Origin of the sequence: Lentzea cavernae (genome assembly GCF_014653695.1) — a bacterium.
Taxonomy (GTDB): Bacteria; Actinomycetota; Actinomycetes; order Mycobacteriales; family Pseudonocardiaceae; genus Lentzea; species Lentzea cavernae.
The window spans coordinates 112122-225491 of record NZ_BNAR01000011.1 but is presented as its reverse complement, the minus strand read 5'-3'; the positions used below and the strand labels follow the sequence as shown (position 1 = coordinate 225491).

At 69.9% G+C, this 113370-nt stretch carries 116 protein-coding genes, 2 tRNA genes and 1 riboswitch (2 of these 119 running past the window's edge); of the genes, 80 read left to right on the top strand and 38 right to left on the bottom strand.

Features of this window, described 5'->3' with window-relative positions:
• Together IE307_RS31545 and IE307_RS31540 are read left to right on the top strand one after the other, a co-directional pair.
• A protein-coding gene (locus tag IE307_RS31545) for a sensor histidine kinase (protein ID WP_191303022.1) crosses the window boundary here: on the top strand, positions 1–252 show its end. Its footprint begins 1353 nt before the window's first position; the window shows 252 of its 1605 coding nt (coding positions 1354–1605); its start codon lies beyond the left edge, outside the window; its stop codon occupies positions 250–252.
• On the top strand, positions 249–899 hold the full coding sequence (locus IE307_RS31540; RefSeq protein ID WP_191303021.1) for a response regulator: 651 nt from the start codon (positions 249–251) through the stop codon (positions 897–899). Before IE307_RS31545 ends, IE307_RS31540 begins: the two co-directional genes overlap by 4 nt.
• 58 nt (positions 900–957) lie before the next feature.
• On the opposite strand, the gene IE307_RS31535 is transcribed toward IE307_RS31540, so the two are convergent.
• Complete coding sequence (locus tag IE307_RS31535; protein ID WP_191303020.1) at positions 958–1224, bottom strand: GlsB/YeaQ/YmgE family stress response membrane protein; 267 nt, start codon at positions 1222–1224, stop codon at positions 958–960.
• Between the two features lie 136 nt (positions 1225–1360).
• Here IE307_RS31535 and dxr point away from each other — a divergent pair, with 136 nt between their 5' ends.
• The 7 genes from dxr to map all read left to right on the top strand — a co-directional run bounded on the left by dxr (position 1361) and on the right by map (position 9137).
• Positions 1361–2491 carry a 1-deoxy-D-xylulose-5-phosphate reductoisomerase gene (dxr, locus tag IE307_RS31530; RefSeq protein ID WP_191303019.1) on the top strand — a complete coding sequence of 377 codons (1131 nt, stop codon included), beginning with the start codon at positions 1361–1363 and terminating at the stop codon, positions 2489–2491.
• A 7-nt stretch (positions 2492–2498) separates the two neighbouring features.
• Positions 2499–3710 carry a M50 family metallopeptidase gene (locus IE307_RS31525; RefSeq protein WP_229905249.1) on the top strand — a complete coding sequence of 404 codons (1212 nt, stop codon included), beginning with the start codon at positions 2499–2501 and terminating at the stop codon, positions 3708–3710.
• A 50-nt stretch (positions 3711–3760) separates the two neighbouring features.
• Entirely contained in the window at positions 3761–4891 is a 1131-nt protein-coding gene (ispG, locus tag IE307_RS31520; RefSeq protein ID WP_191303111.1) for a flavodoxin-dependent (E)-4-hydroxy-3-methylbut-2-enyl-diphosphate synthase, read from the top strand.
• A gap of 121 nt (positions 4892–5012) precedes the next feature.
• Entirely contained in the window at positions 5013–5864 is an 852-nt protein-coding gene (locus IE307_RS31515; RefSeq protein WP_191303018.1) for a GNAT family N-acetyltransferase, read from the top strand.
• Between the two features lie 18 nt (positions 5865–5882).
• Positions 5883–7673: a penicillin-binding transpeptidase domain-containing protein gene (locus tag IE307_RS31510; RefSeq protein WP_191303017.1), complete on the top strand. Its 1791-nt coding sequence runs from the start codon at positions 5883–5885 to the stop codon at positions 7671–7673.
• A complete protein-coding gene (locus IE307_RS47345; protein WP_268250431.1) occupies positions 7673–7804 on the top strand; it encodes a hypothetical protein in 132 nt (43 codons plus the stop codon). Before IE307_RS31510 ends, IE307_RS47345 begins: the two co-directional genes overlap by 1 nt.
• A gap of 475 nt (positions 7805–8279) precedes the next feature.
• The gene (gene map / locus IE307_RS31505) at positions 8280–9137 is read left to right on the top strand and encodes a type I methionyl aminopeptidase (RefSeq protein ID WP_191303016.1); all 858 of its coding nucleotides are present in this window, start codon (positions 8280–8282) and stop codon (positions 9135–9137) included.
• A 2-nt stretch (positions 9138–9139) separates the two neighbouring features.
• On the opposite strand, the gene IE307_RS31500 is transcribed toward map, so the two are convergent.
• Positions 9140–9622 (bottom strand): MarR family winged helix-turn-helix transcriptional regulator, encoded by a 483-nt coding sequence (locus IE307_RS31500; RefSeq protein ID WP_191303015.1) that lies wholly within the window; start codon positions 9620–9622, stop codon positions 9140–9142.
• 106 nt (positions 9623–9728) lie between these two features.
• Here IE307_RS31500 and IE307_RS31495 point away from each other — a divergent pair, with 106 nt between their 5' ends.
• The gene (locus IE307_RS31495; RefSeq protein ID WP_191303014.1) at positions 9729–10730 is read left to right on the top strand and encodes a putative quinol monooxygenase; all 1002 of its coding nucleotides are present in this window, start codon (positions 9729–9731) and stop codon (positions 10728–10730) included.
• 3 nt (positions 10731–10733) lie between these two features.
• Here IE307_RS31495 and IE307_RS31490 read toward each other — a convergent pair whose 3' ends face one another.
• On the bottom strand, positions 10734–11414 hold the full coding sequence (locus IE307_RS31490) for an alpha/beta fold hydrolase (protein ID WP_191303013.1): 681 nt from the start codon (positions 11412–11414) through the stop codon (positions 10734–10736).
• A gap of 28 nt (positions 11415–11442) precedes the next feature.
• Between IE307_RS31490 and IE307_RS31485 the strand changes: the two genes are divergently transcribed.
• Positions 11443–12942, top strand: a complete 1500-nt coding sequence (locus IE307_RS31485; RefSeq protein ID WP_191303110.1) for a cobyric acid synthase — start codon at positions 11443–11445, stop codon at positions 12940–12942.
• Here the strand turns inward: IE307_RS31485 and IE307_RS31480 are convergent.
• Complete coding sequence (locus IE307_RS31480; RefSeq protein WP_191303012.1) at positions 12866–13759, bottom strand: EamA family transporter; 894 nt, start codon at positions 13757–13759, stop codon at positions 12866–12868. The genes IE307_RS31485 and IE307_RS31480 overlap by 77 nt on opposite strands.
• Positions 13760–13832: 73 nt before the next feature.
• Here IE307_RS31480 and IE307_RS31475 point away from each other — a divergent pair, with 73 nt between their 5' ends.
• On the top strand, positions 13833–14726 hold the full coding sequence (locus IE307_RS31475) for a LysR family transcriptional regulator (protein WP_191303011.1): 894 nt from the start codon (positions 13833–13835) through the stop codon (positions 14724–14726).
• Here the strand turns inward: IE307_RS31475 and IE307_RS31470 are convergent.
• From IE307_RS31470 to IE307_RS31460, 3 genes are read right to left on the bottom strand one after another with little or no spacing between them, the layout of a single operon-like run.
• Positions 14707–15804 (bottom strand): winged helix DNA-binding domain-containing protein, encoded by a 1098-nt coding sequence (locus IE307_RS31470; RefSeq protein WP_191303010.1) that lies wholly within the window; start codon positions 15802–15804, stop codon positions 14707–14709. The genes IE307_RS31475 and IE307_RS31470 overlap by 20 nt on opposite strands.
• On the bottom strand, positions 15801–16904 hold the full coding sequence (locus IE307_RS31465) for an epoxide hydrolase family protein (RefSeq protein ID WP_191303009.1): 1104 nt from the start codon (positions 16902–16904) through the stop codon (positions 15801–15803). The genes IE307_RS31470 and IE307_RS31465 overlap by 4 nt, the downstream gene beginning before the upstream one ends.
• A gap of 55 nt (positions 16905–16959) precedes the next feature.
• Positions 16960–17631, bottom strand: coding sequence for a FadR/GntR family transcriptional regulator (locus IE307_RS31460; protein ID WP_191303008.1), 672 nt, complete (start codon positions 17629–17631; stop codon positions 16960–16962).
• A 105-nt stretch (positions 17632–17736) separates the two neighbouring features.
• Here IE307_RS31460 and IE307_RS31455 point away from each other — a divergent pair, with 105 nt between their 5' ends.
• Positions 17737–18924 (top strand): MFS transporter, encoded by a 1188-nt coding sequence (locus IE307_RS31455; RefSeq protein ID WP_229905248.1) that lies wholly within the window; start codon positions 17737–17739, stop codon positions 18922–18924.
• Between the two features lie 93 nt (positions 18925–19017).
• Positions 19018–19428, top strand: coding sequence for a VOC family protein (locus tag IE307_RS31450; protein ID WP_191303007.1), 411 nt, complete (start codon positions 19018–19020; stop codon positions 19426–19428).
• Here the strand turns inward: IE307_RS31450 and IE307_RS31445 are convergent.
• The 3 genes from IE307_RS31445 to IE307_RS31435 all read right to left on the bottom strand — a co-directional run bounded on the left by IE307_RS31445 (position 19425) and on the right by IE307_RS31435 (position 22286).
• Positions 19425–19838 (bottom strand): NADPH-dependent FMN reductase family protein, encoded by a 414-nt coding sequence (locus IE307_RS31445; protein ID WP_191303006.1) that lies wholly within the window; start codon positions 19836–19838, stop codon positions 19425–19427. The genes IE307_RS31450 and IE307_RS31445 overlap by 4 nt on opposite strands.
• Positions 19839–19902: 64 nt before the next feature.
• The gene (locus IE307_RS31440) at positions 19903–21276 is read right to left on the bottom strand and encodes a mycothione reductase (protein WP_191303005.1); all 1374 of its coding nucleotides are present in this window, start codon (positions 21274–21276) and stop codon (positions 19903–19905) included.
• Positions 21277–21758: 482 nt separating this feature from the next.
• The gene (locus IE307_RS31435; protein ID WP_191303004.1) at positions 21759–22286 is read right to left on the bottom strand and encodes a YbhB/YbcL family Raf kinase inhibitor-like protein; all 528 of its coding nucleotides are present in this window, start codon (positions 22284–22286) and stop codon (positions 21759–21761) included.
• Between the two features lie 178 nt (positions 22287–22464).
• On the opposite strand from IE307_RS31435, the gene IE307_RS31430 reads away from it, so the two are divergent.
• The 3 genes from IE307_RS31430 (at position 22465) to IE307_RS31420 (ending at position 24057) form a co-directional block, all read left to right on the top strand.
• A complete protein-coding gene (locus IE307_RS31430; RefSeq protein WP_308436415.1) occupies positions 22465–23148 on the top strand; it encodes a polysaccharide deacetylase family protein in 684 nt (227 codons plus the stop codon).
• Positions 23149–23215: 67 nt separating this feature from the next.
• Complete coding sequence (locus IE307_RS31425; RefSeq protein WP_191303002.1) at positions 23216–23578, top strand: AMIN-like domain-containing (lipo)protein; 363 nt, start codon at positions 23216–23218, stop codon at positions 23576–23578.
• A gap of 11 nt (positions 23579–23589) precedes the next feature.
• Positions 23590–24057, top strand: a complete 468-nt coding sequence (locus tag IE307_RS31420) for an AMIN-like domain-containing (lipo)protein (RefSeq protein WP_191303001.1) — start codon at positions 23590–23592, stop codon at positions 24055–24057.
• 63 nt (positions 24058–24120) lie between these two features.
• Here the strand turns inward: IE307_RS31420 and lon are convergent, their stop codons facing one another.
• Both lon and IE307_RS31410 read right to left on the bottom strand, forming a co-directional pair.
• A complete protein-coding gene (gene lon, locus IE307_RS31415) occupies positions 24121–26469 on the bottom strand; it encodes an endopeptidase La (RefSeq protein ID WP_191303000.1) in 2349 nt (782 codons plus the stop codon).
• A 73-nt stretch (positions 26470–26542) separates the two neighbouring features.
• Positions 26543–27193, bottom strand: a complete 651-nt coding sequence (locus tag IE307_RS31410; RefSeq protein ID WP_191302999.1) for a cytochrome P450 family protein — start codon at positions 27191–27193, stop codon at positions 26543–26545.
• Positions 27194–27251: 58 nt separating this feature from the next.
• On the opposite strand from IE307_RS31410, the gene IE307_RS31405 reads away from it, so the two are divergent.
• A complete protein-coding gene (locus IE307_RS31405) occupies positions 27252–28136 on the top strand; it encodes an SAM-dependent methyltransferase (protein WP_229905247.1) in 885 nt (294 codons plus the stop codon).
• On the opposite strand, the gene srmL is transcribed toward IE307_RS31405, so the two are convergent.
• The 5 genes from srmL to IE307_RS31380 all read right to left on the bottom strand — a co-directional run bounded on the left by srmL (position 28109) and on the right by IE307_RS31380 (position 34659).
• Entirely contained in the window at positions 28109–29137 is a 1029-nt protein-coding gene (gene srmL / locus IE307_RS31400; RefSeq protein WP_191302998.1) for a PheS-related mystery ligase SrmL, read from the bottom strand. The two genes, IE307_RS31405 and srmL, sit on opposite strands and share 28 nt — an antisense overlap.
• Positions 29138–29261: 124 nt before the next feature.
• Positions 29262–31142: a patatin-like phospholipase domain-containing protein gene (locus IE307_RS31395; protein WP_191302997.1), complete on the bottom strand. Its 1881-nt coding sequence runs from the start codon at positions 31140–31142 to the stop codon at positions 29262–29264.
• Positions 31143–31221: 79 nt separating this feature from the next.
• Positions 31222–31857 (bottom strand): CatB-related O-acetyltransferase, encoded by a 636-nt coding sequence (locus IE307_RS31390; RefSeq protein WP_191302996.1) that lies wholly within the window; start codon positions 31855–31857, stop codon positions 31222–31224.
• A complete protein-coding gene (locus tag IE307_RS31385; RefSeq protein ID WP_191302995.1) occupies positions 31854–33728 on the bottom strand; it encodes an ABC transporter ATP-binding protein in 1875 nt (624 codons plus the stop codon). The genes IE307_RS31390 and IE307_RS31385 overlap by 4 nt, the downstream gene beginning before the upstream one ends.
• Before the next feature lie 34 nt (positions 33729–33762).
• Positions 33763–34659: an alpha/beta hydrolase gene (locus IE307_RS31380; RefSeq protein WP_229905246.1), complete on the bottom strand. Its 897-nt coding sequence runs from the start codon at positions 34657–34659 to the stop codon at positions 33763–33765.
• Positions 34660–34729: 70 nt separating this feature from the next.
• On the opposite strand from IE307_RS31380, the gene IE307_RS31375 reads away from it, so the two are divergent.
• Genes IE307_RS31375 through IE307_RS31365 form a run of 3 tightly spaced genes read left to right on the top strand, consistent with a single transcriptional unit; the run spans position 34730 to position 37285 of the window.
• Complete coding sequence (locus IE307_RS31375) at positions 34730–35752, top strand: M48 family metallopeptidase (RefSeq protein WP_191302993.1); 1023 nt, start codon at positions 34730–34732, stop codon at positions 35750–35752.
• A 15-nt stretch (positions 35753–35767) separates the two neighbouring features.
• Complete coding sequence (locus IE307_RS31370) at positions 35768–36544, top strand: S1 family peptidase (RefSeq protein ID WP_191302992.1); 777 nt, start codon at positions 35768–35770, stop codon at positions 36542–36544.
• A gap of 21 nt (positions 36545–36565) precedes the next feature.
• Positions 36566–37285: a S1 family peptidase gene (locus IE307_RS31365; protein WP_229905245.1), complete on the top strand. Its 720-nt coding sequence runs from the start codon at positions 36566–36568 to the stop codon at positions 37283–37285.
• On the opposite strand, the gene IE307_RS31360 is transcribed toward IE307_RS31365, so the two are convergent.
• Positions 37282–37890 carry a LysE family translocator gene (locus IE307_RS31360; protein ID WP_191302991.1) on the bottom strand — a complete coding sequence of 203 codons (609 nt, stop codon included), beginning with the start codon at positions 37888–37890 and terminating at the stop codon, positions 37282–37284. The genes IE307_RS31365 and IE307_RS31360 overlap by 4 nt on opposite strands.
• Positions 37891–38038: 148 nt before the next feature.
• On the opposite strand from IE307_RS31360, the gene IE307_RS31355 reads away from it, so the two are divergent.
• Complete coding sequence (locus tag IE307_RS31355) at positions 38039–38773, top strand: serine protease (protein ID WP_191302990.1); 735 nt, start codon at positions 38039–38041, stop codon at positions 38771–38773.
• A 13-nt stretch (positions 38774–38786) separates the two neighbouring features.
• Positions 38787–39245, top strand: coding sequence for a GNAT family N-acetyltransferase (locus IE307_RS31350; protein ID WP_191302989.1), 459 nt, complete (start codon positions 38787–38789; stop codon positions 39243–39245).
• On the opposite strand, the gene IE307_RS31345 is transcribed toward IE307_RS31350, so the two are convergent.
• Positions 39199–40392: an 8-amino-7-oxononanoate synthase gene (locus IE307_RS31345; RefSeq protein WP_229905244.1), complete on the bottom strand. Its 1194-nt coding sequence runs from the start codon at positions 40390–40392 to the stop codon at positions 39199–39201. The two genes, IE307_RS31350 and IE307_RS31345, sit on opposite strands and share 47 nt — an antisense overlap.
• 43 nt (positions 40393–40435) lie before the next feature.
• Here IE307_RS31345 and IE307_RS31340 point away from each other — a divergent pair, with 43 nt between their 5' ends.
• The 13 genes from IE307_RS31340 to IE307_RS31275 all read left to right on the top strand — a co-directional run bounded on the left by IE307_RS31340 (position 40436) and on the right by IE307_RS31275 (position 55160).
• Positions 40436–41497, top strand: coding sequence for a cytochrome P450 family protein (locus IE307_RS31340; RefSeq protein ID WP_229905243.1), 1062 nt, complete (start codon positions 40436–40438; stop codon positions 41495–41497).
• Between the two features lie 22 nt (positions 41498–41519).
• Positions 41520–42479, top strand: a complete 960-nt coding sequence (locus IE307_RS31335) for a threonine aldolase family protein (RefSeq protein WP_229905242.1) — start codon at positions 41520–41522, stop codon at positions 42477–42479.
• A gap of 38 nt (positions 42480–42517) precedes the next feature.
• Positions 42518–42645: riboswitch (cobalamin riboswitch) on the top strand.
• A gap of 38 nt (positions 42646–42683) precedes the next feature.
• Complete coding sequence (locus tag IE307_RS31330) at positions 42684–44594, top strand: putative cobaltochelatase (RefSeq protein ID WP_191302988.1); 1911 nt, start codon at positions 42684–42686, stop codon at positions 44592–44594.
• A gap of 10 nt (positions 44595–44604) precedes the next feature.
• Positions 44605–45219 (top strand): cob(I)yrinic acid a,c-diamide adenosyltransferase, encoded by a 615-nt coding sequence (cobO, locus tag IE307_RS31325; protein ID WP_191302987.1) that lies wholly within the window; start codon positions 44605–44607, stop codon positions 45217–45219.
• Entirely contained in the window at positions 45213–46592 is a 1380-nt protein-coding gene (locus IE307_RS31320) for a cobyrinic acid a,c-diamide synthase CobB (RefSeq protein WP_268250430.1), read from the top strand. The genes cobO and IE307_RS31320 overlap by 7 nt, the downstream gene beginning before the upstream one ends.
• A 34-nt stretch (positions 46593–46626) precedes the next feature.
• Positions 46627–47709, top strand: coding sequence for a cobalt-precorrin-4/precorrin-4 C(11)-methyltransferase (locus IE307_RS31315; RefSeq protein ID WP_229905241.1), 1083 nt, complete (start codon positions 46627–46629; stop codon positions 47707–47709).
• A complete protein-coding gene (locus IE307_RS31305; RefSeq protein ID WP_191302984.1) occupies positions 47709–48530 on the top strand; it encodes a hypothetical protein in 822 nt (273 codons plus the stop codon). Before IE307_RS31315 ends, IE307_RS31305 begins: the two co-directional genes overlap by 1 nt.
• Positions 48512–49783, top strand: coding sequence for a cobalamin biosynthesis protein (locus IE307_RS31300; protein ID WP_229905240.1), 1272 nt, complete (start codon positions 48512–48514; stop codon positions 49781–49783). The genes IE307_RS31305 and IE307_RS31300 overlap by 19 nt, the downstream gene beginning before the upstream one ends.
• Before the next feature lie 103 nt (positions 49784–49886).
• Positions 49887–51257: a M36 family metallopeptidase gene (locus IE307_RS31295; protein ID WP_191302983.1), complete on the top strand. Its 1371-nt coding sequence runs from the start codon at positions 49887–49889 to the stop codon at positions 51255–51257.
• 123 nt (positions 51258–51380) lie between these two features.
• Positions 51381–52157 (top strand): S1 family peptidase, encoded by a 777-nt coding sequence (locus tag IE307_RS31290; protein ID WP_191302982.1) that lies wholly within the window; start codon positions 51381–51383, stop codon positions 52155–52157.
• Positions 52158–52201: 44 nt separating this feature from the next.
• The gene (locus tag IE307_RS31285; protein WP_191302981.1) at positions 52202–52915 is read left to right on the top strand and encodes a PIG-L deacetylase family protein; all 714 of its coding nucleotides are present in this window, start codon (positions 52202–52204) and stop codon (positions 52913–52915) included.
• Between the two features lie 51 nt (positions 52916–52966).
• Positions 52967–54175, top strand: coding sequence for a uroporphyrinogen-III C-methyltransferase (cobA, locus tag IE307_RS31280; RefSeq protein ID WP_191302980.1), 1209 nt, complete (start codon positions 52967–52969; stop codon positions 54173–54175).
• A gap of 121 nt (positions 54176–54296) precedes the next feature.
• Complete coding sequence (locus tag IE307_RS31275) at positions 54297–55160, top strand: ricin-type beta-trefoil lectin domain protein (protein ID WP_191302979.1); 864 nt, start codon at positions 54297–54299, stop codon at positions 55158–55160.
• Here the strand turns inward: IE307_RS31275 and IE307_RS31270 are convergent.
• From IE307_RS31270 to yaaA, 4 genes are all read right to left on the bottom strand, one after another.
• Positions 55073–56299 carry an MFS transporter gene (locus tag IE307_RS31270; RefSeq protein WP_191302978.1) on the bottom strand — a complete coding sequence of 409 codons (1227 nt, stop codon included), beginning with the start codon at positions 56297–56299 and terminating at the stop codon, positions 55073–55075. The genes IE307_RS31275 and IE307_RS31270 overlap by 88 nt on opposite strands.
• A gap of 73 nt (positions 56300–56372) precedes the next feature.
• Positions 56373–57917: a DEAD/DEAH box helicase gene (locus tag IE307_RS31265; RefSeq protein ID WP_191302977.1), complete on the bottom strand. Its 1545-nt coding sequence runs from the start codon at positions 57915–57917 to the stop codon at positions 56373–56375.
• A 234-nt stretch (positions 57918–58151) separates the two neighbouring features.
• Entirely contained in the window at positions 58152–59120 is a 969-nt protein-coding gene (locus IE307_RS31260; RefSeq protein WP_373306057.1) for a serine protein kinase RIO, read from the bottom strand.
• A 207-nt stretch (positions 59121–59327) separates the two neighbouring features.
• Entirely contained in the window at positions 59328–60056 is a 729-nt protein-coding gene (gene yaaA / locus IE307_RS31255; protein WP_191302976.1) for a peroxide stress protein YaaA, read from the bottom strand.
• A gap of 61 nt (positions 60057–60117) precedes the next feature.
• Here yaaA and IE307_RS31250 point away from each other — a divergent pair, with 61 nt between their 5' ends.
• The 3 genes from IE307_RS31250 (at position 60118) to IE307_RS31240 (ending at position 61623) form a co-directional block, all read left to right on the top strand.
• The gene (locus tag IE307_RS31250) at positions 60118–61455 is read left to right on the top strand and encodes a YheU family protein (protein ID WP_191302975.1); all 1338 of its coding nucleotides are present in this window, start codon (positions 60118–60120) and stop codon (positions 61453–61455) included.
• Positions 61456–61471: 16 nt separating this feature from the next.
• A tRNA-Gln gene (locus tag IE307_RS31245) sits at positions 61472–61544 on the top strand.
• Between the two features lie 6 nt (positions 61545–61550).
• A tRNA-Gln gene (locus IE307_RS31240) sits at positions 61551–61623 on the top strand.
• Between the two features lie 1030 nt (positions 61624–62653).
• On the opposite strand, the gene IE307_RS31235 is transcribed toward IE307_RS31240, so the two are convergent.
• Positions 62654–63409 carry an SAM-dependent methyltransferase gene (locus IE307_RS31235; RefSeq protein WP_191302974.1) on the bottom strand — a complete coding sequence of 252 codons (756 nt, stop codon included), beginning with the start codon at positions 63407–63409 and terminating at the stop codon, positions 62654–62656.
• Between the two features lie 86 nt (positions 63410–63495).
• On the opposite strand from IE307_RS31235, the gene IE307_RS31230 reads away from it, so the two are divergent.
• The gene (locus tag IE307_RS31230; RefSeq protein ID WP_191302973.1) at positions 63496–64452 is read left to right on the top strand and encodes a GNAT family N-acetyltransferase; all 957 of its coding nucleotides are present in this window, start codon (positions 63496–63498) and stop codon (positions 64450–64452) included.
• Here IE307_RS31230 and IE307_RS31225 read toward each other — a convergent pair.
• Positions 64449–64808 (bottom strand): VOC family protein, encoded by a 360-nt coding sequence (locus IE307_RS31225; protein ID WP_191302972.1) that lies wholly within the window; start codon positions 64806–64808, stop codon positions 64449–64451. The two genes, IE307_RS31230 and IE307_RS31225, sit on opposite strands and share 4 nt — an antisense overlap.
• A 135-nt stretch (positions 64809–64943) precedes the next feature.
• On the opposite strand from IE307_RS31225, the gene IE307_RS31220 reads away from it, so the two are divergent.
• On the top strand, positions 64944–66686 hold the full coding sequence (locus IE307_RS31220; protein ID WP_191302971.1) for a proline--tRNA ligase: 1743 nt from the start codon (positions 64944–64946) through the stop codon (positions 66684–66686).
• Positions 66687–66851: 165 nt separating this feature from the next.
• On the opposite strand, the gene IE307_RS31215 is transcribed toward IE307_RS31220, so the two are convergent.
• Positions 66852–67853 (bottom strand): DUF8017 domain-containing protein, encoded by a 1002-nt coding sequence (locus IE307_RS31215; protein WP_191302970.1) that lies wholly within the window; start codon positions 67851–67853, stop codon positions 66852–66854.
• 120 nt (positions 67854–67973) lie between these two features.
• Between IE307_RS31215 and IE307_RS31210 the strand changes: the two genes are divergently transcribed.
• Positions 67974–68951, top strand: coding sequence for a YhgE/Pip domain-containing protein (locus tag IE307_RS31210; RefSeq protein WP_229905239.1), 978 nt, complete (start codon positions 67974–67976; stop codon positions 68949–68951).
• Here the strand turns inward: IE307_RS31210 and IE307_RS31205 are convergent.
• Together IE307_RS31205 and IE307_RS31200 are read right to left on the bottom strand one after the other, a co-directional pair.
• The gene (locus tag IE307_RS31205) at positions 68847–69254 is read right to left on the bottom strand and encodes a YjbQ family protein (RefSeq protein WP_191302968.1); all 408 of its coding nucleotides are present in this window, start codon (positions 69252–69254) and stop codon (positions 68847–68849) included. The two genes, IE307_RS31210 and IE307_RS31205, sit on opposite strands and share 105 nt — an antisense overlap.
• Positions 69255–69258: 4 nt before the next feature.
• The gene (locus IE307_RS31200) at positions 69259–69816 is read right to left on the bottom strand and encodes a sugar O-acetyltransferase (RefSeq protein ID WP_191302967.1); all 558 of its coding nucleotides are present in this window, start codon (positions 69814–69816) and stop codon (positions 69259–69261) included.
• Between the two features lie 23 nt (positions 69817–69839).
• On the opposite strand from IE307_RS31200, the gene IE307_RS31195 reads away from it, so the two are divergent.
• Genes IE307_RS31195 through IE307_RS31180 form a run of 4 tightly spaced genes read left to right on the top strand, consistent with a single transcriptional unit; the run spans position 69840 to position 73002 of the window.
• Entirely contained in the window at positions 69840–70793 is a 954-nt protein-coding gene (locus tag IE307_RS31195) for a glycosyltransferase (RefSeq protein WP_191302966.1), read from the top strand.
• 11 nt (positions 70794–70804) lie between these two features.
• Positions 70805–71269, top strand: coding sequence for a DUF4442 domain-containing protein (locus IE307_RS31190; protein WP_191302965.1), 465 nt, complete (start codon positions 70805–70807; stop codon positions 71267–71269).
• Complete coding sequence (locus tag IE307_RS31185) at positions 71262–72215, top strand: aminotransferase class V-fold PLP-dependent enzyme (RefSeq protein WP_191302964.1); 954 nt, start codon at positions 71262–71264, stop codon at positions 72213–72215. Before IE307_RS31190 ends, IE307_RS31185 begins: the two co-directional genes overlap by 8 nt.
• A 55-nt stretch (positions 72216–72270) precedes the next feature.
• A complete protein-coding gene (locus tag IE307_RS31180; protein ID WP_191302963.1) occupies positions 72271–73002 on the top strand; it encodes a hypothetical protein in 732 nt (243 codons plus the stop codon).
• On the opposite strand, the gene IE307_RS31175 is transcribed toward IE307_RS31180, so the two are convergent.
• Both IE307_RS31175 and IE307_RS31170 read right to left on the bottom strand, forming a co-directional pair.
• Complete coding sequence (locus IE307_RS31175) at positions 72999–73430, bottom strand: ferritin-like domain-containing protein (protein WP_229905238.1); 432 nt, start codon at positions 73428–73430, stop codon at positions 72999–73001. The genes IE307_RS31180 and IE307_RS31175 overlap by 4 nt on opposite strands.
• The gene (locus tag IE307_RS31170; protein WP_229905237.1) at positions 73427–73939 is read right to left on the bottom strand and encodes a hypothetical protein; all 513 of its coding nucleotides are present in this window, start codon (positions 73937–73939) and stop codon (positions 73427–73429) included. Before IE307_RS31170 ends, IE307_RS31175 begins: the two co-directional genes overlap by 4 nt.
• A 59-nt stretch (positions 73940–73998) precedes the next feature.
• Between IE307_RS31170 and rimP the strand changes: the two genes are divergently transcribed.
• The 19 genes from rimP (at position 73999) to IE307_RS31075 (ending at position 93438) form a co-directional block, all read left to right on the top strand.
• The gene (gene rimP / locus IE307_RS31165; RefSeq protein WP_191302962.1) at positions 73999–74523 is read left to right on the top strand and encodes a ribosome maturation factor RimP; all 525 of its coding nucleotides are present in this window, start codon (positions 73999–74001) and stop codon (positions 74521–74523) included.
• Positions 74520–75533 carry a transcription termination factor NusA gene (nusA, locus tag IE307_RS31160; protein WP_191302961.1) on the top strand — a complete coding sequence of 338 codons (1014 nt, stop codon included), beginning with the start codon at positions 74520–74522 and terminating at the stop codon, positions 75531–75533. The genes rimP and nusA overlap by 4 nt, the downstream gene beginning before the upstream one ends.
• 117 nt (positions 75534–75650) lie before the next feature.
• Entirely contained in the window at positions 75651–75902 is a 252-nt protein-coding gene (locus tag IE307_RS31155; protein WP_373306056.1) for a YlxR family protein, read from the top strand.
• A gap of 87 nt (positions 75903–75989) precedes the next feature.
• Positions 75990–79196, top strand: coding sequence for a translation initiation factor IF-2 (gene infB, locus IE307_RS31150; protein ID WP_191302960.1), 3207 nt, complete (start codon positions 75990–75992; stop codon positions 79194–79196).
• Between the two features lie 70 nt (positions 79197–79266).
• Positions 79267–79563 (top strand): DUF503 domain-containing protein, encoded by a 297-nt coding sequence (locus IE307_RS31145; protein WP_191302959.1) that lies wholly within the window; start codon positions 79267–79269, stop codon positions 79561–79563.
• 13 nt (positions 79564–79576) lie between these two features.
• Positions 79577–80026: a 30S ribosome-binding factor RbfA gene (gene rbfA, locus IE307_RS31140; protein ID WP_191302958.1), complete on the top strand. Its 450-nt coding sequence runs from the start codon at positions 79577–79579 to the stop codon at positions 80024–80026.
• A 159-nt stretch (positions 80027–80185) separates the two neighbouring features.
• Positions 80186–81172 carry a DHH family phosphoesterase gene (locus IE307_RS31135; protein WP_191302957.1) on the top strand — a complete coding sequence of 329 codons (987 nt, stop codon included), beginning with the start codon at positions 80186–80188 and terminating at the stop codon, positions 81170–81172.
• Positions 81169–82302 carry an ROK family transcriptional regulator gene (locus tag IE307_RS31130; protein ID WP_191302956.1) on the top strand — a complete coding sequence of 378 codons (1134 nt, stop codon included), beginning with the start codon at positions 81169–81171 and terminating at the stop codon, positions 82300–82302. The genes IE307_RS31135 and IE307_RS31130 overlap by 4 nt, the downstream gene beginning before the upstream one ends.
• A gap of 50 nt (positions 82303–82352) precedes the next feature.
• Positions 82353–83654, top strand: a complete 1302-nt coding sequence (locus IE307_RS31125; RefSeq protein WP_191302955.1) for an MATE family efflux transporter — start codon at positions 82353–82355, stop codon at positions 83652–83654.
• A 95-nt stretch (positions 83655–83749) separates the two neighbouring features.
• Positions 83750–85075, top strand: coding sequence for an MFS transporter (locus IE307_RS31120; protein WP_191302954.1), 1326 nt, complete (start codon positions 83750–83752; stop codon positions 85073–85075).
• An 11-nt stretch (positions 85076–85086) separates the two neighbouring features.
• A complete protein-coding gene (truB, locus tag IE307_RS31115; protein ID WP_268250429.1) occupies positions 85087–85974 on the top strand; it encodes a tRNA pseudouridine(55) synthase TruB in 888 nt (295 codons plus the stop codon).
• A gap of 73 nt (positions 85975–86047) precedes the next feature.
• Positions 86048–86980: a bifunctional riboflavin kinase/FAD synthetase gene (locus IE307_RS31110; protein WP_191302953.1), complete on the top strand. Its 933-nt coding sequence runs from the start codon at positions 86048–86050 to the stop codon at positions 86978–86980.
• 84 nt (positions 86981–87064) lie between these two features.
• Complete coding sequence (locus tag IE307_RS31105; RefSeq protein WP_191303097.1) at positions 87065–87550, top strand: helix-turn-helix domain-containing protein; 486 nt, start codon at positions 87065–87067, stop codon at positions 87548–87550.
• Positions 87547–87993, top strand: coding sequence for a 2'-5' RNA ligase family protein (locus IE307_RS31100; RefSeq protein WP_191302952.1), 447 nt, complete (start codon positions 87547–87549; stop codon positions 87991–87993). Before IE307_RS31105 ends, IE307_RS31100 begins: the two co-directional genes overlap by 4 nt.
• Positions 87994–88121: 128 nt before the next feature.
• Positions 88122–88391, top strand: coding sequence for a 30S ribosomal protein S15 (gene rpsO / locus IE307_RS31095; RefSeq protein ID WP_045318466.1), 270 nt, complete (start codon positions 88122–88124; stop codon positions 88389–88391).
• Between the two features lie 232 nt (positions 88392–88623).
• Positions 88624–90870 carry a polyribonucleotide nucleotidyltransferase gene (locus IE307_RS31090; RefSeq protein WP_191302951.1) on the top strand — a complete coding sequence of 749 codons (2247 nt, stop codon included), beginning with the start codon at positions 88624–88626 and terminating at the stop codon, positions 90868–90870.
• Positions 90871–90977: 107 nt separating this feature from the next.
• Positions 90978–92270: a M16 family metallopeptidase gene (locus tag IE307_RS31085; RefSeq protein WP_191303096.1), complete on the top strand. Its 1293-nt coding sequence runs from the start codon at positions 90978–90980 to the stop codon at positions 92268–92270.
• Positions 92267–93004 (top strand): 4-hydroxy-tetrahydrodipicolinate reductase, encoded by a 738-nt coding sequence (gene dapB, locus IE307_RS31080; RefSeq protein WP_191302950.1) that lies wholly within the window; start codon positions 92267–92269, stop codon positions 93002–93004. The genes IE307_RS31085 and dapB overlap by 4 nt, the downstream gene beginning before the upstream one ends.
• Positions 93001–93438 carry a tetratricopeptide repeat protein gene (locus tag IE307_RS31075; RefSeq protein WP_191302949.1) on the top strand — a complete coding sequence of 146 codons (438 nt, stop codon included), beginning with the start codon at positions 93001–93003 and terminating at the stop codon, positions 93436–93438. The genes dapB and IE307_RS31075 overlap by 4 nt, the downstream gene beginning before the upstream one ends.
• Before the next feature lie 62 nt (positions 93439–93500).
• On the opposite strand, the gene IE307_RS31070 is transcribed toward IE307_RS31075, so the two are convergent.
• Both IE307_RS31070 and IE307_RS31065 read right to left on the bottom strand, forming a co-directional pair.
• Positions 93501–94154, bottom strand: coding sequence for a hypothetical protein (locus tag IE307_RS31070; protein ID WP_191302948.1), 654 nt, complete (start codon positions 94152–94154; stop codon positions 93501–93503).
• A gap of 54 nt (positions 94155–94208) precedes the next feature.
• Positions 94209–95414, bottom strand: a complete 1206-nt coding sequence (locus tag IE307_RS31065) for a winged helix-turn-helix domain-containing protein (protein WP_191303095.1) — start codon at positions 95412–95414, stop codon at positions 94209–94211.
• A gap of 62 nt (positions 95415–95476) precedes the next feature.
• On the opposite strand from IE307_RS31065, the gene IE307_RS31060 reads away from it, so the two are divergent.
• Positions 95477–96019: a GNAT family N-acetyltransferase gene (locus tag IE307_RS31060; RefSeq protein WP_191302947.1), complete on the top strand. Its 543-nt coding sequence runs from the start codon at positions 95477–95479 to the stop codon at positions 96017–96019.
• Positions 96020–96040: 21 nt separating this feature from the next.
• Positions 96041–96547 carry a YqaA family protein gene (locus tag IE307_RS31055; protein WP_191302946.1) on the top strand — a complete coding sequence of 169 codons (507 nt, stop codon included), beginning with the start codon at positions 96041–96043 and terminating at the stop codon, positions 96545–96547.
• 171 nt (positions 96548–96718) lie between these two features.
• On the opposite strand, the gene IE307_RS31050 is transcribed toward IE307_RS31055, so the two are convergent.
• Positions 96719–97594, bottom strand: coding sequence for an SRPBCC family protein (locus tag IE307_RS31050; RefSeq protein ID WP_191302945.1), 876 nt, complete (start codon positions 97592–97594; stop codon positions 96719–96721).
• Positions 97591–98133 carry a winged helix-turn-helix domain-containing protein gene (locus tag IE307_RS31045; protein WP_191302944.1) on the bottom strand — a complete coding sequence of 181 codons (543 nt, stop codon included), beginning with the start codon at positions 98131–98133 and terminating at the stop codon, positions 97591–97593. The genes IE307_RS31050 and IE307_RS31045 overlap by 4 nt, the downstream gene beginning before the upstream one ends.
• A gap of 128 nt (positions 98134–98261) precedes the next feature.
• Between IE307_RS31045 and IE307_RS31040 the strand changes: the two genes are divergently transcribed.
• Genes IE307_RS31040 through IE307_RS31030 form a run of 3 tightly spaced genes read left to right on the top strand, consistent with a single transcriptional unit; the run spans position 98262 to position 100373 of the window.
• Positions 98262–99245 carry an aldo/keto reductase gene (locus IE307_RS31040; RefSeq protein ID WP_191302943.1) on the top strand — a complete coding sequence of 328 codons (984 nt, stop codon included), beginning with the start codon at positions 98262–98264 and terminating at the stop codon, positions 99243–99245.
• Positions 99246–99251: 6 nt separating this feature from the next.
• Positions 99252–99860, top strand: a complete 609-nt coding sequence (locus IE307_RS31035; RefSeq protein WP_191302942.1) for a TetR/AcrR family transcriptional regulator — start codon at positions 99252–99254, stop codon at positions 99858–99860.
• Between the two features lie 18 nt (positions 99861–99878).
• Entirely contained in the window at positions 99879–100373 is a 495-nt protein-coding gene (locus IE307_RS31030) for a hypothetical protein (protein WP_191302941.1), read from the top strand.
• A 27-nt stretch (positions 100374–100400) separates the two neighbouring features.
• Here IE307_RS31030 and IE307_RS31025 read toward each other — a convergent pair whose 3' ends face one another.
• Positions 100401–101351, bottom strand: a complete 951-nt coding sequence (locus IE307_RS31025) for a DUF4097 family beta strand repeat-containing protein (protein WP_191302940.1) — start codon at positions 101349–101351, stop codon at positions 100401–100403.
• Between the two features lie 5 nt (positions 101352–101356).
• Complete coding sequence (locus IE307_RS31020) at positions 101357–101869, bottom strand: toxin-antitoxin system HicB family antitoxin (RefSeq protein ID WP_191302939.1); 513 nt, start codon at positions 101867–101869, stop codon at positions 101357–101359.
• 67 nt (positions 101870–101936) lie between these two features.
• Here IE307_RS31020 and thyX point away from each other — a divergent pair, with 67 nt between their 5' ends.
• The 8 genes from thyX to atpB all read left to right on the top strand — a co-directional run bounded on the left by thyX (position 101937) and on the right by atpB (position 109094).
• Positions 101937–102641: an FAD-dependent thymidylate synthase gene (thyX, locus tag IE307_RS31015; RefSeq protein ID WP_191302938.1), complete on the top strand. Its 705-nt coding sequence runs from the start codon at positions 101937–101939 to the stop codon at positions 102639–102641.
• Positions 102642–102646: 5 nt separating this feature from the next.
• The gene (locus IE307_RS31010; protein ID WP_191302937.1) at positions 102647–103048 is read left to right on the top strand and encodes an ACT domain-containing protein; all 402 of its coding nucleotides are present in this window, start codon (positions 102647–102649) and stop codon (positions 103046–103048) included.
• A gap of 70 nt (positions 103049–103118) precedes the next feature.
• Positions 103119–104561 (top strand): serine/threonine-protein kinase, encoded by a 1443-nt coding sequence (locus tag IE307_RS31005; protein ID WP_229905236.1) that lies wholly within the window; start codon positions 103119–103121, stop codon positions 104559–104561.
• 2 nt (positions 104562–104563) lie between these two features.
• Entirely contained in the window at positions 104564–104977 is a 414-nt protein-coding gene (locus IE307_RS31000; protein ID WP_191302936.1) for a hypothetical protein, read from the top strand.
• A gap of 23 nt (positions 104978–105000) precedes the next feature.
• On the top strand, positions 105001–105612 hold the full coding sequence (locus IE307_RS30995; RefSeq protein WP_191302935.1) for a TIGR03085 family metal-binding protein: 612 nt from the start codon (positions 105001–105003) through the stop codon (positions 105610–105612).
• Between the two features lie 19 nt (positions 105613–105631).
• Complete coding sequence (gene dapA, locus IE307_RS30990) at positions 105632–106528, top strand: 4-hydroxy-tetrahydrodipicolinate synthase (RefSeq protein WP_191302934.1); 897 nt, start codon at positions 105632–105634, stop codon at positions 106526–106528.
• Positions 106525–108204: a ribonuclease J gene (locus IE307_RS30985; protein ID WP_191302933.1), complete on the top strand. Its 1680-nt coding sequence runs from the start codon at positions 106525–106527 to the stop codon at positions 108202–108204. The genes dapA and IE307_RS30985 overlap by 4 nt, the downstream gene beginning before the upstream one ends.
• Positions 108205–108347: 143 nt before the next feature.
• Entirely contained in the window at positions 108348–109094 is a 747-nt protein-coding gene (gene atpB / locus IE307_RS30980) for a F0F1 ATP synthase subunit A (protein ID WP_229905235.1), read from the top strand.
• Here the strand turns inward: atpB and IE307_RS30975 are convergent, their stop codons facing one another.
• Positions 109095–109709 (bottom strand): class I SAM-dependent DNA methyltransferase, encoded by a 615-nt coding sequence (locus IE307_RS30975; RefSeq protein ID WP_191302931.1) that lies wholly within the window; start codon positions 109707–109709, stop codon positions 109095–109097.
• A gap of 103 nt (positions 109710–109812) precedes the next feature.
• On the opposite strand from IE307_RS30975, the gene IE307_RS30970 reads away from it, so the two are divergent.
• Positions 109813–112617, top strand: a complete 2805-nt coding sequence (locus tag IE307_RS30970) for an AfsR/SARP family transcriptional regulator (protein WP_191302930.1) — start codon at positions 109813–109815, stop codon at positions 112615–112617.
• Positions 112618–112665: 48 nt separating this feature from the next.
• The gene (locus IE307_RS30965; RefSeq protein WP_191302929.1) at positions 112666–113346 is read left to right on the top strand and encodes a hypothetical protein; all 681 of its coding nucleotides are present in this window, start codon (positions 112666–112668) and stop codon (positions 113344–113346) included.
• Here IE307_RS30965 and IE307_RS30960 read toward each other — a convergent pair.
• On the bottom strand, positions 113243–113370 hold the 3' portion of the coding sequence (locus tag IE307_RS30960) for a lysophospholipid acyltransferase family protein (RefSeq protein ID WP_229905264.1). 616 nt of this gene lie beyond the right edge of the window; 128 of the gene's 744 nt are visible here — the last part of the coding sequence; the start codon falls outside the window, past its right edge; the stop codon is at positions 113243–113245. The two genes, IE307_RS30965 and IE307_RS30960, sit on opposite strands and share 104 nt — an antisense overlap.

The following is a 113370-nucleotide window of genomic DNA, read 5'->3' as shown; positions in this document are numbered from 1 at the left end:
AACCTCGACCGCATCCAGGAGGGCCAGTCCGAGGCCGACGTGCTCGGGCTGCTCCCGGCGGGCGACGAACCCCTGGTCGCCGACGGCGAGCGCAAGTCGCAGGCGTCCCCCGAACCGCCGGGCGCCCGCTGCGTCTACCACATCACCGACGAGCAGTCGTACCTCGCGAAGGGCACCAGGGTGGTGCGCTTCTGCTTCCGAGACGGCAAGCTGGTCGAGAAGAAGATCCACGTGCAGAGGACAGGTCAATGATCCGGGTGCTCATCGCCGACGACGAGCCGCTGATGCGTGCGGGCATCAAGGCCATCCTCGGCACCGCCGACGACATCGAGCTCGTGGCGGAGGCGGGGGACGGCCGCGAAGCCCTGCAGATCGTGCGCGAGCGCCGCGTCGACGTGGCCGTGCTCGACATCCGCATGCCCCGCATGGACGGCCTCGCGTGCGCCAAGGAGCTGCGGGTCGTGGCGCCTTCGGTGCGGGTCGTGATGCTCACGACGTTCGGCGAGGACGACAACATCGTGCGCGCGCTGTCCGACGGTGCCGCGGGCTTCCTGCTCAAGGACTCCGCGCCCGAGGAACTGCTTCGCGCCGTGCGTGCGGTCAACAACGGCGAGGCGTATCTGTCGCCGATGGTCACGTCACGCGTGGTCGGCATGGTGGCGACGTCCGGCCAGCCGAAGCGGCAGGAGGCGCAGAAGGCCGTCGAGGGGCTGACCGACCGCGAGGTCGAGGTGCTCGCGCTGCTCGGGCAGGGCATGTCGAACGCCGACGTCGGCGCGAAGCTGCACATGTCCGAGGCGACGGTGAAGACGTACGTGTCGCGGTTGCTGGCGAAGCTGGGGCTGACGAACCGGGTGCAGGCGGCGTTGCTGGCGCGGGACGCGGGCATCGCGAACTGACCGCGGACACGCGAAGGGCCGTCCGGGTGACACCCGGACGGCCCTTGAGCGTGAGCGGCTACGCGTGACTGCGTCGACCCGTCACCAGGCGGTAGATGCCCAGCAGGATCAACGATCCGACGATGGCCAGCAGCCACGTGCGAAGATCGAAGAACGAGCCCAGATCGGTCCCGAACACAGCGGATCCGATGAATCCGCCCAGGATCGCGCCAACGATGCCGATCAGCATCGTGATGATGATTCCGCCCGGGTCCTTGCCCGGCATGATCGCCTTGGCGATGGCTCCGGCCAGGAGGCCGAGCACGATCCATCCGAGGATGCCCACCGAGAGTCTCCTTCCAACGACTTGACGAAGCTGGAATGCCCTCGATCCGGCGACTTCACACCTCCAAAACCACTCCGTTATCAAAGTAACGGGCTGTGCCGAGGCTCTCAGGCACTCTCCGGAACAATGAGGGGCGATGAGTACTCCACGCACTGTCCTGATCCTGGGGTCGACCGGCTCGGTCGGCACCCAGGCGCTCGACGTCATCCGGCGCAACCGGGACCGCTTCGAGGTCGTCGGGCTCGGCGCGGGCGGACGTCAGCTCGACCTGCTCGAGCAGCAGGCCGCAGAGTTCGACGTGAAGACCGTGGCCGTGGCCAACGGTGCCGACGTGCCCGGTGTCAGGACGCTGACCAGCATGGTCGACCTGATCGAGGCGTGTCCCGCGGACGTCGTCCTCAACGGCATGGACGGGTCCAGGGGGCTGGAGCCGTCGCTCAAGGTCCTCGAGACCGGGGCCATTCTCGCCCTCGCGAACAAGGAGTCGCTCATCGCGGGCGGGCCGCTCGTGCTCGGGGCGGCGAAGCCCGGCCAGATCGTGCCGGTCGACTCCGAGCACTCCGCGCTCGCGCAGTGCCTTCGCGGTGGAACTCAGAACGAGGTGCACAAACTCGTTCTGACGGCATCGGGCGGGCCATTTCGGGGGAAAAGCCGCAAAGAGCTCGAAACGGTCACCGTGCAGCAGGCGATGGCGCACCCGACGTGGTCGATGGGACAGGTCGTCACCATCAACTCGGCGAACCTCGTCAACAAGGGCCTGGAGCTGATCGAGGCGCACCTGCTGTTCGGGGTGCCCTACGACCGGGTCGACGTCGTGGTGCACCCGCAGTCCATCATCCACTCGATGGTGACCTTCACGGACGGCTCGACGCTCGCGCAGGCGTCGCCTCCGGACATGCGGCTGCCGATCTCGCTGGGGCTGGGGTGGCCCGAGCGCGTCGCGGGCGCGGCGCCCGCCTGTACCTTTGACACCGCCACCTCGTGGACGTTCGAACCGCTGGACAGCGTCACGTTCCCGGCGGTCGAGCTCGCGCGGCAGGCAGGCACCGCTGGTGGATGCCTCCCTGCCATCTACAACGCCGCGAACGAGGAGGCACTCGCCTCCTTCGTCGCCGGCCACACGTCGTTCCTGTCGATCGTGGACACCATCGGCCAGGTTCTCGGCGAGGCAGACGAATGGCACGACGACCCCGCGGACGTCGCGGAGGTCCTGGCCGCCGAGGACTGGGCACGCGCACGTGCCCGCGAGCTGGTTGGAAGGAACTGAGCTTTCCGTGAACACATTCATCAACATCCTCGGGGTGCTGCTGTTCGCGACCGGCATCGCGGTGTCCATCGCGCTGCACGAGTTCGGGCACCTGCTGACCGCGAAGGCCTTCGGCATGAAGGTCACCCGCTACTTCATCGGCTTCGGCCCGAAGCTCTTCTCGTTCCGCAAGGGCGAGACCGAGTACGGCCTGAAGGCGATCCCGGCCGGCGGCTTCTGCGAGATCACCGGCATGACCGCGCTCGACGAGGTGCACCCCGACGACCGCAAGCGCGCCTTCTACAACCAGAAGGTGTGGAAGCGCGTCGTCGTCCTGGCGGCGGGCTCGATCACGCACTTCATCGTCGGCTTCATCATCCTGCTGTTCCTCGCCATGTCGCTCGGCCTGCCCAACAACAAGGACCTGCCGGTCCTCGCCGAGATCACGCCGTGCGTGCAGGACCACACCGTCGGCCTCACCGCGCCGTGCCAGCCCGGCGCCCCGGCCCCGGCCAAGGACGCGGGCCTGCAGCCCGGCGACGAGGTCACGGCCATCGCCGGCAAGCCGATCTCGACGTGGTCGGAGATGCTCAAGGTCACCCGCGACCTGAGCGGCCCGACCGAGTTCAAGGTGCTGCGCGGCGGCAAGGAGCAGACGCTCACGGTGAACGTGCCGCAGGTCACCCGCGAGGTGCTCGACGGCAAGGGCGGCCGCGAGGTCAAGGAGGTCGGCGCCATCGGCGTCACCTGGCAGCAGAACTTCGAGTACAGCCCGCTCGCCGCGGTGCCCGCCTCGATCGCGTTCACCGGCGACATGTTCGTGAACACCTGGAAGGGCCTCATGCGCTTCCCGGAGCGCATCCCGGCCGTGGTCAAGGCCATCGGCGGCGGCGAGCGCGACCTGGACACGCCCATCTCGGTGGTCGGTGCGTCACGACTGGGTGGTGACGCGGCCGAACGCGGCCTGTGGGCGTTCTTCATCCTTATGCTCGCGGGCCTGAACTTCTTCGTCGGTGTGTTCAACCTCCTGCCCCTGCTCCCGCTTGACGGTGGTCACATCGCCGTCAACCTCTACGAACGGGTGCGAGACTGGTTGAGGAAGCTGCGCGGGAAGCCCGCCGGCGCCCCGGTCAACTACATGCGCCTGTTGCCGCTCACCTACGTGGTCATCTTCATCGGCGGCGCCATCACGCTGCTGACCGTGACCGCCGACATCGTCAACCCGATCAGGTTGCAATAAGTGATCCACGGAAAGGTGCACAACCCATGAGTGACGGCGTGATGCTCGGAATGCCGGCACTGCCGCCGCCGGTGCTGTCGGAACGTCGCAAGACCAGGCAGCTGATGGTCGGCAACGTCGGTGTCGGCAGCGAGTTCCCCGTCTCCGTCCAGTCGATGACGACGACCCTCACGTCGGACGTCAACGCGACGTTGCAGCAGATCGCGGAACTCACCGCGGCCGGCTGCGACATCGTCCGCGTCGCCTGCCCCTCGCAGGACGACGCGGACGCGCTGCCGGCGATCGCCCGCAAGTCCCAGATCCCGGTGATCGCCGACATCCACTTCCAGCCGAAGTACGTCTTCGCCGCGATCGAGGCCGGTTGTGCCGCTGTCCGGGTCAACCCGGGCAACATCCGCAAGTTCGACGACCAGGTCAAGGAGATCGCGGCCGCCGCGAAGGACCACGGCACCCCGATCCGCATCGGCGTCAACGCGGGGTCGCTCGACCCCCGCCTGCTCGCCAAGTACGGCAAGGCCACGCCCGAGGCGCTGGCCGAGTCGGCGATGTGGGAGGCCTCGCTCTTCGCGGAGCACGACTTCCACGACATCAAGATCTCCGTCAAGCACAACGACCCGGTCGTGATGGTGCGGGCGTACGAGCTGCTGGCCGAGCAGTGCGACTACCCGCTGCACCTGGGCGTGACCGAGGCCGGTCCCGCCTTCCAGGGCACCATCAAGTCCGCGGTGGCGTTCGGCGCCCTGCTGCGCCAGGGCATCGGCGACACCATCCGGGTGTCGCTGTCCGCGCCGCCGGTCGAGGAGATCAAGGTCGGCCACCAGATCCTCCAGTCGCTCAACCTGCGCCCGCGCAAGCTGGAGATCGTGTCCTGCCCGTCATGCGGCCGCGCCCAGGTGGACGTGTACACGCTCGCCGAGCAGGTCACGGCCGGTCTGGAGGGCATGGAGGTGCCGCTGCGCGTCGCCGTCATGGGCTGCGTCGTGAACGGCCCCGGCGAGGCCCGCGAGGCCGACCTGGGTGTCGCGTCCGGCAACGGCAAGGGCCAGATCTTCGTCAAGGGCAAGGTCATCAAGACCGTGCCCGAGCACGCGATCGTGGAGACCCTCATCGAGGAGGCCATGCGCCTCGCCGAGGAGATGGAACCGGTCGAGGGCGAGGCCCCGGCCGTCACGGTCGGCTGATCGTCTTCAGGCGAACGAGGGCCCCGTCTCACTTCGCGAGACGGGGCCCTCACCGTGTGTCCAGGCACAGAGCACTGTTGGCTGATGCCATCCGCGCGGTCCATCTGGCACGCTAGGTGACGTGCTGAGGCTTGCCGGAGCGCGCGTTCTGGACGAACGCGACCTGATCGACGTGCGCGGGGTGTTCGACGCCGACCCCGTGGCCGCGTGCATGGTCGCCGCACGGGTCGAGGTCGCCGGACTGGACCCGTGGCGCCTGGGCGGTGAGATGTGGGGCTCGGACTCCAAGCCCATCAGGGGCAAGGTCGACGGCCTCTGCTTCTCCGGCCCGAACCTGATCCCGCTCAAGGGCAGCGCCGCGGCGATGCGCATGTTCGCCGACCGGGCGCGGCGCCGGGGCCGCATGTGCTCCAGCCTCGTCGGTCCCGCCGAGCAGGTCCTGACGCTCTGGGAGGAGCTCCAGCCGGACTGGGGCCCCGCTCGCGAGGTGCGCGCCGACCAGCCGCTGATGGCCATCTCGACGGCTCCGAAGATCACCCCGGACCCGACGGTCCGCCAGGTCCGGCCCAGTGAGCTGAACCGCTACCTCCCCGCGGCCATCTCGATGTTCATCGAGGAGGTCGGCATCGACCCGTGCGCCGAGGACGGCGGCGCGGGCTACCGGGCACGGGTGTCGGAGCTGATCGCCGCGGGCAGGGCGTTCGCGAGGTTCGAGCACGGCGAGGTCGTGTTCAAGGCCGAGATCGGCGCGATGTCGAGCAAGGTGGGCCAGATCCAGGGCGTCTGGGTGCGTCCCGACCGCCGCGGCGGGGGCATCGGCACCGCGGGCACGGCGGCGGTGGCCGACCGGCTGACCAGGGTCCTCAACCGCACGGCCAGCCTCTACGTCAACGGCTACAACCACGTCGCGCAGGCTGCGTACCGCCGAATCGGATTCGAACAAGTCGGGCAATACGCCACTGTCCTCTTCTGAACGGGCATACTCGCGCGAGTGCGCCTTCTCGCAACGATCACGGTGGTCCTGCTGGCGGTGAGCGGCTGCGGGCTGTTCCAGTCGGAACCGGGGGCACCGGAGATCACCAACGACTTCCTGGCGAAGCTCGCGTCCGGTGACGTGCAGGGCGCCGCCGGGATGACCGACAACCCGAACGAGGCCAAGGAGGCGCTGGAGCGCTTCCGCGGGGCACTCAAGCCGGAGGGCCTGGCCAGCAAGGTCGACCAGATCCGCAAGAACGGCGAGCTCGCGTCCGAGGCGTCCGTCACGCTCGACTGGAACCTCGGCAAGAACCGCCACTGGACCTACCCGACGAAGTTCGACGTGCGCCAGGAAGGCGACACGTGGAAGGTGCACTGGGCACCGTCGGTGGTGCACCCGAAGCTCACCCCGCAGCAGTCGATCAAACTCACGGAGCTCACGCCGGACCCGGCGCCGGTGCTCGACCGCGACGGCACGCCGTTGCTCGCCCCCGAACGCGTCGTCTCGGTGCTGCTCGTCGCGAAGGAGGCCGGTGACGTCCCCGCGGTCGCGAAGACCCTCGCGGACGCGCTGAACCCGTTCGACAAGGCCATCACCCAGCAGACGATCACCGACGGCGTGGCCAAGACGCCGGAGGGCCAGGCCTACCAGGTGGCGGCGCTGCGCGACCCCGACTACCAGTCGGTGAAGCCGAAGATCTACGAACTGCCCGGCGTGCGGTTCAGCGCGCAGACGTCGTTGCTGGCACCGAGCCGCACCTTCGGCTCCCAGGTGCTGCCCGCCGTGCGCAAGCTCATGGAGAACGAGATCGCCGGCAACGCGGGCTTCCGCGTCAGCACGGTCGACGCGCAGGGCACCGAGGTCGAGGAACTGCACTCGAAGGCGCCCGAGCCCGCCAAGGCCGTGAACACCGCGCTGTCGCGGATCGTCCAGGCCGCCGCCGAGGACGCCGTGGAACCCGTCAAGGAGCCCACGATCCTGGTGGCCATCCAGCCGTCGACCGGCGACATCCTGGCCGTCGCGCAGAACGACCCGGCCGACGCGCAGGGCGCCCTGGCGCTGACGGGCCGCTTCCCGCCGGGCTCCACGATGAAGGCCGTCTCGGCGCTCGCGGTGATCCAGTCGGGCAAGGTCACCGCCGACACCCCGGTCCCGTGCCCCGGCAAGACCACCATCGACGGCCGGCGGATCGTGCCGAACTCCAGCGAGTTCGACAAGGGCACCATCCCGCTGCACTCGGCGTTCGCGTTCTCCTGCAACACCACCTTCGCGCAGCTCGCCGTCGACATGGCGCCGAACCTGCTGCCGGACGCGGCGCTGTCGCTGGGTCTCGGCGTCGACTTCGACATCGCGGGCCTCACCACGATCACCGGTTCCGTGCCGCCCGCGACCGACGTCGTGGAACGGGCCGAGGACTCGTTCGGCCAGGGCAAGGTGCTGGCCTCGCCGTTCGGCATGGCGCTGGTCTCGGCGTCCATCGCGAAGGGCTCGATGCCGGTGCCGCAACTGGTGCGGGGCAAGGAGACCAAAGCGGACAAGCAGCCCGCCGCACCGCCCGTGGCGTCGCTCGACCCGGTGCGCGCGATGATGCGCGAGGTCATCGAGAACGGCACTGCACCACAACTCCAGCCGTACGGAGACGTGCGCGGCAAGACTGGTACCGCACAGTTCGGTGACGGCGTGCACTCACACGGGTGGTTCATGGGCTACCGGGGCGATGTCGCGTTCGCGACCCTGGTGCTCAGCGGAGAGACTTCTACTCCAGCCGTGGATGTGGCGGCGAGGTTCCTGAAGGCGGTGCCGTGATGAGCAAGACCAAGGACCTGACGGTGCGGGAACGCCTGGTGCGGGCGGGGATCCTGCTGCCGGCGCCGCGGCTGCCGGAGCCGCGGGAGGCGCCGGACGAGCCTCGGTGGTTGCGGCGGCGTGAGGCCTGACGAGGTCGTCTGAGATGTGGCCGTGGTGGAGCGTGCGCGCGTAGACGCGTGTCATATGCGTGAGGTTGATGCCCGCCGCGTGGGTTGAGGCGCGCGTGGGCAGTAGACGTGCGGTCTGAAGCTCGCCGCCGTGTGGGCTGAGTTAGGTCGTGTGAGGTGCGGCCGTGGTGGGGCGTGCGCGCGTAGACGCGTGTCGTATGCGTGAGGCTGATGCCCGCCGCGTGGGTTGAGGTGGACTGCGCGCGTGGGCCGTAGACGTGCGGTTTGAAGCTCGCCGCCGTGTGGGCTGAGGTAGGTCGTGCGCGCGTCGGTGGACGCCTGAGCCGTGCCGGATCGTGCACACGTAGCCGCGGAGTCGCGTGCCGTCAGCGTGAGGCGGTGCCCCACCGCATGAACCGAGGCGGACCCGTGCGCGCACGCCCACCCAAGGACCACGCTCAGGGCGTGGAGCGCCCGCAAGGCTAATCTGGAGGGCATGGCTGTTCGTGCTGTGCTGCAACCCGGTGTGCAATCCCCGCGTCGTCAGGTGCCGTCGCGCATCGTGCGTCCCGAGTACGTGGACAAGCCGGCGCCGCAGAAGAGCACCGACCCGTGGGTGCAGCCGCCGGAGGTCATCGAGGCCATGCGGGTCGCCGGGCGCCTCGCCGCCCAGGCGCTGCAGGAGGCCGGCAAGGTCGTGGTGCCGGGCGTCACGACCGACGAGATCGACGCGGTGGCGCACGAGTTCCTGTGCGACAACGGCGCGTACCCGTCGACCCTGGGGTACCGGGGCTTCCCGAAGTCGTGCTGCACCTCGCTGAACGAGGTCATCTGCCACGGCATCCCGGACAGCACGGTCGTCGAGGACGGCGACATCGTCAACATCGACGTCACCGCGTTCATCGGTGGCGTGCACGGCGACACGAACGCCACGTTCTTCGCGGGCAACGTCTCCGAGGACGCCAAGCTCCTCGTCGAGCGCACGCACGAAGCGACGATGCGCGCCATCAAGGCCGTGAAGCCCGGTCGTGAGCTCAACGTCGTCGGCCGCGTCATCGAGGCCTACGCGAAGCGGTTCGGCTACGGCGTCGTGCGCGACTTCACGGGCCACGGCATCGGTCGCACGTTCCACAGCGGACTCGTCGTCCTGCACTACGACGAGCCGTCGGTGAAGACGGTGCTGGAGCCCGGCATGACGTTCACGATCGAGCCGATGATCACGCTCGGCGAGTACGAGGGCGAGATGTGGGACGACGGCTGGACCGTCACCACGAAGGACAAGAGCTGGACCGCTCAGTTCGAGCACACGATCGTCGTGACCGACACGGGCTCGGAGATCCTCACGGTCTGCTGACCTCAGGGCTTGGAGGCGATGGCCGTGAGCGCCTCGGCGAGGGCGTGGAGGCTCTCGCGGGGCACGCGGTCGAGCACGTGCTGCCGGGCGATGTCGCTGTAGTGCGCCTTCGCCCGCTGCACCTCGCTCACCCCCGCCGGGGTCAGTGAGGCCAGCGCCGAACGGCCGTCCTCCTCGTCACGCCGGCGCTCGCACCAGCCCCGGCCCTCCATCGACAGCGCCACCCGGCTGACCCGGCTGATGGACAGCCCGGTGCTGGTGGCGAGGTCGCTCATGCGCAAGGTCTGGTCCTGCGCCTCGTACAGCACGTGCAGCACGGAGAACTCGGTCATCGTGAGACCGGTCGACCGGAGCATGGCGTCGTCCAGCTGGCGGGGCAGCCGTTGCACGACCCGGCCCAGCGCGCGCCACATCGCCTGTTCCTCCAGGGTCAGGGCCCCGCGTTCCGCAGCGGTGCCGTCAATGCCGGACGAAGTGTGAGCCATGCGCCCATTCTGCTGGGGGAGGCCTCGGAAGGGAAATTGTTTGCGCGCGCGAGCAAATGAAGCTAGCGTCGGTGGCGAGAGCTCAGCCCACCGACAGGAGATCCCCATGGCCACCGAAACCGCCGAGCTGACCGTGCTTCCGAACGGGCCGGTCGTCACCGTGATCGAGCGCTTCGCCGGCGCCGGCACGACGGACCAGGGCACCTCGTCGAAGCCGCGCAGGCCGGCCGGACGGGCCTCGGACGTCGTCCAGAACCCCGAGGTCGTGCGTGCCCGTGAGCTGCTGCCGTCAGTTCTGCGCAGTCGTGACGGGTTCGTCGCCGCGCTCCTGCTGGCCGGTCTCGACGGCGAGTTCGTGGTGTACAGCCAGTGGCGTGCCGCGGGCGAACCGCCGGTCGAGGTGCCCGCCGGGTGGTCCGTCGCCGATCAGCTCGACGGCTTCGAACTGGTCGACAGCCGCACGTACGCGGTGGACTTCAGCGCTCCCGGCGACCTCACCCGGTTCTCGGCGCAGGACACCCCTCTCGCGCACTTCGGTGTCTTCTCGGTGGCCGCGCGGGACCAGGAGCGGATGCTGGAGCTCGCCAGGAAGCACGCGCCCGACTCCATCGGCACGCCCGGTCTGCTCGGGATCAACTTCCACCGCAGCCTCGACGGCGGCCAGGTGATCAACCTCGGTGCCTGGAACAGCTTCGAGGGCTTCGGCGACCTGCTCGGCCGTCCCGGTTTCCGGGACGAGGCCGTGTACTGGCAGGACGTCGCGCAGTTCCGGCCGCACTTCTTCGCGGTCGTGGCCGTGGTCGAGAAGCCCGCGAGCGAGCTCGCGATCTGGGCGACGCTGAAGGTCCTGCCCGGCAAGCAGGCCGCCGCGGAGGAGTTCTTCGCGTTCTCCAGGGAGGTCCTCGACGCGGAGCCGGGGACGACGAGCTTCTTCGCGGTGAGGATCGACGACGAGACCTACGGGATCTTCGACACGTTCACCGACCAGGCCGCCCTCGACCTCCACATCGAGGGCGCGTCGGGCAGGCAGGCGGTCCAGGACCTCGTCGGCACCGTCTTCGCGGGCCCGCCGGTGATCACCGGCAGCCTGGTCGTGCAGCGCGGCTGACCGTCAGAGCTTGCCGACCACGGACTTCAGCGCGGCCGCGACCGCCGAAGGCGACGTCGCGGCCGCCAGGTGGTGCGACTCCAGCCGCTCGACCGGCCAGCCCAGCTCCTCCGCACGCGCGGCCGCGTCCTCGTAGACCGGAGACAGCAGCACGTACCCGCACGCCCCGGACCATTCGACGCTCGGGCGCTGCTCCTTGAGGAACTCCCACGGCACCTCGGGTGCCTCGTCGCGCATCTCCTCGCGCAGACCCGCGGGCACGAGCTTCAACGGGTCCGAGTCGAACCAGCGGTCCCAGCGCGGCAGCTTGCCGTCGCGCACCGACGCCTTGACCTTGCTCACCAGCGCCGGATCGACCGTCTCGCGCCACGCCTTGCCCGGCGTCGGCAGGTCGGAGTCGAGGAACACCAGGCCCGCCACCTCGGTCTCCAGCGCGTCCGCGAAGCACGGCAGCAGCGGTCCCGCGCCGCTGTGGCCCACGAGCACCAGCGGGCCCTCGACGCCGGAGTCCTCCAGGGCGTCGGCGAACGCGCCGATCAGCCGCTGGTGCACGGGTGCCTCGTTGATCGTCATCTGCAGGTCGACCAGCAGGACTTCCACCCCGTCGGAGGCCAGTTCGTCGGCGAGCGGGCGCATGCTCGACGGGCCGAGGAACGGGCTGTGCATGAGCACGACGGAGACCATGGGGGTGATGATGGCAGCATTGGCGTCCATGCGGGGCGCGATGTTGATCTGTGGGACGACCTCGGACGCGGGCAAGAGCGTCCTGGTGGCCGGCCTGTGCCGCTTCCTGGCACGCCAGGGCGTCGACGTGGTGCCGTTCAAGGCCCAGAACATGTCGAACAACTCGTTCGTCACACTCGACGGCGGCGAGATCGGGCGCGCCCAGGCCGTGCAGGCGCGGGCGGCGTTCAAGGAGCCCAGCGTCCGGTTCAACCCCGTGCTGCTCAAGCCCGGCAGCGACCGCACGTCCCAGGTCGTCGTGCTCGGCCAGGCCGTCGGCGAGGTCTCCGCGCTGAGCTACCGCGAACGCAAGCAGCAGCTGCTCGGCACCGTTTTGTCCACTTTGGACGACCTGCGCCGCGACCACGAGGTCGTGATCTGCGAGGGCGCGGGGTCGCCGGCCGAGATCAACCTGCGCGCCAACGACATCGCGAACATGGGCCTGGCCGTCCACGCGAACCTGCCGGTGCTCGTCGTCGGCGACATCGACCGCGGCGGTGTGTTCGCGCACCTCTTCGGCACGGTCGCGGTGCTCGACGCGGCGGACCAGGCGTTGATCTCCGGCTTCGTCGTCAACAAGTTCCGCGGTGACGCGAGGCTCCTTGAACCGGGCCTGCACCAGCTGAAGGCCCTCACCGGACGGCCGGTGCTCGGGGTGCTGCCGTGGCGCGAGGAGCTGTGGCTCGACGCTGAGGACTCCTTGTCCTACAACGCGGACGGCGTGATCGGCAGGCCGCTGCCGCCGAAGCGCGACTGGCTGCGGGTCGCCGTGGTCCGGTTGCCGCGCATCTCGAACGCCACCGACGTCGAGGCCCTCGCGTGCGAACCCGGTGTGTCCGTGCGGTTCGTGACCGAGCCGTCCCGGCTGGCCGACGCGGACCTGGTCGTGCTGCCCGGCTCCAAGGCCACCGCCTCCGACCTCGCCTGGCTGCGCGACACCGGTCTGGCGCAAGCGGTCCAGCGCTTCGACGGCCCGGTCCTCGGCATCTGCGGCGGCTTCCAGATGCTGGCGAAGCACATCGAGGACGACGTGGAGTCCCGGTACGGCACCGTCGAAGGCCTCGGCCTGCTCGACGTCGACATCCGCTTCCAGCCGCGCAAGACGCTGGCCACGCCGTCGGGCACCGCGTGGGGCGAGCCCGTCACCGGCTACGAGATCCACCACGGCCAGGTCGTCCGCAGCGCCGAAAACCCGCTCATCGGTGACGAGGGCGCGCAGACCGACCGCGTTCTCGGCACCCACTGGCACGGCCTGCTGGAGAACGACGCGTTCCGCCGCAGGTTCCTGCTGTGGGCCGCGGAACGCGCGGGCCGCGACTTCGAACCGGGCGAGGTGAGCTTCCAGGCCGCCCGTGAGGCCCAGCTGGACCTGCTGGGCGACCTGGTCGCCGATCACCTGGACACGAAGGCCGTCATCGACCTGCTGGAACGAGGGGCTCCGGCAGGGCTTCCGTTCGTGCCGCCCGGCGCCCCAGCAACTGCGGGATAGCCAGCCCGGCGAGCACCAGGCCGCCGGCCGCGACCTGCAGCCCGCGCAGCTCCTCGCCGAGGAACGCCCACGCCGAGAGCATCCCGAACACCGGCACCAGCAACGAGTACGGCGCCACGACCGACGACTCGTACTGGCGCAGCAGGAACCCCCACAGCGCGAAGCCGAGCAACGTCGAGATCCACGCGACGTACCCGACCGCGCCGACGCCGGCCCAGTCGAGTCGGCCGAGCGCGCTCATGTCCTCGGTCAGCGCCGACAGCGCGAACAACGGCAGCACCGCGACCGCGCTCACCCACACCATGAACCGCAGCGTGTCCGCCGGCCGCGCGTACCGCATCAGCACGTTCGACACGCCCCAGCAGGCCGCCGCGGCGATCAGCAGCACGAACCCGAGCAGCGGCGACGAGAGCCCGTAGTCCCACGCGATCACACCGATGCCCGCGACGGCCAGCGCGATCCCGGCGATCTGCACCGACTTCGGCCGTTCGCGCAGCACGACCGCCGCGAACAGCGTCGTGAAGATCACCTGGCTCTGCAGCACCAGCGAACCGAGGCCCGCGGGCATGCCCGCCTTCAGGCCGATGAACAGGAAGCTGAACTTCGCGACGCCCAGCACCAGGCCGACGGAGATGATCCAGCGCCACGCCACCCGCGGCCGTCCGACGAAGAAGATCGCGGGCACCGCCGCCGCGAGGAACCTCAGCGCGGAGAACAGGATGGGCGGGAACTCGTCCAGGCCGACCTTGAGCACGACGAAGTTGAAGCCCCAGATGGCGGCGACCAGCACAGCGAGCAGGACGTGACGGGGACTCATGCTGTCCAGCTTGCGCGCGCCGACTGTTTAGCACTAGTTCTGATTGCTTAGGCTTTGGGTTTAGCATTGCTACATGCTCGATCTCGGAAGACTGAAGGCGCTGCACGCCATCGCCGTGCACGGCACGGTCGGCGCCGCCGCGGACGTGCTCGGCTACACCCCCTCCGCGGTCTCGCAGCAGATCGCCAAGCTCGAACGCGAGACCCGCACCACGCTGCTGGAACGCAACGGCCGGGGCGTCCGCCTCACCGACGCCGCCCGCCTGCTCGCCGACACCGCGAGCCAGGTCCTCAAGCTGGTCGAGGAGGCCGAGGTCGCGCTGGAGGAACAGCGCGGCGCCGCCATCGGCCGCCTGTGCATCGGCGCGTTCGCCACGGCGTCCCGCGGCCTGCTGCCCGACGTCCTCGTGAGCCTGTCCGAGCAGCACCCGGCCCTCGACGTGCGGCTCACCGAGATCGACCCGCCCTACGCCACGGAGGCCGTGGCCCGCGGCGAACTCGACATGGCGATCGTGCACGACTGGGCGAACACGCCACTGCCGGTGCCGGAGTCGCTCTCCCGCGCGTTCCTCGTCGACGACGTCGCCGAGGTGCTGATCCCCGACTCGAACCCGTTGTCGCGCAAGGAGTTCCTCGAACCGGTTGACCTCGCCGGCGAACGGTGGATCTGCCAGACGGAGGGGTCGATCTGCTTCGACTGGCTGGAGCGGACCTTCCACGGCGCGGGCATCGAACCCGTGGTGGCGTACCGGATCAGCGAGTACCGGACGCAGATGGCGTTGCTGGCCAAGGGGATCGGGGTCGCGCTGATCCCGAGGCTCGGCAGGGGAGAGGTGCCGGGCGGCGTCCGGGCCGTGCCGCTGCGCCCCACGCCCACCCGGCGGTTGTACGCGGTCTGGCGGACCCAGGCCTCGCGCAGGCCCGCCATCACCGCGGCCCTCGACGTGATCAGGCAGATCGCTCGGTGATCACGTGCTCCTTCCCGGGAGCCATGACCTTCAGCACCGCCCTGGCCTCGCGGACGACACCCGCCAGGTCCTTCTTCGCGGTCCGGAAGTACGGCTGGATCGTCAGCGTCGCGGTGTCCTTGGTCTCCACGACGTTCCACGTGCCGTGCACGAACCCGTCCACCAGGAACGTCGGCGGGAACACGCCGTTGCGCACCGCGCCCCACCGCGACCGCGCGTCCTCGCTCATGATCCGCCGCCGGTCCGCGTGCCCCAGCAGCACGTTGTCGAACGCGGGCAGCAGCCGTGCGGGCGCCGCGACGTCCTCGGGCACGATCACGCCGTCCTGCACGTCCAGCAGCACCTTGCCGTCCTCGTTGCGGTACTCGACCAGGTCGAGGCCGGCCGTGTGCGCTTTCAGCCCGGTCAGCTTCGACCAGGCCTGCACGTCGGCCAGGGTCGCCGGTCCGAACGCCCGCAGGTAGCGCGAGATCAGCTCCGGCACGGCGGCCTCGTCCGGCAGGTCGCGCCCGAGCCACGTGGCCATCGCGATGTTCTGCGGAACCCCGCCCACGCCCCAGATCCCGCGCGGCGGCACCTGGACCATCGGCACCAGCATCTGCGCCTGGCTGGAGAGCTCGCGTGCCCTGGCCTCGGGGAAGTGCTGCTCCAGGTGCGCGCCGATCTCCGCGACCGTGCGCGGTTCGGAGTCGACGTACTCGCGGGTGATCCGGGCCAGTTCGCCGAGGTCGATCTCGACGCGGACGGCCGGAGGCATGGAGGTCCTCGCCCACTTGTCGAGCTCCGGCTGCAACGCCGTGCGCATCAGGAACACGTCGTTCGCCGAGATGAGGTGCAAAGTGCCGCGCCACAACGTCATCCGCACCAGCGTGCGGTCGAGGATCAGCTCGCTCAACGCGTCGACCTCGTACGGCGCGAGCCGCGTCCACAGCGCGAGGTACGGCGGGATCGGCGCCTGGGCCTGGAGGCCGCCGAGGTGCTCGACGGCGTCCACGATCGGCATGTCCGTGCGCTGCATCAACATCTGCCGGGCGAGCAGCGTCCGGTTGAGGGTGCGGTGGGAAAGTGTTGTGCTCACAGTGATCCGAAGAACTTCCTGATGTCCTGGACCAGCAGGTCCGGTTCCTCCATCGCGGCGAAGTGCCCGCCGCGGTCGAACTCCGTCCAGTGCACGATCGACGGGATCATCTTCTCCGCCAGCGACCGCACCGGACGGCTCAGGTCGTGCGGGAAGACCGCGACGCCCGTCGGTACCGTCGACGGCTTCTGCTGACCCCAGGACGCCGCCTGTTCCTTGTACAGCGCGGCCGAGGAGCCCGCCGTGCGGGTGAACCAGTAGATGGACACGTTGGTCAGCATCCGGTCGCGGTCCACCGCGTCCTCGGGCACGCCCTCGTTGTCCGTCCAGTCGTGGAACTTCTCCACGATCCACGCCAGCTGCCCGACGGGGGAGTCCGTCAGGCCGTACCCGATCGTGCGCGGCCGGGTGCGCTGCACGTGCATGTAGCCGGAGAGGTCCTTCTGGTAGTGGTCGAGCGTCTCCAGCGACCGCAGCTCCTCCGGCGAGAGGTCGTTGACCCCGGAGGGGCGGAACGTCATCAGCATGTTCACGTGCACGCCGATGACGTGCTCGGGGAACACCCTGCCGATCTCCTGCGCGATGCTCGAACCCCAGTCGCCGCCCTGCGCGCCGAAGCGGTCGTAACCCAGGCCCTCCATGAGCTTCGCGAACGCCCACGAGACGCGCAGGACGTTCCAGCCGGGCTTCGCCGCCGGCCCCGAGAAGCCGAAGCCGGGGATCGACGGGATGACGAGGTGGAAGTCCTCCGACAGCGGCTCGACCACGTCCAGGAACTCGACGAACGAGCCAGGCCAGCCGTGCACCAGCAGCAACGGCGTGGCGTCCCGCTTCTTCGACCGCACGTGCACGAAGTGGATCCGCTGCCCGCTGATCTCGGTCGTGAACTGCGGGTAGGAGTTGAGCCGCTCCTCCTGCGCGCGCCAGTCGAACCCGTCGCGCCAGTGCTCGGCCAGCGGGCGCAGGTAGCCCAGCGGGATGCCGTAGGACCAGCCGACCTCCGGCAGGTCCTCCTCCGGCCACCGCGTGTTCGCGAGGCGGGCGCGGAGGTCGTCGACCTCCGCCTGCGGGATCTCGATGCGGAACGGCCTGATCTCCATGGTCCCCACGCTATGAGCTCATGCGGACGACTTCAGTCCACGTTTTCAGCGTTTTTCAGCAGAACTTCTCGATCAGCTCCTCGAAGAAACCGCCCGCCTCGATCGCCGCCTTCTCCTGGTCGCCGTCCCGGACCGCGTGCAGCAGCCCGGTGTGCGACACCTGGTCGCGGCCCGGTGTGCTGGTGTCGACAGAGGCCGCCACCGAAGCTTTGACCGCCTCGGTCAAGCCCTGGTAGAGCTCGGCCAGGAGCGTGTTGTGCGAGCACTGCACGAGCAGCACGTGGAACGCGGTGTCGTGCTCGATCACCTCGGCCCACTGCTCGGCCTCCATCGCCGCGTCGCGCTTGTGCAGCAACTCGGTGAGGCGCCCCAACTCGGCGTCCGTGCGGTGCTTGGCGGCCAGGCGCGCGCCCTCCATCTCGAGGGTGCGGCGGACCTCGAGCACCTCCTTCAGCTCCGTCCCGCACATGCGGCGGACGGCGCCGGAGATCTCGCTGGTCGCGCGGACGAACGTGCCGTCGCCCTGCCGCACCTCCAGCAGACCGGCGTGGGACAGCGCTCGCACGGCCTCCCTGACCGTGTTCCGACCCACCCCGAGTGCGGTGACCAGCTCGGGTTCGGGCGGGATGCGCTGCCCGACGGGCCATTCACCAGTGGTGATCGCGGCGCGCATCTGCTCGATCACCTGGTCGACGAGACCCGCCCGTCGGGTAGTGGCCAACGGCACAGCGTCATCCTCTCATCCGAACATCCTACGTCTGCGATAGTGAAGCGCGTGACGATGAAGCAGACGACTGTTGCCGCACACCCTGCCACCGATCGAGGTCGCAGGGTGACGGTTGTCCAGAATCGTCACGTTCCGCTGGTCGGCTCCACGCTGCTCGCGATCGGGGTCGCCCTCGCTGCCGCGAATCTCCGCCCGGCGGTCACCAGTCTGGCCTCGGTGCTCGGTGACGTCCGCGCCGCCCTCGGGGTTTCCGCCGCTTGGACCAGTGCGCTGACCGCCGTTCCGGCGCTGTGCTTCGGCTTCGCGGCGTTCGCGGCACCCTGGCTGGGTCGCCGCCTCGGCATGGCCCGCGCGATCGGACTGTCTCTGGGGGTGCTCACGCTCGGCCTGGTGCTGCGCGTGATCGACGGTCCGTGGGTCGTGCTGGGCGGCACCTTCATCGCGTGCGCGGGCATCGCGGTGTCCAACGTGCTGATCCCGGTCGTCGTCAAGGCCTCCTTCCCGAACAAGGTCGGGCTGATCACCGGTGTCTACACCGCGGCGCTGTCCGCGGGTGCCGCACTGGCCGCCGCGTCGACGCCCCGGCTGGAGGACTTCCTCGGCTCGTGGCGCCTCGCCGTCGGCGCCTGGGCGTTGCTGTCGGCCGGTGCCGTGATCGTGTGGTTCGCCGGGGCGCGGCACGGTGCTGCGGCCTCCGTGGTGCGCTCGGCCGCGCCGGCCGAGAAGCGTTCGTTGCTGCGCAGCCCGCTGGCGTGGGTCATCACCGTGTTCTTCGGGCTGCAGTCGCTGTTCGCCTACACCGTCATGGGCTGGCTGCCCGCGATGCTCGTCGACTCCGGCGTCGACCGGAACACCGCCGGCATGCTGCTCGCCGTGTCGATGCTGCTGAGCGTTCCGGTGAGCATGTTCGTGCCGCCGATCGCCGCGCGGTTCTCGAGCCAGGCGCCGGTGGTGCTGGTGCTCGGCGTGCTTTCGTTCGCCGGAATCCTCGGCATGCTCGTGGCGCCCGCCGCGGCGCCGGGGCTGTGGGTGGTGCTGATCGGGTTCGGCATGGGCATGTTCCCGCTGGCGCTGCTGGTGATGTCGCTGCGCACCAAGTCCACTTCGGACACCGCGAGGCTGTCGGCCATGGCGCAGAGCCTCGGTTACCTGATCGCGGCCTCCGGGCCGTTCGCGTTCGGCGTGCTCCGCGAGGCCACGGGGACGTGGACCGTGTCGCTGACGCTGCAGCTGGTGTTGCTGGCCGCGTTGACGGCGCTGGGCATGGTCGCCGGCCGCCCGCGCTACGTCTAGGGCGCGGCTGTCGCGAGCACGGGCCTCGGCACAGGCCTCAGCCGGTCAGGAATCGAGAAGCACCGCGTTCTCGCCGGTCCTAGCGTTGCCGGCATGGACATCGCCATTCACGCCTCGTTCCTCCCGCACACCGACCCCGACGCCTCGCTGGCGTTCTACCGCGACCTGCTCGGCTGGGAGGTCCGCGCCGACGTCGGTCAGGGCGCGATGCGCTGGATCACCGTCGCCCCCACCGGTTCCGGGCCCGCCGTGGTGCTGGAGCCACCGGCCATGGCGGACGGGCTCACCGATTCGCAGCGCACCGCCATCGCCGAGATGATCGAGAACGGCTCGTACGCGTTCATCAACCTGGCCACGCCGGACCTCGACGGTGCGTTCGACAAGCTGCAGGCGGGCGGTGCGGACGTCGTGCAGGAGCCGACCGACCAGCCGTGGGGTGCGCGCGATTGCGTGTTCCGCGACCCGGCGGGCAACACCGTGCGGATCCAGCAGGTCAGCGCCTAGTTCGACACGAAACCCCGGTGCAGCACCGTGAGCTGGTCGGCGAGGTAGCGGGCCCACGCCTTCGCGCGGTCCCAGTCCGGTGCCGCGCCGCCGAAGCTGATCGGCCCGCTGGCGCCGAGCCTGCGGACCATGCGCGTGACGTCGTTCGGCACCGGAGGAGCACCGCGGTGGAACAACCACATGGGCGTGTGCTTGAGGGAAACCTTGTGCCGCCGCACGAACCGATGCGCGTCACGCGCCGCGGCGTCACCCATGATCACGGCACCGAACCCGTGGAGCGTGTCGGCGGCGGCGACCGGGAGCACGGTGACTCTCAGCCCGCAGCCGGCGAGTTCGGTGCCGATGATCTCGGCGATCTCGTCGGTGGCGGCGGTTTTCGAGGTGTAGGCGACCAGGACTCTGTCAGTCATCGCTGAATACTGGTTGCCCGGCGCGGTTTCCGGCAGCGGCGGAAGACCCTTTCGTCGTGGGCCTTCAGTCCAGCGGGAGGTTGAGAAGGGCGTTTTCGACCAGTTCGGGCATCGCCGGGTGGATCCAGTACTGGCCACGTGCCATGGACTTCGCGTCCAGCCCGAAGCTCATCGCCTGGATCAGCGGCTGGATCACCGTCGACGCCTGCGGGCCGATGATGTGCGCGCCGAGCAACCGCCCGGTGGCCGGGTCGGCGATCAGCTTCGCGAAACCGGTCGTGTCCTCCATCGCCCAGCCGTAGGCGATGGACGCGTAGGCCTGGCTGGCGGTGACGTACCGGATGCCCTGGGCCTTCGCCTGTTCCTCGGTCAGACCGACGCTCGCGATCTGCGGGTTGGAGAAGACGGCGGCCGGCACGAAGCGGTGGTCGCTCTCGATCTGGTCGTCGGGGTGCAGCAGGTTGTGCTGGACCACCTTGGCCTCGTGGTTCGCGACGTGCTTGAGCTGGTAGTCGGAGCTGATGTCGCCCAGGGCGAGGATGTGCGGCTGACTGGTGCGCTGGTTCGCGTCCACCTTCAGGCGGCCGTCCGGGTGCGTGTCGAGACCGGCCTTCTGCACCTGGAGCAGGTCGGTGTTCGGCTGCCTGCCCGTGGCGATGAGGAGTTGCTGCGCCTCAACGGTTTCCTCGCCGTTGGGGCCCTCCAGGTGGAGACGCACGCCCGTGGCCGTCTTTTCGGCGCGGGTGGTCTTGCGCTGGAGCCTGACGTCCCACTTCTGCTTCGCGATGTCGGTGAAGCGTTCGGCGATTTCCAGGTCCTCGTGGCGCAGGAGGAGGTTCGAGCGCGCGATCACCGTGACCTTGACGCCGAAGCTGCTGAAGACGTGGGCGAACTCCGAGGCGATGAAACCGCTGCCGACGATGACCAGGCTTTCCGGGAGCTCGTCCAGGCGCATGATCGTGTCGCTGGTGTGGAAGCCGGTCGTGTCCAGGTCCGCGATGTCCGGGATGCTGGGACGGCTGCCCGCCGCGATGACGATCCGGTCGGCGGTGATGGTCTCGCCGGTGCCGGTGTCGATCGTGTTCGCGTCGACGAAGGTGGCGGTGCCCTCGTAGACCGTGACGTTCGCGTTCTCGTTGGCGCGCCAGTTGCGGCCGCCCTCGGCGATCGGGTCGATCCGGTTGAAGATCCGGTCGCGGATCTCCGGCCAGTGGACGGTGTCTGTGTGTGCGTCCACGCCGAGCTTCTTGGCGTTGGCCGGGGCTGCGGCCTGGTCCGCGGTGTGGACGAACATCTTTGTCGGGATGCAGCCCACGTTCAGGCAGGTGCCGCCGAAGGTGCCCTTTTCCAGGATGGCGATCTGCCAGCCTGCCATGGCTTCCGCCGGGATGCTGTTGCCGGAGCCGGTGCCGATGATGACCAGGTCGAAGTGCCTCACGTGTCGATCCAACCATTTTGGTGGGTGGGGTGTTCCCTGGTGGTGGTTACGGGGGGCTTACGTGGCTTGCGCGGGCTTTCGTGGGCTTGCGCTGCTTGCGTGGCGTTCCCCTGTTGCGTGCGGCGTGTTGCGGTTGCGTGCTTTCCCCTGGGGGCTCTGCCCCCAGACCCCCGGCAATCTGATCCGGGGGGTGGCGCCGCCGGTAGGTAGATGGCACGCCTGTTTGTGCTGGGCGGCTGCCTGTTGCGTTGTTTGTTGCGTTGGCGGTGGGGTCCCGTCACAAGTCGCACCAGGAGCTGGCCACATGCAGGTAGGGGTGTCAACTCGACGAAAAGCGCGTCGAGTTGACACCCCTACCTGCATGCAGCGAGAGCTGTGGTGCGACTCGTGACGGGACCCCACCGCCCAGGCCTCCGGCTAAGGACTTGGACGGCTCGCCTTCGGCTTCGCTTGGGTGGTGGCTCGCCTCTGGCTCGTGCCTGTCAGTGCTGGTAGGTCGGGGTGATGATGGCCCTCGCGAGGGTGTGGAAGGCGAGGTTGAAGCTGACCACCGCCGGGGAGGCGTCGGAGTCCACGTCCAGCTTGTCGACGTCTACTGCGTGCACCACGAAGTAGTAGCGGTGGGGGTGGTCGCCCTTGGGTGGGGCGGCGCCGCCGAAGGCTCGGGTGCTGTAGTCGGAGCGGACGTGGAAGGCGTCGCCGGGGAGTGTGTCGTCCGAGGCGCCTGCGCCGGTGGGGAGTTCGGTGGTGGTGGCCGGGAGGTTGACCGCCACCCAGTGCCAGAAGCCCGAGGGGGTGGGGGCGTCCGGGTCGTAGCAGGTGACCACGAAGCTGCGGGTCTCCTCCGGGAAGTCCGACCAGGTCAGGTGGGGGGAGGTGTTGCCGCCTTCGAAGACCTGGGCGTCGGGGAGCTGTTCGCCGTCGCGCATGTCCGTCGAGGTGACGGTGAAGGTGCCGACCTGCGGGAGCAGCTGGTAGGGGTCGGGAGCGACTGGGCGCTCGAGGCTCATGGGAGTCCTCCTTTTGTGATCAGTTCGACCCTATCTCCGTGCAACCGGAGGGGCCTGCTCGACGTCTTTGGGCTGGAGGGGGATCTTGATGTCCAGGTTGCGGCTGTTTGCTGCGTTTGTGCTGGTTGCGGGTGTGGTGTCGTGTGCGGACACGGCCGATTCGCAGCCTGGTGGGCCTGTGCTCACCACTTCTGCCGCTCCGGTGACGGCCGCTTCTGCGTCGGAGCGGCCCAAGCGGATGTTCGAGCCGCCGTACCCGTACGGGACTGTGCAGGCGAAGGCGCCTGCTGTCGTCGACGGGATGGTGCCCGTTGTGACGAAGATTCACACGGACAAGCCGTACGTGTTCATCACGATCGACGACGGGGCCGTGCAGCACCCGAAGGCGCGGGAGCTGATGATCGAGGCCGGGGTGTGGCCGTCGGTGTTCCTCAACACGAAGTACGCCGAGGGGCACAGGGACTACTTCAAGCAGTTGCCGGTGACGGTCCACAGCCACACGACGAGCCACCCGAACCTGCAGAGCAAGGGGTTCGAGTTCCAGAAGCACGAGATCTGCGGGAACGCGGACTTCCTGGCGAACGAGTACGGGAAGCGGCCCACGTTGTTCCGGCCGCCGTTCGGGAACTACGACGCGACGACGCGGCACGCCGCGGCCAGTTGCGGGTTCAAGGCGCTGGTCAACTGGACCGCCGCGGTCAACGACGGGCGGGTGCAGTTCCAGCAGGGGGACCGGCTCACCGCGGGGGACGTCGTGCTCATGCACTTCCGGACGACGTTCGTCGAGGACTTCACGGCGTTCCTGAACCGGGCGAAGCAGGACGGGCTGACGCCGGTGCCGTTGGAGGACTTCCTGGGGTAGGGCTGCAACCAGGAGGGCGGGTCGCGCGTTTACGGCGTTGGGGCGTCTTTTCTGGAACTGGGGAGAGATGAAGCGAATCGCAGCAGCGCTCGCCGTCGTGGGGACGGCGGTGGGCGTGCCGGTGGCGTCGGCGGCTGAGGGGAACGAGCACCGGACCACCGGACTCGCGCACTGCGGGTCCGGCGAACCGGTGGCGGCCAAGGGGGACGAGTTCCTGGTCGTGAGCATTCTGCCCGCCAGCGCGCACGGGCATGCCGGGCCGCGGTCGTTCGACACGCCGTGGCTCGGGAAGGTCAAGAGCGTCACGAACACGTGCGATTTCGAGGCACACCTGGACTTCGCGATCGGGTACTCGACGGCGGGGCGTGCGTGCACGATCTCGTTCCTCGACGACCCGAGCCGTGTCGTGGTGGACATCAACAACAACTGACTGGGGAGTCGATGAAGAAGCGATTTGCCGTGGTGCTGCTCGCAGTGGCCGCGGTGTTCACGTCCGTTCCGGTGGCCTCGGCCAGTGGGCACGCCGAGCTCACGAACATCCGGACCGGCAAGCACGACAACTTCGAGCGGGTCGTGCTCGACATGAACGGGCTGCCGACCAACACGCTGTCCCGTGAGACGACCGCGGTCTCCAACTGCGCGTCGGACCACGCCGTTCCGATGGCGGGCAACGAGATCCTCGAGACGACGTTCTTCAGCGCCGCGACGTACGACGAGAACTTCAACCGGACCTACACCGGGCCGCGCAACTTCGTGCCGCAGGGGCTGACCAACGTCAAGGGCATCGCCATCACCTGCGACTTCGAGGCGACGCTCGGCATCGCGGTCAGCTACGACAACCCGAACTCGTCGCACCAGGTGTTCACCCTGACCAACCCCGACCGGGTGGTCATCGACATCTACTCCTAGAGACGCGAAAGCCTCGTGGGGGCGGCAGTCGCCGCTGCTGCCCCCACGAGGGGTCTGTTTCCGTTACGCCGCAACGGTCGCGACGGTCTCCTTCGAGAGCGCGTGCTCCAGCACCTGGGCCACGTCCGAGACGAAGTGCACCGTCAGCTGCTCACGCACCGACTCGGGCACGTCGTCCAGGTCGGGCTCGTTGCGCTGCGGCAGCAGCACGGTCGTGATGCCCGCGCGGTGAGCGGCCAGCAGCTTCTGCTTCACGCCACCGATCGGCAGCACCCGCCCGGTCAGCGAGATCTCGCCCGTCATCGCCACGTCGGAGCGCACGGGGCGGCCCGAGAGCAGTGATGCCAGTGCCGTCGTCATCGTGACGCCCGCAGACGGACCGTCCTTCGGCACCGCGCCCGCCGGGACGTGGATGTGCACTCCCCGGTCAGCCAGCGACGCGGCCTTCTCGTCGTGCGAACGCAGGTACGACAGCGCGATCTGCGCGGACTCCTTCATCACGTCGCCCAGCTGGCCGGTCAGCGTGACGCCGGACGCGCCGGTGTCCTTCGGGGCCAGCGAGGCCTCGATGAACAGCACGTCGCCGCCGACACCCGTGACGGCCAGACCCGTTGCCACGCCGGGCACCGAGGTCCGTTCCGCCGACTCCGGCGTGTTCTTCGGGCTGCCGATGTAGGACTTGAGCGACGGCTGGTCGACCGTGATCGGGAACTCCGCCTCGCCCAGCGCCACCTTCGCGGTCGCCTTGCGCAGGATGCGCGCGAGGGCCCGTTCCAGTTGCCGCACACCGGCTTCCCGCGTGTACTCGCTCGCGAGCTGGTGCAGCGCGGGCTTGTCGAACGTGATGTCCTCAGGCGTGAGGCCGGCGCGTTCGATCTGGCGGGGCAGCAGGTGGCCGCTGGCGATCGTGACCTTCTCGTCCTCGGTGTAGCCGTCGAGCTGGACGAGCTCCATGCGGTCGAGCAACGGCGCCGGGATCGTGTCCAGGACGTTCGCGGTCGCGAGGAACACGACGTCCGAGAGGTCGAGCTCGACCTCCAGGTAGTGGTCGCGGAACGTGTGGTTCTGCGCCGGGTCCAGCACCTCGAGCAACGCCGCCGTCGGGTCGCCGCGGTAGTCGGAGCCGACCTTGTCGATCTCGTCGAGCAGCACGACCGGGTTCATCGAACCGGCCTCGCTGATCGCGCGGACGATCCGGCCCGGCAGCGCGCCGACGTACGTGCGGCGGTGGCCGCGGATCTCGGCCTCGTCGCGCACACCGCCGAGGGCGACGCGCACGAACTTGCGGCCCATGGCCCGTGCCACGGACTCACCGAGCGACGTCTTGCCGACGCCGGGAGGGCCCGTCAGCGCGAGCACGGCGCCGGAACGACGTCCGCCCACCACGCCCATGCCGCGGTCGGCACGGCGCTTGCGCACGGCCAGGTACTCGGTGATGCGCTGCTTCACGTCGTCGAGGCCCGCGTGGTCGGCGTCGAGGACCTCGCGCGCCGCCTTGATGTCGTAGGAGTCCTCGGTCCGCTCGTTCCACGGCATCTCGAGAACGGTGTCGAGCCACGTGCGGATCCAGCCCACCTCGGGCGACTGCTCGGAGGTGCGCTCCAGCTTGTCGACCTCGGCCAGCGCGGCCTTCGCGACCTTCTCCGGCAGCTCCGCCGCCTCGACGCGGGCGCGGTAGTCGTCCTGCTCGGTGGCGGGCTTGCCGTCGAGCTCGGCCAGTTCCTTGCGGATCGCGGCCATCTGCTGGCGCAGCAGGAACTCGCGCTGCTGCTTCTCGACGCCTTCTTTGACGTCCTTGGCGATCGTCTCGTTGACGTCGAGCTCGGTCAGGTGCGCCTGGCCCCACTCCACGAGCTTCTCGAGCCGCTCGGTGACGTCGCTCGTCTCCAGCAGCCAGATCTTCTGCTTCTCGTCGAGGTAGGAGGCGTAACCCGCGAGGTCGGCGAGCGCCGACGGGTCGCTGATCTGCGCCACCGAGTCGACCATCTGCCACGCGCCGCGCGTTTGCAGGATGTTCGTGACGAGCGCGCGGTACTGCTTCGCGAGCTCACGGGTGCGGTCGGTGATCGGGGAGTCGTCCGCGATCGTCGCGTTCACCCACAGCGCCGCGCCCGGCCCCGTGGTGCCCGTGCCGATGCGCACGCGCTTGGTGCCGCGCACGACGGCAGCGCGTTCGCCACCGGGCAGCCGGCCCACCTGCTCGATCTCGGCGAGCGTGCCCACCGCCGCGTACTTGCCGTCCAGCCGTGGGACGAGAAGCACTTGATGATTCGCTGCGGTCGTGGCGGCGTCTACGGCCGCACGGGCCTCGGCGCTCGCGTCCGCACCGGAGATGCGGACCGGCACCACCATGCCGGGCAGCACCACGACGTCGTCCAGCGGCAGTACCGGCAGGGCCAGGGTCTCGGCCATCTCGTCCTCCAAAGTTGAGTCTGTACCGCTCAACCAAATGGAGTGGGCCGGTGTTCCCCTGGCGTGTTCGCTGTCAGCGAGCAGCTGCCCTGAGGCGTCTGACCAGCGAAATCTCGCCGGTCACGCGGGCGAGCGCGGTGCTCGTGGGGCACGAGGACAGCACTCCCGCGGGCTTGCGCCGCAGGTCGAGGAGGTCGCCGCCCGGATATTTCACCGAGCACCGGTTGGCCGCCGCGACGAACGGGACGAGCACCTCACCTGCCTCGACCGTACGCCCGCTCAGCACGACGGGGCAGGGCGTCCGGCGGGCGGGAGCGACGGGGACCGGGGTGTCGAACCGCAGCAGCTCCTCGACGGCGTCGCCGGCGAGCTCCGGAGTGCTCCGGAGCAACGCGGCCTGGCCGGGGTGCTCGTGGAGCGCGCGCAACGCGTTGGTGAGGAACGCCTGAGTGGTCTCGAGCGCCGTCGCGGCGAACGCCTCCACGCCGTGCGAGAGCGTGAACGCCTCGGCCGCCGTGGCCGCGAGCGATCGGGCGAACGTGGTGTCGTCGGCGTCGAGGAGTTCGATGGTGGACATCGTGATCACCGGCCGGACGAGCTTCAGCGCGCGCATGATCGCCCGTTTGGGTAACGGTTGCGGGCCACCGGAATCGATCTCGAGCACTCTCAGCACGTCGTCGTAACGGGTGATGCACCAGCCACCGATACCGGCGTCGAAGTGCACCGGAGAGCGTTCCCTCAGAAGGCGGAACCTCTCGTGGCGTTCATCGGTGCGAGGCGGCATGTTCCCCCACACGTGGCCGGATCCGGCCTGGTTCGGTTGTGTGGCGGTGGACACCCGTGCGGCGACGACGGAGGATGCGCACGTGATGGAAGAGCTGAAGTGGGTCCCGTCCACGGTCGACGTCACGCGCCCGAGCGTGGCGCGGATGTACGACTACTACCTCGGTGGCTCGCACAACTTCGAAGCCGACCGCGCCGCCGCCAAGCAGGTCGAACAGATCTTCCCCGGCGTCGCCCAGAGCGCCCAGGCGAACCGCTCGTTCCTGCGCAGGGTCGTCCGCCACCTGATGGAACAGGGCGTCGACCAGTTCCTCGACCTCGGCTCCGGCATCCCGACCGTGGGCAACGTCCACGAGATCGCCCAGCACGACAACCCGGACGCACGCGTCGTCTACGTCGACTTCGAACCCGTCGCCGTCTCGCACAGCAACGCCCTGCTGGCCGACAACCCCGGCGCGAACGCGATCCTCGCCGACCTGCGCGCCACCTCCGCGGTCCTCGCCGGCGCCCGCGAGACGCTCGACTTCTCCCGCCCCGTGGGCGTGCTGATCATCGCGGCGCTGCACTTCATCCAGGACACCGACAGCCCGTACGAGGCCGTCGCCGAGTACATGGACGCCCTGCCCCCCGGTTCCTACCTGGCCATCACCCACGCCACCTGGGACACCCTCAACGACGAGGAACGCGCCGAGGCCGAGCAGATCGCCAAGATCTACAGCAGCTCGGACAACAAGCTCAAGATGCGCACCCACGCCGAGGTGACGAAGTTCTTCGACGGCATGGAGATGCTGGAGCCGGGCGTCGTCGCGGTCAACGACTGGCGCCCGGACTCCTTCGACGAGGCCCACGTGGGCATCTACGGCGCCGTGGCCCGCAAACCCTGAAGCAGCCTGTCCCTGATCTCGTTGGTCTCGCGGTCGGTGAGGGTGCGCTCCGGCGCCCTCATCGTCACGCGAATGAGCACGTTCTTCTGACCCGGCAACGCTTCCAGCCTCTTTCGGACGTGCTCGGGCAACTGCTCCGACCGCGTCTCGCTGAGGATCTCGATCTCCTCGACCACGTCCTCCGGCACGAGCGCGCGGATCCGATCGCCCAGGGTCTCGGCGTCGTCGCCGGCGTCCGCCATGATCGAGATGTCCCTGATCGCGGCCGGGTGCCGGGAGATCGGCCGGTACCCGGTCAGGTCCAGCATCTGCCCCGCGATGCGCGGGTCCTCGTTGCGCAGCAGGCGGATGTCCGGGATTCCCTTGCGCAGCATCAGGACCCGGTCGAGCCCGAGACCCATCGCGAGACCGTGCGGGTGGTGCTTGAGCACGTGCCGCGCCGCCCTCCCGCACTCGGCGACCTCGACCCACTGCCCGTCGTGCTCGACGTCGACCTGCTTGCCGTGCGTGGTGTACGGGTGCTCGGCGTCGGCGGTGCGATAACGCTTGCCGGGCAACAGGGTCGTGATGACCCGGTGGACGAGGTCGTCGAGCGGTTCCTCGTTCTCGCTGATCCGCCAGACGTCCAGCTGGTGCGGCGTGCCGGTGTGCAGCCGGTCGACCGTGTCACGGCGGTAGACCAGGCCGGGGCAGACGAGCGTGACGTCCGGCGTGACCTGCCTGAGGGCGGGCGGGATCATCGCCGAGGTGTGGCTGCGCAGCATGCACGTCTCGCTGACGTACCTGGTGTAGCGCGCGTCCCGGGTGATCGCGTCCGGTGCGTAACCCAGGTGCTCGTAGTTGTGCTCCACCGGCACGAGCGGGTGGTGGCGGACTTCCTGCGGGTTGTGCAGAGCTGATGTGAGATCGGCTATGAGGAGCTGCATCGCGTGTGGGCCCTGCGCGGGATCGGTGAGGTCGCGGACGTTCAGGGCGTGCACGAGTTCTTCGGTGCGGTACATGGGGTTTCCCGTTCCTCTGGTCTGGTGGGTGCGGAGTCCCCCGACCAACGGGAAGGTTCTAGGCGCGCGCCACCCACGCAGGTCGGGGGTGGCTAAATCGCGTCACGGGACCAGGTTAGCGCGCCTACTCGGGTGGTGTCAGCCGCAAATCCGGGTCCACCGGCGGCACCCCGTCGAACGGACCGCCGTCCTTCAACCGCCCGACGTGGTCCAGCGCGACCTCGATCTCCTCCCGGAACGGGTCACCGTCGGCAGGCGGAGTGCGGAACCATCCGTGCAGCTCGGCGGGGATCTCGAACCGCGCGAGCACCTCGTCGTACAGCGCGTCGCGCTCGGCGGCCTGCACGCCGAGCTCCTGGTACTCGCGCAGCGCCATGCGCAGGCGGATCCAGCGGTAGCGGTCGGTGTTCTGCTGCTGTGCGAAGCGTTCGCGCAGGAGGTCGCCGGCGTGCTGGCCGCGCAGTGCCAGCCGCCTGATCGTGGCGGGCGGCATGAACAGGTTCGAGCCGCCCTCGTCGTCGGACTGCCGGACGTGCGCGATGCGGCCCCGGTAGCCGGGGAGCGCGGACTGCATGGTGTCGCGCCAGTCCAGGAACGTGTTCAGGATGGACACCAGGAAGCGCGGCATCGAGTTCAGGGACGCGTAGGGCGTGCCGGAGGCGGACGCGTCCTGTTCCGGCAGCCACACCTCGGCGGTGTCGCCGTTCGGGTAGGGCTGCAGGCTCAGGCCGAACGTGGGCCAGCGCGGCAGCAGCGAGTCGAAGAAGTGGATCGGGAAGTTGCTGGTGATGCCGCCGTCGGAGAACCAGTGCACGCGCCCGTCGCGGCAGAGCGGCACGGCGGCGATCAGGCCGGGGAACGACAGCGACATCCGCACGGCGAGCACGACGGGCAGCTGGTCGCGGGGCGGCAGCGTGCGCAACGGCATGTGCTCGTGCAGCGGGCACTTCACCGTGGTCTCGGGGCCGTTCAGCTGCTCCACGACCCGGCCCGGCAGCACGTGGCCCAGGCACTCGTCGCAGTACTGCCACTCCTCCTTGAACGGCAACCGGTACGGCCGCCCCTCCGACACGTCGGTCGTCATCAGCACGAGGTTGATGTCGCCCAGGTCCCCGAACGTCAGCGCCTCCGACGTGCCCGCGATGTCGTCGAGCCGGTCGGCGATCCAGTCGGCCAGCGGCGGCACACCCGTCGACTTCGGCACGCCCGCCAGCCGGTCGAGCCACGACGGAGTGAAATCGCCGGTGCCCGGAACGAGTCCGAAGTGGATGGACCGGGCGTTGTCCTTCAGGAACCGTTGCATCGCATACCCGTAGGTGACGATCAGCGCGCTGACCGCCGCGAGCGACAGCACCAGCCACACGAGCAGCACGATGGCCGCCGTGGCGTAGTGGTGGGAGAACGCCAGCCCGAGCACCAGCGGGACGAAGGTGAAGACCCAGACGGGCCAGGGCAGGCTCGACCGCAACGGCCACAGCACGATCGCCAGGCACGCCAGCGCCACCGCGGTGACCACGACCGCGAGCCAGCCCGGGTAGGCCGAGGGCGCGAGGCCCGCCGAGTACAGCACCGGCCCGCCCAGCCACAGCGACGCCATCAGCGCCAGCACCGACTTCGCCCGCCACCCGACCGCGCCCAGCAACGCGAAGAACAGGCACGAGATCGCACTGCGGCCGGTCGTGGAGCGCTTCTGCATGGACGCGACGACGATCCGGTACAGCGCCCGCGTCTTCTCCGCGGGCTGGAAAAGCTGCGCCATCCGCCACTGCTCCGCGCCGGACCCGGAGGTGAACCAGTCGATCAGCCCGGCCAGCTTGTCGAAGCCACCCGTCGCACGACCGCGTTCGGCCGCCGCCGTGAACCCCGCGGCGATCGCTCCCGCCGACGCGCCACCGATCTGCTTGAACTCGTAGTGGCGGGCCAGCGAGGCGACCGCGAGCGGGTACACGACACCGCTGGTCGTGCCACCCCGCATGGTCAGGTCGCAGTAGCGGTCGTACTCCATGTGCTCATGGTCGCGCGATCTTCGCCGTGCGTGAAGTGGAGTTCACCCGGACGCCGCCGAATCGATCTCCGCCCGTGCCTCAGCCCGCGATCGCGGCGAGTTCGGCCGGCGTGCCGGACATGATCACGCGGACGTGCTCGGTCACCTTCTCCACCGGCCAGTCCCACCACGCGATCCGTTCCAGCAGTGCGACGTCCGCCTCGCTGTACCGCGTCTTCAGCAGCTTCGCCGGGTTGCCCCCGACGATCCCGTACGCGGGCACGTCCGACACCACCACGGACCCGGCGGCGATGATCGCCCCGTTGCCGATCCGCACGCCCGGCATGATCAGGGCGTTGTAGCCGATCCAGACGTCGTTGCCCACCACCGTGTCACCCCGCGAAGGCGCTCCCAGCGCGATGTCGAGCGTCTTCTCGCCCCACACGCCGCCGAAGATCGTGAACGGGAACGTCGACACGCCCGCCATGCTGTGGTTGGCGCCGGACATGATGAACCGCACGCCTTCCGCCAGCGCGCAGTAGCGGCCGATGACCAGCTTCTCGGTGCCGTAGTTGTAGAGGACGTTGCGCTGCTCGAACTCCGTGGCGTGCAACGGGTCGTCGTAGTAGGTGTACTCGCCGATCTCGATCTGCGGGTTCTTCACCAACGGCCTCAAAAGCACCGTGCGCGCGTAGTCCGGCAACGGGTAGAGGTTGTCGGGCGAGGGGATGGTCACGGCGCTCCGATCGGCTCTTCGCTGAACTGCGTGCGGTACAACTTGGCGTAGTGGCCTTCCAGGGCCAGCAACGCCTCATGCGTACCACGTTCGACGATCCGGCCACGATCCACGACCAGGATCTGGTCCGCCGCCCGGATGGTCGACAGCCGGTGCGCGATCACCAGGGACGTCCGGCCTGCCAGGGCCTCGACCAGCGCCTCCTGCACGGCGGCCTCCGAGCGCGAGTCGAGGTGCGCGGTCGCCTCGTCCAGGATCACCACGCGCGGCTTGGCCAGCAGCAGCCGCGCGATGGTCAGCCGCTGCCGCTCACCGCCGGACAGGCGGTAACCGCGCTCGCCGACGACGGTGTCGAGCTGGTCAGGCAACGACGACACCAGGTCCGCCAGCCGGGCGCGGGTCAGCGCGTCCCAGATCTCCTCGTCGGTCGCGTCAGGAGCCGCCAGCCGCAGGTTCGCGCCGATCGACTCGTGGAACAGGTGACCGTCCTGCGTCACCATGCCCACGGTGTCGCGGATCGAGTCGAACGACAGGTCGCGAACGTCCACACCGGACAGCCGGACCGCCCCGGAGTCGACGTCGTACAAGCGGGGCAGCAACGAGGCGATCGTCGACTTGCCCGCACCCGACGCGCCGACCAGCGCGATCAGCGAACCGGGTTCGGCGACGAACGACACCCCGCCGAGGATCTCCTCGCCGCCCCGCGTGTCGAGCGACGCCACCTCCTCCAGCGAGGCGAGCGAGACCTTGTCCGCGGACGGGTAGGCGAACTGCACGTCCGCGAACTCGACGCGCACCGGCCCGTCCGGCACGGAGACCGGGGACTCCTTCTCCTTGATCAGCGGCGGCAGGTCCAGCACCTCGAAGACCCGCTCGAACGACACCAGCGCCGTCATCACGTCCACCCGTGCGCCGGCCAACGCCGTCAACGGCGCGTAGAGGCGCGTCAGCAGCAGCGCGAGCGTCACGATCGTGCCCGGCGCCATCTGCCCGGCGAAGACGAACCACCCGCCCAGCCCGTAGACCAGCGCCAGCGCCAGCGAGGACACCAGGGTCAGCGCCACCAGGAACAGCCACTGCGCCACCGCGGTCCGCACGCCGATGTCGCGCACCCGCCGGGCCCGGGAGCCGAACTCCGCGCTCTCGAGCGACGGCCGGCCGAACAGCTTGATCAACGTGGCGCCGGGGGCGGAGAACCGCTCGGTCATCTGCGTGGTCATCGCCGAGTCGAGGTTCGAGGCCTCGCGGTGCATCGACGCCAAGCGCTTGCCCATCCGCCGCGCGGGGATGAGGAAGATCGGCAGCAACACCAGCGCGAGCACCGTGACCTGCCACGACAGCGTCAGCATCACGATCAGCGTCAGCATCAGGGCGATCACGTTCGTGACGACGCCGGAGATCGTCTCGGAGAACGCCCGCTGGGCCGCGATCACGTCGTTGTTCAGCCGCGACACCAGCGCACCGGTGCGCGTGCGGGTGAAGAACGCGATCGGCATCCGCTGGACGTGGTCGAACACGGCCTGGCGCAGCCGCAGGATCAGGTCCTCGCCGACCCGCGACGACTGCCAGCGCTCGGCCAGCGAGAACCCGGCCTCCAGCACCGCCACGCCCGCGATCGCCAGCGCGAGCCACAGCACGAGCCCGAAGTCGCGGCCGGCGAAGATGGTGTCGACGACCCGTCCGGCCAGCACGGGGGAGGCCACCGCGAGCACGGCCGCGACCGAACTGGTGGCGAGAAGCGCGTACACGGCACGGCGCTGCGGGTGGGCGAACCGGGCGACACGCTTCAACGTCGCCCGGCTCACGCGACGGCTCTTCTCGTCCTGCATGGCGCTCTCGAGCGCGTACCAGGCGTTGAAGTCGATGTTCATGACGACCAGTCTCGAACCTCGACCTACGAGGAGGTCAAGCCGTTTTCAGGAACTCGTCGACCTCGGCGAGCGCCGCCGCGCGCACCGGCTCCGGCGACAGGAACAGGTCGTGCATGCCCGCCTTGATCTCCACGACCTTGACCGAGGTGCCGAGCTTCGGGCCCCACTTGCGCATGCCCTCGACGTCGAGGACGGCGTCCGCCCTGGACACGTCCTCGCTCCAGGCCTTGGCGTTCAACATGCTCTTGTCGGAGTGCAGCACGAGCACCGGCACCCGCACGTCGAGTCCCTTGTGGACCTTCTCCTGGGCGATGAGCACCGCGCGGATCCACCCGGCGAGCACCGGGAAGCCCGCGAGCGGCTTCCACTTCAGGTCGAAGTCCCACTCGCCGTTGCGCGAGTTGTGGATCGCCGACCCGTACGCGTCACCGAGGTTCGGGCGGATCTTCACCTTCGGCACCAGCCCGCCGAGCACCTTCACGATCTGGCGCACGACCGGCGGCTCGACGACGTCGAGCCACGGGCTGTTGAGCACCAATGCATCGATCAAGTCGCTGGAACGCCTTTCGTGCGCCCACAACGACGTGGTGAGCCCGCCCGTCGAGTGCCCCATGAGCACCACACGCGAGTGCTCTTCACGGATGACGGCGATCGCCGCGTCGATCTCCTCGAAGTACACGGCCATGTCCGTCGTGTAGTTCGGCACCTCGCCGTCGCGCAGCGAGCGGCCGTATCCGCGCAGGTCGACGGCGTAGAAGTCGTAGCCCTGGGCGGTGTAGTGCTCGGCCACGTGCTCCTGGAAGAAGTAGTCCGCGAAACCGTGCACGTAGAGGATGGCGCCCCGGTCGTTGGCCGCGGCCCTGCGGCGGACCAGGGTGGCTGAGGCCCCGCCGCGCAACGGCAGAACTGTGGTGTCTTCGTCGCTGCTCACCGGGCAAGTTTGCAACGGTCTCGCGCCGATTCCGTGCACCCTTGTCCGGATCGTGTCTAACCTGGATGGTGTGACGGGGGATATTGAGCAGTCATCGAGGGTGCGGTTCCCGGGCATCAGCCCACGCGCCTATGAGCATCCTGCCGACCGAGGCGCCCTTGCGGTGCTGAGGGCGGTGCCCGCCGTGGCACCGATCCTCAAGGCGGTCGCCGGAGCCTTCACCGAACGCGGGGAGCGCCTGCTTCAGGTCGCGTCCTCCGTCCGGGTGGGTCCCAAGCAGTACCCGCAGCTCGACCGCATCCGCAACGAGGTGGCGGCGACGTTCGACCTCGCCGAGGTGCCCGAGCTCTTCGTCGAGCGCAACTCGCAGGCGTACGCCTACACCTACGGCATCGACAAGCCGTTCATCGTGATCAGCACCGGTTCGGTCGACCTGCTCGACAACGAGTCGCTGCGCTTCCTGATCGGCCACGAGATGGGCCACGCGATGTCGGGCCACGCGCTGTACAACACGCTGCTGCGCCGGCTGATCGACCTGACCACGTCCTTCGCGTGGGTGCCCGCGGGCGCCATCGCGATGCGCGCGGTCATCGCGGCGCTGCGAGAGTGGCAGCGCAAGACCGAGCTCTCCTGCGACCGGGCCGGCCTGCTGGCCTGCCAGGACCCGCAGGCCGCGCTGCGCACGCACCTCGCGCTCGCGGGCGACCTGGGCGGACAGGTCGACATCGCGTCGTTCCTCGCCCAGGCCAAGGAGTACGAGGAGGTCGAAGACATCCGCGACAGCCTCCTCAAGCTGCTGCACACCGAGCACCGCACGCACCCCCTGGTCGTGGTGCGGGCCGCCGAGCTGCAGCGCTGGTCGGCCAGCGAGGAGTACCGCGAGATCCTGACCGGCACGTACGCGCGCCGCGAGGACGACCGGCCGACGAACAACCTCACCGACGACATCAAGGGCGCCGCCCGGTCGTACAAGGAGTCCATGAGCAACTCCGCCGACCCGCTGATCAAGACGATCAACGACATCGGCGAGACGGTCATGGGCGCGGCCGGGAAGTTGTGGAGCAAGGTTGCTCCGAACGGCTCAGCGGAGTAGCTACCATCTGGAGTCATGAGACGACTCCTGGTGCTGGTTCTCGCCGCTCTGCTCGCCACCACGGGCACCGCCGCCGCCGACGAGCGCATCGTCGGCGGCGAGCGGGCGTCCATCGAAGCCAGCCCGTGGGTCGTCTACCTGGTCGACGACCGCGGCACCCAGTTCTGCGGCGGCACGATCGTCGCGCCGCAGAAGGTCCTCACCGCCGCCCACTGCGCGGAGGGCCGTTCGCTGCGGGAGGTGCAGGTCGTGGCGGGCCGCGAGGACAAGCAGGACCGCCAGGCCGGGGTGGTGGCCACCGTCACCGACATCTGGATCCACAAGAGGTACGTCTCGGCCGACCAGGGCGAGGACGTCGCGGTGCTGACGCTCAGGAGGGCGCTGCCGTACACGCCGCTGCCGCTCGCCGAGCTGACCGACCAGGCGCTCTACGAGCCCGGCTCGCAGCTGCGCGCGTACGGCTGGGGCCGCACCTCCGAGAACGGCAAGACCTCCCGCTACCTGATGGGGGCCACCGTGCCGGTGCTGGCGGACGACTTCTGCGTCCAGACCTACCCGCACTTCAAGAAGGCCGACATGTTCTGCGCCGGCTACGAGGGCGGCAAGATCGACACCTGCCAGGGCGACTCGGGCGGTCCGGTCGTGGTGGACGGCAAGCTCGTCGGCGTCACGTCGTGGGGCGAGGGCTGTGCCCGCAGGAACAAGCCGGGCGTGTACGTCCGGATCTCCCGTTACGCCAAGGACCTTCACCCGGTCGTGGACGCCACGCCGCCTGGAGTTGTGGAGCCGTAGGCCACTGGGTAGTTGTGGTCCGTGCGACTGCTGACGGCGGTTCTGGCTCTGCTCGTGATCACGGTGACCCCGGCTCACGCGGCTCCCCGGATCGTCGGCGGTGAGGTCGTGGACGACACCGGCGAGGCGCCGTGGGTGGTGGCGCTGACGACGTCGTCGGGCGGCCAGTTCTGCGGCGGCGCGCTCCTCGGTCCCGGGCAGGTGGTCACGGCGGCGCACTGCGTTCGCGGCCGCGCTCCCGGCTCGATCACCGTCGTCGGTGGGCGGCTCGACCTGCGCACCGGCGACGGCTCCACCTCCGCCGTCTCCTCGTACGAGGTGGCCGCCGGCTACTCGACGCCCTCGCGCGGCAAGGACATCGCCGTGCTGACGCTCGCCGAGCCGATGCCGTACCGGCCGTTGCCGGTCGCCGCGCCCACCGCGTACATGGGCGGCAGCGTCGGGACCGTGTACGGCTGGGGGCGGCAGGCCGAGCACGACGCGGACAAGAGTCCCTTGCTGCACAAGGCCTACGTCCCGATCGTGCCGGACGAGCGGTGTGCCGCGATCCACCCGCGGTTCGACGCCGAAGCCATGTTCTGCGCGGGCTACCCCGGCGGCGGCATCGACTCGTGCGTCGACGACTCGGGTGGCCCGTACGTCATCGACGGCCGGTTGGCGGGCATCGTGTCGTGGGGCGTCGGCTGCGCTCGCCCGGACACGCCGGGCGTCTACACGCGGGTCGCGACGTACCTGAGTTAGAGCACGAGCCCCACGGACATCGTCACGAAGACGGTCGCGCACACCGCGTCGAGAGCCGTCGTCACGCCCGGCCGCTTGAGCCGCCCGGCCACCCGCGACGCCGCCAGCACGATCATCAGCTCCCAGATCGCCGCGAGTCCGAGGAACACGACCGCGAGCATCGCGAGCTGCGGTGCCGGTTCACCCGATCCGATGAACTGCGGCAGGAACGCCAGCGAGAACAGGATCATCTTCGGGTTCGTGATGTTGGTCAGGAAGCCCTGCCGGAACGGCCGCGCGCTCATGACCTCCTCCGGCTCTCCGCCGGTGCGCCTGATCAGGCCGCGCGTGATGGAAATCGCCAGGTAGAGCAGGTAGCCGGCGCCGATCCAGCGCAGCGCCGTGAGCACCACCGGGTACTGCGCGAGCACCACTCCGAGACCCGAGATGACCAACGCGACCTGGAGTGCCGCGGCCGTGTGGATGCCGCCCAGCGCGAGCAGCCCGGCGCGGGTGCCGGAACGCAGTGACGTGCGCAGGAGCAGGAACGCGTCCACGCCGGGGGTCACGATGACGACCGCGCACGCGATGAGGAAGGCCGGAACCTGGCCGAAGTCGAACAACACCGTACATACCCCCGTGATCTATGACACAGACCGCAAAATCTCCGGCCTGATGGGACGTTAGCACGAGAATCTCCGGTTTTGACGCCGTCCTAGCGCGATCGCTACCGTTGGTGACCGATCGTCCACCTGGTGCAACGAGGAGTGGTCCGTGAGGGGTAAGCGGCTTGCCGTGCTGGTGGCGGTGATCGCGCTGGTGAACGGTGCGTCGACCGCTGATGCGATCGTCGGGGGGACACCCGCGCGGGTGGCGGACACCCCGTGGGTTGTGGCGATCACCACCACGGACGGTCAGCTCATCTGCGGAGGCGCGCTCGTCGCGCCGGACAAGGTCATGACGGCCGCGCACTGCGTGACGCTCAAGGGCGTGCTCGGCAAGAACCAGCGTCCCGCCGAGCAGTTGCGCGTGGTCGCGGGCCGCACGGACCTGCGCGAGAAGGGCGAGGGCCTCGAGGAGGCGGTCGCGAGCGTGTGGCGGCACCCCGAGTACGTCGAGGTCACCAAGGGCGACGACGTGGCGGTGCTCACGCTCGCGCGCCCGGTGCCGTACCGGACGATCGGGCTCGGCGATCCCGGCCCCGACGGCGTGGTGCTCGGCTGGGGCCGCACCGCCGAGAACACCCCGCCCGCCATGACGCTGCGCAAGGTGACGGTGCCGGTCCTGTCCGACCAGGAGTGCCAGCTGAAGGAACCCGACTACCGGCCGGGCGCGATGCTGTGCGCCGGGCGGGGCGGCCGGGACGCCTGCACGGGCGACTCGGGCGGGCCGCTCGTGGTGCGCGGACGGCTCGCGGGCGTCGTGTCGTTCGGCCGGGGCTGCGCTCGGGCGGACGAACCCGGCGTCTACACCCGGCTCGCGAACTACCGGCAGACGCTGGGCTTCTGATATCCACGGTCAGGTGCGAACCACACAGTTTCCCGCCACCCTGCGCCGCCAGTGGGGGCTCGACCTGAGCCCCGCCCAGCTCTACTCGATCCTGCGGCTGCGCCAGGACGTCTTCGTCGTGGAGCAGAACTGCATCTACGCCGACGTGGACGGCCGTGACCTGGAGCAGGGGACACGGCACTTCTGGCTGGAGGCCGAGGGGTCGCACGACCCGCTCGCCTACCTGCGGCTGCTCGAGGAGGCGGACGGGACGTTCCGCGTCGGCCGCGTCGTCACCGCGCGCATGGCCCGCGGCCGCGGGTACAGCCGCCGGCTCATGCAGGCCGCGCTCGTGGACATCGGCAGCGCGCCGTCGGTGCTCGACGCGCAGACGTACGTCGCCGACTTCTACGCGTCGTTCGGGTTCGTGCCCGAGGGGGACGAGTTCATGGACGACGGGATCCCACACCTGCGGATGCGGCGCTCTCCCTGATCACGCGCACCGCGCGCTCGACGTCGGCCTCGGTCAGATCGGCGCGCGCGGTGAGCCGCAGCCTGCTGATCTGGTCCGGCACCGACGGCGGCCGGAAGCAGCCGACGACCACACCGGCGGCCCGGCAGGCCTCGGCCCATTGGAACGCCTGCTCCGGGCCCGGCGCCCGGACGCTCACCACGGCCGCGGTCGGCGTGCTGACCTGGAAACCGGCCTCCTTCAGGCGGTGGCTCAGGTCGTGCGCGACGGTCAGCGCCCGTTCGGGGCGGTCCGGCTCCTCGCGCAGGATCTTGATCGCCGCGAGGGCGGCCGCCGCGCTGCTCGGCGCGAGACCGGTGTCGAAGATGAACGGCCGCGCGGTGTCGATCAGGTGCTTGATCACCCGGCTCGGGCCGAGGACGGCACCGCCCTGCGCGCCCAGCGACTTGCTCAGCGTCAGCGTGGTGATCACGTCCGACGCCCTGATGAGGCCCGCCTCGGCCACGGCGCCCCTGCCACCGGGCCCGACGACGCCGAGCCCGTGCGCGTCGTCCACGACCAGCGCGGCGTCGTTCGCACGGCAGACCTCGTGCAGTTCCTTCAGCGGGGCGATGTCGCCGTCGACGCTGAACACCGAGTCCGTGACGACGATCGCGCGCCGCTTGCCGCGGGTCTCCAGGGCGTGCCGGACCTTGCCGACGTCGCAGTGGTCCGCGACGACGACGTCGGCCTTCGACAGGCGCGTGCCGTCGATCAGCGACGCGTGGATGTGCTGGTCCGCCACGATCGCCGTGCCGGGGCCCGTCAGCGCGGTGACCGCGGCGAGGTTCGCCATGTACCCGCTGCTGAACACCAGCGCCGACTGCGAGCCGCAGAAGTTCGCGAGCTCGAACTCCAGTTCGGCGTGCAGCTCGGTCGAGCCCGTGACCAGTCGCGATCCGGTCGAGCCCGCACCCCACTTCAGCGTGGCGGCGGCCGCGGCACCCGCGACGCGCTTGTCCTTGGCGAGGCCGAGGTAGTCGTTGCTCGCGAGGTCGAGGTCCGTGGAGCCGGCGGTGCGCGGCCTCAGACGCCGGCTCAGACCGGCCTTGGCCCGTGCTTCGGAGCGGACGTCGATCCAGTCGAGCGTCGACTCACCACCAGTGGAAATCGCCTCAGTTGTGCTCACGGTCACCGACCGAGTCTCCCATCCGCCCGCTAGCGTGCCGATCGTGGACCTGTTCACCTTCACGCGCGCCGAACTCACCTCGCCGGTGCAGTTCGCCGGCGGTCGCTGGGTGGTGTCCGGCCACGACGACGTGCGCGCCGTGCTGGCCGATCCGGTCACCTACCTGCCCGACAACGCCCTGACCGCCGTGACACCCGTCGCGCCCGCCGCCCTGAGGGCCTTGGTGCGCGCCCGGTTCTCACTGCCGCCGACCTTGGCGAACAACGGGTCCTCGTCGCACGCCGGTCTGCGGCGGCTCGTGGCCTCGTTCTTCACGCCGGCCCGCGTCGCCGCCGCCGAGCCTCGCATCCGGTCGCTCGTCGCGGAACGGCTGGGTGGCGGGGATCTCGTGCGCGACCTGGCGTGGGACCTGCCGGCGGTCGTGCTGGTGGAGCTCCTGGGGCTGCCCAACGTCGACATCCCGACGCTGAAGCGCTGGAGCTCCGGCTCGCTCGAGTTCTTCTGGGGCGACATCACCCGCGAACGGCAGATGGAGCTGGTCGACGACGTCGGCGACTTCCACCAGTGGCTGGTCAAGCGCTACCACGCGCGGGACGGGGAGCTGTTCTGCGCGCTGGCCGACGCTGGTGTGTCCGCGGAGGACTCCGCGGGTCTCTGCTACTTCCTGCTGATCGCGGGCCAGGAGACGACGACCCAGTTGCTGTCCGCGGCGTTGCGCCGTGCGTTGCAGGACCGCGCGTTGTGGGCCCGGCTGGCGGAGCCCGGCGTGGCGGAGTCGTTCGTGGAGGACGTGCTCCGGACCGACACGCCCGTGGTGACGTGGCGGCGGCTGACCGCGCGTGAGGTCGTGTTGTCCGGTGTGCGCGTTCCCGCCGGTGCGGAGCTCGTGTTGTTGTTGAGCGGTGAGGAAACCGACTCGCGGCACCTGGCGTTCGGCTACGGCCGCCACTTCTGCCTCGGTGCCGGACTGGCTCGCCTCGAGGCCGCTGTGACGTTGCGAACGGTGGCGGAGCACGAGCCGTCGTTGCACCTCCTCGGCCAGGAGCCGGAGTGGTTGAACTTGCTGTCGTTCCGCGCGCCGAAGTCGGTGGCCGTGAGCCGCTGAGCTGAGGTTTGATGCTGGGGTGTTGAACCGTCAGCTTTCCGGAGTCCGCGAGAAGACCCTGCTGGAGATGCTCGGCCCGGTGCCGGACGTCGACCCCGACCGCTACGGCGACGGCGGCCCGGTGGGGGCGCTGGAGACGCGGGTGGCGGAGCTGCTGGGCACCGAGGCCGCGCTGTTCGTGCCGACGGGGACGATGGCGCAGCAGATCGCGCTGAAGTGCTGGGCCGACCGCACGCACAACCCGATCGTCGCGATGCACCCGCAGGCCCACCCGCTGCACCACGAGGACGACGCGCTGACCGTGCTGTCGGGTCTACGACCGATCAAGGTGCGCAACGCGGACATCGGCTCGTGCCCCGAACCGTTCGGCACGCTGCTGCTGGAGGTGCCGGACCGCGAGGCGGGCTTCGTGCTGCCCACCTGGGACGAGCTGACCTCGATGGTGGACCTGGCACGCGAACGGGACGCGGTCGTGCACCTCGACGGCGCCCGGCTGTGGGAGAGCACGCACGGCCTGGGCAAGCCCCTGGCCGAGATCGCGGGGCTGTTCGACTCGGTCTACGTGTCGTTCTACAAGTCCCTCGAGGGCATCTCCGGCGCGGCGCTCGCCGGCACGCAGGACTTCGTCGACCAGGCACGCGTCTGGCGGCATCGCTACGGCGGCATGCTGTTCCAGCAGTGGCCGGCGGCACTGTCCGCGCTGCACGGCCTGGACACCGTGCTGCCGAAGCTCGGCACGTACGTCGAGCACGCCAAGGTCGTTGCGGCCGCCATGGACCTGCCCGAACCGCACACCCACCAGTTCGCCCTGCACCTGCCCGGTGATCCCGCGCACCTCAAGGAGGTGAGCGGGAAGTTCCTCGGCGGGTTCTGGCGCGACGGCACGCTCGCCAAGACCGAGATCACGATCGCCGAACCTGCGCTGGAGTGGACGGCGGACGAGGTCGCGGAGGCTTGGGCGGAGTTCCGGAGCCTGATCTAGGGCGACGTCGCTCACCTGGCTGTTACACCCGGCTGTGCGAAGTGCGACGATGCCGGGGCTGTGAGGGGAGCGCGAGGAAGCCGGTGCGAATCCGGCGCCGTCCCGCGACTGTGACCGGTCCTGGAGAGACCGGGAGTCAGGAACTCGTCCCCCTCTTGATCACCGACCGCGGGCGTGGACACCCGAGGAAGGACTTCGCCGAGCATGTTCCCGTTTTCGGCTGTCGTCGGCCATGACGACCTCCGTCTTGCCCTGCTGCTCAACGCCGTGCACCCCGGCATCGGCGGCGTTCTCGTCCGAGGCGAGAAGGGCACCGCGAAGTCGACCGTCGTGCGCGCCCTCGCCGCGCTGCTCCCCGAGCTGGACGTGTCGAAGGGCTGCCGCTTCGGCTGCGCGCCCGGTTCGGCGGACTGCCCCGACGCACCGCACGAGGGTGTCGAGCGGCGCCCGGCCAAGCTCGTCGAACTGCCCGTCGGCGCCACCGAGGACCGCCTGGTCGGGTCGCTCGACCTGGAGAAGGCGCTGACCGAGGGCGTGCGGGCGTTCCAGCCCGGTCTGCTGGCCGCGGCGCACCGCGGCGTGCTCTACGTCGACGAGGTCAACCTGCTGCACGACCACCTGGTCGACCTGCTGCTCGACGCCGCCGCCATGGGACGCGCGCACGTCGAGCGCGAGGGCGTCTCGGTCTCGCACCCGTCGCAGTTCCTGCTGGTCGGCACCATGAACCCCGAGGAGGGCGAGCTCCGCCCGCAGCTGCTCGACCGGTTCGGCCTGACCGTGGCGGTGAAGGCGGCGCGGGATGTGGGCGTCCGCACCGAGGTCATCCGGCGCCGGCTCGCCTACGAGGCCGACCCCGTGACGTTCGCGGCGAAGTGGGAGGACGAGGACGCGAAGCTCCGGCAGCAGATCGCGGACGCCCAGCGCAAACTGCCCCTGGTGTCCCTTCCGGACGGTGAGCTGCGCCGGATCGCCGCCGTCTGCGCGGCCTTCGAGGTCGACGGCATGCGCGCGGACCTCGTCGTCGCCCGCGCCGCCACCGCCCACGCGGCCTGGCGGGGCGCGACCGAGGTCGAGGAGACCGACGTCGAGACGGCGGTCAGGCTCGCCCTGCCGCACCGGCGCCGCCGCGACCCGTTCGACGAGCCCGGCATCGAGGAGCAGCAGCTCGAGGACGCCATGCGCCAGGCGGCCGAGCACGCGGAGGAGCCACCGGACGAGGGCCCTGACGACGACGGCCCCGGCGGCGGCGAGCTGCCCGAACCGCAGGAGAACCCGAACCAGGGCAACGGGAACGCGCCCGCGGACCGCCCGGCACCGGAACCGTCCCCGGCGTTCAAGGCGCGGCTGCTGGAGGTCCCCGGAGTCGGTGAAGGCGCGCCCGGCAAGCGTTCCCGGGCCCGCGCCCGCACCGGCCGGGTCGTCCGTTCGTCCACAGTGGACGGCAGTGGCCTGCACCTCGTCGACACGCTCATGAACGCCGCACCGCACCAGGCCGCGCGGGGCCGCAGCGGTCCCGGACTGCTCCTCACCGCCGCCGACCTGCGCAGGGCGGTCAGGGAGGGCAAGGAGTCGAACCTCGTCCTGTTCGTCGTCGACGCCTCGGGCTCGATGGCGGCGCAGAAGCGCATGTCGGCCGTCAGCGGCGCGGTGATCTCGTTGCTGCGCGACGCCTACCAGCGCAGGGACAAGGTCGGTGTGGTGACGTTCCGCGGTAACCAGGCCGAGGTGGCCCTGCCCCCGACGACCTCCGTCGACGCGGCCGCCACCCGGCTCAAGAAGATGCGCACCGGAGGCCGGACCCCGCTCGCGGACGGTCTGCTGAAGGCCCACCGCGTGCTGGAGATCGAACGGATGCGCGACCCGCAGAAGCGCCCGCTCGTGGTGCTGCTGACCGACGGCCGCGCGACGTCGTCCGGGCTCGGCGGCGACCCGACCAAGGACGCGCTGAAGGCCGCCGGACTGCTCGAGAAGACCGCGGTGGTCGTCGTGGACTGCGAGCAGGGCCACGTCCGGCTCGGCCTCGCCCAGAAGATCGCCGAGGCGTTGCAGGGCACCTGCGTCAGGCTCGACCAGCTCAGTGCCGACCACCTCGCCGGCGTCGTCCGGGCCGCGTAAGGAGACCCCGATGCCTCAAGGACAACCCACCGAGGTGCCGAAGGACGGCCTGACCACCCGCCAGCGCCGCAACCGGCCGTTGCTGATGCTGCACACCGGTGAGATGAAGGGGAAGTCGACGTCGGCGTTCGGCATGGCGCTGCGCGGCTGGAACCAGGGCTGGGACATCGGCGTGTTCCAGTTCGTGAAGTCCGCCAAGTGGAAGGTCGGCGAGGAGTCGGCGTTCAAGGCGCTCGGCCGGCTGCACGACGAGACCGGCGAGGGCGGCGCGGTCGAGTGGCACAAGATGGGCGAGGGCTGGTCCTGGACCCGCAAGCAGGGCACCGAGGACGACCACGCCTCGGCCGCGCGGGAGGGCTGGGCGGAGATCGCCCGCCGCATCCGGTCCGAACGCCACGGCTTCTACGTGCTCGACGAGTTCACCTACCCGCTGCACTGGGGCTGGATCGACGTCGACGAGGTGGTCGACGTGCTGACGAACCGGCCCGGTCACCAGCACGTCGTGATCACCGGCCGGTACGCGCCGCAGAAGCTGGCCGACGCCGCCGACCTCGTGGTGGAGATGACCAAGGTCAAGCACCCGATGGACGCCGGGCAGAAGGGCCAGCGGGGGATCGAGTGGTGAACAGGCTGGTCGTCGCCGCCCCGGCCTCGGGCAGCGGCAAGACCACCGTCGCGACGGGACTGATGGCCGCGCTGCGCCGGGCCGGGTCGCGGGTCGCGCCGTTCAAGGTGGGACCCGACTACATCGACCCCGGCTACCACTCGCTGGCCACGGACAGGCCGGGGCGCAACCTCGACCCGGTCATGGTCGGCGAGCACCGCGTCCCCGGCCTGTTCGCGCACGGCTCCAAGGGCTGCGACATCGCCGTGGTCGAGGGCGTGATGGGCCTGTTCGACGGCCGCGTGGACACCGCGGGCATCGGCTCGACCGCGCACGTCGCCAAGCTGATCAACGCACCCGTGGTGTTCGTCGTGGACGCACGCGGGCAGAGCCGGTCGCTCGCCGCGCTGCTGCACGGCTTCCGCGGCTACGACCCGACGGTCCGGCTCGGCGGCGTGATCCTCAACCAGGTCGGTTCGGAACGGCACGAGCAGGTGCTGCGGTCGGCGTGCGACGAGGTCGGCCTCGACGTGCTCGGGGTGCTGCCCCGCGATCCGCAGTTCTCCCTGCCCTCACGGCACCTGGGGCTCGTGACGGCCGCCGAGCACGGTCCGGAGGCCGTGTCCGCGGTCGACGCGATCGCCGCCGCGGTGGCCAAGCACGTCGACCTCGACGCGGTGCGCAGGCTCGCCAGGTCGGTGCCCTCGATGGCGGTCGCCGCGTGGGAACCCCAGGTCGAGGCCGTCGGGGACGAACCGGTGGTCGCCGTCGCCGGGGGAGCGGCGTTCACGTTCGGTTACGCCGAGCACGTGGAGGTGCTCAAGGCGGCGGGCGCGGCCGTGGCCGTCGTCGACCCGCTCCACGACGAGGACCTCCCCGAGGGCACCTCGGGACTCGTCCTGCCCGGCGGATTCCCGGAGCAGCACGCGGAAGCGCTGTCCGGCAACACGAAGTTGCGCGAGGCGGTGGCGCGGTTCGCTCGTTCGGGTGCGCCGGTGCACGCCGAGTGCGGAGGGTTGCTGTACCTCGCGAGATCGCTCGACGGGCACCCGATGTGCGGCGTGCTCGACGCCGAGGGGTTCATGACCCCGAAGCTGACCCTGGGCTACCGGGACGCGGTGGCGTCCGCGAGCTCACCGCTGCACCCGCCCGGCAGCCGCGTGACCGGCCACGAGTTCCACCGGACCCAGCTGTCCACACCGCACTCGACCCCGCCCGCGTGGCACTGGCGAGGCGTCGACTCACGGCCTGTCGCCGAGGGTTTCGTGGTCGGCGGCGTGCACGCGTCGTACCTCCACACGCACCCGGCGGGTGATCCGGAGGCCATAGCCCGTTTCGTGCGGGCCTGCCACCCGTTCGTGGCAGGAGTGGCAGACGGTACGGTCTTCGCCTGAGCCTCTCTCCCCCGAAACCCCCTGTGGAGCTGTCGTGACGACGACCGGTCGGGTCACCTTCGTCGGCGCCGGTCCCGGTGCCGCCGACCTCATCACCCTCCGAGGCGCGCGCCGCATCGCGGAAGCCGACGTCGTGATCTGGGCCCCGAGCGCGGTGGACGCCGAGTGCGTCCGCGAGCACGCCCGCGCCGACGCCGAGCTGGTCGACTTCTCCCGCGTCACGCCCGAGGAGATCACCGACCTGTACCGCCGCGCCGCCGCGTCGCGCCAGGTCGTCGTGCGCCTGCACACGGGCGACGCCGCGACCGGTGGCGGCGTCCAGGAGCAGCACGACCTGTGCGTGCGCCTCGGCCTCGAGGTCGAGGTCGTGCCGGGCGTGTCCGTCGTCGCCGCCGCGGCCGCCAGGATCGGCCGCGAGCTCACGCAGACCGAGGCGTCGTCCACGGTGCTGCTCTCGCCGGAGAGCAGCGAGCGCGTCAGCGAGTTCGCCGCGCTGCAGACCACGATGGCCGCGACGGTCTCGGGCGCGCGCACCGGCCAGTTCGTGGAGAAGCTGCTGGAGGGCGGGTACTCCGAGGCCACGCCGGTCGTCGTCGCGTACAAGGTGAGCCAGGCCGACGAGGTCGTCGTGCACACCACCGTCGGCGAGCTGGAGTCGGTGGTGAAGAAGCACAAGCTCTACCGCCCGACGCTGTTCCTCGTCGGTGCCGCGGTGAAGGCGCCCACGCGCCGTGTGTCGGGCTCTGCGACGACGTCGGTCGACGAGCCGTTGCGCGCGGCCCGTCCCTCGCGCTGGTCACGCCGTGCTGCTTCCCGCATCGCGACCCGCGTGGACGAGCCCGTTGCGGCCCGCGTGGACGAGCCGATCCCGGCGCGGGCCGACGAGCCGATCCCGGCAGCCGTTCCGGCTCCCGCCACCGCTCCGGTCGCCGAGCCGAACCCGGCGTGGACGGCGGTCGAGGAAATACAGCAGTCGGTGCGCAGGCCCGCCGAGGAGCAGGCCCCGAAGCCGAAGCTGACGGTCGTCGCCGCTGAGATGCCGAAGCCCCCGACGGTCAACGCCTCGACGTCCTCGAGGAAGAAGCCGGTCCGCAAGCCCAAGCGGTCCGCGAACTGATGTCGCTCGAGAAGCTGCTGGAGGCAGCGGGCCGCCCCGTCGAGGTCGTCGACGCGGCGGACGGCCTGCGCCCCGCGCTGAACGTGTGCCGAGCCCACTCCGCCGTGGTCGTGAAGCTGGCCGGCGGCATCGGCCCCGCCGAGGTCGGCGCGGGCCTCGCGGGCTGGCGCCGCACGCTGGTCGTGCAGGACTCGGGCGAACTGACCACTGTGGACCCGCGAGACGCGGTGACCCGCCGCTGGACCGCGCCGGACGCCGTGCTGTGCCTGGCGGACAACGAGTTCCTCCGCTCCAACGACGGCTGGGCGCTGCCGGACGACGCCTTCGCGAGCCGCACGCACGTGCTCGGCGCCGAGGTGCGCGCGTTCGTGCTGGCCCGCCTCGCGCCGCGTCCCGGCGTGCTGGTGTGGGACGTGCTCGCGGGCTCCGGCGCGGTCGGCGTCGAGTGCGCGCGGCTGGGTGCCGCGGTGATCGCGGTCGAGCCCGATCCCGTGCAGTGCGTGCGGATCATCGCGAACGCGTCCGCGCACGGTGTCGATGTCCGCGTCGAGGAGTCGGAGCTGGACGCGCCTTCACTGCCGCGCCCGGACGCGGTGTTCGTCGGCCGGGGTGAGCTCGGCGCCGTCAAGGCCTCGGCGGCCGTGTCGGCCAAGCGCGTCGTGGTGGCGACGGAGAGCGTGGACGAGATCGTGCCCGCGCGCGATGCGTTGCAGGCCGCGGGGTACGAGGTCGAGGGCGTCCATTGGACCGCCTCGCGCCTGCTGGATTCGGGCTTCGCGCCGGCGGTCCCGGTGACGGTGTTGTGGGGAAGCAAGAAGTGATCGGTGTCTTCGCCGGACCCGCTCAGCGCGGGGACGCCGCGGACCTGGCGGGTCTCCTCGGTGCCGACGCGGTCGTCCCCGACGGTCCCGTCAAGCCCGCCGTCCGCGGCCTGTGGCCCCGCCTCGGCGCGGTCGTGCTGTTCCTGGACGCGGCCTCCGCGGTCCGGCTGATCGCGCCCCTGTTGCGCGACAGGCGATCCGACCCCGCCGTGGTGTGCGTGGACCAGCACTTCGTCGTCGCGCTGGCCGGTGCCGCGGACGCGTTCGCCCAGCACGTCGCCGACGTGCTGAACCGCACGGCCGTGGTGACCAGCGGCCCGTCCATCGACTCGTTGCTGGACGAGCTGGTCGAGCAGCTGGACGCGACCGCGGACGGCGACGTCGAGGCCTGCACCGCCGCCATCGAGGCGGGCGAGAAGGTCGTGCTGCGCAACCCGTTGAACTTCCCGCTGCCCGCGCTGCCGCCGAACGTCGTGGCGGGCGGCGAGGACGCCACGTGGGTGATCGTCGTCGACGACCGGGCCGCTGCGACGAAGGACCGCGTGCTGCGGATCGTGCCGCGCACGCTCGTCGTCGGAGTCGGTTCCACGCGCGGTGCGTCGGCCACGAGCGTCGGTGCCGCGCTGTCGGAACTGGACGCTCAGGGCGGCCTGGACCTCCGTGCCATCAAGGCGTTCGCGACGGCGGACGTCAAAGCGGACGAGCCCGGCATCGTGGACGCCGTGGAGGACTGGGGTTTCTGGCACGGGGACACCGCCGAGCTGCTGACGTTCCCGACGGAGGAGCTCGCCGAGATCGGCGTGCCGAACCCGAGCTCGGTGGTGCGCAACTCGCTGGGCACCGCGAGCGTCGCGGAGGCGGCCGCGTTGCGCGGCGCGCGGAGCATCGGCCACGGCGGCCCGATCGAGCTGGCGGCCGAGAAGTTCAAGCGGGACAACGTGACCGTGGCCGCGGCACGGGTGCTGCCGCGCGGCAGGCTCGCCCTGGTCGGCCTCGGTCCGGGCTCGGCCGAGCAGCGCACACCCCGTGCGGAGGAGGAGATCCGGCGCGCGGCGTTCGTGATCGGGACGCCCGAGGCGATCGACGCGGTCGGTCCGCTCCTGCGCGCGGGCACGGAAGTCCGCCACGAGGGCGCGTGCGAATTGGCCGCCAGTGGGGCCGCGGTCGCATTCGTCGCTTTCGGAACCGGGCCAACGCTGGACATTGCGGTCGAAGCCGACGTGATTGTTGTTCCCGGAGTATGGGAAAGCTGATGTTTTTCCTTCTTTCGTAGGGTTTCCGCCAAGGTTCTCCCGATTAGCGTCGCCATGCACACGGCCCACCCCTGCACCGGGCCCGAAAGCACTGGAGACCGGCATGAGAGCCCGTCGTCTCGTCGCTGTCGCCTGCACCGCCGGCGTCGCACTGTCCCTGCTGACGATCACCGCCCAGGCCGCCGCGCCGAAGGAAGGCCTGCGGCTGCTCGTCGTCCGCGACTCCCTGACCGCCACGCACACCTGGTACGAGCAGACCTACGACGGAAAACCCGTGCTGGGCGCGTATTACGTCGAGCACGTCGACAAGGCGACCGGTGCGAAGACCGTGGACGACGGCCGTCTCGCCGTGGGCTCGGTCGACGTCACGCCCGCCGTCACCGCCGAGGACGCCAAGACCAAGGTCTCCGCGCCGGAGGGTGCGAACCTCAAGGTGCTGCCCGGCACCGGCCTCGTCTACGAGGTGATCTCCGACAACGGCAAGGGATCCGAGCGCACGCTGGTGCACGCGGAGTCCGGCGCCGTCGTGAAGACCGAGAGCCTGGTCAAGCACGCCAGTGGCACCGGCAAGGTGTTCAGCCCGAACCCCGTTGCGTCGCAGCAGAACCAGAACCTCAAGGACGCCAACGACGCCGACTCGGCCGTGCCCGCCGCCGCGTACAAGACGGTCACGCTGTCCGATCTGGACGGTTCCGGCTACCTCAAGGGCAAGTACGCGACGCTGACCGGCGCCAAGAGCAAGCTCGCGTACAACAAGAACAACAAGTTCGAGTACACCCGCGCCAACGACTACTTCGAGCAGGTCAACGCCTACTGGGGCGTGACGGAGGCGCAGAAGTACATCCAGGGCCTCGGGTTCACGAACATCAACAACGAGGCTCAGAAGATCACCACGCTGGGCCTGACCGAGGACAACTCGTTCTACGACCCGTCGAAGGACCAGATCACGTTCGGCACGGGTGGCGTGGACGACGCCGAGGACGTCGAGGTGGTGTGGCACGAGCTCGGCCACGCCATCCAGGACGCGCAGGTGCCGAACTTCGGCTCGTCGCTCGACGGCGGCTCGATCGGCGAGGGCTTCGGCGACTGGTTCGCGTTGATCATGTCCTCGCGCGACGCCAAGGACACGGCCACGACCCCGTTGGCGTGCATCATGGACTGGGACGCCACGGCGTACACGACCGAGACGCCGCACTGCCTGCGCCGCACCGACACGAACCTCACGGTGAGCCAGCGCCAGAACGAGGTGCACTTCGACGGCCAGATCTGGTCGCGGGCGCTGTGGGACGTCTACCAGGCGTTCGGCCGGGACAAGTCGGCGAAGATCGTGCTGGAGTCGCAGTTCTCCTACTCGCCCTCGACCACCTTCGAGGCGGCCGCCAACGCCACCGTCGCCACGGCGAAGAAGCTCTACGGTGACGCGGACGCCGCCACCGTCGCGGCCGCGTTCCAGGCGCGGGGAATTCTCAAGTAGTCAATTGTGAAGTCGGACATGTCCGACTAATGGCGGTTACGCCGCCGAATCTCCGCCCGTGACGCTGTGTGTGCCGTTACTTCACACCCTGCACACACAGCGTCATAGGGAAGGACTGGCAACATGGCGAAAACCCTGCATCGCCTGATCGTGTCCGTTGTGGTGTCCGCTCTCGCGAGCATCTTCTTCGTCGCTCCCGCAGCCAACGCGGGCGACGTCTCGCCGATGATCGTCGGCGGTACGCGGGCGAGCACCTCGACGTACCCCTGGGTGGTCTACCTGGCCTCGACCTCCGGCTCCCAGTTCTGCGGTGGCACGCTGGTGAAGGCCAACAAGGTCGTCACCGCGGCGCACTGCGTCTCGGGCCGGTCCGCGTCCAGCACGCGCGTGGTGCACGGGCGTGACGACAAGCAGAGCACCGCGGGCACGGTCGCGAGCGTCACCCGGATCTGGGTGCACCCGAGCTACCGCTCCGCGACGTCCGGCTTCGACGTGGCCGTGCTGACGCTCGACCGCAACATCAGCTCGGCCACCCTGCCGCTGGCCACGCCGTCCGACACCGCGCTCTACGCGGCGGGCAACTCGGCGCTGATCCTCGGCTGGGGCACCACCTCCTCGGGTGGTTCCGCCTCGCGCTACCTGCTCAAGGCGAACGTGCCGCTGACGTCCGACGCGACCTGCCGCACCGCGTACCCGCAGTACAGCAACAGCTCGATGGTGTGCGCGGGCTTCCCGCAGGGCGGCACCGACACCTGCCAGGGCGACTCCGGTGGCCCGCTGGTGTACGGCGGCAAGCTCATCGGTGACACCTCGTGGGGCCGTGGCTGTGCCGGCGCCGGTTACCCCGGCGTGTACGGCCGCATCGCGACCTACTACGACGTGATCACCGCTCAGCTCTGACCCTTGTGTTGCAGGGTGCGTGCTCCGGCGCGCACCCTGCACGCATGCCGGATCTGGAAGCTGTGCCCGAAGACTGGTCGAGCGCGCTGGTCGTCGTCGCTCATCCCGATGACATGGAGTACGGCGGTGCGGGCGCTATCGCGCGTTGGACCGCTCAAGGCAAGAACATCACGTACCTGCTCGCGTGCCGTGGTGAGAACGGCATCGACTCGATGGAACCGGACACCTGCGCGCCGTTGCGGGTCGAGGAGCAGATCGCGTCCTGCGCGGCCGTCGGCGTGACCGTCGTCGAGTTCCTGGACCACCCGGACGGCACCATCGAGTACGGCATCCCACTGCGGCGAGACATCGCGGCCGCGATCCGCCGCCACCGGCCGGAGTTCGTCATCACCGGCAACTACCGCGAGACCTGGCCCGGTGGTGGCCTGAACATGGCCGACCACATCGCCGTCGGGCGTGCGACCGTCGACGCGGTGCGCGACGCGGGCAACCGGTGGATCTTCCCGGAGCTCGGGCTGGAGAAGTGGGAAGGCGTCAAGTACGTGGCGGCGGCGTCCTCGCCGTTGTCGACGCACGCCGTGGACATCACCGACTCGTTCGACGCTTCCGTGGCCTCTCTACGCGCGCACAAGGCGTACCTGGAGGCGTTGAGCGGCGACATGGCCGACCCGGAGCCGTTCCTCCGTTCGATGGCGGAGACCACGGGACAGCGCTTCGGAGGGGTGCTCGCCACCTCTTTCGAGCTGCTGGCGCTGTGACCATGTTCCCTTCGGCTGGACACGGCGTGTCCCGTGTGGATGCTTCTACGCATGCCCTTTGAACAGCACTACCTGGCCGGCCTCGACCTCCGGGGCCGGCGCGTCCTCGTGGTCGGCGGAGGCACGGTCGCGCAGCGCCGTCTGCCCCGCCTGATCGCGTCCGGCGCCGTCGTCGATCTCGTGTCGCCGTCCGTCACCCCCGCCGTGCAGGGCATGGTCGACGCGGGCGAGCTGACGTGGCATGAAAGGCGTTTCGAAACAGGTGACGTCGAGGGCGCTTGGTACGTGGTCGCGTGCACGTCCGACATCGAGGTGAACGCGCAGATCGGCGAGGAGGCGACCTCGCAGCGCGTGTTCTGCGTGCGCGCGGACATCGCCGTCGAGGGCACGGCCGTCACACCCGCCACCGGCATGCACGACGGCATGTTGATCGGCGTCCTCGCAGGCGGCGAGCACCGCCGTTCGGCATCGGTGCGGGACGGGCTCGTGGCGGCGTTGCGCGACGGCCGCATCGCGGACCAGGCCGCACCGCCCGTCGGCGTGGCGCTGGTGGGCGGCGGCCCCGGTGACCCCGAGCTGATCACCGTGCAGGGCAAGCGCTTGCTGGCGCACGCGGACGTGGTCGTCGCCGACAGGCTGGCACCGCGTGAGCTGCTGGAGGAGCTGCCCGCGCACGTCGAGGTCGTGGACGCAGCGAAGATCCCCTACGGGCGTGCGGCGACGCAGGAGTTCATCAACCAGACGCTGGTCGACCGCGCCAAGGAGGGCAAGTTCGTCGTCCGGCTCAAGGGCGGCGACCCGTACGTCTTCGGGCGCGGCTTCGAGGAGCTTCTGGCGTGCGCCGAGGCCGGGATCCCCGTGACGGTGGTGCCAGGTGTGACGTCCGCGTTCGGTGTGCCCGCGTTGGCCGGTGTGCCCGTGACGCACCGAGGCGTGGCGCACGAGGTGGTCGTCGTATCCGGGCACGTCGCACCGGACGACCCGCGCTCTCTCGTCGACTGGCCCGCGATTGCACGCCTCCAAGGCACCGTCGTGCTGATGATGGCGGTCGAACGAGCCGGAGCGTTCGCCACGGCTCTGATGGAGGGCCGCCCCGGCTCCACCCCCGTCGCCGTGATCCAGGAGGGCAGCACGGCGTCTCAGCGCGTCTACCGGTCCACTTTGGACTCCCTGGGTGCGGACGTGAAGGCCTGGGAGGTTCGTCCCCCGGCGATCATCGTGGTCGGCCCCGTCGCCGGCATTGCTCCAGCAAATAGTTAGATAAGTTTCTTTACAAAAGCCGCGCACCCGGTGGACTCTGCATTCACGCCGCCAAGTCCACCGGTTCGCGGAGGCCCGCATGAAACGCGCCCTGTCTTTGGCGGCAGGTATTCTGCTAGCGATGTCCGGTTTGGTCGGTTCTGTCCCGGCGAACGCGGCATCCCAACAGGTCTTCTGGACCTTCTACGGCTGGTACGACAACACGCCGCCCGGCGGTGACATCGCCTACCCCGGCCTGCACGACACGGCCGGCGGCAAGGGCACGTGGTCCGACCCGATCACGTTCGCGACGTCCAGCAAAGAGGCCAAACCGGGCACGAAGATCTATTTCCCGCGCGTGAAGAAGTACTTCGTCATGGAGGACTCCTGCTCCTCCTGCGAGCAGGACTGGAAAGGCAACGGCCCCAACGGCGGCCCGAAGCTGTGGCACTTCGACGCCTGGATCGGCGGCAAGGGCGGCAACGCCATGAACGCCATCGACTGCGAGGACGCGCTGACGAACTACCACGACGACGGCAAACCGGTGATGGAGGAGACCATCCTCAACCCGCCGTCGAACCTCGCCGTGGACCCGACGCCGATCTTCAACACCTCGACCGGCGAGTGCTACGGCGGCGCCAAGCCCAAGACCACCAACGGCGAGTACAAGAACGTCTCGACCGGCAAGTGCCTGCAGGGCGGCTCCTCCGGCTCCCAGCTGACGACCGCCACCTGCACCGGCGCGGCCTCGCAGCAGTTCAAGTTCCACGGCGCGTTCATGGAACAGGGCTCACCCCAACTGTGCACCACCCTCTCCTCCGGCAAGGTGCTGCTGAAGAAGTGCGACGGCGGCCCGGCCCAGCAATGGTCCATCAACCCCAACAAGACCATCTCCGACATGCAGTACAACACCAAGTGCTACCGCGACGCGTCCGGCAAGGTGACAGCGGCGTCCTGTTCCGGCTCCACCGCACAGTGGACGTTCAAGGCAGCGGCCAAGAAGTGAACCCGTAACGGCTTGAGACAGAGCAGTCCGACAACGCTCCGCAGCGCCACCGCGACATACCAGGGCGCCAGCAACCCGAAGTAGTCCGCCACGAACCCGCCCAGCAGCGCGCCGACGGGCTGAACACCCCACGTGATCAACGTCTGCGCGCTGCTGACGCGGCCGAGCAACTCCGGCGGCGCCACCCGCTGCCTGAAACTGGACGTCGCCACACCCCACACCGCGGTGCAGAACGAACTCACCACCGCAAATACCGCCACGGTCCACAGATCGCGCGCCACCGTCGCAATCCCCAGCCACATCAACGGAATCACCACCACAGTCACCAGCACAGCGTGGCGGACCTTGGCCAAAATCCGTTCGGCGAACAGCGCCCCTGCCACCCCACCACACGCCAGCGTGGCGAGCAGCCCCCCGAACCCCGCCCCGGACAGCCCCAGCCGCTGCTGCGCGAACAACACCAACGTGGCCATCGTCATCGCGATGCACAGGTTCGTCGTCGCCGTCACCACCGTGACGACCCTCAACCCCTTGTGCCGCAACAACCACCGCAACCCTTCACGGGCCTTGGCCCTGGCAACGGGTTCCTTCCGCTCCGTACGCATCCCGGTGACCAACAACGCCGCGACCGCGAACGTCAGCGCGTTGACCCAGAACGGCGCCGCCACCGCCGCAACGAACAACAACCCACCCAACGGCGGCCCGACGAACTGCAGCGCCACCGCCTGAGAGGCGAACAACCGCCCGTTGGCCCGCTCCAGCAGGTGATCCTCCACAGTGGCTTTGATGAGCGGCTGCCCCACGGCCCGAGGAACGTTCTCGGCCGTGCCGATCAGGAACGCCATGCCGTACAGGAACGCGATGTGCGCGCTGTGAAACACCGCAAGCATCACCATGAGCACGCATTGAACCCACAGCGCCACTAGGAGAAGGCGCCTGCCGTCGTACCGGTCGGCCGCGGCGCCCGCCGGGAGTGCGGCCAGCAACCAGGGCAGCGCACCGAAGAAGCTCACGCCGGCGATCAGCTTCGGGTCCTGGGTCAGGGTGGTGGCGAGCAGGGGGAGTGCCGCCAGGAAGATGCCGTCCCCCAGCGCCGAGACGGCGCTACCGCTCCACAGCAGGTACCAGTTCCGCCCCATGGGGCACCGTACACACGGCGAAAGCCGCCTCCCCGGAGTGGGGAAGCGGCCTCAGCCGTTGATCAGGTCGAGCTCAGTGCTGCGGTGCCGCCCGGCGCGGACGACCCGCGCTGCTGCGCTCGGTGCGCCCGAACGCGCGGCCACCACCCTCGGAACGCTCCGAACGACGCGGACCGCCACCCTCGGTGCGACGACCGGAGCCACCGCGGTACTCACCGCGGCCTGCACCGGCGGCGGGAGCACCGAAGCGACGACCGCCGCTGCCACCGCTGCTGCGGCGGGCCGGCTTCTCGCGTTCGATGATCGGTTCGCCGGAGGGCAGGCGGGCGCCCGTGATGCGGACCAGGTCGTCGTCGCCGGGGCGGACCTTCGTGCTCTCCGGGCGGATGCCCGCGCGTGCGGCCATGCCCTGGACGGCGCGGCGCTGGTCGTGCGTCACCAGGGTGACGACCGTGCCGGACTGGCCTGCGCGGGCCGTGCGGCCCGCGCGGTGCAGGTAGTCCTTCGGGTCGGCCGGCGGGTCGACGTGGACGACCAGGGACACGTCGTCGACGTGGATGCCGCGGGCTGCCACGTCCGTCGCGATGAGGACGGGCGTGGTGCCCTCGCGGAACTCGCCGAGCACGCGGGTGCGCGCGCTCTGAGCCTTGCCGCCGTGCAGGGCGCCGGCGTGGACGCCGACCGAGCGGAGCTTCTTGGCGAGGCGGTCGACGTGGTGCTTGGTGCGCACGAACATGATTGTGCGGCCCTCGCGCGCGGCCACCTCGGTCACCACGTTCTGCTTGTCCTCAGCGGACACGAACAGCAGGTGGTGCTCCATGGTCGTGACGCTCGCGGTGGACGGGGCCACCGAGTGCGTCACCGGGGAGTGCAGGTACTGGCGCACCAGCTTGTCCACGTCGCCGTCGAGCGTCGCGGAGAACAGCAGGCGCTGACCGTCCTGCGGGGTCAGGTCCAAAATGGCGCGGACCTGGGGCATGAAGCCCATGTCCGCCATCTGGTCGGCCTCGTCCAGCGCGGTGATCTCGACGGAGCCGAGGTCGCACGTGCCCTGGCGGACGTGGTCGGACAGACGGCCGGGCGTCGCGATCAGCAGGTCGACGCCGCGGCGCAGGTGTTCGATCTGGCGCGGGAACGACGTGCCGCCGACGACGACGCGGCACCACAGGCCCAGCGAGCGGGCGTGCGGCGTGAGAGCCGTCTCCACCTGCATCGCGAGCTCGCGGGTCGGGACGAGGATCAGGCCGCGCGGCTTGTTCGGCATCGAGCGGCCGCCCGCGAGGCGGGACAGCATCGCGAGGCCGAACGCCAGCGTCTTGCCGGAGCCGGTCTGGCCGCGGCCGAGGATGTCCTTGCCCGACATCGCGTCGGGAAGGGTGGCCGCCTGGATGGGGAACGGCTCGGTGATTTCGTTGGCGACGAGCGAGCGGATCAGCGCGTCGGCCAGGCCGAGCTCAGCGAACGAGGGCAGCGGGCCTTCCGGCAGCGTGCTCTCGAAGTGCTCGGCGACGATCGGTTCCTCGACCCGCTGCTGCGGACGCGAGGAACTGCCCTGGCGACCCGAGCGGCGCCGCGGTGCCCTGCGGCTTTGTCCACGCTCGGAACGACCTTCGGACATTGATGGCAAAACAAACCTCCGGGACATGGCACGTCTCGAGGCTGCCCCGCGAGCTACCGCGGTGCCGATCACAAGGACGGGCCCGGCGTGATGGTCACGCCGCTGATGAGTGGGTGGAAACACCGGTCAACGGCAGTCAAGCCTTCATCGGTGTACAGCACAGTCTAGCTGATCTATCACGACACCTCGCGCGCCCGGCAGTGTCGTTGGACACGGCCGGGCGCGCGACGAGGGTCAGGTCATACCCGCCACGTCCAGCAGCGTTGCCACCAGCGCGGACGGGTCGCCGATCTCCGGCGGCAGGCCGCGCGCGGCGAACCAGCCGCAGACGTTGCGGACGTCGCGGTCGAGGAACTCGACGCCGCGGGGGTTCGCGACGAGGTCGACCACCTGCGGCAGGTCGATCACGACCAGCCTGCCGTCGTGGACCATCAGGTTGTACGCCGAGAGGTCGCCGTGCGTGATGCCCGCCTCCGCGAGCGTCGACAGCGTCGCGACCAGCTGGCGCCACAGGTCGAGCAGTTCGTCCTCGTCGGGACGGGTCTGCGCGAGCCGCGGCGCCGCGTTGCCGTCGGCGTCCCCGATGAACTCCAGCAGCAGTTCGGTGCCGCTGCGCTGCACCGGGTACGGCACGGGTGCGCCGATCTGCCACAGCCTGGTGAGCGCGGCGAACTCCGCGACCGCCCACTGCTCCGCGATCAGGTTGCGCCCGAACGCGGTGCGGTTCGCGATCGCCCGCGTCTCACGGGACTTCTTCATGCGACGACCCTCGAGGTACCCCGCGTCGCGGTGGAACATCCGGTGGTCGTTGCTGCGGTAGCGCTTGGCGGCGAGCAGGCTCGACCTGTCGCCGATGGCGCGTTCCAGCAGGAAGACGTCCGCCTCCTTGCCGGTCTTCACGATGCCGAGCTCGCGGTCGACCGCGGCCAGTTCCGTGATGAGCCAGCTCGGGTGCGGTTTGGGACCTTGGTCGGCATCGCCCCACGTGGACCAGCGGTCGCCGTCCTCGGGGGTGTCGGCCGTGCTGAGCTGGTCCTCGCGCACTCGCGCGACGCGCAGCTTCTCTTCCTCGGTCATGCGCCCGCGACGCGTGGGTTCCGCGTCGTCGCGCCGGGTGGTGGTGCGCTTTCCCTTGCGCCGCATGGTGTCGTCGGCGCCTTCGAAAGCAGATTCGTAACGTTCGTAGAGATCGTGCTCGCGCACGGTGGGGTCTCCCAAGCGGTGGAGGTGACCGCCCCACTGGCGCTCTGCGATCAAACGGTGCTGATCAGGCGCGAAGGGCGGCTGGACGGGTCGCGAGTGCGGTGCCACGTCCAAAGACAGGCTCTGACATCACGCACCTCCTCGATCCAGCTCCGTCGTCGCTTCGGGGGAGAGCTTGCCGTGCGGGCCTGCGTGCCCGCAACCGAATTAACCGGTGATCAGGTCCGCGGTCTTCTCGCCCGTCGGAACCATGGTGAGCCCCGCCTTCCGCGCGAGCCTGACCAGGCCTTTCAGGTCCGCGGGCTCCGCGCTGGACTTCGCGATGGCGCGGGCGAGCAGCCCCTTGTGCGCCTTGTTGAAGTGGCTGACGACCTTGCCCTCGCTCGTCACGACCCGGACCACCACGGCGTGCGGGATCCTCGCGAGGCTCGAGTACGCGCCGGAACGAAGGTCGACGACGAACTCGTCAGCCGCCTTCAGCACCGGCTCCAGCGAGGGCTTCCAGAGCGTGCGCAGGCTGTCGTGGCCGGGCAGCGCGCTGCCACCGGACAACCGGTACGCGGGCACCGGATCACCGCCGCGGACGGCCCCGAACAGCGCCGACGAGACCGCGAGCCGCTGGTAGGCGCGTTCCCGCTCGGCCTTCCTGAGCGACGGGAAGTCGAGGTTGTCGTAGAGCACGCCGGTGTAGCGCAGCAGCGCGGGCGTCGTCTCCGACGTGCGCAGCCGGCCGTTGCGGTGCACCTCGTCGACCTGGCGTTCGGAGATCTCGAGCGCCTTGAGACTCGCGGGCACATCCCTCGCGAGATCGGCCAGTGCCGACACGAGCTTGTCGCGCACCGGGTTGAGCTCGGGGAACGACAGCGCGTCGAGGTCGAGCGGCGCGCCCTCGCCGCCGATCGCCTTGGTCTCCGACGGGGGAAGCAGCACCAGCACGGTTGAAAAGAGTAGGGCAAAGCACGAAAACAGCTGGACAGGGCGTGGTCATCTGGAAGGCGTGGACGCACTCGACCGCTTGTACCGCTCACTCGACGCCCGGCCGCGCCCCGAGGAGGTGGCCGTCCTCGTGCTGGAGGCGCTGCCGAACCTGACGCGCCCCGAGCGCGCGGTGATCGGCGACGTCGCGGCGCACGCGTCGCGCCGGTTCGGCTTCTCGGGCATGAGCGCCGACTACGCCCGCCCGGTCGGTGCCGCGCGTCAGGTGGCCGCGGCCCGGTCCCTGTTCGGGGTGGACGGTGCCGATGTGGACCCCGACGACCCGATCTCGGTGCTGGAGTTCGCCGCGCTGGCCGGCGCGGAGATCGACTGGGACCCGGCCCGCACGGACTTCCTCACCGACCGGCACAACCGCGACGCCCGCGCCGCCGCCGGCATCGAACTCTCGAAGCGCCAGTACAACAAGCGCTTCCGCATGCTGCGCCGGATGTCCGCGAAGGCCGGACGGCTGGAGCACGCGCGGAGGATGCGCCGCGTGACCCTGTTCGCGGCGGCCGGACTCACCGGCACGATCGACCGCGACAGGTTCCGCGCCGATCCGGACGCGGCGTGCTTCATCGCCTACTACACGGCGCGTCGCAAGCTGCGCCGCGAGTTCGCGCTCTCCGGCCGGGAGAACCCGTTCGACCAGGTCGCGGAGGTGCTGTTCGGGCGCTGCACGGCACGAGAGGGCACCGACTGGGCGATGATCTCGCTGACCTGCCCGTCCCGGGAGGTCCTCGACCGGCTGCGCCCGGACCAGCTCGGCGAACTGCTGGGCCGGTGGTCGGCGGCGACGAGGTCGGTGGCCTTGATGCTCGCCGAGCAGTGGGACTCGTCGGAGATCGACAAGGCCACCATGGTCGTGCGGCGCGGCACCGACTCCTCGAGCTGGAACGCGCTGGCCGGCGCCTTCAACGCCGCGCGCGGCGGCTGGATCGCCTGCCTGCACGCCGCCGGCCTGACGCCGCTGCTCGAGGACGCGTGGCCGGGCAAGGTGATGCGGGTGATGGCCGCCGACCTCGCCGCGTGGCACCGGCAGTCGGGCGGCGGCCTGCACCCGGACACCTCGGTGTGGGCACGGCTTCCGCTGCCGTGGCAGGTCCTCGACGGCACGGCGACGTGCACGCGCGCCGACGTGGAGGCGGCCTGCCACGAGCACCGCGTCGACCCCGCGCGCTCCGGCTGGACGGCACCTCGTCAGCACGGCGGCGTCGCCCGCTTCCGGCCGACACCAGAACTCGTGCACGGCGTGGCCGTGTCGGACCCGTTGTGGGCCATGGTCTTGCGGCGCGCGCACGTGTTCAGCGGCAAGCTCCTGCGCACCGAAGTATTGGGTGGACAGGACCTGCCCGGCTGAGCAGGCTGTAGGGCGTTCGGTGGTAGCTCAGCGGTAGAGCGCCCGGCTCTGGGACCGGGTGGACGCCGGTTCGAGCCCGGCCCGCCGAACGCCTGGAACGCGTAGCTCAGTGGTGGAGCGCCCGGCTCTGGGACCGGGTGGACGCCGGTTCGAGCCCGGCCGTGTTCTCTCAGGCGTGTCTGCGAGGCGCGTTCTGGTCTGTGCAAGCCGCACGGACCGGAGCGCGCCCTTTGCACCACGTTGTCTGTGGCCGCTGGTGGTGCGGTTGTGGATGTTGCCGAGCGGATTCGCGCTCAGGCGGGTGTGTCGTGGGGCTGCTCGCACATCGTTGGAGCCGGTTGTCTGGGTGCCGTGAGGCGTCTTCCCGAGTGTGGATCAGCCAGCCACCGCTCTTGTGCCACGCCGCTGGGGCGCCTGGAGCGTGAGGTGGGCGAGGTTCAGAGTGTCGCGCCATCCGCGCAGCCGGTGGTTGCGTGTGGTGTCGGCCGACGTCCTGAGCCATGTGGCTTGGGCGCTTGCAGCGTGAGGTAGGCGGGCCAAGGGTGCCGTGCTACCCGAGTGTGCCGTGCCACCCGCGCGGCCCGTAATTGCTTGTGGTGTCTTCCCTGCTCTGAGCCGCGCCGCTAGGGCGCCTGCAGCGTGAGGTAGGCGAGGCCCAGCGTGCCGTGCCACCCCGCGCGGCCGGTGGTTGTGTGCGGTGCCGGTTTTCGCCCGAAGTCACGCCGCTAAAGCGCCTGCGACGTCAGAGGTGAGGCTCAGCGTGTCGCGTCATCCGCGCAGCCGGAAGTTGCGCGGGGTGTCGGTCTTCGCTCGGAGCCACACCGCTAGGGCGCCTGCGGCGTCATGTAGGCGAGGCCTAGCGCCTCGTAGCCGGTGATCGCGTGCGGTGTCGGCCTTTGCCCCGCGCCGCTAGGGCGCCTGGAGCGTCAGGTAGGCGGCCCAGTGTGCCGTGCCACCCGCGCGGCCGGTGATCGCGTGCGGTGTCGGCCTTCGTTCTGTGCCGCCCCGCGAGGGCGCTTGCAGCGTGAGGTAGGCGGCCCAATGTGCCGTGCCACCCGCGCAGCTGGTGGTGTCGGCCTTCGTTCTGTGCCACGCCACTAGGGCGCTTACAGCGTGAGGTTGGCGGGGCCGAGCGTGCCGTGCCACCCGCGTGGCCGGTGGTCGCGTGTGGTGTCGGCCTTCGTTCTGAGCCGCCCCGTTAGGGCGCCTGCAGCGTCAGGTAGGCGAGGCCCAGCGTGTTGCGCCACCCGTGTAGCCGGTGGTTGCGGGCGGCGTCGGCCTTCGCCCTGATCTCCGCGGCGTGGTCGGAGTTCGGGTTGGCTTGCAGCCAGCGTTCCCAGGCGAGGCCGTGGCCGTTCTCGAAGACGTCCCACTCGTCGAGGCTCGCCTGTTCGGCGGCGAGCAGGCGGTAGCCGTGGGAGTGGGCCAGGTCGACCAGGTCGGCCAGCGAGCCGTACTGCTCGCGGGGGACCGGCATCGCGGCCAGTTGGGCCTCGGTGGGCTCCTGTTGCCAGAAGCCCTCGCCCAGCAGGAGGCGGCCGCCGGGGGCGAGCAGGTTCCTGACTTTCGCGAGTGCGGTCGCCGTGTGCTGCAACGGGTCTCCGCCCCACACCTGGCTGGCGCCGTTCACGATTACGGCGTTCGCCTGCCTGGCCGGGTGCCACTGGCCCACGTCGGCCACCTGGAGGCTGACGCGGGCGGTCAGGCCGCGTGCGTCGGCGTTGGCTTGCGCGTGGGCGATGTCCGCGGCCTTCAGGTCCACGCCGGTGCCGGTGGCGGTCGGCGCGGCCTCGAGGGTGCGCAGCAGCAACTCCGCCCAGCCGCAGCCGACGTCGACCACGTGGGCGTCGTCGAGCGGCATCAGCGAGTGGATCAGGCGGGTGGCACGTTCCGGGGACAGCGGTCCGTGGAACGTCAGGTCGTCGTGCAGCGGTGCGATCTCTGGTGGTGTCATCGGTCGCAGGATGGCGGCGGCGGCCTTGTGCGGGCAACGCGTTATTCGGTTGTCGGGCTCATCACCTCCCCGTAGCTTCAATCGGCGTGGAACTCGTGTGGCGCCCGCTCACGACAGCGGACATCCCTGTGGTGGCCGCGCTCTACAACGCGGCCGAGGCGGTCGACGACACCGGCGAGCTGTTGTCCGAAGAGGACTTCGCGGAGTCGTTCGGCACCACCGACCTGCCCGGCGGGTCGCTGGCCGTGCTCGTGGGCGGAAGGCTTGCGGGCTATGGACTTGTCGCGTTGCGCGACAACCCCGTGGGCACGCACCGCGTCCGGCTCGACGGGATGGTGCACCCCGGGTTCCGGCGCGAAGGTATCGGACTGCGGCTCCTGCCCCGCCTCATGGAGCTGGCGCGCGGACTTCACAGCGCACGGCACCCAGGCATGCCGCTCACCGTGTGCACCATGGTCGAGAGCCGTTCCGCGGGGCACGTCGCACTGGTCGAGAAGCTCGGGTTCGGCGCCGACCGCCACTTCTACGAGCTGGAGGTGGCACTGGGCGAGTCACTCGCCCAGGCACCGGTCCCGTCCGGATACGAGATCGTGCCGTTCTCCGCGGCTCGTGACGAAGAGGTCCGCCTGGTCAGCAACACGGCGTTCGCCCAGCACTGGGGTTCGGTCGAGCGCAGCCCCCAGGAGTGGGCGGCGTCGTTCACCACCAGCAAGCGGTTCGTTCCGGAAACCTCCTTCCTGGCGCTCTCGCAGGGCGCCGTGGTCGGGTTCGTGCTCGCGAGGCACTACCCGGTCGTCGAGGAGATGACCGGGGTCCGCGAGCTGTGGATCGGCGACGTCGGCACCCTCGAGGAGCACCGCGGGCGTGGTGTCGCTTCGGCCCTGCTGAGCCGCACGCTGGCTCAGGGCGGGGAGAAGGGCTACCAGCGCGCAGGGCTCTCGGTGGACACGGCCAACCCGACCAGTGCGCTCGGCGTGTACGAGCGCGCCGGGTTCGAGGTGGCGCGGACCTGGACCGACTACGGGCTGCCGGTCGCTCCCTAGAGCTCTTCGCCGGGCTGGCCGACGCAGAACTGGTTGCCGTCCGGGTCGGCGAGCACGCTCCAGACGAGGCCGGGGACGCTGTGCACACCGACCTCCGAGGCGCCGAGCGCTTCCAGCCGGGCGACCTCGGCCCTGCGGTCGGGCACGTGCGAGTCGAAGTGGACCCTGTTCTTGCCCGGTGTCGCGTCCGGCACCTGCTGGATGCCGAGCGCGGGACCTGTCTCCGAGCTCGGCGCGAGCACGATGAACTCACCCCAGTCGTTCTGGATCGTGGTGCCCAGAGCGGCGGTCCAGAACTCCGCGAGCTTGCGCGCGTCGCCCGTGTCGATGGTGATCATGTCAATGGTCAGCGGCATGGGAAGGACGCTACTCAGGGGGTCTGACAATTCCGGTTCGCGCAGGTCAGGGCCCAAGCGAAGCACCGCGCGCGATTTCGGGGAACGTCCAACCAGTACGCTGTTTCAACTGCCCGTGAACGAGGAGTACCCACCGTGATCACCAGGATGTCGTCGCTGTTCCTGCGCACCCTTCGCGAGGATCCGGCGGACGCCGAAGTGCCCAGCCACAAGCTGCTGGTGCGCGCCGGCTACGTCCGCCGCGTCGCGCCGGGCGGGTACACCTGGCTGCCGCTGGGGCTCAAGGTCCTGCGCAACATCGAGGCCGTCGTCCGCGAGGAGATGGACGCCTTCGGCGCGCAGGAGATCCAGTTCCCCGCGCTGCTGCCCAAGGAGCCCTACGAGGCGACGAACCGGTGGGAGGAGTACGGCCCCAACCTGTTCCGCCTCAAGGACCGCAAGGGCGCCGACTACCTCCTCGGCCCCACGCACGAGGAGATGTTCACCCTCACCGTGAAGGGCGAGTACAGCTCGTACAAGGACTACCCCGTCACGCTGTACCAGATCCAGACCAAGTACCGCGACGAGGCGCGTCCCCGTGCGGGCATCCTGCGCGGCCGCGAGTTCCTGATGAAGGACTCGTACTCGTTCGACCTCACCGACGAGGGCCTGAGCCAGTCCTACCAGGACCACCGCGACGCCTACATCCGCATCTTCGACCGGCTCGGCCTGGAGTACGTGATCGTTTCCGCCACGTCCGGCGCGATGGGCGGCTCGGCGTCCGAGGAGTTCCTCGCCGTCGCCGAGACGGGCGAGGACACGTTCGTGCGCAGCACCGAGTCGGGTTACGCGGCGAACGTCGAGGCCGTCGCGACCCCCGTGCCCGCCGAGCAGCCGATCGACGACAAGCCCGCGGCGCAGGTGCACCACACGCCCGCGACGCCCACCATCGAGACGCTGGTGGACTTCCTCAACGCGAACACCGACCGCAAGTTCACCGCGGCGGACACGCTGAAGAACGTCCTCGTGAAGGTCAAGCACCCAGGCAAGGACTGGGAGCTGCTCGCGATCGCCGTCCCCGGCGACCGCGAGGTCGACTTCAAGCGCCTCGAGGCTGCTCTCGAACCCGCTGAGGTCGCGATGCTGGAGGCGGCCGACTTCGCCAAGAACACGTTCCTGGTCAAGGGCTACATCGGTCCGGGCGCCATCCAGGCCAACGGCATCCGCTTCCTCGCCGACCCCCGCGTCGTCAAGGGCACCGCGTGGGTCACCGGCGCGGACAAGGCCGACCACCACGTCGTCGACCTGGTCGCGGGCCGCGACTTCACCCCCGACGGCGTCATCGACGTCGCCGAGGTCCGCGAGGGCGACGCCTCCCCGGACGGCAAGGGCGTGCTGGTCGCCGCGCGCGGCATCGAGATCGGCCACATCTTCCAGCTGGGCCGCAAGTACGCGGACGCGTTCTCGCTCGACGCCCTCGGCCCGGACTCCAAGCCCGTCCGCATCACGATGGGCTCGTACGGCGTCGGCGTCTCGCGTCTGGTCGCGGTCATCGCGGAGCAGTCGCACGACGAGCGCGGCCTGATCTGGCCCCGCAACGTCGCGCCCGCCGACGTCCACGTCGTCGTGGCCGGCAAGGACGAGACGCTGACGAACGCCGGCGAGGACTTCGCGAAGCAGCTCAGCGCCAAGGGGCTCAAGGTGCTGCTGGACGACCGCAAGGCCAGCCCCGGCGTGAAGTTCGCGGACGCCGAGCTCGTCGGCATCCCGACGATCCTGGTGATCGGTCGCGGGTTGAAGGACGGCAACGTCGAGGTCAAGGACCGCCGCTCGGGCGAGCGGGTCGAGGTGCCGGTCGCGGAGGCCGTCGACCACCTCGTGCGGGTCGTCACCGGCTGATTTCGCTCGTGGACGCCGGGTCGCGCCTTCGGGTGCGGCCCGGCGTTCGGCGTTTCCGGGCCGTAGCGGTGCAGGGCTTGCTCAGGTCCGGGTGCGGAACCGGCGGCGTGCGCCTCGAGAGCGGTGTGCGCCGCCGTCGTCCGGGACGGCGGCGCGGGGCAGGGCCTACGAGGTCGGGATCAGGGAGTCGGCCATCTTCTGCAGGTCGGACTCCTTGGGCAGGGGCGGGGTGGTGCCGCCTCCGCCGCCCTCCAGGTCGCCGTTGATGGCCAGCACGTGCAGCTTGTTGCTGCCGTTGAGGACGACGACCTTGACCATGCCCTTGCTGGCCAGGCACTTGTTGCCGGTCTGCGTGACGGTGGCGTCGATCTGCACGCCGTCGATGGTGACCTTCTTGCCGTCCTTCTGGGTGTGCTGGATCTTCACCGGCTTGGGCTCGGTCGTCGTCACCTCGGGGTTGCCGCCCGACGAGTAGTACTGCGTGGCGAGGGCCTTGGTGAAGTCGGTGGCGGCCTTGTTGATGTCGCTCTTCGGGAGCAGCGTGCCGCCGTTGGTGCCCTTGGTGAACGGCTTGCCCTCGCAGGTGTAGTCGCCGTAGGTGGTGATGCCGGACAGCGAGATGCCCGGGATGCCCTCCACCGGCACCTTGGCGTCGGCGATGATGTCCCAGTTCTTCGGAACCTCGTAGTTGTAGCCGAGCGTCGTCTCGACGCACTGCACGCCCTCGTTCTTCGGGCACGCGGCGTCGGTCGGTTGCGCGGAGGTGCTGGACGAGGTGGACGGGCCCGGTTGCGCCGTGGTGCCGCTGTCGCGGTTGGACATCAGGAACCACGTGAGGCCGCCGCCGACGAGCAGCACCAGTACGACGGCGCCGAGCACCAGCCAGAGCGTCTTGTTGCTCTTCTTCGGCGGCTCGTTGTCGAAGCCGCCGTACACGCCGAGACCGCCGTACCCGCCGTGGCCCTGCTGCGGGAACTGACCCTGGTCCCCGTAGTCGCCCTGCTGCGGGAAACCGCCGGTCTGGGGGTAGCCACCGGTCTGCGGGTAGCCGCCCGTCTGGTAGCCACCAGTCGGGTAGCCGCCGCTCTGGTAGTCACCCTGTTGCTGCTGGCCCCAGCCCTGCTGGTCGTTCCAGCCGCCCTGTCCGCCGCCACCTGGGTACGTCACGGGCGAAACGGTACCTGGTGGGTCTGACAGCGGGTTAATTCATCAAGCGTTGACTTCACGAGCCGGCGAGGCGTAGCGTCCTCGCTAAATTCAACGCTTGATGAACTGAGGAGGCAGATGATGCGCACCGCACTGGTCACCGCCGTCGCAGGTGCGGTGGTGGCGTTCCTCCTGGGGCTGCTGACCTTCGGCGTGCAGGCGACCGCGCACCCGCACGACGTCCCGCTCGCCGTCGTGGCACCCCCGCCGATCGCCGAACGGGTCGCCGGAGCCGGCTCGGCCGAGGTCGACGTCAGGGTCGTGTCCGCGGACGAGGCCCGGACCCTGTTGCGGGACAAGGAGGTCTACGGGGTTCTGGAGATTGCCCCCGGCCAGGCGACGATCCGGCTGAACCCCGCGGTCAACCCGTCCGGCACGCAGGTCGCGCAGCAGGTCCTGACCGGCGTCGCGCAGGGAGCAGGGCTGCCGGTGAAGGTCGAGACCCAGGCGGTGTCCGCCGCCGAACGCACGGCGCCGCTCGCCGCGAGCGCGCTGCTGTGGGTCGGCGGAATGGTCGCCGGACTGCTGTTCGTGGTGTTGAAGGGCCGCAGGCTGAGATGGCTCTCGGCGTTGACCACCGCCGTGCTCATCACCGGCTCGACGGTGGGACTGCTGGCCTGGTGGGGCGTCACGTTCGACGCGACGGCGCTCGCGTTCCTGCTCGCCGTCGCCGTGGCGTTCGCACTGCTGCAGGCCGGGTTGTTCCAGCGCCTCGGCATCCGCGCGATGGGCGTCCTCGGCCTGCTCTACCTGATGGCGCCGGCGGTCGCGGGTCAGGTGCCGGAGCTGCTCAACCCGGTCTACAGGGCGGTCCTGTGGTCGTGGACGCCGTTCCGGTTCTCGGCGGAAGGCCTGCGCAGCCTCATGTACGACGGGTCCGTGAGCACCGAGTGGTGGGTGTTCGGCGGGATCGCGGTCGTGGGGCTCGTGCTGCTAGCCGTGAAGAAAGCCGAACTAGCCGGCAAGAAAGCTCAGACGGACCGTGCGGACGGGATTGTCGACGTTGGTGTCGACGAGGCAGATGGACTGCCACGTGCCGAGCGTCAGCACACCGCCTAGAACCGGGATCGTCGCGTAAGGCGGCACCAGTGCGGGCATCACGTGGTCACGGCCGTGGCCAGGGGTGCCGTGCCGGTGCCGCCACTTCACGTCGCGGGGCAGGATGCGCTCCAACGCGGTCAGCAGGTCGTCGTCACTGCCCGCGCCCGTCTCGATGATGGCGACGCCCGCCGTCGCGTGGGGCACCCACACGTGCAACAGGCCGTCGCCGTCCTCGCTGTCGAGGAAACGCTCACACTCCCGCGTCAGGTCGTGGACGACCTCGTCGGAGCCGGTGCGGATCTGGATCTCCTCGCTGCGCATGACCTCAGATCTTACGAACGACCCGTGCGGGGTTGCCGACCGCGAGCACGTGAGCAGGCAGATCACGCGTCACGACACTGCCCGCGCCCACGACCGTGTTGTTGCCGATGGTCACGCCGGGGCACACGATCACGCCGCCGCCGAACCACACCTTGTCGCCGATGACGATCGGCGCGGTCGTCTCCCAGCCCGCGATGCGCGCGTCGTGGTCCTCGATCGGGTGCAACGCGGTCAGCAGCTGCACGTTCGGGCCCATCATCACGTGGTCGCCGATGGTCACCGGGCCGCAGTCGAGGATGACGCCGCCGTAGTTCATGAAGCTGTGCGCACCGACGCGCGTGTTGTAGCCGTACTCGATCTGCAGCCGCTGCATGAACGTCGAGTTCTCGCCGATCTCCGCGACGAACCCCTTGAGGATCGCGTACATCCCGTCGAGGTCCTCGGGGTCGTGCGCGTTGAACCGGGCCATCTCGCGCCAGCCGCGGCGCCGGTCCGCGTCCAGCTCGGGGTCCGCCGGCAGGTAGGGCTCGCCGTTGATCATCTTCTCGCGCTGGGTTCCCATGGGAGATCAGTATCGTCACGGGCATGCGCGTGCTCTTCGCCAGCATGGCCACCGTCGGCCACACGTACCCGTTGATCCCGTTGGCGCAGGCGATGCACAAGGCGGGGCACGAGGTGCACTTCGCGGTCGGCGAGGAGATGCACCCGGTGCTCGGGAAGCTCGGGCTGCGGCCGTTCCGGCCGGGGCTGGTGTTCGGGGAGATCTACGCCGAGGACATCGCGCAGGAGCTGGAGCGGCTGCTGCCCGACCTCGTGATCGGCGAGTGGGCGGTGCCGGAGGTCTTCTCCGAGGCACGCCGCCGCGGGTTTCCCGCGCTGTGGCACGGGTTCGGGCGGATGTTCCCCGACGGCATCGGCCTCGTGCGGCCCACCGGCGGGCGGCACCTCGACATCTGCCCGCCCTCGCTGCAGGACCCCGCCTTCCTGCGCGAGGACCGGATCCCGCTGCGGCCCGTGCCGTTCTCGCCGCCCGGTGACGTGCCGGTGCGCACCGCCGGGAAGCTGATCTACCTCACGCTCGGCACGGCGTTCGGCACGCGGGAGCTGCTCGCCGAGGCGGTGGTGGGGCTCGGCAAGCTCACCGAGGCGCAGGTGGTCGTGGCCGCGCCGCACGTGGAGCTCGCCAGACTGCCGCCGAACGTGGCGGTGTACCCGTGGCTGCCCCAGGCGGAGGTGCTCCGGTACGCGGACGTCGCCGTGCACCACGGAGGAAGCGGCACGATGCTGGGCGCTCTCGCCGCCGGGGTGCCCCAGGTGGTGCTGCCGCAGGGGGCCGACCAGTTCGGCAACGCCGACGCGCTCGTGTCCGCCGGCGCGGCGCTGCGGCCGTCCGCGTTCAGCGCCGGGCTGATCGCGGACGGCGTGCGGCAGCTGTTCGCGGACTCGTCGTACCGCGAAGCCGCTGGTCAGATAGCCCGGGAGATACGTCACACGCCTTCGCCGGAGGAAGTTGCGGCCAGTCTGGGGAGAGTTGTGTAACACTGTTTTTTATGAAGGCAAGCCGCCTGCGCTTCGGGATGAACCTGTGGCCGCCGTTCCTGTTCGCCGGCATCCGCGTCGAGGAGATCTCCGCGGACTACCGGTACGCGCGTGTGCGGATGCGTCTGCGCCCGTGGAACCGCAACTTCTTCGGCACCCACTTCGGCGGCTCGCTGTTCGCGATGACCGACCCGTTCTGGGTGTTGTTGCTGTTCAACCAGCTCAAGGGTGAGCACGTGGTGTGGGACCGGGCCGGCGAGATCGAGTTCGTCGCCCCCGGCCGCGGCACCGTGACCGCGGAGTTCCGGCTGACCGACGAGCACGTCGAGCAGGTGCTGGAGCGGACCAGGGGCAGCGAGAAGGCTTTGATCTGGTTCGACACGGACGTCGTCGGGCAGGATGGGACCGTGATCGCACGGGTGAAGAAGCAGGTCTACGCGCGCCGCAAGCGCGACAAGCAGCTCGCGCATGCGTGAGGCCTTCGGAGCGGTTTTCGACGTCCAGCCGGGTTACCTGAACACGGCGTCCATCGGGGTGCCGCCGCGGCACGTCGCCGACGCGGTGATGGCGTCGCACGAGCGGTGGCGGCGCGGCGAGGACACGTCGTCCACGTTCAACGAGGTCGTGGAGACCTCCCGCGAGGCGTTCGGGCGGCTGGTGGGGGTGCCCGCGGCGTCGGTGGCCTGTGGCGCCACGGTGTCGCAGTTCGTGTCGCTGGTGGCGCAGTCGCTCCCGGCCGGGTCCAAGGTCTTCGCGGACCCCGGCGACTTCACGAGCGTCACCCTGCCGTTCGTCGCCGCCGGGCACGAGATCGTGTCCACAGTGGACGAGGCGGATCTCGTCGCACTGAGCGTGGTCCAGAGCGCCGACGGGACGATCGCGGACCTCGACGCGCTCAGGGCGTCCGGCAAACCGGTTCTGTTCGACGTGTCGCAGGCCGCCGGGTGGATGCCGTTGTCGTTGGCGTGGGCCGATTTCGTCGTCGGCGTGGCCTACAAGTGGCTGATGGCGCCGCGCGGCGCGGCCTGGATGGCGGTGCGGCCGGACCGGATGGAGTCCCTCAAGCCGTTGGCGGCCAACTGGTACAGCACGGGCGAGAACTACGGCACCGACTTGGTGCTCCGTCCGGACGCACGGCGGTTCGACCTCTCGCCGACGTGGTTCTCACACGTCGGTGCGGCGGTCGCGCTCCCGTGGGTGGCCTCTTTGGACCTCGATGCCGTGCGCGCGCATTGCGTGAGCCTGACGGATCGCCTCCTCATCGGACTGGGCCTGCCGCCCAACGGCTCGGCGATCGTCTCAGTCGGCGCGCCGCCCGCGGAAGGTGTCGTTTCCTCGGTCCGCGCTGGTCGCACGCGGTATGCATGTCACATGTACAACACGATCGAGGACGTTGATCGGGTGCTCGAAGCGCTCACCTGACTGCCGTCCGTTACCGTGGGTCCTTGTGTCGGAACCACGCCAGTCACCTGAAGAGGTGACCCAGAACCTGCCTCGCTTCCCACCGAGGCCCACCGACACCGCGCCGTTGTACCCGGCCGACGAGCTGATGAAGCTGCAGTCGATCATGGACAACCGCCCGGGGCAGCCCCTGCCCCCGCCGCCGCCTGCCGCCCGGAGCAAGACGACCTGGGTGGGCAAGGCGCTGGCGCTCGTCGGCGTCGCGGTGGTGTCGGGGTTCGTGTGGTGGGTGCTGCAGCCGTCGGACCCCGTCGACCAGCAGGTCGCGAAACCGCAGAAGACCGCGGGGGAGTACGAGTTCACCACCGTGCCGGAGTTGCCGGAACCGGTGAAGGACAGCGACTGCGCCGCCCACGCCACGAGCCAGACGCAGGCGTTCTTCAAGACCACGCCGTGCGTCCAGCTCACGCGGGCCTTCTACACGGCCAAGTTGCCGAACGGCAGCACCGTCTACTCGTCGGTGTCCGTGGTGAAGATGAAGTCGACCGACGAGGCCCGGCAACTGCGGGAGCTGACCCAGAAGGACGGCACCGGCAACGTCAAGGACCTGGTGCTGGACAAGGCCATCAGCGTGCCGCCGCTGACCACGCTGGCCAACGGCGGCTACGCCTCCGAGCAGCGCGACCAGCTGGTCGTGATCGTCGAGTCCGACTCGCCGACCAGGGGCGCCGACGCGCTCGCGCACAACAAGGAGATGAAGAAGGTCTCCAACGACGCGATCAGGCTCGCGTCCTCCTTCGGGAACTAGCCCGACGCGACACCCGGCATCGTGATCGATGCCGGGGTCGTGCCGGCGGCCTTGCGCCACCGGGTCGCCCGCACGGCCGCGGTCGTCAACGCCTCCAGCGCCGACGTGCGCAGCCCAGAGTCGTCGGTCCGCTCGAGAACACCTCGCCACGCGGCGCACGTGTCCTGCTCGACGGCGACCAGCGCGGCGAGCGCGGAAGGCCCGTCGGACACCGGCGCCGGCGGCAGGTACGCGGCCGCAGGGGGGTTCGGCGTGGCGGTGTGGTCGCGCAGCCACCGCTCGGTCGTGTCCCGGCGGGCCCGGTGCAGGTTCGCGCCCTCCGCGACGGCGGCCGCCTGCTCGCCGCCCAGGAACGCCGCCACCATGCCGTAGGTCCACAACGCCGCGTGCTCGGTGCCGAGCGCGGTCTGGACGGCGTCCACGTTCACGCGAGCACCTCCCGCAGCGAGGCGCAGCCCGCGGCCACCGAGCCGACGAGGCCGGCGCGGTGGGCGGGCAGCGAGGCGACGACGGCCGAGGCCTCGCGGACGGCCTCGTCGAGCGCGGTCCGCAGCGCCGCCAGCGGGTCCGGTGGCGTGGGCGGTGAGGTGGGGGCGGGCGGTGCCGTGGACGACAGCGGCGGGCGTTCCCGGTCGACCTCGGCCTGCAGCAGTGAGGCGTGCGTCTCACGGGCCTTCGCGATCTCCGCCGCGGCGGGCACCGCCGTCAGTCCCTGGGCCAGCTTGGCGTCCGCACGCGCCTGCGCGGCGAGGGCCGACAGCGGGTCCGGTGGCGGTGGCGGCGGGGGTTCTGCGGTGCACGCGACGGCGAGCGGTGCGGCTGCCACCGCGAACAGCACCCGGCGGCGGCTGACCGATTCGGAGATCACGCGGCCCATGTTGCCAGCAGCCGTGCGGGTCGGTGGGAGCCGGGCGAACGAGATAGTCTGGTCGTCCACGGCCGCCGGAAACAGCGTCGGCCGGGGTTTTCATGCGTTCGAACTGAAGGAGACACCACGTGTCCAGCCCGCCGCGCGGAGAGCTTTCCGCGCAGCTTGCACCCGTTGTGCGGGAAGCTCTCGAAGCCGCCGGCTTCGACCTCGACGCGCTCGACGTGAATCAGGCTGGGCGCCGCCGTCTGGTCAAGGTCGTCGTGGACGGTGAGGACGGCATCGGGCTCGACGAGGTCGCCGAGGCGAGCCGCGTTGTCTCCGCCGCGCTCGACGAGCACGACCACATCATCAACGGGCCGTACACCCTCGAGGTCACCTCGCCGGGTGTCGACCGCCCGCTCACCCGTCCGCGCCACTGGAAGCGTGCGCACCTGCGTCTCGTGAAGATCAAGCAGCCGGAGAAGGCCGAGTGGTTCGGCCGGGTCGGCGAGTGCGACGAGACCGGGGTCGAGCTGCTGCACCAGGGCGAGCTGCGGCGCGTGGAGTACCGACACGTCGAACGCGCGGTCATGGAGATCGAGTTCAAGCAGCCGCCGGTCGAGGAACTGGCTCGGCTCACTCGGAAGACACCGGAGGAGGAGCCGAGGTGAACGTCGACATCGCCGCCCTGAGGGCGATCGAACGTGAGAAGGACATCCCCTTCGAGACGGTCCTGGAGGCGATCGAGTCAGCACTGCTGACCGCCTACAAGCACACCGAAGGACACGCCACGCACTCGCGCGTGGAGATCGACCGCAAGTCCGGCGTCGTGCGCGTGCTCGCGCAGGACCTGGGTCCGGACGGCTCGGTCCAGGAGGAGTGGGACGACACTCCCGAAGGCTTCGGCCGCATCGCGGCCACCACGGCGCGCCAGGTCATCCTGCAGCGCCTGCGCGACGCGGAGCACGAGCGCACGTTCGGCGAGTTCGCGGCCAAGGAGGGCGAGATCATCGCGGGAGTCGTCCAGCGCGACGCCCGTGCGAACGCCCGCGGCATGGTCGTCGTCCAGGTGGGCGACACCGAGGGGGTGCTGCCGCCGGCCGAGCAGGTGCCGGGCGAGCAGTACAACCACGGCGAGCGCATCAAGTGCTACGTCGTGAGCGTCTCCCGCGGCGCCCGCGGGCCGCAGATCGCCCTCTCGCGCACCCACCCGAACCTCGTGCGGCGGCTGTTCGCCCTCGAGGTCCCGGAGATCGCGGACGGCACCGTGGAGATCCCCGCGGTGGCACGTGAGGCAGGTCACCGTTCGAAGATCGCGGTGAAATCAACGGTTGCCGGAGTCAACGCCAAGGGCGCCTGCATCGGCCCGATGGGTGCCCGTGTGCGCAACGTCATGCACGAGCTCGGTGGCGAGAAGATCGACATCATCGACCACTCGGACGACCCCGCCACTTTCGTCGGGAATGCTTTGTCACCAGCGAAGGTTGTGTCGGTGCGGGTGCTCGACGAGCGTGCCAAGACGGCGCGTGTCGTGGTGCCGGACTTCCAGCTCTCGCTGGCGATCGGCAAGGAGGGGCAGAACGCCCGCCTGGCCGCCCGTCTGACGGGCTGGCGCATCGACATCCGCAGTGACGCGGAGGCTCCCGCGGCCGGTGCGGTCACATCCGGTTCGGCTGAATGAGCTCCAGGGGATAGAATTATCAACGGTTCAACGTCGGGATCGGTTTCCCAGCACATCGGCCCTGTTCGTACGTGTATCGGATGCCGTACCCGGACGTTGCCGTCTGAGCTGCTGCGTGTGGTCGCGGTGGACGGTTCGGTGGTTCCGGACGTTCATCGGCGGCTTCCTGGTCGAGGTGCTTGGTTGCATTTCGATCTCGAATGTCTCCGCAACGCCGAGCGGCGACGGGCGTTCTCGCGGGCCCTCAAGGTCCAGGGAGCACTCGACGTCGCTTCGCTGCGCGAGCACGTGGAGCGGCAGCAAGGGAACTTGGCCTCGGGACAGCCCCGCGGCCAACAAGCATCAAGGAAGCAGGTCGACCCGTCATGAGTCAGCCGTGAAGCTGAAGACATGAACGCGCGACGTTAAGACGAGGTCGATGGGACTTGCCCGCCGGCCTCACGACCTAGGAGAGCAGTGGCAGGCAAGGCCCGCGTGCACGAGCTCGCAAAAGAGTTTGGTGTTACGAGCAAGGAAGTCCTGAACAAGCTCGCCGAACAGGGCGAGTACGTGAAGTCCGCGTCGTCCACCGTCGAGGCCCCCGTGGCCCGGCGGCTCCGTGACGCCTACGAAGCCAAGTCTTCGAAGCCGGCTCCCAAGCCGTCCGCTCCGAAGCCCAAGGCACCCGCACCCGCTGCCGCAGCAGCGCCCTCCGCCCCGGCGGAGTCGAAGCCTGCGGCCGACAAGCCCGCTGCGCCCAAGGGCATGCCCGGACCCCGTCCGGCCGCTCCTGGCCCGCGCCCGCCGGCTCCGAAGCCCGCCCCGGCAGCTCCTGCCGCGCAGGCCCCGGCAGCCCCCGCGGCGCCCGCACCGGCACCCGCTGCCCAGCCCCAGGCTCCGGCCGCCGCACCGGCACCCGCCGCGTCGGCTCCGGCAGAGCCCAAGGCCGCCCCGGCTCCCGGCACCAAGCCGGGTGGCGGACCGCGTCCGGGCCCGCGCCCGGCTCCGCAGCAGCAGCCCCAGCAGCCGCAGGCTCCCGCCGCGGCCGCCGGTGGTCAGCAGTCCCAGTCCGTGGTCCCGCCGCGCACGCAGGGCGCCAAGCCCGCTGGCCCGCGCTCCCCGCGTCCTGGCAACAACCCCTTCGGCGTCGGTGGCGGCAACGCTCCGTCGCCGCGTCCCGGACCTCGTCCCGGCCCGCGGCCCGAGCAGGGCGGCGACCGCCCCGCGGGCGGCCCGAAGCCCGGCGACCCGCGTCCGGCCAACCCGCGCCCCAGCGGCGCGCCGGGCCAGGGTGGCCCGCGTCCTGCGGCAGCGCAGGGTGGCGGCCGTCCCGGTGGTCCCGGCCAGGGTGGTCCTCGTCCCGGTGGCCCCGGTCAGGGCGGTCCTCGCCCGAACCCGGGCAACATGCCCCCGCGGCCGAACCCCGGCATGATGCCCGGCAACCGTCCGGCCGGTAACCGGCCCGGCCCTGGTGGCGGCGGTGGCCGTCCCGGTGGTGGCGGCGGTGGCGGCGGTCGTCCCGGTGGGGGCGGCGGCGGTGGCGGCGGCTTCCGCGGAGGCGGCGGTGGCGCCGGTGGCGGCGGCGGCTTCCGTCCCGGTGGCGGCGGTGGCGGCGGCGGTGGCTTCCGTCCCGGTGGCGGCGGTGGCGGCGGCGGCGGTTTCCGTCCCGGTGGTGGCGGCGGCGCAGGTGGCGGTGCCCCTGCCGGTGGCGGCGGTTTCCGCGGTCGTCCCGGTGGTGGCGGCGGCGCTGGTCGCGGCGGTACCGCTGGTGCCTTCGGTCGTCCGGGTGGTCCTGCGCGTCGTGGACGCAAGTCCAAGCGCCAGAAGCGCCAGGAGTACATGGACAACATGCAGGCGCCTTCGGTCGGTGGCGTCCGCCTGCCCAAGGGCAGTGGCGAGACGATCCGCCTGCCGCGCGGCGCTTCGCTGACCGACTTCGCCGACAAGATCAACGCCAACCCGGCGTCGCTCGTGCAGGTGCTCTTCCACCTGGGCGAGATGGTCACGGCGACCCAGTCGGTGTCCGACGAGATCTTGGAGCTGCTCGGCACCGAGATGAACTACGTCGTGCAGGTCGTGTCCCCCGAGGAGGAGGACCGCGAGCTGCTCGAGACGTTCGACATCACCTACGGCGAGGACGCCGGTGACGAGGACGACCTGCAGGTCCGCCCGCCGGTCGTGACCGTCATGGGTCACGTCGACCACGGCAAGACCCGCCTGCTCGACACCATCCGCAAGGCGAAGGTGCACGAGGGCGAGGCCGGTGGCATCACCCAGCACATCGGTGCCTACCAGGTGCAGACCGAGCTCGAGGGCAACCCGCGGCTCATCACCTTCATCGACACCCCGGGTCACGAGGCGTTCACCGCCATGCGTGCTCGTGGTGCGAACGCGACCGACATCGCGGTCATCGTCGTCGCCGCCGACGACGGCGTCATGCCGCAGACGGTCGAGGCCATCAACCACGCGCAGGCCGCTCAGGCGCCGATCGTGGTCGCGGTCAACAAGATCGACAAGGAGGGTGCGAACCCCTCCAAGATCCGTCAGCAGCTGACGGAGTACGGCCTCGTCGCAGAGGAGTACGGCGGCGACACGATGTTCGTCGACATCTCGGCGAAGCAGGGCATCAACATCGACAGCCTCCTCGAGGCCATCCTGTTGACCGCCGACGCTTCGCTGGACCTCCGGGCCAACCCGGACATGGAGGCCCAGGGTGTCGCGATCGAGGCGCACCTCGACCGCGGTCGCGGTCCGGTCGCCACGGTCCTGGTCCAGCGCGGTTCGCTCCGCGTCGGCTCCTCGATCGTCGCGGGTGACGCGTACGGTCGCGTGCGCCGCATGGTCGACGAGCACGGCGATGACGTCACCGTCGCGACCCCGTCGCGTCCGGTGCAGGTCATCGGTCTGACCTCGGTGCCGCGCGCCGGCGACTCGTTCCTCGTCGTCGACGAGGACCGGGTGGCCCGCCAGATCGCCGAGCGTCGTCAGGCCCGCACCCGCAACGCCGCCAACGCGGCGAAGCGCAAGCGCGTCAGCCTGGAGGACCTGGACGCAGCGCTGAAGGAGACTTCAGCACTCACCTTGATCATCAAGGGTGACAACTCGGGTACCGTCGAGGCCCTCGAGGACGCGCTCATGAAGATCGAGGTCGGCGACGACGTCGAGCTGCGCGTGATCCACCGCGGTGTCGGTGGCATCACCGAGGGCGACATCAACCTCGCCGTGGCCGGTAACGCCATCGTCCTGGGCTTCAACGTCCGGGCCGAGGGCAAGGCGACCGAGCTCGCGAACCGCGAGGGCGTGGACGTCCGGTACTACACGGTCATCTACCAGGCGATCGACGAGATCGAGGCGGCCCTCAAGGGTCTCCTCAAGCCGGAGTACGAAGAGGTCCAGCTCGGCCGCGCCGAGGTCCGCGACGTCTTCAAGTCCTCCAAGGTCGGCACGATCGCGGGTTGCATGGTCCTGTCGGGCGAGATCCGCCGCAACGCGCGTGCTCGCCTGCTCCGTGACGGCAAGGTGATCGCGGAGAACCTCCCGATCAGCTCGCTCAAGCGGTTCAAGGACGACGCCACCGAGGTCCGCGAAGGTTTCGAGTGTGGTCTCACGCTCGGCAACTACAGCGACCTCAAGCTGGAAGACGTCATCGAGACCTTCGAGATGCGCGAGAAGCCGCGCGCCTAGTCGGTGGGTGAGGGGTGCGGAGCCGTTTAACCGGTGGCTCCGCACCCCTTTCTTCTGGAGGATCTTGCGCATGTACGTGGGTGCTCTGGAACTGGACGTGTTGCTCGGTGACGTCCATTCGTTGAAGGAGAAGCGTTCGGTGGTGCGGCCCGTCGTGGCCGAACTGCGCAAGCGCTTCGAGGTCGCCGCGTCCGAAGCGGGTCATCAGGACCTGCACCGGCGCGCGTTGATCGGTGTCGCCGCGGTCTCCGCCGATGCGGCACATGTCAGGGACGTCCTGGCCGGCTGCGAAAGGCTGGTCGCGGGACGTCCCGAACTGGAACTGCTCTCCGCCCGGACGCGTCTCGTCGGACCGGAGGACGACTAGGAAGGGGAGGCTCGTGGCCGACACGGCACGTGCCCGCAAGCTCGCCAAGCGGATCTCGCAGATCGTCGCTTCGGCTCTGGAGCACGAGGTGAAGGACCCGCGTCTGGCGCGCGTCACGATCACCGACACCAAGGTGACCGGGGACCTGCACGACGCGACCGTGTACTACACCGTTCTCGGCGAGCGGCTGGACGTCGAACCCGATTACGCCGGTGCCGCTGCCGCCCTCGAGAAGGCCAAGGGCGTGTTGCGGTCCATGGTCGGGGCGCAGACCGGTGTGCGGTTCACGCCCACGCTGACGTTCATGACCGACACCGTGCCGGACGCGGCCAGGAAGATGGACGAACTGCTGGCGAAGGCCCAGGCAGCGGACGCCGAGGTCGCTCGGCGGGCCGTCGGGGCCGCTCCGGCGGGCGAGGCCGACCCGTACAAGGCGCCTCGCGAGGACGACGACGAGGACTGAGTCCTCTGCTCTCGACCAGGGCGGACACGTTTCGGCGTGTCCGCCTTTCGGTTTTCGCGGATCGTCCACTCGGCACACAGGCGCCGGAATCGGATGGAAACTGTCTTGTCCGAGGGTGCCGCACCGCACTTTCAGACGGTCAACGGCTAACGTCTCCCTGTGGCAGACGACCTGAGCACCACCATCGCCGAGGCCGCGCGGTTGCTGGCCGGCGCCCGTGATGTGACCCTCCTCAGTCACATCAACCCCGACGCCGACACGCTCGGGAGTGCTTTGGCGGTGGGGCTCGCGCTGCAGCGGCGCGGTGTGGCGGTGCGGGTCGCCTTCGGTGACCCGGAGGCCGTGCCCGAGAGCCTGAAGGCGCTGGACACGGCGGGGTTGCTCGTCCACCGCGACGAGGTGCCACAGGCGCCCGAGTTCCTGGTCGTCATGGACACCGGCAGCGTGCAACGGCTCGGGCCGCTCGGCGATCGCGTCGCGAACTGCCGCGGTCCCGTCGTCGTCGTCGACCACCACGTGTCGAACACGCGGTACGGGACGTTGCACTGCATCGACGCGCAGGCGGAGGCCACGGCCCTGATCGCGCTCAAACTGCTCGACGAGATGGACGTCGAGATCGACGAGCCCATCGCGCGGTGCCTCTACGCCGGACTCGTGACCGACACCGGCGGCTTTCGCAAGGCCGGCCCGGAGGCGCACAAGATCGCCGCGCGGCTGCTGGAGACCGGAGTGGACGCTTACGCCGTCACACGGCCGTTGATGGACGCGCATCCGTTCGCGTACCTCGGCATGTTGTCGCGCGTGCTGGCCAAGGCGGAGCTTGACCCGAAGGCCGCGCACGGCCTGGGGCTGGCGCATGCGGTCGTGAGCCTCGATGACGCACGTGGGGTGCGCAGCGAGGAGGTGGAGAGCGTGATCGACGTGGTGCGCTCGACCTCCGAGGCCGAGGTCGCAGCGGTGTTGAAGGAGCTCAGGCCGGGGTTCTGGTCCGTGTCGCTGCGGGCCGTGAGCCGGGTCGACGTTCGTGAGGTGGCGCAGGTCCTCGGGGGCGGTGGGCACCGGCTGGCGGCCGGGTTCACGTTCGACGGGGCCGCGGAGCAGGTCGTCGCCGCGCTCAAGGGCGCGTTGGATCGGGTGGGGTCATGACCAGGACAGGAAGCCCGCGGCTGCTGCGGGAGATCAACGACCGGGCCGCGATCGAGACGTTGCTGGGTACCGGCGCGATGACGCGGGCCGAGCTGGAAGAGGTGATCGGGCTCTCCAAGCCCGCTACCGCCCAGCTGCTGGCGCGGCTCGAAGAGGACGGCATGGTCGTCCGCACCGGGTTGCGCGGTGGCGGGCGCGGGCCTCGGGCGCAGATGTGGGCCGTCAACGGTGGCGTCGGGTACGTGGCGGCGGTGGCGTTGTCCGCCGAGCTGATCGACGTGGCCATCGCGGACATCACCGGGTCGTTGCTGGCCGAGCACAGCGCGCCGATGCCGAAGGAGAACACCCTCCGGGTCTTCCGCGAGACGGTGCAGAAGGCGGCCGTGCTGGCCGGGCTCACGCTCGAGGCGTTGTCGCACGTCGTGGTCGGGACGCCCGGTGCGGTCGACCCGGCGACCGGGCACCTCGGGTTCGCGCCGCACCTGCCCGGCCTCGAGGCCGTCGACCTGCCGTCGACGTTGCGCGAGCTGCTCGGCACGTCGGTGTCGATCGAGAACGACATCAACCTCGCCGCGCTGGAGGAGATGAGCTCCGGCCGGGCGGCCGGGGTGCGCAACTTCGTGCTGTTCTGGCCCGCGGACGAGATCGGGTCGGCGGTCGTGGTCAACGGCACGCTGCTGCGCGGTGTCACGGGCGGCGCTGGCGAGATCGACTCCATGCAGGTGCCCGGTGGCCGCTACGGCGACCAGGTGGACAGCGACGCGATCGTCCAGCTCGCGGCCGAGTACGGGATCTCCGAGCCGACCGGGCTGGAGGCCGTGGCGCACGCCCTGAACGCCGGCACCGAGGGCAAGGCGTTCCTGACGGCGCTGGCGCACAAGATCGCGCTCGGGCTCGCGAACGTCGTGTGCGTGCTCGACCCGGAGCTCGTGCTGCTGTCCGGTGCGGTGGCGCACGCGGGCGGCGAGACGCTGTGCGACCTCGTGGCCGTCGAGCTGCTGAAGCTCGTCGTGCCGCGGACCCCGGTGCACCTGGCGCAGATCACCGCGAAGCCGGTGCGGTCGGGGGCGTTGCACTCGGCGCTGGCCGTGGCGCGCGAGCAGGTGTTCGGGCTGCCCCAACGGTCGTGAGTGGCCGCCGTCACCGGACGAAAGAGCTTCGCAAAGCTTAGGTTCATCGGGTGGAGGATCGGGTTCCCGCTCGGCGGGTCATCGGGCTGGCGGTGCCCGCACTCGGGGTGCTGGCGGCCGAGCCGTTGTACGTGCTCGTCGACACGGCGGTCGTGGGCCACCTGGGGGCGTTGCCGCTCGCTGGGCTCGCTCTCGGCGGTGTGCTGCTCACGCAGGTGTCGACGCAGCTGACGTTCCTGTCGTACGGCACGACGGCGCGCACGGCTCGGTTGCACGGCGCCGGGCGGCGTCAGGAGGCCGTCGAGGAGGGCGTTCAGGCGACGTGGCTGGCGCTCGCCGCCGGTGTGCTCGTGGTGCTGCTGGGGCAGCTGTTCGCGCGGCCGCTGGCCGAGCTGCTCGCCGGACCCGGTGCCGTGGCGGACGCGGCGGTGGAGTGGGTGCGCATCGCGTTGTTCGGCGCGCCGTTCATCCTCGTGACGATGGCCGGCAACGGGTGGATGCGCGGCGTCCAGGACACGAAACGGCCGTTGAAGTACATCCTGATCGGCAACGGCATCAGCGCGGTGCTGTGTCCCGCGCTCGTGTACGGCGCCGGGTGGGGGCTCGAGGGCTCCGCGGTCGCGAACGTCGTGGCGCAGGTGCTCTCGGCCGGACTCTTCTTCAAGGCGTTGTTCGCGGAGCACGTGTCGTTGAGGCCGCAGTGGACCGCCATGCGCGCGCAGCTCGGCATGGGACGCGATCTGGTGCTGCGGAGCTTGGCGTTCCAGGCGTGCTTCATCAGCGCCGCGTCTGTGGCGGCACGGACGTCCGTCGGGGCGTTGGGTGCGCATCAGATCGTGCTGCAGTTGTGGACGTTCCTCGCACTTGTGCTCGACTCACTCGCCATCGCCGCGCAGTCGCTCGTCGGCGCGGCACTCGGGGCGTCGAAGCGCAGGCAGGCCGAGAGGCTCGCGTGGCAGATCACGCGGTACGGGCTGGTGTTCGGCATCGGTCTGGGGATCGTGTTCGCCTCGCTCGTGACCGTGCTGCCGCGGGCGTTCACGACGGACGCGGGCGTGCTCGGTGAGATTCCGAACGCGTGGTGGTTCTTCGTTGCGCTGCAACCGATCGCGGGTGTGGTGTTCGCGTTGGACGGTGTGCTGCTGGGCGCCGGTGACGTGAAGTTCATGCGGACCGCGACGCTCGGCTCGGCGGTGATCGGGTTCCTGCCGCTGGTGTGGGCCTCGCTCGCCTTCGGCTGGGGCCTGGTCGGCATCTGGACGGGCCTGTCGGCGTTCATGGTACTGCGGCTGCTGGCCGTGGTGTGGCGCACACGATCGGGGGAGTGGGCGGTCGAAGGCGCTGTTCGTTAGGCGCTGTGTCCGACCTCACGGCATGAAATCGTTACCAAGAAGGTTGTTTAGGCGATGTAACTAATATCTGCCCGTCCAACCTGGGGAGTGCCGTCTTGCCGCCGGTCGATCGCGCCACCCGAACCTCGTGGCTGATCTGGACCACCGCCGTCTTCGTCTACTTCGCCGCGCTCTTCCACCGCACCACGCTCGGTGTGGCCGGACTGGAGGCGAGCGAACGCTTCGGGCTCGGACCCGCTCAGCTCGGTGTCTTCACCGTGCTGCAGATCGGCGTCTACGCCCTCATGCAGATCCCCACCGGCCTGCTCGTCGACCGCTACGGGCCGCGCCGCGTGCTCACAGTCGCCGCCCTGCTCATGGGCACGGGCCAGGTGCTCTTCGCCGTCGCCGACTCGTACGCGCTCGGGCTCACCGCGCGCGCCGTGCTCGGCATGGGCGACGCGATGACGTTCATCAGCGTGATCCGCCTGGTCGCGACGCACTTCCCGCCGCGCCAGTACTCGCTCGTCGTGGCGGTCACCGCCGCGATCGGCGGTGTCGGCAACCTCGTCGCCACCGTGCCGCTGACGCTGCTGCTCGGCTCGGTCGGGTGGACGTGGGCGTTCCTCGTCGCGGGCGGGCTCACCGCGCTGTACTCGGTCGTGGCGTTCCTGCGGGTGCGTGACGTGCCCACGGGTTTCACCGCTCCGAAGCCGGAAGTCGTGCCGTTGCGCAAGATCTGGCCGAAGGTGCGGCAGGCGTGGAGCGTCCCCGGCACCCGACTCGGGTTCTGGGCGCACTTCAGCACGATGTCGACGCCGGCCGTGATCGGTCTGCTGTGGGGCTACCCGTACCTCGTGCAGGCGCAGGGGATGTCGGCACGTGCCGCGTCCTCGACCCTGGGCCTGCTCGTCATCGGCGCGATCGTGGCGAGCCCGATCGTCGGCGGGCTGTTCTCGCGCAACCCCGAGTGGCGCATGCCGATGTCCGTCGGGTTCCTGGGGTTCGCCCTGACCGGCTGGGCCGTGCTGCTGCTGTGGCCGGGCGGGCACGTGCCGGGGCCGGTCATCGCCGTGGTGTTCCTCGTGCTGACCGTCGGTGGGCCGATTTCGGGCGTGGCGTTCGCCCTCGCGCGTGACTACAACCCGTCGCACCGCCAGTCCACCGCCAGCGGCCTGGTCAACGTCGGGGGCTTCCTCGCCGTGACCGTGACGGCACTGGGTGTTGGTGTGCTGCTGGACCTCCTCGAGGGCGTTCTGGCGCCCGTGTCGGCGTTCCGCATCGCGTTGAGCTTCTGCGTTCTGGTGCTCGTGGTGGGCGGCTGGCGGATGCTCGTGTGGTGGCGTCGCGCACGTGCTGCCGTGTTCGAAGCGGAGGAGCGCGGGGAGACCGTGCCGGTGCAGATCCGGCGTCGGCGTTGGGACGCTCTGAACGTCGCTTAAGCTTTCTCGCCGTGAAACCCTCTGTTGCACCGGGCCTGGTCGTCGTCGACAAGCCGGACGGCATGACCTCGCACGACGTGGTGGCGCGTGTGCGCAGGATCCTCGGCACCCGCAAGGTCGGGCACGCCGGCACGCTGGACCCGATGGCGACCGGCGTGCTCGTGCTCGGCATCGAGCGCGCGACGAAGCTCCTCGGTCATCTGGCGCTCGACAGCAAGGCCTACCTCGCGACGATCGTGCTGGGCGCTTCGACCACCACGGACGACGCCGAGGGCGAGGTGCTGTCCACTGAGGACGCCTCCGGTGTCGCCGACGACGCGATCGCGGCCGAGATCGCGAAGCTGACCGGCCCGATCCAGCAGGTGCCGTCGTCCGTCTCCGCGGTGAAGATCGACGGCAAGCGCGCCTACGCCCGTGTGCGCGCGGGTGAGGACGTCGAGATCCCCGCACGCCCCGTGACCGTGCACCGGTTCGACGTGTTGTTCTCGCGCCGTGAGGACAAGCAGGTGCTGCTGGACGTGATGGTCGAGTGCTCGTCCGGCACCTACGTGCGCGCGCTGGCCCGCGACCTGGGCGCCGCGCTGGGCGTCGGCGGGCACCTGGGGGCGTTGCGGCGCACCAGGGTCGGCCCGTTCGACCTCCGCGTGGCCAAGACGCTCGAGCAGCTGGAGGAGACGCCGGGGCTGTCGCTGGACCTCGACTCGGCGGTCGCGACGGCGTTCCCGCGCCGGGAGATCGACCCGAACGAGGCGTCCGCGCTGTCGCACGGGCAGCGGCTGCGCGCGGGCGGGATCGACGGGACGTACGGGGTGTTCGGGCCGGACGGGCACGTCATCGCGCTGGCCAAGGACGAGGGCACCGCCTGCAAACCCGTCGTGGTGCTGAGCCCCGCCGGCTGAGGCGTGCCCGGCTCCGGCCCGCCTGGCGAGGCGGGCGGGCACCGGGGCGGTCCGGGGTCGTAGGCTGATCACCGTGCAACGCTGGCGCGGACTAGATCACCTTCCCGGCGGCTGGGGCCGCTGCGTCGTGACCATCGGCGTGTTCGACGGTGTCCACAAAGGCCACCAGGCCCTGGTCGGGCGCGCCGTCGGCCTCGCGGAGCAGCGCGGCCTGCCGAGCGTGCTGATGACCTTCGACCCCCACCCGTCCGAGGTGGTGCGCCCCGGCAGCCACCCCGCGCAGCTCACCACGCTGCGCCGGCGGTCGGAGCTGGTCGAGGCGCTGGGCGTCGACCACTTCGTGGTGGTGCCGTTCACGCTGGAGACCAGCAGGATGCCCGCGGACGAGTTCGTGCACGAGGTGCTCGTCGAGAAGCTGCACGCGGCCGCCGTCGTGGTGGGGGAGAACTTCACCTTCGGGCACAAGGCTGCCGGTAACGTCGCGTTGCTGCGTCAGCTGGGGCAGCGGTTCGGATTCGTGACCGAGGGGGCTGATCTGGTGTCCGCTGACGACGTGACCTACTCGTCGACCTACATCCGCGCGTGCATCGACGCGGGCGACGTGAAGGCGGCGGCCGAGGCGCTGGGCAGGCCGCACCGGCTCGAGGGGATCGTCGTCAAGGGCGACGGGCGGGGCAAGGACCTCGGGTTCCCGACCGCCAACCTGTCGACGCCGAAGTTCGCGGCCGTTCCGGCGGACGGCATCTACGCGTGCTGGTTCACCGACGCCAAGGGCAAGACCCTGAAGGCCGCCGTCTCAGTGGGGACGAATCCGACGTTCTCCGGGCGGGAGCGGCGAGTCGAGGCGTTCGTGCTGGACGTCGACGAGGACTATTACGGCCAGCGCGTCGCCGTGGACTTCGTCGACAGGCTGCGCGAGATGGAGAAGTACGACTCCGTCGAGGCCCTGCTCGAACAAATGCACCGCGACGTCGACCGAACGAGGGAACTGCTCGCCGAGTCGTGACCGTCAGATCAGGCGAAGTGGGCATCTGACAGCCCCTGGGCTGGCAGGATGCGGGTCAGAGTGCGGGCTACTGGAGAGGCCAAGGTGGAGGACCACAAGATCGTTCAGCGCAACCTCGCCCTGCAACGGGAGTGGTACGGGGAGCCCCTGGGCGACCGCGTGCGCAGGTTGGTCGTGGCCTTCAACGTGTCCCAGGCGCAGCTCGCGGACGTGCTCGGGATCAGCGCCCCCATGCTCAGCCAGGTGATGAGCGGTCGCCGCGCCAAGATCGGCAACCCCGCGGTGCTCGCTCGGATGATCATGCTCGAGCGCAAGATCCTCACGCCGGACGTGGCGACCGGGGCGCCGGAGGCGTTGCAGCGCGCGCTCGACGACGTGCGCGAGTCCAAGCCGACGGTGTCGCGCGACTCGTTCCCGATCAACGGCGAGGAGAGCGTCGCGTACCCGGTGCTGCGCCGCGTCGCCGACCGCGTGGAGCTGCAGCAGGCCGCCGATCTGCTGCACGAGGAGTTCCCGGCGATCGCGGAGCTCTTCCGCCGCGCCATCCGGGCCGCGGGGCCGCCCCGGTGAAGTTCTTCACCGCGCTGTTCCCGCCCCGGCACGTGGTCGACGAGCTCGACGCAGTGCTGGACCGCGATCTCGACCTGGAGTGGACGAAACCGGAGAAGTGGCACATCACGTTGTGCTTCCACGGTGAAACCGCTGATGAGGAACGCTTCAGGGCTCTCGAGGGCCACGAGGTGCCGCAACTGAGGCTCCAGAACTTCAACGACTTCCGCGGCAGGGTCCTGTGGGCGGGAATTCACGGCGAGTTAAATCAGTTGGCACGAGCAGCGGGCGCGAACGACAATTGGTTCGCGCACCTGACGGTGGCCTACGGGTACAAGGGACAACCGATGCCGGAGTTCCTGAGCAGCCCGTGGCAGCCGGCGGAAGCAGTGCTGGTGAGCAGCGCGAACGGCGTCTACACACCCGTGGACCGGGTGGGGTTGCGCACGTCAGCGCGCCGCTGAGCACTCTGCCTGATAGCCTTCGCAGTTGGGTCTGGCTGCGGTCCGTGGCGGCCAGTACCGGCTACCCCCGGCCAGCAATTCGGCGGGCGTGGGGCCGCACGGACCTGAACAAGTAGGAGAAGTACCTAGTGGCACTGTCCACGGATCAGAAGAAGTCCATCCTCGGTGAGTACGGTCTGCACGACTCGGACACGGGCTCGACCGAGGCGCAGGTCGCTCTGCTGAGCAAGCGCATCGCGGACCTCACCGAGCACCTCAAGCAGCACAAGCACGACCACCACTCCCGCCGTGGTCTTCTGCTGATGGTCGGCCGTCGCCGCCGTCTGCTGAACTACCTGACCAAGGTGGACATCAACCGCTACCGCGCGCTGATCCAGCGCCTCGGTCTGCGCAGGTGATTTCTGCCGAGGGGGAGTGACCGGCCGGTCACTCCCCCTCGGTGCACAACCGGGTGTATACAGATCCCTGGTTGCAAAGAGGAAGAAAAACAGGACCCGCGTCGCGCGGAGCAGTTTCCGCGCCGGTCCTCGGTAGTGGCCTCCTGGTGGAAACGCCCCAGGAGACTTCGATCGAAGACCGGCCTCGTCAAAACGCGCGTGCGGAGTCCAAAAGACGAGGAGTTACAAGTATATGACGGACATTGAAGTCCACGAGGCGTCTGCCGTAATCGACAACGGCAAGTTCGGCTCGCGCACCATCCGCTTCGAGACCGGGCGCCTCGCGCGTCAGGCCGCCGGCAGCGTGGTGGCGTACCTGGACGACGAGACCATGCTTCTGAGCGCCACGACGGCGTCGAAGCACCCCAAAGAGCACTTCGACTTCTTCCCCCTCACGGTGGACGTCGAGGAGCGCATGTACGCCGCGGGCCGCATCCCCGGCTCGTTCTTCCGGCGTGAGGGTCGTCCGAGCACGGACGCCATCCTCACCTGCCGCCTGATCGACCGTCCGCTGCGCCCGTCCTTCGTGGACGGTCTGCGCAACGAGATCCAGGTCGTCATCACGGTCATGAGCCTGAACCCGAAGGACCTGTACGACGTCGTGGCGATCAACGCCGCGTCCGCGTCGACGCAGCTCGCGGGTCTGCCGTTCTCCGGTCCGATCGGTGGCGTCCGCGTGGCGCTCATCGAGGGCCAGTGGGTCGCGTTCCCGACCTACGAGCAGCTCGAGAAGGCCGTGTTCGACATGGTCGTCGCGGGCCGCGTGGTCGAGTCCGGCGACGTCGCGATCATGATGGTCGAGGCCGAGGCCACCGACAACGTGATCGACATGATCGCCGAGGGCGCCACCGCCCCGACCGAGGAGGTCGTGGCCGCGGGCCTCGAGGCCTCCAAGCCGTTCATCAAGGTCCTCTGCGAGGCCCAGGCGCAGCTCGCCCAGGTCGCCGCGAAGGCCACCGGCGAGTTCCCGACGTACCCGGCCTACCAGGCCGACGCGTTCGAGGCCGTCGAGTCGTCCGCGTCGGGCGAGCTCGCGCAGGCGCTGACCATCGCGGGCAAGGCCGAGCGCGAGTCCAAGCTCGACGAGGTCAAGGCCGCCACGCTCGAGAAGCTGGCCGAGCAGTTCGAGGGTCGCGAGAAGGAGGTCGGCGCCGCGTTCCGCTCGCTGACCAAGAAGCTCGTGCGCCAGCGCATCCTGCGCGACAACGTCCGCATCGACGGCCGCGGCCTCACGGACATCCGTGACCTCGGCGCCGAGGTGGCCGTGATCCCGAGGACGCACGGTTCGGCGCTGTTCGAGCGCGGCGAGACCCAGATCCTGGGTGTCACCACGCTGAACATGCTGCGCATGGAGCAGCAGATCGACTCGCTGGCTCCCGAGACGCACAAGCGCTACCTGCACCACTACAACTTCCCGCCCTACTCGACCGGTGAGACCGGCCGCGTGGGTTCGCCGAAGCGCCGCGAGATCGGCCACGGCGCGCTGGCCGAGCGGGCGATCATGCCCGTGCTGCCCAAGCGCGAGGAGTTCCCCTACGCGATCCGCCAGGTGTCCGAGGCGCTGAGCTCCAACGGCTCGACGTCCATGGGCTCGGTCTGCGCGTCGACCCTGTCGCTGCTCAACGCGGGTGTCCCGCTGAAGGCGCCGGTCTCCGGCATCGCGATGGGTCTCGTCTCCGACGAGGTCGACGGTGAGACCCGCTACGTGGCGCTGACCGACATCCTCGGTGCCGAGGACGCGTTCGGCGACATGGACTTCAAGGTCGCGGGCACCAAGGAGTTCGTGACGGCGCTGCAGCTCGACACGAAGCTCGACGGCATCCCGTCCGAGGTTCTCGCGCAGGCCCTCGGCCAGGCGCGCGACGCTCGCTACACGATCCTCGAGGTCATGGCCGAGGCCATCTCCGACCCGGACGAGATGAGCGCCTTCGCTCCGCGCGTGACGTCGGTCAAGATCCCGACCGACAAGATCGGCGAGGTCATCGGCCCGAAGGGCAAGATGATCAACTCGATCACCGAGCAGACCGGTGCCGACATCTCCATCGAGGACGACGGCACGATCTACGTCGGTGCGGCGGACGGCCCCTCGGCCGAGGCCGCGATCGGCATGATCAACGCGATCGCGAACCCGCAGCTGCCGAAGGTCGGCGAGCGCTTCCTGGGCACCGTGGTGAAGACGGCCGCGTTCGGCGCGTTCGTCTCGCTGCTGCCCGGCAAGGACGGCCTCGTCCACATCTCGAAGCTGGGCAACGGCAAGCGCATCGCGAAGGTGGAGGACGTCGTCAAGGTCGGCGACAAGCTCCGCGTCGAGATCGCCGACATCGACCAGCGCGGCAAGATCAGCCTCGTCGTCGTGAACGAGGACGACGCGGCGAAGCCGGCTGACGCCCCGGAGGCCGTCGAGGCCACCGAGGCTGCTGAGGCGGCTCCCGCGCAGTGAGTGCGACGAGCAACAACGTGACGGCCGCGGGTGCACCCACCCGCGGCCGTCCGCGTACTGCGACGCCGGGCCACCTCCAGAAGCCCGGCAGCACGCGGGTGCTGGAGATGTCCGCGGGGTCCGAGGTGCGGCGCAGCATGCTGCCGTCGGGCCTGCGCGTCATCACCGAGCGCATCCCGAGCGTGCGGTCCGCCTCGGTCGGGCTGTGGGTGCAGGTCGGGTCCCGTGACGAACGGCCCGAGGTCGCGGGTGCCGCGCACTACCTGGAACACCTGCTGTTCAAGGGAACTTCGCGCCGGTCTGCCGCTGCCATCGCGGAGGAGATCGACGCGGTCGGCGGCGAGCTGAACGCGTTCACCGCGAAGGAGCACACCTGCTACTACGCGCACGTCCTGGACGAAGATCTGCCGTTGGCGGTGGACCTGGTCGCGGACGTGGTGTTCGAGGCCATCTGCGGTCCGCGTGACTTCGAGACCGAACGCGGTGTCGTGCTCGAAGAGATCGCGATGCGCGACGACGACCCGGAAGACCTGCTGCACGACGCGTTCATCGAGGCGATGTTCGGCGACCACGCGCTGGGCCGCCCCGTCCTCGGCACCGAGAAGTCCATTCAGGACATGCAGCGGGACAACCTGTTCTCGTTCTACAAGAAGCGCTACACGTTGCCGCGCATGGTGTTCGCCGTCGCCGGCAACATCGAGCACGCGCACGTCATGCGCCTGGTGCGCAAGGCCGTCGGCGACCGGCTGTCGCGGGAGGGCAGCGCGGTGGCGCCACGAGCGGGTCGCGCGCGCATCGCCGACGCCCGCAAGCTGGTGCTGCACACCGACGACACCGAGCAGGCGCACCTCATGCTCGGCATGAAGGGCCTGGACCGCCACGACGAGCGCCGGTTCGCGTTGAACGTCCTGAACGCGGCCATCGGCGGCGGCATGAGCTCCCGGCTGTTCCAGGAAGTGCGCGAGCGGCGGGGCCTGGCGTACCAGGTGTACTCGTCGGTCGGCCTGTACGCGGACACCGGCACGTTCGCCGTCTACGCGGGCTGCCAGCCCGATCGCCTCGGCGAGACCGCCGGCGTGATCCGCGAGGTGCTCGTCGACGTCGCCCGCGGCGGCCTGTCCGACGCCGAGGTGGCGCGCGGCAAGGGCCAGCTGCGCGGTGCCCTCGTCCTGGGCCTGGAGGACACCAGCTCCCGGATGTCGCGCATCGGCAAGTCCGAACTGAACTACGGCGACCACCTCAGCGTGGAGGACACGCTGGCGCGCATCGACGCCGTCTCCGCCGACGAAGTGGCGCTGCTCGCACGTGATCTGCTGCGCCGACCCGTCGCCGCGGCGGTGGTCGGCCCTTACGATCACGCCGACGATCTGCCGGACCAGGTACACGAGGTGATTGCATGATTCGCGTCGGAGTTCTCGGCGCGCGGGGCCGCATGGGCGCCGAGGTGGTCCGCGCGGTCGAGGCCGCGAAGGACATGGAGGTCGTCGCGGCCATCGACGCCGACGACCCGTTGTCGTCGCTCGTGGACGCGGGCGTCCAGGTCGTCGTCGACTTCACGCACCCCGACGTCGTGATGGACAACCTCGCGTTCTGCGTCGCCGCCGGAATCCACTGCGTCGTCGGCACTTCCGGCTTCGACCAGCCCAAGCTGGACGCGGTTTCCGCGCTGCTCGAGGGTCGTTCGGACGTCGGCGTGCTCATCGCTCCGAACTTCGGCATCGGCGCCGTCCTGCTGATGCGCTTCTCGGAGATCGCGGCCCGCTACTACGAGTCGGCCGAGATCATCGAGCTGCACCACCCGCGCAAGGCCGACGCCCCTTCGGGCACGGCCGCCCACACCGCCCGCCTGATCGCGGCGGCCCGGTCCGGCATGGACCCGATGCCCGACGCGACCACTGTCGAGGAGCCGGGTGCCCGAGGCGCTCTGGTCGACGGCGTGCGGGTCCACTCGCTGCGGATCTCCGGGATGATCGCGCACCAGGAGGTCGTGTTCGGCGGCGAGAGCGAGACCCTGACGATCCGCCAGGACTCGTTGCACCGCACGTCCTTCATGCCCGGCGTGGTGCTGGGCGTGCGGGAGATCGTGTCGCGCCCCGGCCTGGCCGTCGGCCTCGACAAGTACCTCGACCTGTGAAGGTCCGCATCACCGTCGCGGTGCTGATCGCGGCACTCGCGGTCTACTTCGTGCTGCTCACCGGTCGTGCGGTCGCCTTGCTGCGGACCGGTGAGGTGGTCGGTGTGCTGCTGGGCGTCGGTGTGCTGATCCTGCCGTTGCTCGGGGTGTGGCTCGTGTACTCCAACCTGCGGTTCGGGTGGGAGACGGAGAAGATGGCCCGCGAGCTGGACGCGGACGGGCTGCTGCCCGACGTGTCGCACCTGCCGCGCCGTCCGTCCGGGCGGGTGGATCGGGATGCCGCTGACTCGTGGTTCGAGGAGCGGCGGGCCGAGGTCGAGGCTGCGCCCGAGGACTGGCGGGCTTGGTTCCGGCTGGCCTACGCGTACGACATCGCGGGGGATCGCGGGCGGGCGCGGGAGACGATGCGGAAGGCGATCGAGCTGCACGCCTGATCTTGTCGGTGGTGCTGAGTACGGTGAAACGCAGGGGTTCCCGGTCAGGGGGTACCCCTGCGTCAGCGTGCTGACGGGAGCGTGAACCCGAAGTGCTGCTCCTTGCGCTGGCCGCCCTCGCAGATCCACGTCGCGGTGACAGGCCAGTTCCGAACCGCTCGCAGGTCGGCGGATTCGTCCAGGGTCAGAGGCGGTAGATCGAGGGTGAAACCCGGATAGATCACGGTGCCGACCCCGTACCACGTCAGAGCTCCGAAGTAGCCGTCCTGCCCGAACTCTTCGTGGGCCCAGCCCTGGTTCAGGCCTTCCCGGTGGAAGACGCCCTCGTTTCCCACGCGCAGTCGCACGACAGGCCTGAGCGCACTGGCGTTCCCGGTGTTCGTCAGCCTCAGCTTGATGACACTGAGCGAGTTGCTCGCAACCAGCACGAGGTCTGGCCGCTGGAGGCTGTTCCTGTAAGCGACCAGGGCGACCGCCACCGCGATCAAGGCGGCGACTGCCGTCCACCACGAGGCAGCGGCCTGCACCACGCTCATCTTGGTGGCCGTGTCGCCGTCCGAGGCGAGGACCACGATCGGGATCACGCCCAGGAGCACTGCAGTCGGCACGCCCACGACGAGGATCACCGCCGTTTGCACCCCGGAGCTGAGCCGCGGGCGCACGACCTTGGCGGCACCGATGGTGTCCTGTGGCCCGTCCGGTGTCTCGCCACTCATGCCTGACCTCCTGTGCGCCGCTGACACCATCGGGTTCCCAGCATGCGTGCCGAGCTACCCGTTGATCACCGCGGCGATCAGCTCCGCCGCCAGATCCCCCTTCTGCACCACCAGAACCTCCTCCAGCCCCATCCACTCGGCCATGTGCCGCAACTCCGCCGCCAACTCCACGGCGACCCGGGCACGATCCACCCCGGGCTCGGCCCAGGCCGACTGCACCCGCAGCACCCCCGCCGCCCGATCAGCCTTGATGTCCACCCGCCCCACCAGCGAACCGTCCAACAGGAACGGGAACACGTAATACCCGTGCACCCGCTTGGGCTCCGGCACGTAGATCTCGATGCGGTACCGGAACCCGAAGATCCGCTCGGTCCGGGCCCGCTCCCAGATCAGCGGATCGAACGGGCACAGCAACGCCCGCCCCACGACCCGTCGCGGCACACGAGCCTCGACGTGCCGGTACCCGACGCCCTTCCACCCGTCGACGGCCACGGGCTCCAGCACACCGTCCGACACCAGCGAAGCGACGGCGGCCTGCGAGCGGCGAGGGTCCAACCGGTAGTAGTCGCGCAGATCAGGTTCGGTCGCCACTCCCAAAGCGACGGCGGAGCGCAGCACCAGTTCGCGGGCGCCGGACTCGGGAGTCCACTGCTGCGCCAGCACCTCGGCCGGGATCACGCGCTCGGTCAGGTCGTAGAGGCGTTCGAACGAACGGCGGGTGCCGGTGGTGAGGACCCCGACGCCGAAGAGGACCTCGCAGATGCGCTTGACCTCGGACCAGTCCCACCACGGGCCCTTCGCGCGGCCGCGGTCGCCCATGAGGGCCTTCTCCAGGGCGCCGGCGCCGATGGGGCCCAGTTCCTTCACGGCGGCCAGGACGTCGTCCACCAGCTGGGGGGAGCGTTCGAGGATGGTCTGGTAGTTCTGCCACCAGCCGCGCTTCTTCGCGCCCGAGTGGAACAGGGGCCAGTCGGCGACGGGGACGAGAGAGGCTTCGTGGGCCCAGGTCTCCACGAGCATGCGGGGCTTTCGGGGCGAGTCCGTCCAGGCGGCCTCGTCCAGCAGTGAGGGCGAGTAGGCGCCCAGGCGGGAGAACAGCGGCATGTAGTGCGCGCGCACGGCGACGTTCACCGAGTCGATCTGCAGGAGCTGCACGCGGGACAGGACGCGTTGCAGGTGTCTGCGGGTGGCCGCGGACGGCCTCAGGTCGGTGAAGCCCTGGGCTCCCAGCGCGATTCGACGGGCCACGTCCGCACTCATCCTCTGCACGTGCGCGATGGTGCCACGCACCCCTGACAATTCGACGTCGATAGGGTGCGTTCATGGCCGACGCCGGCGTGGACATCGCCACCGCTGCTGATCTTCCGGAGATCGTCCGCATCCATCGGGAGACGTGGCGGCTCGCCTACGCGCAGCTCCTCCCGCCGGAGGTGCTCGACGCGCTCGACACCGACGAGGCGTGGTCCAGCGCCATTCAGTTGGGAGCGGTGCTGAAGGCGACCGAGGGGGAGTGGACGGTCGGGTTCGCCGTGGCGAGCAAGGCGCCGCAGGAGGAAGTGGCCAGGGCGGACGGGTCGCTGCCCGAGGACGCGGAGACCACGGCGCTCGTCAGCGTCCTCGTGGAACCGCGCTGGGGCAGGCGGGGGCACGGCACGCGGCTGCTCGCGGAGGCCGGGAGGCGGCTGGAGGACACCGGTGCCACGCGGGGGATCGCGTGGGTGCCGGAGGCCGACAAGGCGTCCAAGAACTTCTACGAGCGACTGGGCTGGACGGGGGACGGCACCGTGCGCACGTTGGACGCGGGCGGGCGCCCCCTGCGCGAGATCCGGGTGTCCGGTCCGCTCGCGGTCCGACTCGGCGACTGAGATCTGTGTAACCTCGGCCGGGTGCTCGCCTTGGTCGCCCTCACCTTCGGGGTCGCGCTCGGCTCAGCCATCGTTCCCCTGATCAGCATCGAGATGTTCGTCCTGGGACTTTGCGCGCGCTGGCCGGACACGTCGTTCTGGATCGTCGGCCTCTCGGTCGCGGTCGGCCAGGTGCTGGGCAAGCTGCTGTACTTCTACGCGGCGCGCGGCGACATCCACCTGCCGAAGTTCCTGCACCGCAAGCCGAGCGACAAGCCGTCGCGGCTGCGGCGCTGGTTCGGCCCCGGCACGCGGATGTACCGCTGGGGCGACTGGATCCACGTGAAGTGCCGTGCGCACCCGAACTGGATGGCGGGCACCCACGGCGTGAGCGCGCTGGTCGGAGTGCCGCCGTTCATGGCGACGAGCGTGCTCGCCGGGCTCGCGGGCATGTCCACGCTGATGTTCGTGGCCACCGGCATGGTGGGCCGTTTCGCGCGGTTCAGCTTCCTCGCGGCGTCCCCGGCCGTGGTCATGGCGTGGTTCTAGTAGTTGAAGAAGACCGCCGCCGTCACGGAGAAGGCGATCAACACGGCTGCCACGGTGATTCGCGCTGATTCGAGCACGACGCCGAAGGTAGCGAGCCGAAACCGACGAAAGCCAGGCGCGAACGGGTGAGAGCCGAATGATCTGGCTCTCACCCGCCCGTTTCACGCCCGTTCATTCGAGAACCAGGGCTCCGTCGGGCAGGCCGGGAGCCTCGAACGAGTGCCACATCGGACGCCAGCCGGGCAGCTCCAGCATGCGGCGCATGTCCGCGAACCCGGACAGCCAGCCCAGCCACGAGCCGTAGGGCGGGTCGGTGACGTCGAACCCGCTCTGCACGAACGTCAGCCGCGTCCTGCCCTCCGACCCCTTGAGCTCCCAGGACGACACCATGCCGTCCGGGAACTCGATCGCGAAGCGCTCCTCGTCGAGGGCGATGATCTTCGCCGGGTTCGGCTCGTCCTCGAAGCCGCCCATCGCCCACCGGCCGCCGACGTGCGGCTCGATCGAGCACCGCGCCCCGAAGTACCGCGCGAACACCTCCTCGTCGGTCAGCGCGTGCAGGACGGCCGCGGGCGGTGCCGCGATGTCGACCTCGACCCGCTGCTCCGGTGTCGAGAAGTCGACGAGCGCGAACACCGGGCGGTCCTCGACGTGCTCGACCAGGTTCGCGAGCGCCAGCGACCAGAACGTCTGGACGACGCCCGCCCCGCCCTCGTCCTCGATGGCGGCACCCCACTGCGGGAACGGGGACTGCGACGCCACGACCAGCGTCTGACCGTCGCGTTCCTCCACGCCGAGCTCGATCGTGTACTCGGTGCCCTTCAGGAGCCACGAGAAGCGCACCGCGGACGGGGTGGTTTCCAGCAGCTTCTGCCGGCCGCGCTCACCGTCCGGCGTGTACCGCCCCCAGAACTCGTACACCCCCTGCTCGAGGTCGACGTCGGCGTGTTCTGCCAGCCACACGCGCAGGTCGTCGGCCGTCGTCAGCGCCCGGTGGACGCGAGCGGGGTCGGCGGAGGTGCGTACGCGGACAACTCCGGTGCTCATCGATCGTCTCCCTTGGGGTAGCAGGCGAGCGCGACGCGGAACGCATCCCCCTCCGCGCCGCCGTATCGGGTGAAGAGGTCCTGCAACGTCGTCTGCAGCTCGGCCAGGAACTCCTGGCGTTCCTCCGGCCGCACCCGGATCTCCCCGGACACGCCGACGGACGGCAGTTCACTGGTGCGGTCCAGCGCCGCGACGTCGGCCTGGATCTGCTCGGCGAGGTCCACGAGGTGCCCCAATGCCAGTTCGTCGCGCGTCCCGATCCGGCCGACCAGGCGCGGTGACAGCCAGTACGACCGCGCCACCGCCTGGTAGAGGCCTTCGGAGACCCCGCGCACCCTGCGCTCGGAGACCTGGGTGGCCAAACCGGCCTTGACCAGCTGTTTCACGTGGTAGTGCACGCGTTGCGGCGTCTGGTCGAGCACCGAGGCGACCTCGGTGCACGAACGCGGCGCGGCGAGCTGCCGCAGCACCTCCACGCGCTGCGGCTTGAGCAGGGTCTCGGCCTGCTCCATCCGGTCCAAGTAGATGACGTCTCTCATCGCAAAAAAGACTTTGAACGTTCAAAACTATTTTGTCAATGAAGTTGGACAACTATGGACTGACAGATATTGAAATCTGTCAGTCCATCGGGCATGCTGGACCCATCGAAGAGACGAAGGGGTTCGAAATGCAGAAGCGCCAGCTCGGAGCCACCGGCCCGGCCGTGTCCGCCATCGGCCTGGGCTGCATGGGCATGTCCAACGCCTACGGCCCGGCCGACCGGGACGAGAGCATCGCCACCGTCCGGGCCGCCCTCGACGCCGGGGTCACGCTGCTCGACACCGGTGACTTCTACGGCCAGGGCCACAACGAGCTGCTCGTCGCGGAGGCGATCAAGGGCCGCCGCGACGAGGTGCAGCTCAGCGTCAAGTTCGGCGGCATGAGGGACGCCGACGGCGCGTTCATCGGGTTCGACACGCGACCGGTCGCCGTGGCCAACTTCCTCGCGTACTCGTTGCAGCGCCTGGACACCGACCACGTCGACATCTACCGGCCGGCGCGGCTCGACCCGTCCGTGCCGATCGAGGACACCATCGGCGCCATCGCCGAGCAGATCGACAAGGGCCGCGTCCGGCACATCGGCCTGAGCGAGGTCGGCGCGGAGACCATCCGCCGTGCCCACGCCGTGCACCCGATCGCGGACCTGCAGATCGAGTACGGCCTGCTGGAGCGCGGTGTCGAGCGGGAGATCCTGCAGGTCACCCGCGAGCTCGGCATCAGCATCACCGCGTACGGCGTGCTGTCGCGCGGCCTGATCTCGTCGAAGCCGCTCGCCCTCGACGCGAACGACTGGCGCGGTCACGCCCCGCGGTTCCAGGGCGACAACCTGACCCGCAACCAGGACCTCGTCACCAAGCTGAACGAGATCGCGCAGGCCAAGGGCGTCACGGTCGCGCAGCTCGCGATCGCCTGGGTCGCGGCGCGCGGCGAGGACGTGGTGCCTCTGGTCGGCACGACCAAGCGTGCGAGGCTTGAGGAGGCGATCGGTGCCGTCGGCGTGACGTTCACCGAGCGGGAGCTGGCCGAGATCGAGGCCGTGGCGCCCGCCGGAGCCGCCGCGGGCACGCGCTACGCGGCCGAGCAGATGGCGATGCTGGACAGCGAGAGGTGAGATGAAGTGGCGGAGGCGTTGACCGCGGAGGCGATCCTCGCGGCGACCGAAGAGGTGCTGCGCAGGTACGGCCCTGCCAAGGCGACGGTGGTCGACGTCGCCAAGGCGCTCGGGGTCAGCCACGGCAGCGTCTACCGCCACTTCGCGACGAAGGCCGCGTTGCGGGAGGCCGTGACGCGGCGCTGGCTCGACGCGATCCACGAGGAGATGGAGTCGGTGTTCGACGCCGACCTCTCCGCCTCCGAGCTGCTCAAGGCCTGGCTGCAGCAGCTCTTCGACAAGAAGCGCCGCTCGCACACCGAGGACCTGGAGCTGTTCACCACGTTCCGGACGCTCGTCGGCGAGCACAGCGCCGTCGTCGAGTACCACCTCGAGCACCTCGTGGGTCAGGTCGCGCGCATCATCCGCGCGGGAGTGGATACCCGCGAGTTCGTGACGGACGACGTCGAGAAGACGGCGCAGGCGGTGTGGGACGCGACGCAGGTGTTCCACCACCCGGCTCACGCCCAGGAGTGGGGTAATCCTCACATTCAGGACGCGTTCGACGCCGTCGTCTCACTGGTCGTCGCTGGACTGCGGTACAACCGAACCCCAAGTGCCACAGGCGATGCTTGAGGGTCACGGAGGTGAACGGTGCCGCCTGACGAGTGGATCGATCTGCTGGGAGCGCCGGAGAGGCGTCCGGACCCGGTTGACTGGGACGCGGTCAAAGCGCGGGCCGGCACCGCTCTGCCCAGCGATTACGTGCACCTCGCCGAGGCCTATCCGCCTCTCATCGTCGGCGGATACGTCCGCATCCTGCACCCGACGGCGCGTGCGGGGTTCATGAACTGGATGGCGACGGCGCCCAAGATGCTGCGCGCGCTCCGCCGCCAGCCCGGTCTGCGCGCGCACCCGGAGTCGCCCGGACTGCTGCCGTGGGGCATGACGGTGAACGGTGACCACTGCCTGTGGTTCACGAAGGGCGAGCCGGACGAGTGGACCGTGCTGATCACGGACATGCGGGAGAAGTGGTCCTACAACGGCAACTTCTCCAGCTTCGTCAGGAGGTTCCTGACGGCGGAGATCCGCTGCCCGATCTTCCCGGACGACGTCCCCGGCGGCTCCAAACCGTTCCAGGAGCCCTAGCCGGAGACGTCCTACCCGACCCCCCGGTCAGCTCGAAGCGGCGGTGACCAGCGCGTTGCCACTGCCCGTGCGGCCCGTGACCGACAGGGCGGCGTCGCCCAGCGGCGTGGACGAGACCTCGAAGTCGCTGCGGGCGGTGCCGGAGGTCGACACCAGGTCGACGCGGGCGAGCGTGCCCTGCCGGACGCCGACGCGGATGTGGCCCGACCCGGTGCCGAGGTGCAGCTCGCCGGAGGCGGCGTCGGCCACGGTCAGGTCTCCGCTGCCGGTGCGCACCTGGACGTCGCCCTGCACGGCGCCCAGCCACACGTCACCGGTGCCGGTGATCAGCGTGGCGGTGCCGCCCACCGACGACACCTCGACGTCACCGCTGCCGGTCTTGGCCTTCAGCGTCGAGAGCATCGTGCCCAGGCGCACGGTGCCGGCGCCCGAGTTCACCTTGGCCTCACCGGTCGCCCTGTCCGCGGACACGCTGCCCGTGCCGGTGTTCAGGTCGAGACGACCCGCACCGCCCGTCACGATGACGTCTGCCGCGCCGGTCCGTGATGCCACGTGCGACCCGACGGGAGCCGTCACCACCACCGAGAGCGGCACGGCGCGCAACGGCAGCGCCTTGGACGACTCGATGCGCAAGCGGTGGCCCAGCAGTTCGACGCGTGCGTCGCGCACGGCCTCTTCCGGACCGGCCTGCGGAGCCGTCTTGTCGGGGCCGAACTGGCCGCTGACCCAGCTCAGCACGCTGGACAGGCCCTCGGTCCACGAGTTGCCCGCGTTCGGGTCGTGCCGCACCTCGACGTGCACGCCCGGCGCGTCGACGAGCTGGACCTGCACCCGGCCGCTGAGCAGCGAGATGTCGATGTCGGCCACACCCGCGAACTCGAAGCTCTGCTGGCGCACGACGCCGGACGGCTCCGATCCCGCCTGGTCCGGTCCTGTGCTGTCCGATCCTGCCTGGTCTGATCCTGTCGGTTCGGTCATCCCGCTCACCCCTGCACCCATCCGCGGACGCGCGAGCCCGAGCCGGCGTTCCCGCTCCACCCCTTGTGCTGATGCTTGTGCCTGCCCTGCACCGCGCCGCCGACGGCCTGCTGGATGAACGAGTTCAGCGACACGCCCTGAGCCGACGCGGCGGCCTCGGCCTTCGACTTGAGCTCGTTGATCAGGCGCAGGGTGACGCGGCTGATGTCACCGGTGGCGTCACCGAAGTTCGGCGCCTCCTGGCGCGGGGCGGGTTCCGGCTCGGGCTCCGGCTCGGCGGACCCGGTGACGACCACCTGGACGTCCCGGCCGGCGAGTCGAACGTCCACGACCTGGCCGTCCAGGGAGGCGGTGACCTCCGCGGCGAGGTCGGACAGTGCGTTCATGATTGCCAGTCGCGCGGCTGGCTCGAGCGCTGCGGACAGTGCGGCGGCCGTTCGACGGGTGTTCTCGTCCCCCGCGGAGGCGGCCGTCGCCAGGTCCTCGCGCAGTGACGCGATGTACGGCGACAGATCCATGACACCACTATGACGTCACTTCCGACATCGTGCAACCACCGCCTGATGTCAGGGCTACCGTCGGCCCATGCCGAGAGTGCGTTTGGTGGCCAAGACCGAGTTCATCGCGCCGGACGACGTGCCGTGGACGACCGACGCGGACGGCGGCGCCGCGCTCGTCGAGTTCGCCGGCCGCGCCTGCTACCAGTCGTGGGACCGCTCCAACCCCATGACCAACACCAACGCGACGTTCCTGCACCACCTGCTCGACGTCGGGCACCTCGCCGCGTTCGAGCACGGCAGCGCCTCGCTCTACCTGACCGAGCTGCCGCGCTCGCTCACCCACGAGCTGATCCGGCACCGGCACTTCTCGTACTCGCAGCTCTCCCAGCGCACCGACCCGACCGACGTCGTCGAGCCGTCGCTGATCGCGGAGGACCCGGAGTTGCACGCGCGGTTCGTCGCCGCGACCGAGGCGAGCCTGCAGGCCTACGAGGACCTGGTGCAGAGCCTGGAGAAGACCGTGAACGGCCGGCGCGCGCGGCAGATCGCACGGTCCGTGCTGCCCAACGCCACGGGCACCGAGATCGTCGTGACGGGCAACTACCGCTCGTGGCGCCACTTCATCGCGATGCGCGCGACCGAGCACATCAACGTCGAACTGCGCGAGCTCGCCGTGGCCTGCCTGCGCGAACTGACGAAGGCCGCACCCAACGCGTTCGCCGACTTCGTCGTCTCGACACTCCCGGACGGCACAGAAGTTGCCTCGAGCCCACTGGTGGTTGAAGGCTGACGCCCATGAAGCGGCTCATCGTGGACGTCCGGCCCGGCGAATACGCGGTCACGCGCCTGGCGGCGGACGCTCCCGTCCCCGCCGGGCTGCTCGACCTCACCGGCGTGCTGGTGTCCGTCACCAGGACCCCGGCCGAGCTGTCGATCATCGCGCCGGCCTCGTTCGCGGTGGACGGTGACGCGACGGAGAAGGGCTGGCGGCTGCTCACCGTGCGCGGGCCGCTGGAGTTCACGCTCACCGGCATCATGGCCGCGCTGGCGGGCGAACTGGCGGCCGCGGGCGTCTCGTTGTTCGCGCTGTCCACATACGACACGGACCACCTGCTCGTGAAGCAGACCGACCTCGGGCGCGCCGTGAAGGCGTTGCGTGCCGCAGGTCACGAACTGGTTGTAGCGCCGGAAGCTTAGGAACCGATCCTCCAGTTGGCGGGTCTCAAGTACCGTCAACGCCCTCTGTTCCCAGGTGTAGGAGCGCACGTTGCACGGACAGGCAGTCGAACCGCGCGTCATCGCGGGCAGGTACGCCCTGGTGGCCGAGCTCGGCCGCGGCGGCATGGGCATCGTGTGGCGCGCCCAGGACCGGCACATCGGCCGCTTCGTCGCGGTCAAGGAACTGCACCTGCCGGACGGCATCGCGCACGAGGAACGCCGTGTGCTCGAAGAGCGTGCCCTGCGTGAGGCGCGCACCGCGGGCAAGCTCAACGACCCGGCCGTCGTGACGGTGTACGACGCGATCAACGAGAACGGCACCACCTACATCATCATGGAGCTGGTCGAGGCGGCGACGCTGTCGACGTTGATCAGCACCCACGGACCGATGCCGCCGAACCAGGTCGTCTCGATGGCGCTGCAGGCGTTGTCGGCGCTGGAGACCGCGCACCAGGCCGGGATCGTGCACCGCGACGTGAAACCCGGCAACCTGATGGTGCGCCCGGACGGCAAGCTCAAGCTCACCGACTTCGGCATCGCCCAGGCCGTCGACGACCCGCGCCTGACCACCAGCGGCAGCCTCATCGGTTCGCCCGCGTACATGGCGCCGGAACGCATCCACGGCCACGAGGCGGGCCCCCCGTCCGACCTGTGGGCTCTGGGCGCGACCCTCTGCTACGCCGTCGAGGGCTGGAGCCCGTTCGAGCGCTCCTCCACGGCCTCGACGCTGCACGCGATCATGAGCGAGACGCCGCGGCTGACCCGCGCGACGGGCGTGCTCGGCGCGGTGATCACCGGTCTGCTGATCGCCGACCCGAACGCCCGGCTGTCCGGCCCGCAGGCCCGCGCGATGCTCTCCAGCATTGGCAACCAGCCGACGCCGCCCACCGGGATCGCGCCGGTGCAGACCCAGCAGTACCAGCAGCCCGCGGCCGCCGACCCGGCGAAGAAGAAGCGCAACCGCTTTCTCGCGCTGGTAGGCGCCGCCGTCATCGCCGCGGCGGCGTTCACGGGCGGCATCTTCGTGCACAAGGCGTTCACCGCGCCCGGAGGCAGCAGCGGCAGCACGGCTCTCACCTACGGCGAGGGCGCCGAGGTCCCGGTGTTCCAGCTCTACGAGAACACGTGCGGCCTCGGCGAGGTCGCGCCGACCAAGCTGCTCAACTCGGAGACCCGCGAGGAGTGCGACAAGCCGCACGACTTCGAGGTGTTCGACGTGATCGACACGCTGCCGGTCGCGTCGAACTACCCCGACGCCGCGTATCCCGGGATCGACGCGCTGAAGAGCCTCGGCGTGTCCCGCTGCGAGATGACGCTGAACTCGGAGTGGATCAAGGACGGTTCGAAGCTCAAGGTCACGACCCTGGTCCCGAGCGAGAGCGCGTGGGCCAAGGACAAGGGCGGCAACGCCGAACGCAAGATCTGGTGCCTCGCGGGCGCCAAGGACGGCAGCAAACTCGACGGCAGCATCAGCGCGAAGAAGGACAACTGACGGTGAAGCGGAAGATCGCTCCTGCCCTGCTCGCTCTTTGCTGCGCGGCCGCCCTGACGGCCTGCTCCGGCAACGAGGACAAGTTCGTCTCCGAGCTCAAGGCCGCCGGGTTCAGCAACCCCGGCGAACCGAGCACGGAGAAGGAGAAGAAGTCCAAGAAGATCGGCAAGCGCACGGTCAAGTCCTCGGAGAAGATCATCGAGGTCGTGGTCCGGGTCAAGGGCTGCGACCTGGAGATGGCCAAGGTCTCCGGCCAGTCGGGCTACTGGCTCGACGAGCTGCACGTCAACGGGCAGGAACCGGACTGGCCCGGTTACCCGGAGAACCTCAAGCGCGACCAGGTGGTCAAGCTGCTGGCCGACAACACCTCCAAGCCGACCGGCTTCACCGCCTGCTACAAGCCCAACGAGGCCTGAGCAGGCTGTGGTGCAATGGGCGGGTGAGCCTCGCCCGTGACGAACGCAAAGCGCTCGTCGACCTGATGACCGAGCTCGGCCCCGACGCGCCCACGCTGTGCGGCACCTGGTCCGCCAAGGACCTGGCCGCGCACCTCGCGATCCGCGAGCGGCGCCCGGACACCGCGCCCGGCATCGTGCTGCCGGCCCTGGCGAAGTGGACGGAGAAGGTCCAGGAGGACTACGCGCACAAGGCGTGGAGCGAACTCCTGGACCTGGTCCGCACGCCGCCGTTCTGGATCTCGCCGGTCGACAACCTGATCAACACCGCCGAGTACTTCGTGCACCACGAGGACGTGCGCCGCGCACAGGCCGGGTGGGAGCCGCGGCCGTACGACGCCCGGCGCGAGGCGACCCTGTGGAAGCTGCTGCCGCTGACCGCGCGCATGACGTACAAGTCGTCGCCCGTGGGCGTGACGCTGGTGCGGCCCGACGGCGAGCACATCGTCGCCAAGCAGGGCGCGAACGGCGTGGTGATCACCGGTGAGGTGCCCGAGCTCGTGATGCTGGCGTTCGGACGCGACGAGGCGCGTGTCGAATACAGCGGTGACGCCGACGCGGTGCAACGGGTGCGGTCGTTGAACCGAAGTGTGTGAACTCGGGTAGTTTCTGCGCATGCCAGGAAGCCCCTACGCAGGGCCGGACCGCCCGTTCGGCCGCGTTCTCACCGCCATGGTCACGCCTTTCGACTCGCGCGGCGAGGTCGATCTCCCCAAGGCGCAGGAACTGGCGAAACACCTGGTGGACCTGGGCAACGACGGCCTCGTCGTGAACGGCACGACCGGCGAGAGCCCCACGACGACCGACCGGGAGAAGGCGGCGCTGCTCACGGCCGTCGTCGAAGCCGTGGGCGACCGCGCGACCGTGGTCGCGGGTGCCGGCACCTATGACACCGCGCACAGCATCCACCTGGTGGAGCAGGCGTCGAAGGCGGGCGCGCACGGCGTTCTCGTCGTGACGCCGTACTACTCGCGGCCGCCGCAGGAGGGCCTGCTGGCGCACTTCACCGCCGTCGCCGACGCCTCCGAGCTGCCGGTGATGCTCTACGACATCCCGCCGCGCGCGATCGTGCCGATCGAGGTCGACACGCTCCTGCGCCTGGCGGAACACCCGCGGATCCAGGCCGTGAAGGACGCCAAGGGCGACCTGCACGCCGGCAGCCGGGTGATCGCCTCGACAGATCTCGCCTACTACTCGGGTGACGACCCGCTGAACCTGCCGTGGCTGTCCGTGGGCGCTGTCGGGTTCGTGAGCGTCATCGGCCACCTCGCGGGAGACCGCCTGCGGGATCTCATTGATGCGTATGAAGCCGGAAACGTGGTCCGGGCAAAAGAAATCCACGAGTCGCTGCTGCCGCTGCTGCGACCATTCCGCCGGGTTCCCGGCGTGACGTACACGAAGGCTGCGCTGCGCCTGCGCGGACTGGACGTGGGTGAACCACGCCTTCCGCTGGTGCCGGCCGCAGCCGAGGACATCGAGGCCATCGCGGCCGAACTGGGAGTCAACGCGTGACCCAATCGACCGAACTACCGCCCGCACTGCCGGAAGGCGGCCTCCGCGTCGTCGCACTCGGCGGAATTGGCGAGATCGGCCGCAACATGACCGTCTTCGAGCACGCCGGCCGGCTGCTCGTGGTCGACTGCGGCGTTCTGTTCCCCGAAGACGACCAACCGGGCGTCGACCTGATCCTGCCGGACTTCCGCGCGATCGAGGACCGGCTCGACGACATCGACGCCATCGTCCTGACGCACGGCCACGAGGACCACATCGGCGCGGTCCCGTTCCTGCTGAAGCTGCGCCCCGACGTGCAGGTCGTCGGCTCCCGCTTCACGCTGGCGCTGCTCGCCGCCAAGTGCCGCGAGCACCGCCAGACCCCGCGCCTCGTGGAGGTGAAGGAGGGCGAGCGGCGCTCGTACGGGCCGTTCGAGCTCGAGTTCTTCGCCGTGAACCACTCGATCCCGGACGCGCTGGCCGTCGCCATCCGCACCTCCGCCGGGCTCGTGCTGCACACCGGTGACATCAAGCTCGACCAGCTGCCGCTGGACGGCCGCCTCACCGACCTGGCCGGCTTCTCGCGCCTGGGCGACGAGGGCGTCGACCTCTTCCTGGTCGACTCGACCAACGCCGAGGTGCCCGGCTTCGTGGTGCCCGAGCGCGAGATCGGCCCCGTGCTGGAGAACGTGATCCGCAAGGCCGACCAGCGGGTCATCGTCGCCTGCTTCGCCTCGCACGTGCACCGCGTCCAGCAGGTCCTCGACGTGGCCGTGCAGTACAAGCGCAAGATCGCGTTCGTCGGCCGCTCGATGGTCCGCAACATGGGCATCGCGTCCGACCTGGGCTTCCTGAACGTGCCCGACGGCCTGTTCGTCGACCTCGACGTCGCGATGCGGATGGAGGAGAACGAGGTCATCTTCGTCTCCACCGGTTCGCAGGGCGAGCCGCTCTCGGCCCTGTCCCGCATGGCCCGCGGCGACCACCGCCAGATCTCGATCCGCGAGGGCGACACGGTGATCCTCGCGTCGTCGCTCATCCCCGGCAACGAGAACGCGGTCTTCAACGTCGTCAACGGCCTCGCCAAGCTCGGCGCGACCGTCGTGCACCAGGGCAACGCCAAAGTGCACGTCTCCGGCCACTCGCCGGCGGGCGAACTCCTGTTCCTCTACAACGCCGTGCGGCCGTCGAACGTAATGCCCGTGCACGGCGAGTGGCGGCATTTGAGGGCGAACGCGGCCCTCGCCGTCGCCACCGGTGTCGCCGAGGACCACGTCGTGATCGCTGAGGACGGCGTCGTCGTCGACCTCGTCGACGGCAAGGCGGCCGTGTCCGGCCGCGTCGTCGTCGGCCACGTGTACGTCGACGGCCTGTCCGTGGGCGACGTCGGCGAGTCGACGCTGTCCGACCGCCTCGTGCTCGGCGAGGGCGGCTTCATCTCGATCTCCGTCGCCATCGACACGGCCACCGGTCGCGCGGTGACGTCGCCGACGATCTCCGGCCGCGGCTTCTCCGACGACCCCAAGGCGTTGGAGGCCGTCGTGCCCCTCGTCGAGATGGAGCTGGCGCGCACCGAGGCCGAGGGGATCACGGACACGCACCGGGTCGCCCAGGCCGTGCGCCGCGTCGTGGGCCGCTGGGTGGCGGAGACCTACCGCCGCCGCCCGATGATCGTTCCCACGGTCATCCCGGTCTGACACCTCCGGGGGTTTCCGTGACCCTGCTGTGATCTGCGTCCCCCTCGTCCGATAAGGTTTGATCCCAGACCATGGACGAGGGGGTTCGCCCAATGGCCGATGTTTTCCAACCGCCGGGTAAAGACGACATTCTTCTCCCGCCGATGTTCACCTGGCACGAGCCGCTTGGCCTGCCGTTCGACTTCTCGGTGACCAAACCGCAGGCGCTGCTGGTCCTGTCGGTGGTGATCATCCTGACGTTCTTCCTGGTCACCACCAGGAGCATGAAGCTGATCCCGTCGCGCTGGCAGTTCGCCGCCGAGTCGGTCTACGACTTCGGCCGCAACACCATCGCGCGCGAGCAGATCGGCGCCAAGGACTTCGCGCCGTACGTGCCTTTGATCGTCAGCATCTTCTGCTTCGTGCTCGTGAACAACCTGTACGGGATCATTCCGCTGGTGCAGTTCCCGACGTTCACGCACAGCGGGTTCCCGTTCGCGATCGCATTGATCATCGTCTTCCCGCTCTACCACTTCGTGGGCATCAGGAAGTTCGGGCTCAGGGGCTACCTGCGCAACCAGTTCATCATCCCGGACGTGCCGAAGCCCGTGCTGTGGGGCCTGCTGATCCCGACCGAGGTCATCCTCAAGTTCTTCTTCGACCCGCTGAACCTCGCGATCCGGGTGTTCGCGGCGATGTTCGCCGGGCACCTGCTGATCCTGGTGTTCACGATCGGCAGCGAGTTCCTCCTGTTCAACGCGCCGATCTACCTCAAGCCGGTGTCGTTGCTGGGGTTCGCGCTCGCGATCGCGCTGTTCTTCCTGGAGGCGCTGGTGCAGGTGCTGCAGGCGTACATCTTCGCGTTGCTGTCGGCGCACTTCATCGGTCGCGCGCTGGCGGAGCAGCACTAGTCACGCGCGCTGGCACACCAGGTGCAGCGACTCCTCGGGCGTGGCGCCGGGGTAGGACGGGGTGAACACCGGCCGGCTCCGGCGCACGACCCGCAGGCCCGCTTCGCCCAGCCGCGCCTCGTAGTTCTCCTCGGAGAACGACGAGACCTCGATCTCCTGGCCCATCCACGGCAGAGTGACCTGTTCGACGTCGATGGCGACGGTGGCGAGGAAGAAGTGTCCGCCGGGCCGCAGCCACGCCGAGATGTTGCCGAGGGTCTGGACGATCTCGGCCTGGGTCATCTGCAGCAACGAGAAGACGGCGCAGATGACGTCCCACGAACCGGGAGGTGACTCGAAGTCGCGGATGTCGATCTTGTGGAACGTGGCGTCGGGGACCTGGGTGGCCGCGATGTCGACCATCACCGGGGACACGTCGAGGCCGGTGACCTTCATGCCCGACTTGGCGAGGGTGCGTGCCACGGGGACGCCCGTGCCGCAGCCGATGTCGAGCACGCGCGAGCCCGACGGCTGCGTCGCGGCGAACCAGGCGAGAGTGCCGTGCAGTGCGGGCTGGTGCGACCAAGCGCGTTGGTATTCCAGCCCGAGCGTGTCGAAGACCTCGGCCGCGTTCATACCCGCCCCTCATTTCGACCCAATCCACCTGAGTGAAGTGTGGAGAACCTCTCTGCACGCCTTCTGGATGGCTTCTGGACGAAAACTGACGGTAGGTTGCTAAATGACTGCGGACAGCGACGAAGTGAGAACCACGGTGCAGAACGAGTTGCGCGTCAGCTTGCTGGGCGCGCTCGCGGCCTCGGTGGACGGCGAGGAACTCGTGCTCGGTCCGCCGCGGCAGAGGGCTGTGCTCGCCGTGCTCGCACTGCGCGCGAACCACGTGGTGTCGCGCAGCGAACTCATCGACGCCGTGTGGGGTGATGAACCCCCTGCCAGCGCCGACAACGGCATCCACACCTACGTCGCCGGGCTCCGCAGGCTCTTCGAGCCGGGCAGGGCGTCGCGGGCGCCGAGTTCCGTGCTGCTCTCCACGGACGCTGGATACTTGCTGAGGCTCCCATCGGGCAGTTCGGACGCCGCCGTGTTCCGCGCGCACCTGGACGAGGCCGGGCGCCTGCGGGACAAGCCTCAGGAGGCCATCACGGGGTTCGACGCGGCTCTGGGGCTGTGGCGGGGCATCGCACTGGACGGCGTGCCGGGGCCGTTCGCCGCGGTCGAGCGCGCGCGCCTGGCCGAGATGCGGCTCACGGCCGTGGAGCAGCGCGCGGCGTTGATGCTCACGGTCGGGCGTGAGGCCGAGGTGGCGGCGGAGCTGACGACGTTGGTCAGCGCGCACCCGTTGCGCGAGAGGCTGCACGGGCTCCTCATGTCCGCGCTGTACCGCGGCGGCAGGCAGGCGGAGGCGCTCGCCGTCTACACGGACCTGCGCCGGCTGCTGATCGAGGAGCTCGGCATCGAGCCCGGCCCGGAACTGCGTCAGCTCCACGAGCAGGTGCTCGTCGGCCGGCACGACCCGCAGCCGGAACCGGTGGCGCCCGCGCTGGTGCCCGTCCAGCTGCCGCACGAGGTCCGCGACTTCACCGGCCGCGAGAAGGAGCTCGCGAAGCTCGCCGAGGTCGTTCCGCACGACCACTCGCCTGTGCTCGTCGCGATCACCGGCACCGGGGGCGTCGGCAAGACGGCGCTCGCCGTCCGCTTCGCCCACCAGGTGGCGGCCCGCTTCCCGGACGGTCAGCTGCACGTCGACCTGCGCGGGTTCGACTCGTCGGCGCCGCCCGTGCAGCCCGCCGCCGCGTTGCACCAGCTGCTGCAGAGCCTCGGCGTGCCGTCCGAACGCATCCCGGAGGACCTGCCGGCGAAGTCCGCGCTGTACCGCAGTGTCCTTGCGGGCAAAAGGGTTCTGGTGCTGCTCGACAACGCGCGGCTGGCCGAGCAGGTCCGACCGCTGCTGCCGGGCCGGTCGACGTCGATGGTGCTCGTGACGTCCCGCAACCACCTGGGAGGGCTCGTCGCCCGCGACGGCGCGCACTCGCTGACCCTGTCGATCCTGACCCGCGACGAGGGTCTGGCGCTGCTGACGTCCGCGGTGGGCCCGGACCGCGTCGCCGCCGAACCCGCTGCCGCCGCCAAGCTCGTCGAACTGTGCGGGCACCTGCCGCTGGCGGTGCGGATCGCGGCCGAACGCGTCGTCGCACGCCCGCACCTGACCCTCGCCGACCTCGCGGACGATCTCGCGGACGAGCGCGACCGGTTGAACGTGCTGGCGACGGGCGATGACGACGACACGGCCGTGCGCGCCGCCTTCTCGTGGTCGTACCTCGCGCTGAAGCCCGACGCGGCGAGGGTGTTCCGCCTGATCGGCCTGCACCCCGGTGCCGAGATCAGCCTGAACGCCGTGGCGGCCCTCGCGGCCGTGCCGGTGTCACGGGCGCGGACGTTGCTCGACGTGCTGGCGGGCGGGCACGTGCTGGAGGAGGTGGCGCGCGGCCGGTTCCGGCTGCACGACCTCCTTCGCCTGTACGCCACCGAACTCAGCGCGACCGAGGAGTCGTCGAGTGGCCGCGACGAGGCCGTGAGGCGCCTGCTGGGCTGGTACTTCGACACCGCGAACGCCGCCGGCACCGTCATCGCGCCTCCGGACCACCCCGCGTTCCTGCTGCCGCCACTGTCCACTCAGGACTTCAGCTCGCACGACGAGGCGTTCACGTGGTGCCGCACGGAGTCCTCGAACCTGCTGGCGGTGGCGAGACTCGCCGAGGAGCACGACTCGCCCGCGGCGTGGCAGATCCCGGTGGCGTTGTGGAACTACTTCATCGTGTCGAGCGCTCTGGACGAGTGGACCCGCACGTACCGCGTCGCCGAACGCGCCGCGGCCCGTGACGGCAACCAGGCCGCTCGCGCGTGGGCGGTGCACGGCCAGGGGCTGGCGGCGTTCCGCGGCGAGCGTTTCGCGGACGCGTTGGAGCTGTTCGACCGCGCGCTGGCGATCCGGCGCGAGATCGGCGACCCGGCCGGCGCCGCGTGGAGCCTCACCGGCCTGGGCATGGCCTACGGCGGCCTGCGGCAGTTCGACCTCGCGGTCGACAGGTTCGGCGAGGCCCTGCGCGGGCACGTCGAGGTCGGCTCGTGGTTCGGCGAGGGCGGCACGAGGTTGTTCCTGAGCGACATCCTGCGCTCGGCCGGCCAGTTCGAGGCGTCACTGGCGTCGGCGCGGACGGCTTTCGAGTTGATGGACGCGCACGACGCGACGCACGGCAAGGCGATGGCGCTGGTCAGCATCGGCTGGGCGCAGCTGAAGCTGGGGCAGCCGGTCGTGGCGCGGGACTCGTTCCGGCGCGCGATCGAGTTCCTGCGCGTGCTCGGCGACCGCAAGAGCCTCGCGGAGGGGCTGCACGGGCTGGGGGCGACGAGCGCGGGGCAGCCCGACGTGGCGCGGACGCACCTGCTGGAAGCGTTGACGATCTACGAGGACTACGACCACCCGCTCACTCCCGAGGTGCGGGCACGGCTGCACGAGCTGTCTTAGGGGACATCCCTGATGTGCCCGCGCCAATGCGTAGGCAAGCTACATGTCATGCAGAAGCGCGCTCGGACCCTGTTGGTGTGGCTGCACGTCGTGACGTCGGTCGGGTGGCTCAGCCAGGCCGTCGCGCTGCTCGCCCTGCTGCTGTACGGCATGAGGTCGGGCGATGTGAACGCGTTCAAGATGGCGCGCTACCTCGACCACAACGTCCTCGCGATCATGGCCAACGTCAGCGCGTTCAGCGGGTTCATGCTCAGCGCCACGACGCCGTGGGGTTACTTCCGGCACTGGTGGGTGCTCGCGAAGTTCGTGATCACGATCATCCAGCTCCACATCGGCATCTTCGTCCTGAGCGGCAATCTCCAGGACGCGATGAACGGGCACATCACCATGTGGATGCCCGTCGGCACGGCGTTGATGATCAGTGCGATCGCGTTCCAGGCGTGGCTCAGCGTCGCGAAGCCGTGGGGCCGCGCGCCGTGGGCGGACCCGAAGGTCAAACTGCCCACGGCGAGCACCGCCACGTTCGTCGTCGCGCTGGTGGTCCCGGTCATCGACTTCACGATCGGACTGCGGATGGGCAATCCGATGCCGATGACGATGCTGATCATCGTCATCGCCTATTCGATCAGGCGGGCCGCCAGGGGGAGACGCCGGTCGTCGGACGCGTCGGGTCGTGGAACTTCGGCAGGTCCGGCTCGTCGAGGCGCAACGGCACCAAGCCCTCGGTGATCGCCACCATGATCCGCTCGTGGG

What these genes read in the sequence shown, in the direction of transcription:
- IE307_RS31540 (WP_191303021.1), top strand. Translation starts at nt 249, where the DNA reads ATGATCCGGGTGCTCATCGCCGACGACGAGCCGCTGATGCGTGCGGGC.
- dxr (WP_191303019.1), top strand. Translation starts at nt 1,361, where the DNA reads ATGAGTACTCCACGCACTGTCCTGATCCTGGGGTCGACCGGCTCGGTC.
- ispG (WP_191303111.1), top strand. Translation starts at nt 3,761, where the DNA reads ATGCCGGCACTGCCGCCGCCGGTGCTGTCGGAACGTCGCAAGACCAGG.
- IE307_RS47345 (WP_268250431.1), top strand. Translation starts at nt 7,673, where the DNA reads ATGAGCAAGACCAAGGACCTGACGGTGCGGGAACGCCTGGTGCGGGCG.
- map (WP_191303016.1), top strand. Translation starts at nt 8,280, where the DNA reads ATGGCTGTTCGTGCTGTGCTGCAACCCGGTGTGCAATCCCCGCGTCGT.
- IE307_RS31500 (WP_191303015.1), bottom strand. Translation starts at nt 9,622, where the DNA reads ATGGCTCACACTTCGTCCGGCATTGACGGCACCGCTGCGGAACGCGGG.
- IE307_RS31495 (WP_191303014.1), top strand. Translation starts at nt 9,729, where the DNA reads ATGGCCACCGAAACCGCCGAGCTGACCGTGCTTCCGAACGGGCCGGTC.
- IE307_RS31490 (WP_191303013.1), bottom strand. Translation starts at nt 11,414, where the DNA reads ATGGTCTCCGTCGTGCTCATGCACAGCCCGTTCCTCGGCCCGTCGAGC.
- IE307_RS31485 (WP_191303110.1), top strand. Translation starts at nt 11,443, where the DNA reads ATGCGGGGCGCGATGTTGATCTGTGGGACGACCTCGGACGCGGGCAAG.
- IE307_RS31480 (WP_191303012.1), bottom strand. Translation starts at nt 13,759, where the DNA reads ATGAGTCCCCGTCACGTCCTGCTCGCTGTGCTGGTCGCCGCCATCTGG.
- IE307_RS31475 (WP_191303011.1), top strand. Translation starts at nt 13,833, where the DNA reads ATGCTCGATCTCGGAAGACTGAAGGCGCTGCACGCCATCGCCGTGCAC.
- IE307_RS31465 (WP_191303009.1), bottom strand. Translation starts at nt 16,904, where the DNA reads ATGGAGATCAGGCCGTTCCGCATCGAGATCCCGCAGGCGGAGGTCGAC.
- IE307_RS31450 (WP_191303007.1), top strand. Translation starts at nt 19,018, where the DNA reads ATGGACATCGCCATTCACGCCTCGTTCCTCCCGCACACCGACCCCGAC.
- IE307_RS31445 (WP_191303006.1), bottom strand. Translation starts at nt 19,838, where the DNA reads ATGACTGACAGAGTCCTGGTCGCCTACACCTCGAAAACCGCCGCCACC.
- IE307_RS31435 (WP_191303004.1), bottom strand. Translation starts at nt 22,286, where the DNA reads ATGAGCCTCGAGCGCCCAGTCGCTCCCGACCCCTACCAGCTGCTCCCG.
- IE307_RS31425 (WP_191303002.1), top strand. Translation starts at nt 23,216, where the DNA reads ATGAAGCGAATCGCAGCAGCGCTCGCCGTCGTGGGGACGGCGGTGGGC.
- IE307_RS31420 (WP_191303001.1), top strand. Translation starts at nt 23,590, where the DNA reads ATGAAGAAGCGATTTGCCGTGGTGCTGCTCGCAGTGGCCGCGGTGTTC.
- lon (WP_191303000.1), bottom strand. Translation starts at nt 26,469, where the DNA reads ATGGCCGAGACCCTGGCCCTGCCGGTACTGCCGCTGGACGACGTCGTG.
- IE307_RS31405 (WP_229905247.1), top strand. Translation starts at nt 27,252, where the DNA reads ATGTTCCCCCACACGTGGCCGGATCCGGCCTGGTTCGGTTGTGTGGCG.
- srmL (WP_191302998.1), bottom strand. Translation starts at nt 29,137, where the DNA reads ATGTACCGCACCGAAGAACTCGTGCACGCCCTGAACGTCCGCGACCTC.
- IE307_RS31395 (WP_191302997.1), bottom strand. Translation starts at nt 31,142, where the DNA reads ATGGAGTACGACCGCTACTGCGACCTGACCATGCGGGGTGGCACGACC.
- IE307_RS31385 (WP_191302995.1), bottom strand. Translation starts at nt 33,728, where the DNA reads ATGAACATCGACTTCAACGCCTGGTACGCGCTCGAGAGCGCCATGCAG.
- IE307_RS31370 (WP_191302992.1), top strand. Translation starts at nt 35,768, where the DNA reads ATGAGACGACTCCTGGTGCTGGTTCTCGCCGCTCTGCTCGCCACCACG.
- IE307_RS31330 (WP_191302988.1), top strand. Translation starts at nt 42,684, where the DNA reads ATGTTCCCGTTTTCGGCTGTCGTCGGCCATGACGACCTCCGTCTTGCC.
- cobO (WP_191302987.1), top strand. Translation starts at nt 44,605, where the DNA reads ATGCCTCAAGGACAACCCACCGAGGTGCCGAAGGACGGCCTGACCACC.
- IE307_RS31305 (WP_191302984.1), top strand. Translation starts at nt 47,709, where the DNA reads ATGTCGCTCGAGAAGCTGCTGGAGGCAGCGGGCCGCCCCGTCGAGGTC.
- IE307_RS31295 (WP_191302983.1), top strand. Translation starts at nt 49,887, where the DNA reads ATGAGAGCCCGTCGTCTCGTCGCTGTCGCCTGCACCGCCGGCGTCGCA.
- IE307_RS31290 (WP_191302982.1), top strand. Translation starts at nt 51,381, where the DNA reads ATGGCGAAAACCCTGCATCGCCTGATCGTGTCCGTTGTGGTGTCCGCT.
- IE307_RS31285 (WP_191302981.1), top strand. Translation starts at nt 52,202, where the DNA reads ATGCCGGATCTGGAAGCTGTGCCCGAAGACTGGTCGAGCGCGCTGGTC.
- cobA (WP_191302980.1), top strand. Translation starts at nt 52,967, where the DNA reads ATGCCCTTTGAACAGCACTACCTGGCCGGCCTCGACCTCCGGGGCCGG.
- IE307_RS31275 (WP_191302979.1), top strand. Translation starts at nt 54,297, where the DNA reads ATGTCCGGTTTGGTCGGTTCTGTCCCGGCGAACGCGGCATCCCAACAG.
- IE307_RS31270 (WP_191302978.1), bottom strand. Translation starts at nt 56,299, where the DNA reads ATGGGGCGGAACTGGTACCTGCTGTGGAGCGGTAGCGCCGTCTCGGCG.
- IE307_RS31265 (WP_191302977.1), bottom strand. Translation starts at nt 57,917, where the DNA reads ATGTCCGAAGGTCGTTCCGAGCGTGGACAAAGCCGCAGGGCACCGCGG.
- IE307_RS31235 (WP_191302974.1), bottom strand. Translation starts at nt 63,409, where the DNA reads ATGACACCACCAGAGATCGCACCGCTGCACGACGACCTGACGTTCCAC.
- IE307_RS31225 (WP_191302972.1), bottom strand. Translation starts at nt 64,808, where the DNA reads ATGCCGCTGACCATTGACATGATCACCATCGACACGGGCGACGCGCGC.
- IE307_RS31210 (WP_229905239.1), top strand. Translation starts at nt 67,974, where the DNA reads ATGCGCACCGCACTGGTCACCGCCGTCGCAGGTGCGGTGGTGGCGTTC.
- IE307_RS31205 (WP_191302968.1), bottom strand. Translation starts at nt 69,254, where the DNA reads ATGCGCAGCGAGGAGATCCAGATCCGCACCGGCTCCGACGAGGTCGTC.
- IE307_RS31200 (WP_191302967.1), bottom strand. Translation starts at nt 69,816, where the DNA reads ATGGGAACCCAGCGCGAGAAGATGATCAACGGCGAGCCCTACCTGCCG.
- IE307_RS31195 (WP_191302966.1), top strand. Translation starts at nt 69,840, where the DNA reads ATGCGCGTGCTCTTCGCCAGCATGGCCACCGTCGGCCACACGTACCCG.
- IE307_RS31190 (WP_191302965.1), top strand. Translation starts at nt 70,805, where the DNA reads ATGAAGGCAAGCCGCCTGCGCTTCGGGATGAACCTGTGGCCGCCGTTC.
- IE307_RS31185 (WP_191302964.1), top strand. Translation starts at nt 71,262, where the DNA reads ATGCGTGAGGCCTTCGGAGCGGTTTTCGACGTCCAGCCGGGTTACCTG.
- IE307_RS31145 (WP_191302959.1), top strand. Translation starts at nt 79,267, where the DNA reads ATGTACGTGGGTGCTCTGGAACTGGACGTGTTGCTCGGTGACGTCCAT.
- IE307_RS31130 (WP_191302956.1), top strand. Translation starts at nt 81,169, where the DNA reads ATGACCAGGACAGGAAGCCCGCGGCTGCTGCGGGAGATCAACGACCGG.
- IE307_RS31090 (WP_191302951.1), top strand. Translation starts at nt 88,624, where the DNA reads ATGACGGACATTGAAGTCCACGAGGCGTCTGCCGTAATCGACAACGGC.
- IE307_RS31085 (WP_191303096.1), top strand. Translation starts at nt 90,978, where the DNA reads ATGTCCGCGGGGTCCGAGGTGCGGCGCAGCATGCTGCCGTCGGGCCTG.
- dapB (WP_191302950.1), top strand. Translation starts at nt 92,267, where the DNA reads ATGATTCGCGTCGGAGTTCTCGGCGCGCGGGGCCGCATGGGCGCCGAG.
- IE307_RS31070 (WP_191302948.1), bottom strand. Translation starts at nt 94,154, where the DNA reads ATGAGTGGCGAGACACCGGACGGGCCACAGGACACCATCGGTGCCGCC.
- IE307_RS31065 (WP_191303095.1), bottom strand. Translation starts at nt 95,414, where the DNA reads ATGAGTGCGGACGTGGCCCGTCGAATCGCGCTGGGAGCCCAGGGCTTC.
- IE307_RS31060 (WP_191302947.1), top strand. Translation starts at nt 95,477, where the DNA reads ATGGCCGACGCCGGCGTGGACATCGCCACCGCTGCTGATCTTCCGGAG.
- IE307_RS31050 (WP_191302945.1), bottom strand. Translation starts at nt 97,594, where the DNA reads ATGAGCACCGGAGTTGTCCGCGTACGCACCTCCGCCGACCCCGCTCGC.
- IE307_RS31045 (WP_191302944.1), bottom strand. Translation starts at nt 98,133, where the DNA reads ATGAGAGACGTCATCTACTTGGACCGGATGGAGCAGGCCGAGACCCTG.
- IE307_RS31040 (WP_191302943.1), top strand. Translation starts at nt 98,262, where the DNA reads ATGCAGAAGCGCCAGCTCGGAGCCACCGGCCCGGCCGTGTCCGCCATC.
- IE307_RS31025 (WP_191302940.1), bottom strand. Translation starts at nt 101,351, where the DNA reads ATGACCGAACCGACAGGATCAGACCAGGCAGGATCGGACAGCACAGGA.
- IE307_RS31020 (WP_191302939.1), bottom strand. Translation starts at nt 101,869, where the DNA reads ATGGATCTGTCGCCGTACATCGCGTCACTGCGCGAGGACCTGGCGACG.
- thyX (WP_191302938.1), top strand. Translation starts at nt 101,937, where the DNA reads ATGCCGAGAGTGCGTTTGGTGGCCAAGACCGAGTTCATCGCGCCGGAC.
- IE307_RS31010 (WP_191302937.1), top strand. Translation starts at nt 102,647, where the DNA reads ATGAAGCGGCTCATCGTGGACGTCCGGCCCGGCGAATACGCGGTCACG.
- dapA (WP_191302934.1), top strand. Translation starts at nt 105,632, where the DNA reads ATGCCAGGAAGCCCCTACGCAGGGCCGGACCGCCCGTTCGGCCGCGTT.
- atpB (WP_229905235.1), top strand. Translation starts at nt 108,348, where the DNA reads ATGTTCACCTGGCACGAGCCGCTTGGCCTGCCGTTCGACTTCTCGGTG.
- IE307_RS30975 (WP_191302931.1), bottom strand. Translation starts at nt 109,709, where the DNA reads ATGAACGCGGCCGAGGTCTTCGACACGCTCGGGCTGGAATACCAACGC.
- IE307_RS30970 (WP_191302930.1), top strand. Translation starts at nt 109,813, where the DNA reads ATGACTGCGGACAGCGACGAAGTGAGAACCACGGTGCAGAACGAGTTG.
- IE307_RS30965 (WP_191302929.1), top strand. Translation starts at nt 112,666, where the DNA reads ATGCAGAAGCGCGCTCGGACCCTGTTGGTGTGGCTGCACGTCGTGACG.